The 115,343-nt window shown below is 37.6% G+C and carries 104 protein-coding genes, 5 tRNA genes and 11 pseudogenes (2 of these 120 only partly in view); 41 read left to right on the plus strand and 79 right to left on the minus strand.

Annotation, left to right across the window (positions count from 1 at the left end):
• From FGL31_RS03320 to FGL31_RS24430, 20 genes and pseudogenes are all read right to left on the minus strand, one after another.
• Positions 1 to 1,783, minus strand: partial view of an ABC transporter permease gene (locus FGL31_RS03320; RefSeq protein ID WP_138089689.1) — the 5' portion only. 98 nt of this gene lie to the left of the window's left edge; the window shows 1,783 of its 1,881 coding nt (coding positions 1-1,783); its start codon is at positions 1,781 to 1,783; the stop codon falls past the left edge of the window.
• A pseudogene (locus FGL31_RS03325) lies at positions 1,776 to 2,093 on the minus strand (hypothetical protein); the annotation flags it as partial. The gene FGL31_RS03320 and the pseudogene FGL31_RS03325, both read right to left, overlap by 8 nt.
• Positions 2,094 to 2,498: 405 nt before the next feature.
• Complete coding sequence (locus FGL31_RS03330; RefSeq protein WP_138089691.1) at positions 2,499 to 3,509, minus strand: ABC transporter permease; 1,011 nt, start codon at positions 3,507 to 3,509, stop codon at positions 2,499 to 2,501.
• Positions 3,510 to 3,641: 132 nt separating this feature from the next.
• Positions 3,642 to 3,782, minus strand: coding sequence for a hypothetical protein (locus FGL31_RS29560; RefSeq protein ID WP_394366175.1), 141 nt, complete (start codon positions 3,780 to 3,782; stop codon positions 3,642 to 3,644).
• The gene (locus FGL31_RS03340) at positions 3,782 to 4,777 is read right to left on the minus strand and encodes an ABC transporter permease (protein ID WP_138089692.1); all 996 of its coding nucleotides are present in this window, start codon (positions 4,775 to 4,777) and stop codon (positions 3,782 to 3,784) included. Before FGL31_RS03340 ends, FGL31_RS29560 begins: the two co-directional genes overlap by 1 nt.
• A 469-nt stretch (positions 4,778 to 5,246) precedes the next feature.
• Complete coding sequence (locus FGL31_RS03345) at positions 5,247 to 7,694, minus strand: ABC transporter permease (protein WP_138089693.1); 2,448 nt, start codon at positions 7,692 to 7,694, stop codon at positions 5,247 to 5,249.
• Between the two features lie 75 nt (positions 7,695 to 7,769).
• Positions 7,770 to 10,202, minus strand: a complete 2,433-nt coding sequence (locus FGL31_RS03350) for an ABC transporter permease (RefSeq protein ID WP_138089694.1) — start codon at positions 10,200 to 10,202, stop codon at positions 7,770 to 7,772.
• An 80-nt stretch (positions 10,203 to 10,282) separates the two neighbouring features.
• Positions 10,283 to 12,637, minus strand: coding sequence for an ABC transporter permease (locus tag FGL31_RS03355; RefSeq protein WP_232046232.1), 2,355 nt, complete (start codon positions 12,635 to 12,637; stop codon positions 10,283 to 10,285).
• A gap of 718 nt (positions 12,638 to 13,355) precedes the next feature.
• Positions 13,356 to 15,455 carry an ABC transporter permease gene (locus FGL31_RS03360; protein WP_138089696.1) on the minus strand — a complete coding sequence of 700 codons (2,100 nt, stop codon included), beginning with the start codon at positions 15,453 to 15,455 and terminating at the stop codon, positions 13,356 to 13,358.
• Positions 15,456 to 16,464: 1,009 nt separating this feature from the next.
• Complete coding sequence (locus FGL31_RS03365) at positions 16,465 to 16,932, minus strand: ABC transporter permease (protein ID WP_138089697.1); 468 nt, start codon at positions 16,930 to 16,932, stop codon at positions 16,465 to 16,467.
• The gene (locus FGL31_RS03370) at positions 16,875 to 17,636 is read right to left on the minus strand and encodes an ABC transporter permease (RefSeq protein WP_138089698.1); all 762 of its coding nucleotides are present in this window, start codon (positions 17,634 to 17,636) and stop codon (positions 16,875 to 16,877) included. Before FGL31_RS03370 ends, FGL31_RS03365 begins: the two co-directional genes overlap by 58 nt.
• Before the next feature lie 125 nt (positions 17,637 to 17,761).
• Positions 17,762 to 17,917 carry an FtsX-like permease family protein gene (locus FGL31_RS29565; RefSeq protein WP_138094646.1) on the minus strand — a complete coding sequence of 52 codons (156 nt, stop codon included), beginning with the start codon at positions 17,915 to 17,917 and terminating at the stop codon, positions 17,762 to 17,764.
• Between the two features lie 93 nt (positions 17,918 to 18,010).
• Entirely contained in the window at positions 18,011 to 18,220 is a 210-nt protein-coding gene (locus FGL31_RS03380) for a hypothetical protein (protein ID WP_138089699.1), read from the minus strand.
• A gap of 64 nt (positions 18,221 to 18,284) precedes the next feature.
• On the minus strand, positions 18,285 to 18,560 hold the full coding sequence (locus FGL31_RS03385; protein WP_317131128.1) for an ABC transporter permease: 276 nt from the start codon (positions 18,558 to 18,560) through the stop codon (positions 18,285 to 18,287).
• Between the two features lie 57 nt (positions 18,561 to 18,617).
• Positions 18,618 to 18,863, minus strand: coding sequence for an ABC transporter permease (locus FGL31_RS03390; protein WP_138089701.1), 246 nt, complete (start codon positions 18,861 to 18,863; stop codon positions 18,618 to 18,620).
• 245 nt (positions 18,864 to 19,108) lie between these two features.
• On the minus strand, positions 19,109 to 21,469 hold the full coding sequence (locus FGL31_RS03395) for an ABC transporter permease (protein WP_138089702.1): 2,361 nt from the start codon (positions 21,467 to 21,469) through the stop codon (positions 19,109 to 19,111).
• A 10-nt stretch (positions 21,470 to 21,479) separates the two neighbouring features.
• Positions 21,480 to 21,761, minus strand: a complete 282-nt coding sequence (locus tag FGL31_RS03400; RefSeq protein WP_099372037.1) for a hypothetical protein — start codon at positions 21,759 to 21,761, stop codon at positions 21,480 to 21,482.
• Between the two features lie 192 nt (positions 21,762 to 21,953).
• Positions 21,954 to 22,633 (minus strand): annotated as a pseudogene (locus tag FGL31_RS03405) (ABC transporter ATP-binding protein).
• 102 nt (positions 22,634 to 22,735) lie between these two features.
• The gene (locus tag FGL31_RS24425) at positions 22,736 to 23,296 is read right to left on the minus strand and encodes an efflux RND transporter periplasmic adaptor subunit (RefSeq protein WP_232046233.1); all 561 of its coding nucleotides are present in this window, start codon (positions 23,294 to 23,296) and stop codon (positions 22,736 to 22,738) included.
• A gap of 1 nt (position 23,297) precedes the next feature.
• On the minus strand, positions 23,298 to 23,990 hold the full coding sequence (locus FGL31_RS24430) for an HlyD family secretion protein (protein WP_232046234.1): 693 nt from the start codon (positions 23,988 to 23,990) through the stop codon (positions 23,298 to 23,300).
• A gap of 286 nt (positions 23,991 to 24,276) precedes the next feature.
• Here FGL31_RS24430 and FGL31_RS03415 point away from each other — a divergent pair, with 286 nt between their 5' ends.
• From FGL31_RS03415 to FGL31_RS03430, 4 genes and pseudogenes are all read left to right on the plus strand, one after another.
• A complete protein-coding gene (locus FGL31_RS03415; protein ID WP_138089703.1) occupies positions 24,277 to 25,584 on the plus strand; it encodes a TolC family protein in 1,308 nt (435 codons plus the stop codon).
• A gap of 15 nt (positions 25,585 to 25,599) precedes the next feature.
• Positions 25,600 to 26,956, plus strand: a pseudogene (locus FGL31_RS29570) (sigma-54-dependent transcriptional regulator).
• A gap of 48 nt (positions 26,957 to 27,004) precedes the next feature.
• Entirely contained in the window at positions 27,005 to 28,279 is a 1,275-nt protein-coding gene (locus FGL31_RS03425; RefSeq protein WP_171017534.1) for a sensor histidine kinase, read from the plus strand.
• Positions 28,280 to 28,475: 196 nt separating this feature from the next.
• Positions 28,476 to 28,775: a hypothetical protein gene (locus FGL31_RS03430; RefSeq protein ID WP_138089705.1), complete on the plus strand. Its 300-nt coding sequence runs from the start codon at positions 28,476 to 28,478 to the stop codon at positions 28,773 to 28,775.
• 216 nt (positions 28,776 to 28,991) lie between these two features.
• On the opposite strand, the gene FGL31_RS03435 is transcribed toward FGL31_RS03430, so the two are convergent.
• A complete protein-coding gene (locus FGL31_RS03435) occupies positions 28,992 to 30,107 on the minus strand; it encodes a BamA/TamA family outer membrane protein (RefSeq protein ID WP_232046235.1) in 1,116 nt (371 codons plus the stop codon).
• Between the two features lie 344 nt (positions 30,108 to 30,451).
• Here FGL31_RS03435 and FGL31_RS03440 point away from each other — a divergent pair.
• The 18 genes and pseudogenes from FGL31_RS03440 to FGL31_RS03525 all read left to right on the plus strand — a co-directional run bounded on the left by FGL31_RS03440 (position 30,452) and on the right by FGL31_RS03525 (position 48,401).
• Positions 30,452 to 30,524, plus strand: a tRNA-Thr gene (locus FGL31_RS03440).
• Positions 30,525 to 30,548: 24 nt separating this feature from the next.
• Positions 30,549 to 30,632, plus strand: a tRNA-Tyr gene (locus FGL31_RS03445).
• A gap of 56 nt (positions 30,633 to 30,688) precedes the next feature.
• A tRNA-Gly gene (locus FGL31_RS03450) sits at positions 30,689 to 30,761 on the plus strand.
• A gap of 92 nt (positions 30,762 to 30,853) precedes the next feature.
• Positions 30,854 to 30,926: transfer RNA gene (locus FGL31_RS03455), tRNA-Thr, on the plus strand.
• 72 nt (positions 30,927 to 30,998) lie between these two features.
• Positions 30,999 to 32,189, plus strand: a pseudogene (tuf, locus tag FGL31_RS03460) (elongation factor Tu).
• A gap of 159 nt (positions 32,190 to 32,348) precedes the next feature.
• Positions 32,349 to 32,419 (plus strand) — tRNA-Trp (locus FGL31_RS03465).
• A gap of 24 nt (positions 32,420 to 32,443) precedes the next feature.
• Positions 32,444 to 32,638 carry a preprotein translocase subunit SecE gene (gene secE / locus FGL31_RS03470; RefSeq protein WP_138089707.1) on the plus strand — a complete coding sequence of 65 codons (195 nt, stop codon included), beginning with the start codon at positions 32,444 to 32,446 and terminating at the stop codon, positions 32,636 to 32,638.
• 20 nt (positions 32,639 to 32,658) lie between these two features.
• Complete coding sequence (nusG, locus tag FGL31_RS03475) at positions 32,659 to 33,204, plus strand: transcription termination/antitermination protein NusG (RefSeq protein ID WP_093098554.1); 546 nt, start codon at positions 32,659 to 32,661, stop codon at positions 33,202 to 33,204.
• A 208-nt stretch (positions 33,205 to 33,412) separates the two neighbouring features.
• Complete coding sequence (locus tag FGL31_RS03480; protein ID WP_232046236.1) at positions 33,413 to 34,636, plus strand: DUF5009 domain-containing protein; 1,224 nt, start codon at positions 33,413 to 33,415, stop codon at positions 34,634 to 34,636.
• A gap of 11 nt (positions 34,637 to 34,647) precedes the next feature.
• Positions 34,648 to 35,661 carry a glycoside hydrolase family 18 protein gene (locus tag FGL31_RS03485; RefSeq protein ID WP_197734068.1) on the plus strand — a complete coding sequence of 338 codons (1,014 nt, stop codon included), beginning with the start codon at positions 34,648 to 34,650 and terminating at the stop codon, positions 35,659 to 35,661.
• A gap of 86 nt (positions 35,662 to 35,747) precedes the next feature.
• Positions 35,748 to 36,968 carry an FG-GAP repeat domain-containing protein gene (locus tag FGL31_RS03490; protein ID WP_138089708.1) on the plus strand — a complete coding sequence of 407 codons (1,221 nt, stop codon included), beginning with the start codon at positions 35,748 to 35,750 and terminating at the stop codon, positions 36,966 to 36,968.
• A gap of 153 nt (positions 36,969 to 37,121) precedes the next feature.
• On the plus strand, positions 37,122 to 37,565 hold the full coding sequence (gene rplK, locus FGL31_RS03495) for a 50S ribosomal protein L11 (RefSeq protein WP_094255405.1): 444 nt from the start codon (positions 37,122 to 37,124) through the stop codon (positions 37,563 to 37,565).
• A 22-nt stretch (positions 37,566 to 37,587) separates the two neighbouring features.
• A complete protein-coding gene (gene rplA, locus FGL31_RS03500; protein ID WP_099372049.1) occupies positions 37,588 to 38,286 on the plus strand; it encodes a 50S ribosomal protein L1 in 699 nt (232 codons plus the stop codon).
• A gap of 2 nt (positions 38,287 to 38,288) precedes the next feature.
• Positions 38,289 to 38,807, plus strand: a complete 519-nt coding sequence (rplJ, locus tag FGL31_RS03505; RefSeq protein WP_138089709.1) for a 50S ribosomal protein L10 — start codon at positions 38,289 to 38,291, stop codon at positions 38,805 to 38,807.
• Between the two features lie 79 nt (positions 38,808 to 38,886).
• Positions 38,887 to 39,267 (plus strand): 50S ribosomal protein L7/L12, encoded by a 381-nt coding sequence (gene rplL, locus FGL31_RS03510; protein ID WP_093098564.1) that lies wholly within the window; start codon positions 38,887 to 38,889, stop codon positions 39,265 to 39,267.
• Positions 39,268 to 39,432: 165 nt separating this feature from the next.
• Positions 39,433 to 43,243, plus strand: a pseudogene (gene rpoB, locus FGL31_RS03515) (DNA-directed RNA polymerase subunit beta).
• Positions 43,244 to 43,316: 73 nt separating this feature from the next.
• Positions 43,317 to 47,595, plus strand: a pseudogene (gene rpoC, locus FGL31_RS03520) (DNA-directed RNA polymerase subunit beta').
• Between the two features lie 143 nt (positions 47,596 to 47,738).
• Positions 47,739 to 48,401 carry an MgtC/SapB family protein gene (locus FGL31_RS03525; RefSeq protein ID WP_138089710.1) on the plus strand — a complete coding sequence of 221 codons (663 nt, stop codon included), beginning with the start codon at positions 47,739 to 47,741 and terminating at the stop codon, positions 48,399 to 48,401.
• Here the strand turns inward: FGL31_RS03525 and FGL31_RS03530 are convergent.
• Together FGL31_RS03530 and FGL31_RS03535 are read right to left on the minus strand one after the other, a co-directional pair.
• On the minus strand, positions 48,398 to 49,054 hold the full coding sequence (locus FGL31_RS03530) for a beta/alpha barrel domain-containing protein (RefSeq protein WP_138089711.1): 657 nt from the start codon (positions 49,052 to 49,054) through the stop codon (positions 48,398 to 48,400). The genes FGL31_RS03525 and FGL31_RS03530 overlap by 4 nt on opposite strands.
• 1 nt (position 49,055) lies before the next feature.
• Positions 49,056 to 50,048: a sugar kinase gene (locus tag FGL31_RS03535; RefSeq protein WP_138089712.1), complete on the minus strand. Its 993-nt coding sequence runs from the start codon at positions 50,046 to 50,048 to the stop codon at positions 49,056 to 49,058.
• A gap of 142 nt (positions 50,049 to 50,190) precedes the next feature.
• Here FGL31_RS03535 and FGL31_RS03540 point away from each other — a divergent pair, with 142 nt between their 5' ends.
• The 3 genes and pseudogenes from FGL31_RS03540 to FGL31_RS03550 all read left to right on the plus strand — a co-directional run bounded on the left by FGL31_RS03540 (position 50,191) and on the right by FGL31_RS03550 (position 53,648).
• Positions 50,191 to 51,012 carry an SDR family oxidoreductase gene (locus FGL31_RS03540; protein ID WP_138089713.1) on the plus strand — a complete coding sequence of 274 codons (822 nt, stop codon included), beginning with the start codon at positions 50,191 to 50,193 and terminating at the stop codon, positions 51,010 to 51,012.
• A 1-nt stretch (position 51,013) separates the two neighbouring features.
• Positions 51,014 to 52,182 (plus strand): annotated as a pseudogene (gene uxuA / locus FGL31_RS03545) (mannonate dehydratase).
• A 25-nt stretch (positions 52,183 to 52,207) separates the two neighbouring features.
• Positions 52,208 to 53,648, plus strand: a pseudogene (locus FGL31_RS03550) (MFS transporter).
• A gap of 118 nt (positions 53,649 to 53,766) precedes the next feature.
• Here FGL31_RS03550 and catB read toward each other — a convergent pair.
• From catB to FGL31_RS03650, 32 genes and pseudogenes are all read right to left on the minus strand, one after another.
• Positions 53,767 to 54,400 (minus strand): annotated as a pseudogene (catB, locus tag FGL31_RS03555) (type B chloramphenicol O-acetyltransferase).
• A 145-nt stretch (positions 54,401 to 54,545) separates the two neighbouring features.
• Positions 54,546 to 54,989 carry a hypothetical protein gene (locus FGL31_RS03560; protein WP_138089714.1) on the minus strand — a complete coding sequence of 148 codons (444 nt, stop codon included), beginning with the start codon at positions 54,987 to 54,989 and terminating at the stop codon, positions 54,546 to 54,548.
• 38 nt (positions 54,990 to 55,027) lie between these two features.
• Positions 55,028 to 55,378 carry a hypothetical protein gene (locus FGL31_RS03565; RefSeq protein ID WP_138089715.1) on the minus strand — a complete coding sequence of 117 codons (351 nt, stop codon included), beginning with the start codon at positions 55,376 to 55,378 and terminating at the stop codon, positions 55,028 to 55,030.
• 70 nt (positions 55,379 to 55,448) lie between these two features.
• Positions 55,449 to 56,090 carry a hypothetical protein gene (locus tag FGL31_RS03570; protein ID WP_138089716.1) on the minus strand — a complete coding sequence of 214 codons (642 nt, stop codon included), beginning with the start codon at positions 56,088 to 56,090 and terminating at the stop codon, positions 55,449 to 55,451.
• Between the two features lie 94 nt (positions 56,091 to 56,184).
• Entirely contained in the window at positions 56,185 to 56,838 is a 654-nt protein-coding gene (locus FGL31_RS23005; protein ID WP_197734069.1) for a hypothetical protein, read from the minus strand.
• Positions 56,774 to 57,570, minus strand: a pseudogene (locus FGL31_RS23010) (alkaline phosphatase family protein). Before FGL31_RS23010 ends, FGL31_RS23005 begins: the two are co-directional and overlap by 65 nt.
• 101 nt (positions 57,571 to 57,671) lie before the next feature.
• Positions 57,672 to 58,679, minus strand: a complete 1,008-nt coding sequence (eboE, locus tag FGL31_RS03580; protein ID WP_232046237.1) for a metabolite traffic protein EboE — start codon at positions 58,677 to 58,679, stop codon at positions 57,672 to 57,674.
• 103 nt (positions 58,680 to 58,782) lie between these two features.
• Complete coding sequence (locus FGL31_RS29580) at positions 58,783 to 59,334, minus strand: 3-dehydroquinate synthase family protein (protein ID WP_197734381.1); 552 nt, start codon at positions 59,332 to 59,334, stop codon at positions 58,783 to 58,785.
• 108 nt (positions 59,335 to 59,442) lie between these two features.
• The gene (locus FGL31_RS30240) at positions 59,443 to 59,664 is read right to left on the minus strand and encodes a dehydroquinate synthase/iron-containing alcohol dehydrogenase family protein (RefSeq protein WP_197734072.1); all 222 of its coding nucleotides are present in this window, start codon (positions 59,662 to 59,664) and stop codon (positions 59,443 to 59,445) included.
• Between the two features lie 302 nt (positions 59,665 to 59,966).
• Positions 59,967 to 60,218, minus strand: a complete 252-nt coding sequence (locus tag FGL31_RS03590) for a UbiA prenyltransferase family protein (RefSeq protein WP_138089717.1) — start codon at positions 60,216 to 60,218, stop codon at positions 59,967 to 59,969.
• Positions 60,209 to 60,661, minus strand: a complete 453-nt coding sequence (locus FGL31_RS03595) for a UbiA family prenyltransferase (RefSeq protein ID WP_138089718.1) — start codon at positions 60,659 to 60,661, stop codon at positions 60,209 to 60,211. Before FGL31_RS03595 ends, FGL31_RS03590 begins: the two co-directional genes overlap by 10 nt.
• Positions 60,651 to 60,842 (minus strand): hypothetical protein, encoded by a 192-nt coding sequence (locus FGL31_RS22510; protein WP_171017535.1) that lies wholly within the window; start codon positions 60,840 to 60,842, stop codon positions 60,651 to 60,653. Before FGL31_RS22510 ends, FGL31_RS03595 begins: the two co-directional genes overlap by 11 nt.
• A gap of 10 nt (positions 60,843 to 60,852) precedes the next feature.
• The gene (locus FGL31_RS24445) at positions 60,853 to 61,002 is read right to left on the minus strand and encodes a hypothetical protein (RefSeq protein ID WP_232046238.1); all 150 of its coding nucleotides are present in this window, start codon (positions 61,000 to 61,002) and stop codon (positions 60,853 to 60,855) included.
• Positions 60,983 to 61,174, minus strand: a complete 192-nt coding sequence (locus tag FGL31_RS24450; protein WP_232046239.1) for a hypothetical protein — start codon at positions 61,172 to 61,174, stop codon at positions 60,983 to 60,985. The genes FGL31_RS24445 and FGL31_RS24450 overlap by 20 nt, the downstream gene beginning before the upstream one ends.
• Before the next feature lie 108 nt (positions 61,175 to 61,282).
• Positions 61,283 to 61,792: a TatD family hydrolase gene (locus FGL31_RS24455; protein ID WP_232046240.1), complete on the minus strand. Its 510-nt coding sequence runs from the start codon at positions 61,790 to 61,792 to the stop codon at positions 61,283 to 61,285.
• Between the two features lie 83 nt (positions 61,793 to 61,875).
• Complete coding sequence (locus FGL31_RS03605; RefSeq protein WP_512745618.1) at positions 61,876 to 62,133, minus strand: EboA domain-containing protein; 258 nt, start codon at positions 62,131 to 62,133, stop codon at positions 61,876 to 61,878.
• A complete protein-coding gene (locus tag FGL31_RS30485) occupies positions 62,030 to 62,269 on the minus strand; it encodes a hypothetical protein (protein WP_512745606.1) in 240 nt (79 codons plus the stop codon). The genes FGL31_RS03605 and FGL31_RS30485 overlap by 104 nt, the downstream gene beginning before the upstream one ends.
• Positions 62,196 to 62,576 carry a hypothetical protein gene (locus FGL31_RS03610; RefSeq protein WP_138089720.1) on the minus strand — a complete coding sequence of 127 codons (381 nt, stop codon included), beginning with the start codon at positions 62,574 to 62,576 and terminating at the stop codon, positions 62,196 to 62,198. The genes FGL31_RS30485 and FGL31_RS03610 overlap by 74 nt, the downstream gene beginning before the upstream one ends.
• 25 nt (positions 62,577 to 62,601) lie before the next feature.
• Complete coding sequence (locus FGL31_RS03615) at positions 62,602 to 63,399, minus strand: 3-keto-disaccharide hydrolase (RefSeq protein WP_138089721.1); 798 nt, start codon at positions 63,397 to 63,399, stop codon at positions 62,602 to 62,604.
• 145 nt (positions 63,400 to 63,544) lie between these two features.
• Entirely contained in the window at positions 63,545 to 64,579 is a 1,035-nt protein-coding gene (locus FGL31_RS03620; RefSeq protein ID WP_197734073.1) for a Gfo/Idh/MocA family protein, read from the minus strand.
• A 10-nt stretch (positions 64,580 to 64,589) separates the two neighbouring features.
• Complete coding sequence (locus tag FGL31_RS23035) at positions 64,590 to 65,054, minus strand: hypothetical protein (RefSeq protein WP_197734074.1); 465 nt, start codon at positions 65,052 to 65,054, stop codon at positions 64,590 to 64,592.
• Positions 65,035 to 65,355 (minus strand): IolE/MocC family protein, encoded by a 321-nt coding sequence (locus tag FGL31_RS23040; RefSeq protein WP_197734075.1) that lies wholly within the window; start codon positions 65,353 to 65,355, stop codon positions 65,035 to 65,037. Before FGL31_RS23040 ends, FGL31_RS23035 begins: the two co-directional genes overlap by 20 nt.
• The gene (locus tag FGL31_RS23045; protein WP_197734076.1) at positions 65,318 to 65,632 is read right to left on the minus strand and encodes a hypothetical protein; all 315 of its coding nucleotides are present in this window, start codon (positions 65,630 to 65,632) and stop codon (positions 65,318 to 65,320) included. Before FGL31_RS23045 ends, FGL31_RS23040 begins: the two co-directional genes overlap by 38 nt.
• A gap of 50 nt (positions 65,633 to 65,682) precedes the next feature.
• Positions 65,683 to 66,096 carry a hypothetical protein gene (locus FGL31_RS23050; RefSeq protein ID WP_197734077.1) on the minus strand — a complete coding sequence of 138 codons (414 nt, stop codon included), beginning with the start codon at positions 66,094 to 66,096 and terminating at the stop codon, positions 65,683 to 65,685.
• Complete coding sequence (locus tag FGL31_RS03630) at positions 66,065 to 66,868, minus strand: cupin domain-containing protein (protein ID WP_197734078.1); 804 nt, start codon at positions 66,866 to 66,868, stop codon at positions 66,065 to 66,067. The genes FGL31_RS23050 and FGL31_RS03630 overlap by 32 nt, the downstream gene beginning before the upstream one ends.
• Positions 66,869 to 66,879: 11 nt before the next feature.
• A complete protein-coding gene (locus tag FGL31_RS03635; RefSeq protein ID WP_138089722.1) occupies positions 66,880 to 67,953 on the minus strand; it encodes an aldose 1-epimerase family protein in 1,074 nt (357 codons plus the stop codon).
• A 7-nt stretch (positions 67,954 to 67,960) separates the two neighbouring features.
• Complete coding sequence (locus FGL31_RS27455; RefSeq protein WP_262709033.1) at positions 67,961 to 68,092, minus strand: hypothetical protein; 132 nt, start codon at positions 68,090 to 68,092, stop codon at positions 67,961 to 67,963.
• A gap of 10 nt (positions 68,093 to 68,102) precedes the next feature.
• On the minus strand, positions 68,103 to 68,696 hold the full coding sequence (locus FGL31_RS23055; RefSeq protein WP_197734079.1) for a c-type cytochrome: 594 nt from the start codon (positions 68,694 to 68,696) through the stop codon (positions 68,103 to 68,105).
• Positions 68,671 to 68,973 (minus strand): hypothetical protein, encoded by a 303-nt coding sequence (locus tag FGL31_RS23060; protein WP_197734080.1) that lies wholly within the window; start codon positions 68,971 to 68,973, stop codon positions 68,671 to 68,673. Before FGL31_RS23060 ends, FGL31_RS23055 begins: the two co-directional genes overlap by 26 nt.
• On the minus strand, positions 68,957 to 70,645 hold the full coding sequence (locus FGL31_RS23065) for a PQQ-dependent sugar dehydrogenase (RefSeq protein WP_197734081.1): 1,689 nt from the start codon (positions 70,643 to 70,645) through the stop codon (positions 68,957 to 68,959). Before FGL31_RS23065 ends, FGL31_RS23060 begins: the two co-directional genes overlap by 17 nt.
• 39 nt (positions 70,646 to 70,684) lie before the next feature.
• Positions 70,685 to 72,169 carry a RagB/SusD family nutrient uptake outer membrane protein gene (locus tag FGL31_RS03645; protein ID WP_138089723.1) on the minus strand — a complete coding sequence of 495 codons (1,485 nt, stop codon included), beginning with the start codon at positions 72,167 to 72,169 and terminating at the stop codon, positions 70,685 to 70,687.
• Positions 72,170 to 72,179: 10 nt separating this feature from the next.
• On the minus strand, positions 72,180 to 75,455 hold the full coding sequence (locus FGL31_RS03650) for a SusC/RagA family TonB-linked outer membrane protein (protein ID WP_138089724.1): 3,276 nt from the start codon (positions 75,453 to 75,455) through the stop codon (positions 72,180 to 72,182).
• 413 nt (positions 75,456 to 75,868) lie between these two features.
• Here FGL31_RS03650 and FGL31_RS03655 point away from each other — a divergent pair, with 413 nt between their 5' ends.
• The 5 genes from FGL31_RS03655 to FGL31_RS03675 all read left to right on the plus strand — a co-directional run bounded on the left by FGL31_RS03655 (position 75,869) and on the right by FGL31_RS03675 (position 83,821).
• A complete protein-coding gene (locus FGL31_RS03655) occupies positions 75,869 to 77,725 on the plus strand; it encodes a beta-L-arabinofuranosidase domain-containing protein (protein WP_138089725.1) in 1,857 nt (618 codons plus the stop codon).
• A 91-nt stretch (positions 77,726 to 77,816) separates the two neighbouring features.
• A complete protein-coding gene (locus tag FGL31_RS03660) occupies positions 77,817 to 79,550 on the plus strand; it encodes an alpha-L-rhamnosidase-related protein (protein ID WP_138089726.1) in 1,734 nt (577 codons plus the stop codon).
• A gap of 5 nt (positions 79,551 to 79,555) precedes the next feature.
• Positions 79,556 to 82,414 carry an alpha-L-rhamnosidase gene (locus tag FGL31_RS03665; RefSeq protein ID WP_138089727.1) on the plus strand — a complete coding sequence of 953 codons (2,859 nt, stop codon included), beginning with the start codon at positions 79,556 to 79,558 and terminating at the stop codon, positions 82,412 to 82,414.
• A gap of 10 nt (positions 82,415 to 82,424) precedes the next feature.
• The gene (locus FGL31_RS03670) at positions 82,425 to 82,739 is read left to right on the plus strand and encodes an L-rhamnose mutarotase (RefSeq protein WP_138089728.1); all 315 of its coding nucleotides are present in this window, start codon (positions 82,425 to 82,427) and stop codon (positions 82,737 to 82,739) included.
• A 41-nt stretch (positions 82,740 to 82,780) separates the two neighbouring features.
• A complete protein-coding gene (locus tag FGL31_RS03675; protein ID WP_099372076.1) occupies positions 82,781 to 83,821 on the plus strand; it encodes a GntR family transcriptional regulator in 1,041 nt (346 codons plus the stop codon).
• Positions 83,822 to 84,077: 256 nt separating this feature from the next.
• On the opposite strand, the gene FGL31_RS03680 is transcribed toward FGL31_RS03675, so the two are convergent.
• The 9 genes from FGL31_RS03680 to panC form a co-directional block, all read right to left on the minus strand.
• The gene (locus tag FGL31_RS03680) at positions 84,078 to 84,635 is read right to left on the minus strand and encodes a DUF4136 domain-containing protein (protein WP_138089729.1); all 558 of its coding nucleotides are present in this window, start codon (positions 84,633 to 84,635) and stop codon (positions 84,078 to 84,080) included.
• 49 nt (positions 84,636 to 84,684) lie between these two features.
• Entirely contained in the window at positions 84,685 to 86,325 is a 1,641-nt protein-coding gene (locus FGL31_RS03685; RefSeq protein ID WP_138089730.1) for an NAD+ synthase, read from the minus strand.
• 195 nt (positions 86,326 to 86,520) lie between these two features.
• On the minus strand, positions 86,521 to 87,105 hold the full coding sequence (locus FGL31_RS03690; protein WP_099372079.1) for an FKBP-type peptidyl-prolyl cis-trans isomerase: 585 nt from the start codon (positions 87,103 to 87,105) through the stop codon (positions 86,521 to 86,523).
• A gap of 76 nt (positions 87,106 to 87,181) precedes the next feature.
• Entirely contained in the window at positions 87,182 to 87,793 is a 612-nt protein-coding gene (locus FGL31_RS03695; protein ID WP_138089732.1) for a hypothetical protein, read from the minus strand.
• 74 nt (positions 87,794 to 87,867) lie between these two features.
• The gene (locus FGL31_RS03700) at positions 87,868 to 88,302 is read right to left on the minus strand and encodes a thioredoxin family protein (RefSeq protein WP_232046241.1); all 435 of its coding nucleotides are present in this window, start codon (positions 88,300 to 88,302) and stop codon (positions 87,868 to 87,870) included.
• Positions 88,303 to 88,340: 38 nt separating this feature from the next.
• Positions 88,341 to 90,683 carry a TonB-dependent receptor gene (locus FGL31_RS03705; protein WP_138089734.1) on the minus strand — a complete coding sequence of 781 codons (2,343 nt, stop codon included), beginning with the start codon at positions 90,681 to 90,683 and terminating at the stop codon, positions 88,341 to 88,343.
• Positions 90,684 to 90,861: 178 nt separating this feature from the next.
• Positions 90,862 to 91,224: a DUF8478 family putative metalloprotein gene (locus FGL31_RS03710; protein WP_138089735.1), complete on the minus strand. Its 363-nt coding sequence runs from the start codon at positions 91,222 to 91,224 to the stop codon at positions 90,862 to 90,864.
• A 52-nt stretch (positions 91,225 to 91,276) separates the two neighbouring features.
• Positions 91,277 to 91,624, minus strand: coding sequence for an aspartate 1-decarboxylase (gene panD / locus FGL31_RS03715; protein ID WP_094255370.1), 348 nt, complete (start codon positions 91,622 to 91,624; stop codon positions 91,277 to 91,279).
• A 44-nt stretch (positions 91,625 to 91,668) separates the two neighbouring features.
• Positions 91,669 to 92,517, minus strand: coding sequence for a pantoate--beta-alanine ligase (gene panC / locus FGL31_RS03720; RefSeq protein ID WP_138089736.1), 849 nt, complete (start codon positions 92,515 to 92,517; stop codon positions 91,669 to 91,671).
• Positions 92,518 to 92,663: 146 nt separating this feature from the next.
• Here panC and FGL31_RS03725 point away from each other — a divergent pair, with 146 nt between their 5' ends.
• The gene (locus FGL31_RS03725; protein WP_138089737.1) at positions 92,664 to 93,485 is read left to right on the plus strand and encodes a glycogen/starch synthase; all 822 of its coding nucleotides are present in this window, start codon (positions 92,664 to 92,666) and stop codon (positions 93,483 to 93,485) included.
• A gap of 454 nt (positions 93,486 to 93,939) precedes the next feature.
• Complete coding sequence (gene ispF / locus FGL31_RS03730; protein ID WP_099372086.1) at positions 93,940 to 94,425, plus strand: 2-C-methyl-D-erythritol 2,4-cyclodiphosphate synthase; 486 nt, start codon at positions 93,940 to 93,942, stop codon at positions 94,423 to 94,425.
• Here ispF and FGL31_RS03735 read toward each other — a convergent pair.
• Positions 94,419 to 95,636 (minus strand): TCR/Tet family MFS transporter, encoded by a 1,218-nt coding sequence (locus tag FGL31_RS03735; RefSeq protein ID WP_138089738.1) that lies wholly within the window; start codon positions 95,634 to 95,636, stop codon positions 94,419 to 94,421. The genes ispF and FGL31_RS03735 overlap by 7 nt on opposite strands.
• Positions 95,637 to 95,858: 222 nt before the next feature.
• Between FGL31_RS03735 and FGL31_RS24460 the strand changes: the two genes are divergently transcribed.
• From FGL31_RS24460 to uvrC, 5 genes and pseudogenes are all read left to right on the plus strand, one after another.
• Complete coding sequence (locus FGL31_RS24460; protein ID WP_232046242.1) at positions 95,859 to 97,190, plus strand: transglycosylase domain-containing protein; 1,332 nt, start codon at positions 95,859 to 95,861, stop codon at positions 97,188 to 97,190.
• The gene (locus FGL31_RS24465; RefSeq protein ID WP_232046243.1) at positions 97,129 to 97,425 is read left to right on the plus strand and encodes a penicillin-binding transpeptidase domain-containing protein; all 297 of its coding nucleotides are present in this window, start codon (positions 97,129 to 97,131) and stop codon (positions 97,423 to 97,425) included. Before FGL31_RS24460 ends, FGL31_RS24465 begins: the two co-directional genes overlap by 62 nt.
• Positions 97,422 to 97,754 carry a penicillin-binding transpeptidase domain-containing protein gene (locus FGL31_RS24470; protein WP_232046244.1) on the plus strand — a complete coding sequence of 111 codons (333 nt, stop codon included), beginning with the start codon at positions 97,422 to 97,424 and terminating at the stop codon, positions 97,752 to 97,754. Before FGL31_RS24465 ends, FGL31_RS24470 begins: the two co-directional genes overlap by 4 nt.
• Positions 97,755 to 97,899: 145 nt before the next feature.
• Positions 97,900 to 98,124 (plus strand): hypothetical protein, encoded by a 225-nt coding sequence (locus FGL31_RS24475; RefSeq protein WP_232046245.1) that lies wholly within the window; start codon positions 97,900 to 97,902, stop codon positions 98,122 to 98,124.
• Positions 98,125 to 98,184: 60 nt separating this feature from the next.
• Positions 98,185 to 100,025: pseudogene (gene uvrC / locus FGL31_RS29590) on the plus strand (excinuclease ABC subunit UvrC).
• A gap of 23 nt (positions 100,026 to 100,048) precedes the next feature.
• Here uvrC and FGL31_RS03750 read toward each other — a convergent pair.
• Together FGL31_RS03750 and FGL31_RS03755 are read right to left on the minus strand one after the other, a co-directional pair.
• Complete coding sequence (locus tag FGL31_RS03750; RefSeq protein WP_232046246.1) at positions 100,049 to 100,381, minus strand: iron-sulfur cluster assembly protein; 333 nt, start codon at positions 100,379 to 100,381, stop codon at positions 100,049 to 100,051.
• 3 nt (positions 100,382 to 100,384) lie between these two features.
• Positions 100,385 to 101,548 carry a glycosyltransferase family 4 protein gene (locus tag FGL31_RS03755; protein ID WP_138089739.1) on the minus strand — a complete coding sequence of 388 codons (1,164 nt, stop codon included), beginning with the start codon at positions 101,546 to 101,548 and terminating at the stop codon, positions 100,385 to 100,387.
• Between the two features lie 112 nt (positions 101,549 to 101,660).
• Here FGL31_RS03755 and FGL31_RS03760 point away from each other — a divergent pair, with 112 nt between their 5' ends.
• The gene (locus FGL31_RS03760; RefSeq protein WP_197734082.1) at positions 101,661 to 102,638 is read left to right on the plus strand and encodes a polyprenyl synthetase family protein; all 978 of its coding nucleotides are present in this window, start codon (positions 101,661 to 101,663) and stop codon (positions 102,636 to 102,638) included.
• A gap of 70 nt (positions 102,639 to 102,708) precedes the next feature.
• Positions 102,709 to 103,485 (plus strand): amidohydrolase, encoded by a 777-nt coding sequence (locus tag FGL31_RS03765; RefSeq protein ID WP_138089741.1) that lies wholly within the window; start codon positions 102,709 to 102,711, stop codon positions 103,483 to 103,485.
• A gap of 3 nt (positions 103,486 to 103,488) precedes the next feature.
• Here FGL31_RS03765 and FGL31_RS03770 read toward each other — a convergent pair whose 3' ends face one another.
• Positions 103,489 to 103,920, minus strand: coding sequence for a hypothetical protein (locus FGL31_RS03770; protein ID WP_138089742.1), 432 nt, complete (start codon positions 103,918 to 103,920; stop codon positions 103,489 to 103,491).
• A gap of 121 nt (positions 103,921 to 104,041) precedes the next feature.
• Here FGL31_RS03770 and FGL31_RS03775 point away from each other — a divergent pair, with 121 nt between their 5' ends.
• The gene (locus FGL31_RS03775; protein WP_138089743.1) at positions 104,042 to 104,485 is read left to right on the plus strand and encodes a MarR family winged helix-turn-helix transcriptional regulator; all 444 of its coding nucleotides are present in this window, start codon (positions 104,042 to 104,044) and stop codon (positions 104,483 to 104,485) included.
• A 6-nt stretch (positions 104,486 to 104,491) separates the two neighbouring features.
• On the opposite strand, the gene FGL31_RS03780 is transcribed toward FGL31_RS03775, so the two are convergent.
• The 5 genes from FGL31_RS03780 to FGL31_RS03800 all read right to left on the minus strand — a co-directional run bounded on the left by FGL31_RS03780 (position 104,492) and on the right by FGL31_RS03800 (position 111,304).
• Entirely contained in the window at positions 104,492 to 105,883 is a 1,392-nt protein-coding gene (locus tag FGL31_RS03780) for an FMN-binding glutamate synthase family protein (protein WP_232046247.1), read from the minus strand.
• Positions 105,884 to 106,219: 336 nt separating this feature from the next.
• Positions 106,220 to 106,999, minus strand: coding sequence for a Rossmann-like and DUF2520 domain-containing protein (locus FGL31_RS03785; RefSeq protein ID WP_138089745.1), 780 nt, complete (start codon positions 106,997 to 106,999; stop codon positions 106,220 to 106,222).
• Positions 106,999 to 109,467 carry a heme lyase CcmF/NrfE family subunit gene (locus FGL31_RS03790; protein WP_138089746.1) on the minus strand — a complete coding sequence of 823 codons (2,469 nt, stop codon included), beginning with the start codon at positions 109,465 to 109,467 and terminating at the stop codon, positions 106,999 to 107,001. The genes FGL31_RS03785 and FGL31_RS03790 overlap by 1 nt, the downstream gene beginning before the upstream one ends.
• A gap of 22 nt (positions 109,468 to 109,489) precedes the next feature.
• Positions 109,490 to 109,909, minus strand: a complete 420-nt coding sequence (locus FGL31_RS03795; protein WP_099372097.1) for a cytochrome c maturation protein CcmE domain-containing protein — start codon at positions 109,907 to 109,909, stop codon at positions 109,490 to 109,492.
• Between the two features lie 162 nt (positions 109,910 to 110,071).
• Positions 110,072 to 111,304 (minus strand): dicarboxylate/amino acid:cation symporter, encoded by a 1,233-nt coding sequence (locus tag FGL31_RS03800; protein WP_138089747.1) that lies wholly within the window; start codon positions 111,302 to 111,304, stop codon positions 110,072 to 110,074.
• A 59-nt stretch (positions 111,305 to 111,363) separates the two neighbouring features.
• Between FGL31_RS03800 and mnmC2 the strand changes: the two genes are divergently transcribed.
• Complete coding sequence (mnmC2, locus tag FGL31_RS03805) at positions 111,364 to 112,029, plus strand: tRNA (5-methylaminomethyl-2-thiouridine)(34)-methyltransferase MnmC2 (protein WP_138089748.1); 666 nt, start codon at positions 111,364 to 111,366, stop codon at positions 112,027 to 112,029.
• A 9-nt stretch (positions 112,030 to 112,038) separates the two neighbouring features.
• Here the strand turns inward: mnmC2 and FGL31_RS23070 are convergent, their stop codons facing one another.
• The 6 genes from FGL31_RS23070 to FGL31_RS03825 all read right to left on the minus strand — a co-directional run.
• Positions 112,039 to 112,800: a sulfatase-like hydrolase/transferase gene (locus FGL31_RS23070; RefSeq protein ID WP_197734083.1), complete on the minus strand. Its 762-nt coding sequence runs from the start codon at positions 112,798 to 112,800 to the stop codon at positions 112,039 to 112,041.
• The gene (locus FGL31_RS23075) at positions 112,718 to 113,212 is read right to left on the minus strand and encodes a sulfatase-like hydrolase/transferase (RefSeq protein WP_232046248.1); all 495 of its coding nucleotides are present in this window, start codon (positions 113,210 to 113,212) and stop codon (positions 112,718 to 112,720) included. Before FGL31_RS23075 ends, FGL31_RS23070 begins: the two co-directional genes overlap by 83 nt.
• Complete coding sequence (locus FGL31_RS23080) at positions 113,148 to 113,501, minus strand: sulfatase-like hydrolase/transferase (RefSeq protein ID WP_197734085.1); 354 nt, start codon at positions 113,499 to 113,501, stop codon at positions 113,148 to 113,150. The genes FGL31_RS23075 and FGL31_RS23080 overlap by 65 nt, the downstream gene beginning before the upstream one ends.
• A gap of 431 nt (positions 113,502 to 113,932) precedes the next feature.
• On the minus strand, positions 113,933 to 114,154 hold the full coding sequence (locus tag FGL31_RS03815) for a hypothetical protein (RefSeq protein WP_138089749.1): 222 nt from the start codon (positions 114,152 to 114,154) through the stop codon (positions 113,933 to 113,935).
• A 134-nt stretch (positions 114,155 to 114,288) separates the two neighbouring features.
• On the minus strand, positions 114,289 to 114,789 hold the full coding sequence (locus tag FGL31_RS03820; protein WP_099372101.1) for an FKBP-type peptidyl-prolyl cis-trans isomerase: 501 nt from the start codon (positions 114,787 to 114,789) through the stop codon (positions 114,289 to 114,291).
• A gap of 20 nt (positions 114,790 to 114,809) precedes the next feature.
• Positions 114,810 to 115,343: the 3' end of a thioredoxin domain-containing protein gene (locus FGL31_RS03825; RefSeq protein ID WP_138089750.1), read on the minus strand. Its footprint extends 1,476 nt past the window's final position; the window shows 534 of its 2,010 coding nt (coding positions 1,477-2,010); the start codon falls outside the window, past its right edge; its stop codon occupies positions 114,810 to 114,812.

The following is a 115,343-nucleotide window of genomic DNA, read 5'->3' on the forward strand; positions in this document are numbered from 1 at the left end:
GGATAATAAACATCCACCAAGAGATTTCAATTTTGTATACGAAGTTGTCAAGCCACTTTTTACTTGCCCACCAAGCAATTGGTGAAGCTACCAAAATTGAAATCAGAACTAGTTTTATATAGTCTTTAGAAAGTAAACCTACGATTCCTGCAATTGAGCTTCCCAATACCTTTCGGATTCCTATTTCTTTTGTTCTCTGCACCGTAGATATGGTTACCAATCCGATTAATCCCAAGCAGCTCAATAGTATGGTTATACTTGTTGAAAGATTGATGATTTTTGAAAACCTATAATCGGTTTCATAATATTCTCGGATATTTTGATCATAGAATTTGAACTCAAGGGGAGCATTTGGATATATAGTTTTCCATTCTTTTTCCAAAATGGCAAGACTAGCTTTCCACGTTTTGGGATCGTTTTGGAGTTTAATGGTAATATCTTGTAATTGACCTCTATATTTCGAGGTTAAAATGGCAACTCCCGTTTTTTCAGTATGAAATGTTTTAGTGTTGAAATTATCTGTTACTCCAGTAATAGTTCTATCCTTTCCATATGCTTTTACAGGTTTTCCGATTGCTTCTTCGGGCGATTTAAATCCTAAATCTTGGATCGCTATTTTATTTAATATGATACCTGTGCTTGTGTCTGATAAAGAAAATCTTCTACCCGCCAACAATTTGATCTCATATAAATTAAAGTAATCCTCATCAACAAATTTAAAAGGAACATTAATCTTTACGAGTCCTGTGTCAGCGGTTGTTTCAACAAAATTCCCCCAATGGCCTTGACTTAGAGGTAAGTGGCCTAAGGAAACTCCAGCAATCTGGCTGTGTTTTTTTAAAGCTTCTTTTAATACAAATGGATCAACATCAGCATTTTGATCTTTTTTGAATGGGAGGTGAATGTTAATGAGTGCATTATAATTAAATCCCAAATCGCTATTCATGGTATGCTTCATTTGAATACCCATTATAAATGTGGCGATTACAAAAACTTGGGCAATAACAAATTGAACTACGATCAAAACTTTTCTGATTGAAATACTTCCTAATGATAGTTTACCAATACCTTTCATTTTAATGACCTCAGATATTTGAACTCTGTTTATTAAATAAGCGGGATATAAACTAGAAAGAATGGAAATAATTGCAATTAAACAGATGATAAATAAGACAAGAGGTAACCAATCTGAGAAGGAATCCAGATTTGAAGGTAATAATTTGCTGAAGGTTTTTTCAAACAGCTTGGTTATTGGCCAAGAAATCACTAATGCTATACAAGTAATTGTTAAGGTTTCTAAGAAGAAGGCTTTAGTAACATCAAAAGGCTGTTCGCCTAAAGTTTTCCGAATACCAATTTCCTTAGCTCTAGTTGGTACTTGAGCAGTTGTTAGATTGATATAATTTATAGTCGCCAGTAATAGTAAGAACAGGCCAATGCCTATGAAACCATAAATTAGGTTTATGTTGGTGCTGTTCTGCAATCTTTTATCAAAGTGCACTTCCGTCAATGGAGTTACTTCTGCCCTGGCTTTGAAATTACTTTCCCTAAAATCCTTATCTGTCATGTCAAATATTTTCTTGCTTATCTGATTGACAAAAGTCTTTTTACTCTTAACGTCTTTTAGTTTTACAAATAGGTTGTAATTTGAATTGAACATTAACCAATTATCACTGTTCCATTCATTATTGGAAATTTTGATAAACTCTTTTGAAAGGAAACTGCTTGGATGTTCTAAATCTTTCACTACTCCTGCAACAGAAAATAAAGTAGTGTCATACAAGAGTGTTTTTTCCGACTAAATCTTTCACAGGGACATTTGGGAAATATAGATTTGCTCGAGATTCAGTTAATACAACTTCATTAGGATTTTTGAGGGCTTTTTCAGGATTTCCTGCAAGCCATGTATAGGGAACCATTTTAAAATAATCATCTGTTGTTTCGATGATTTGCTCTTGATCCTCAAATTTTAAAGGTTCGTTGGGGTGTTCTGAGTTTGTAATTTTTGGGACATATCTTTTATTTACTGGAACAGTCAATTCTACATTCGATAAATTTTCCTTTATAAATTTAGCTAATGGAATCGGCACACCGTCAAAATAATCTGTTGAGCCGACCTCGTCGAATACACCATAACCTTAAAATTTTTTCAGGTTCAGGGTGGTTCTTATCAAAGCTTAATTCGTAGTTGACTAATCTGAAAACTATCCAACAAGCACTAATGCCAATTGCCAAGCCAATTATATTAAGGAATGTGAACAATTTGTTGTTCCATAATTTCCTGATAATAAGGTTAATTCTGTTCATGCTTCCGTTTTTTTTAATTTCAATTCACGACCTTCGACTCGGTGGCTGAGCGGAGCCGAAGCCCAGGGACCACCCTTCGGCTCATTTCCACTACTCATCTCTCAGACTATCCACCGGATTTGCTTTTGCGGCTTTGAATGCTTGCCCTCCAATGGTCATAAATGAAATAACTAGCGTAATAAATCCCGCTACTAGAAAATCCACCATTCCAGGTGTATATGATAAGCAAAGTTATCCAGCCATTTATCCATTGCCCAAAAGCCTAGAGGTACAGTAATTATAAATGCTATGATCACAAGTTTGATGAAATCTGAGGTCAGTAATCCGACCAATTTGCTAACTGAAGCTCCCAATACTTTTCGAATTCCAATTTCCTTCACTCTTTGCTTTGCGGCATAGGCAGAAATAGCGAACAATCCAATGCATGCAATTAAAATGGTAACCATCGCGAATAGCTGCATAGTTTTCGTTGTCTGTTGTTCTTGTCTATATAGTTTTGCATAATCATCATCCAAGAAATGATAATTGAATGATGTGTTAGGTTTTAATTTTTTGAAAACGGATTCAACATCCTGAATAGCATTTGTTGGATTCACTCCAGCATTCAGTTTGATAAATAAATTTCCAAAGTATGCGTATTCGGGGAAAAGTGCAATCGGGCGAACTTCTTCACGAAGTGAGGCAAAATTAAAATTATCTACCACTGCTTTTACAGGTCCTTTTCTACCATTGATATTGACTGTTTTTTCGATGGCTTCTTCAGGAGTCCATCCAATTTTTTCAGCAGCAAGTTTATTGATGATAATTGCTACTGATTTATTTGCCGAGGTGTCCTGAGCTTTAATAATATCATTATCATTCAATGTTGATCCAGCCAGGATAGGAATTTGAAAGGTTGTTAAGAAATCTTTTTCTATTGGGAGAGCTGTAATATCCATAGTAAAGCTTCCTTGTTTACCTTCAGAAGTTTGTAATGAGTAGCCTCCTTGAATGTTTACAGGTGAATCATACGAAGCGGATACATTCTTTATAGATCGCAATTGAACAAGTTGGTTTTTGAAAGTCTGGCGATCCACATTATTCCATAAATCGCCATCTAATACTAGAATTTGCGATCTATTGAGGCCGTATCCATTGATTGTATAAAATGCATCTGCCTCAATGCTATCAAAGTACATATCACCAGAAATATCGAAATACAATATTGAAAGGTTATTAAAACCTTAGCAATTGGAAACCTTGCTTTATTAGATTTTATTTGTCCTTTGATAATATTGATAGGTTTAAAATTTGAGATTACCCATGCTGGCCAACCTGAAGCCAAAAGTTGAGTACTATAAAAAATAAGAAAACATATAGGTAAAATATGGGTCTTTCCATATATGAAGTTTCATGGGTAATCCTAAATAAGTGCTGAAAACTGGTAATAAAAGCCATGCAGCAATTAAACCAATTGCTACTGATAAACCTACCATTAATCCACCTTCAATAATAAATTGATTGAACACTGTTTTTTTATGTGCACCAACACTTTTCTTACTCCAATTTCTTTTGCTCGTTCGGTCGCATGTGACAATGATAGATTAGTGAAATTAACTGCTGAAATTATCAATAAGGCAATTCCTAAAAATCCAAAAATATAAATGTAGGTCATATTGCCTGACCCTGCAGCTTTTGAGTGTAAGTGAATGGTCCTAATGTTTTCTAGATTAATTTTTATGGTGATACCTGCTGCAGCTTCATTTTTAAATATTTCCTTAAAATAACTATCTACTTTTGTCTGCAAGACCTCTTGGTTCGCATTTTCTTTAAAAAGTATAAATGTTAGATCATTTGCTGAACCCCATGAGGGTTCATGATATCTTTCTAAACCTTTATTAGATAATAACCCAGTAAAATTAATTTCTGTATGGGTGGGGAGGTCTTCAATTACTGCTGTAACCGTCCAAGGCGTTTTATCGATAACAAGTGTCTTGCCAATTGGATTCTCTTCTGAAAAATATTTTTTTGCTAATTTTTCAGTCAACACCATATCATTTGGATTTGCAAGTGGAGAGGTAGCATTTCCTTTTAGTACTTTGAAGTTTAATACATTTAGAAAGTCTTCATCTACATATTTCAGTCCGTTTTCCTTGATTGATTCGTTTCCTTTTTGAACTAATGAAGAACTGATGTAACTATACATCCGAGCAGCATTTTCCACTTCAGGGAATTCTTTTTTAAATAATGGTGCAATTGCAGTAGGAGTAACGGCCCAATATGCAAAATCTTTATCTTCAGCAGATTTAACCGCCGATGTGACCATGGAAACTCGATTTGAATTGGGCAGGTATTTATCATAGTTCAACTCGTGATAAACATAAGCCAAAAGCAACAAAAAGCATGTTATCCCCAAGGATAAACTAGCAATATTGATTATTGAAAAACCTTTATTTTTTCTGATGTTTCTCAGCGCTAATTTTAAGTTCATATTATTTAGATTATTAAATAAATCAATAATTGAGATTATTTTAAATGGTATTGTTATCTAGAATTTACAATTGGTTTGCCAATATTGTAAATAGTTGGTAGTTAGTGTATTAAATGTTTTTAAGAATAGGGTTGTTCGATATCGGACGATTTATGTTCGGTTTTGGACGGTTGGGGTCATGTCATAAGACATTAGACATTAGACATAAGATATAAGACATGACATTCAAGGTGATGGTCAGTTTAGGCGGTAACTACGGTTTTGGACATAAATAAACAAGCCACACAGATTAGGTTACACCGCCGTGTCAGGTGGAGACACCTGCCATTTAATGCATTCTAGCAAAGTCTTGGGAGTTAGGATGCCCTTCGATTCGGTGGCTGAGCGGAGTCGAAGCCCAGGGACCACCCTTCGGGCTCGGTGCCTAGCGGAGCCGAAGCACAAACACCGTCATTCGGACTTTCGAATCTTACTCATTCTTTAAACTATTGACTGGATTTATTCTTGCGATTTTTAGTGCGTGGTAACATATTGTTCCGAATGCTATTAGAAGGCTAAGTATTCCTGCAAGGATAAAAACCCATGCTTGGATATTTGTTCGATAAGAGAAGTCCTGTAACCATGTGTTCATTGCCCACCAGCCTATGGGGCAAGCGATCAAGATTGCTACAAAGACCAATTTGATAAAATCTACAGAAAGTAATTTTACAATTCCTGGGAGGTTGGCTCCCAAAACTTTTCGGATACCGATTTCTTTTGTTCTCTGTTGTGTTAAGAATGCAGCAAGACCGAATAGTCCTAAACATGCTATAAATATTGCAAATCCTGCAAATGTTGATACAATGGATTGGGTCCTTTGCACATCCGCATATAGGGAGGCAAATCCTTCGTCCAAGAATGAATATTGAATTTTTTGGTGAGGGGAGAAGCTATCCCAGACTTTCGTGATTTCTGAAATGGTCTTTTCCATATTGTCGGTTTTCAGTTTTACTGAAATCATGTTTGGACTGCCACCAATTCTTAAAGCCAATGGCATGACCGCATCTTCCTTCATGTTGCCGAATATAAAATCTTCGACAACACCTATAATGGTAAAAGTTGCGAAGTTTCTAATTTTGGCTCCTATAGGGTTTTTAATGCCCAATTCTTTTACAAGTCTTTGATTGACCACTACCGCTGCAGAATCGGTTGGCATTTCCATGTTAAAGTTTCTTCCTTCAAGCAACTTAATGCCAAATGTTGGTAAATAGTCCGCATCGACCACCCAGTTTTGACTGCCTATCCCTGCTTCTTCATTCTGTTTTCCATCGATCCATAGCGCATTTCCATTTCTTTTTGCACCGTCCATCATGACGGGTAGGAAATCCGTGATTGAAACAGATGAAACCGAAGAAATATTTTTTAATTCTTCTTTTAATGATTTCTGCTGTCCTTCTAATGTACCAGTTCCCTGGATGACCAAAACCTGTTCTTTGTCGAAGCCTAAGTCTTTATTTAGGAGATATTTAACTTGTTGATTGATTACGATAGTACCAATAATCAAAACAATAGAAGTTGCAAACTGGAATATGACCAACCCGTTTCTGAACCAGTTGTTTTTGGATTTTAGGTTTAAGTTCCCTTTAAGCACAGATATTGGTTTAAATCCTGATAGAAACAGTGCAGGATAAACTCCGGAAATAAGGCCAATGAATAGTCCAAATGTTAGTAATACTGGTATGAAATACCAGCTTGTCCAGGGGAACAATAAGTTTTTACCTGCAATTCCATTAAAATAGGGCAGCAATAAGAAAGCAAATATTAGCGCCAACAAAATAGAGATAACAGAATATAAAAGGGATTCCGTAATAAACTGTAGGATTAAGGACTTTCTGTCTGACCCGATAGTTTTTCTAACCCCAACTTCTTTTGCTCTTGTTGCTGCATTTGCTGTTGAAAGGTTAATAAAATTGATGATTGCAATAATTAATATAAACAAAGCAATACCTCCGAATATATAGACCATCTGTATATCTCCGCGATTCTGGTTTTCGATTTTATTGTCTCGAATACCTTTAGAATGCAAGTGGATATCTGTCAAAGGTTGCAAGGTCATTTTTGCTGAATTCCAAATTTCCTTATTGATGGGCATTCCTGCTTGTTTTAGAGCCGGTCCATAATGATCGTCTATATAGGATCTAGTTATTTTCTTTTCAAGTGAAGTAATATTTGTTCCCTTTTTGACTTTAAAATAGGTCGAATAATTAGAGGCTAACCAGTTTAATTTTTCACCTGGATAAGGTTCATGGCCACTTAAAGTCATAAAGTAATCAAATCCATAAAAATTAGAATTGGTCGGAATATCCTCTATGACTGCAGTAATGGAATAACTATTCGATTTATCATTATTTAAATAGATGGTTTTCCCTGTTGGGTCGCCTTTAAATAATTTTTCTGCTTTACTTTTGGTAATAACGATAGTATTTGGGTTCTCCAGAGCATGGTTTAAGGATCCGTATACTGTTTCCATTGGGAATATATCCAGGATAGCTTGATCTATAAAACAGAAGCCTTCTTCACTGAGTAGTTCGGGGTTTTCATTTGTTGTGACCTGATTACTACCGGCGCCAAAAAGTGGGTTTGACAATACACGGCCTGCTGATATGATTTCAGGGAACTCTTGTTTAAGTTGAGGACCGGCTGGAGCGGGCATAGAAACGCCTTTTTGAATGACATTGTCACGTGTAACGACTCCTACTACGCGAAATACCTGGTCAGAATCCTGATAGAACTTATCGTAGCTCAATTCGTGTTTGATATATAATACAATCAGTAAGCAGATTGCCATGCTAAAAGCAAAGCCACCAATTTTGATAAATGAAAAGAACTTTTGATTTTTTAAGTTCCTCCAAGCGATTTTTATGTTGTTTTTTAACATGATCTTATTTTTTATAGGGACCGCCCTTCGACTCGGTGGCGGAGCGGAGCCGAAGCCCAGAGACGGTTTCAGATTTTATTCGTCTCTCAAACTGTCCACAGGATTTGCATTAGCGGCTTTTAGGGACTGAATACTGATGGAAATGATCATTACCATAAATACTAGAAGAGCAGCAATACCGAACATCCACCATTTCAACTCAATTCTGATGTAATAATCTTCCAACCATTTGTACATCAGATAATAGCTCAATGGTGTGGCGACAACGAATCCAAAGATTGCTAATTTGATAAAATCCTTATTTATTAAATTAATAAGGGAAATTATAGATGCACCAAGAACTTTTCGGATTCCAATTTCTTTAGTTCTTTGTTTTACCATTAGAGCTACCAAGCTTAGGATACCGATTGCAGTCAGAAGAATACTAAGAGCGGAAGAAGCAAAGAATAAACCTGCCTGTTGCTTTTCCTTTTGGTACATCAGTTCAATCTTTTCATCAGCAAAATTGTAGGTAAACTCCTTGCCAGGATACATTTTTTTCCAAGTTGATTCGATATAGGCAAGGCTTGCTGGAATATTATTGTTGGATATTCGAATGAATGCATTTCCACTTTGATTGATATAAGGTCTTAAAACTGAATTTGCAGTTTCCTCTTTAAATGTTGTAAACTGAAAATCTTCAACAATGCCGATGACATTCCCTGCTAGAGCACCAGTAAAAAAGCTTGTGTCAGCATTATTGATGTTTAATTTTTTAGCTACCGAACGAGTAATGATAATGGGAGTTTGTTTAGCTATTTTCTGCCATTTTTCAAAAGATCGGTCTTTCTCTTCGTCATTTTGTTTGTATAATGCTTGAAGAAAAATTCCATCCGATTCCTTGAAATAGCGTCCCTGAATTAATTTTAAATTCAGGGTTTGGGCAAGTTCCCAATCTGTATTAAAGAAATTGAATGCGATTTCTTTTGTGCTATCACCAGGTAGTTGCATAGACGAAGATCCACCATAAAAATTACCTATGGAAAAAAATTTACTTGCAATCCCTACTTGATGAATGTAAGGGCTATTCAAAAGTTTTTCCTTAAAAATTTTACTATTAGTACTGATTCCAGGGATTATTAAAAGATAATCCTTATCAAACCCCATGTCCCTATTTCTCATAAATTGAAATTGGGAAAACATCACAATGGATACGACAGTTAATAAAATGGCTAATCCAAATTGAAATACGGTCAATAGTTTTTGAGGTGATATTGATATTTTAATGGATTGGGATTTTTGTTTAAAAAGTTCCTGTACATTGCTTCTGTGAATAATGCTTGCTGGGTAAAATACGGCTAAAAGTGAACACAACAGAGATAATCCAACAACTACGATAAGATTTTTTAAATTAAAAAGGATTTCTAAACTAGTATCCATACCTAAAAGCAAACAGAATTTTGGCCAGACGATGTATGCTATGATAGCAGCGATTGGAAGCGCAAGGATGAAATATAGTATTGCTTCCGTAAAGAGCTGTAAATTTAAATCCTTATTTTTTGCACCAAATACTTTTCTAACCCCAATCTCCTTAATTTTAGGTAACGTCTTCGCAATGCTTAGATTAATATAATTTATACAGGCTATCAAAAGAATTAAAAAAGCTGAAATTCCAAACATATAGATGTATTTCATTTCCTGTGGATTATTGCTTAAATATTCAACTTTTGATCCTTGTAGATGAATATCTTGAAGATTTAACAAACATATTTTTTCAGTTTTTTGTAAACCATTCTTATATAAGAAATTATTTAATTTCTCCTCTAATGATTTAATGTTTGTGTTTGGTTTAGTTAAAATATAAAGTTTATCCCAACGTTTATCCAGGTCAAGTGATTGTATGCTATTTGTTTTTAATTCTTCTCCAATTAGCATGTCAGCTGAAAAATGACTTTGTGAAGGAAAATCATCAATTACAGCTTTGACAACTTTATTCGTAAAACTATCAGCATAAACAAAAACCTTTATTGTCTGGTTTATGGGACTTTGGTTTGGAAATAGTTTCTTGGCGGTACTCTCTGTAATAACAACTTCTGAAGGGTTTTTAATATCCTTAATCGAGCCATCCAATAATTTAAGATTAAAAACTTTAAAAAAGTTGCTGTCAATAATTTCACTGGTTACATTCAGCATTTTTGAGTTAACACTGATTTCGTTTATATCAGTTATATAACTATCGAATGAGGTGGAATATTCTATTTCTGGGAATTCCTGTTCAAGATAATTCGATAAATTATGGTAGGTATGTGAAAAATATTCCATATCTCCAGTGCTTTTATCTTCTATCACAATTCGATAGACCCGGTCAGAATTGCTGAAATATCGGTCATAATTTGTTTCAAATTGGATAAATGCAGTTATCAATGTTACGGCTGCGATAGCCACTGCCAATCCTATAATATTGACCAAAGAAAAAAACTGATTATTTAGAAATCCACGCCAGGTAATTTTAATATAATTCTTAATCATGCTTTCTAATTAAAGTTTAACAACAAAATATTCAGTTCTAAAATCTATTTCTCAATGTCTATTTTCTACTATCACTATTGCTATTCATCTCTTAAGCTATCTACTGGATTTGCATTTGCGGCTCTGAAAGCTTGCCACGCGATTGTTGACCAGGCAATAACTATTGAAATTGCAGCTGCCAAGACAAACATCCACAATTGAATTTCTATTCTATAAGCATAAGTTTGCAGCCAATTGTTCATGACCCACCACGCTAATGGCGCAGCAACAAAAAATGCAATTAGTACAAGCTTAACAAAGTCTTTTGATAGCAGAACAATGATGCTGCTGACAGATGAACCCAAGACTTTACGGATGCCTATTTCTTTAACTCTGTTATTTATTGTTAACAAAGCAAGAGCAAATAAACCAAGGCAAGAAATTACAATAGCTATACTTGTTCCGCTGATTACTATTTTAGAATATGTTTTTTCACTTTGATATAGATTTTGAGTATTCTCATCTAGGTAGGAAGCTAAATTATTCGCCTTTGGATTGATACTTTTCCATATACTTTCTACTTTTTCCAATGTTGATCCTAATTGATTTGTTTCTACCCTTACAAAGATGTATTCGACAGGGAAAATATTTGGATTTACAGAAATAGTGAGTGGTTCTACTGTACTCTTTAAATCATGAAAGTTGAAATTATCGATTATCCCTATTACCAAGGATTTTCCATTTAATTCTATAGTCTTTCCCAAGATTTTATCTGCCCCGCCCAATTGTGCCGCCATCTGTTTATTAATAATAATAGAATTAGAATCAGCACTGAAGGATCTGTCAAAATCACGTCCTTCCAATAGTTTAATATCCAAGGTTTTTAAGTAATCATAATCAATACGCATAAAATTTGTTATGATTTCTTTATTTTCATGTTCAAATCCAAACATACTACGTTGAAGACTTCCATCTCTTCCACGACCAATATTCATATCTGAGGCGCTGACAGATTTTACCCAAGGTTGTTGTTGGAGTGCGATCCTCAATCGATTTAAAGCATCTTCTTTATCTATTCCTTTGCCAATTGGAATACTGATAACTTCAGATTTATTGAATCCAAGGGGTTTTTTAACCAAATAATTCAATTGTGAACTGATTACAATCGTTGCTATTATCAGAGTAATAGCTATTATAAATTGTAATACAGTTAAAGAATTTCTCAGATTTGAGGATTTAATTTTCGATGCACCTTTTAATGATTCAATGATATTTGTTCTTGCAATTTTCCAAGCTGGCAGTCCTCCTGCTATTAGTGTCAGTAAAATGAAAATAGATAAGAAAATTATGGCATTTGTGATTGAAAATAAGTCGACAACCTGCAATTCATAATTCATATTTGCATTAAATTCCGGCAGTATTAAGGATGCAATTCCTAATCCGAGCAATAAAGAGAGTAGACATAATATGAATGATTCTAACCATAGTTGTTTTACAATATCCCATGTTGTTCCACCTAATGTTTTTCTGGTTCCAATTTCTCTATTTCTGCTAATCGAATTGGCCAATGAAAGGTTGATAAAGTTTGAAGAAGCTATAAATAAGATCAACCCAGAAATCAGCAGCAGAATCCAAGGGAAATTAGGGGAAATACTTTCACCAAAGTTGAAGTCGTTTGTGTGCAGTTTTGAAAGCGGGAGTATATGAAGGCTAAAATAATCGCCATTAGAATTTGGTTTTCCTCCATCACGTTTCAATCGATCAATATTTATCTTGAAATTCTGATTTGTAAATGCTCTTGATTCTTTGACAAACGCAGCATCATTGATTTTTTCAGCTTTCACTTTTACATAAACTTGATGATTTTGATTGTCCCACAAGTCCTTAAATTGTTGATAGTTAGGAGAGTTTTCAAAACGTACTAAGGAATGGAATTCAAAACTTGAGTTTGCTGGGAGGTCTTTTAGTATTGCAGAAATTGTCATCGCTTGCCAAACACCGTTATTGTTGACCTGGACTTGTTTTCCTATGACATCACTTTTTCCATAGAGGTTTTTTGCCATAGCGTCGGTAAGGACAATATCATTAAGTTGGTCCAGAGAGGTTTTATTCCCAGAAAGCATTGGGAAGCTGAAAATTGATAAAAAATCAGGATCTACAAATCGATTTGTTGAGACAAATTCCTTTTCACCATTTTTTAATATAACATTTCCATGAAGTACCCTTGTCGCCGATTCAATACTTGGAATAGTTGCTTTAAGCTGTGGAGTAAGGGGAGCAGGCATAGAAGAATTGTTTTTTAATCCTGTTTCCGGTTCCGATTGACTATAAATCAATCCAATCCTATCTCCATTCTCATGAAAATTATCAAAAGACAGTTCAAACATTGCTGTCAAAAAAAGAACTGTTGCTGCTGCTATAGCAATTGCCAATCCTGTGATATGAATTATATTCAAGGACTTGGTTTTTATGATCGATCTCCAGACTGTTTTAAGCATTTTAGTTTGTTAGATATGAGATTTGAGATATGAGATTTGCGATATTGAAATTGATATCATTGTGTTTCTTGTATTATGTTTTTTAATTGAGAAATATCCCTCAATAAGGTTTGTTTCAATCTATTTGCCAAATATGTTAAAATTCAGATATGAGATATGAGATATGAGATTTGCGATATTAAAATTGATTTCATTGGGTTTTCTATTGTTGTATTATTAAATGAGGAAATGGACCTCGAAAAGGATTGTTTCAATCTATTTGCCAAAAGTGTAAGAATTTGATTTTTAACACTTTAAATAATGGTAAATTGTAAAAATGTTCGGAAATGGACGTTTTGTTGTTCGGAAATGGACAGTTGAACTTTAGTAGAAAGTATTTAGTATTTAGATTTTTGACCAGCCCTTCGGCTCCGCTATTTTTGTGCTTTGGAATGACGGTGGCTGAGCGGAGCCGAAGCGCCCGTCATTCAACCAACGCAAAGATTACCATTCTTTCTATAATTGTTGTGCTATTGTATAGTGTGGTTATCGTTACTATATCTTGCAAACTAGGCTATAACCCTTTCTATCTCAATTCTCATATCCCATATCTCACGATCATATCTCATATCCCATATCTCACGATCATATCTCACATCCACATCCCATACCTATTCAAGAGCAAAGCTCTTGAATATTATTCATCCCTTAAGCTATCCACAGGATTCACATTTGCAGCTTTTAGAGCTTGATAACTTACTGTCAGCAATGCTGCGGCGATTGCTATCAACCCTCCGAATACAAAAGGAATCCACGAAATCTCTATTCGATAAACAAAATCCTCCAGCCATTTGTTGCATGCCCACCAAACTATAGGTGAGGCAATAATAATCGCAATACATACCATCTTAACAAAATCCTTGGAAAGCATGCCAACAATACCTGTTACTGAAGCTCCAAGGACTTTCCGGATTCCAATTTCTTTAGTTCTCTGAAATGCAGAGATTGTAGCTAGACAGAAAAGACCTAAACAGCTGAGGATAATGGCAATGGTAGTACTGATATTCGTTAGTTTTTGAAGTTGCTGTTCTTTCTTGTATAAAGCTAGGATTGAATCATCCATGAATTTATAATCAAAATTTTCAGCAGGAAAGAATTCTGACCATTTTGATTTAACTTTTTCCATAGTAGCTTTACTCTCCTTAAAGCCAATCTGATTTAATCGTATGTTGTATGTATTTGCATTAGCTCCATTCATAAGAGCCAAAGGTTCAATACTATTGTAAAAATCTTTGGCGTGAAAGTCTTCCATAACTCCAATGATTGGGTAGTAAAATCCTTTTTGACCTATTATCTTTCCGATAGCATCCTGAGGATTTTTAAATCCGAAACCTTTTGATGCTGTTTCGTTTATAATATAACCATAGGTGGTGTCTGAGGGAACTAAATTGTTTCCAGCTAATAACTGTAAGTCATAGAATTCCATGTATTTGGAATCTACTGATTTTCGAAAGACAATCTGATTGAAGGGCTCAGAAGACTCAGAGCCATTAAATTCCATTGCTGTAGAATTGGATCCAGCAGAGAGCGGTTCATTTCCTAAACTGACCTCCTTTATCCCAGTTATTTTACTTAACTCTTCAGTCAGAGTTTTCTTTTTGACATTAAAATTATCAATATCATAAAGTTTATATGGAATATTAACTGTAACTACAGCGTCTTTGTTGAATCCTAGGTCCTTTTTTATGGTGTATTTAAGCTGCTGACCAATAATAAGAGCTGCAACAATAAATATTTGAGCTATTATAAATTGGAATATAATCAACACCTTCCTTAAATTAAAATTACCCTTGGATGTGTTCAAATTTCCTTTGCTTCTGAAAATCTCAATGGCATTTACTTTTGAAATTAACCAAGAAGGATATAGACCTGCAAGGATCAAAGTGAATAATAATATTACGAAAATGAAGATTCCAAACATTAATGGGTTATTGAAATCCTTTACATTATCGCTGATTAATTCACCTAAGAAATAGAAGCCTAATTTTGAAACAAAATAACTTGCTAAAATCGATATACCAATGATTATTGCAGTTTCAATCATCATTTGTAGAATCAAGATTCTTTTTGAACCACCCAATGTTTTGCGAATTCCGATTTCTTTGGAGCGTTGAGGAATTTGAGCAGTTGTGAGGTTGATGTAGTTAATACAAGCTAAAACCAATAAAAAGATAGATACGGCAATTAATCCATAAATAACCGTTTTACTGGATTTTTCCACTCCAAATTCATTGAAGTAGGTAGAGAAATGGGATTCTTTTAATGGAAGAAGTTCTAAGGTACGTTCGTATTTGAATTTTGGTTTAATTTCTTGTTGATATTGCTGAAATTTTTTCTCAACAATATTTGAGATCTGTTTATATGCACTTTGGATACTTTTTTCATCATTCCCCTGCATATATATTCGATCAGATCCATTGGTGTTTGTCCATTGCGAAAGTGTATAGGCTTCTGCTTTTCGGAGTTGAAGGAATTCCTTTCCTTTGAATTCAGAAGGATATTTTAATGATTCAACAATTCCGGAAACAGTCATTTGAATGGTATCAGAATAGATCAAAGTTTTGCCAATAATGTCTTCATACCCGGTGTTTGGAAAATAAAAATTCGCCCTTTCTTGAGTCAACACTATCTGATTGGGATTAGAGAGTGCACCTGCTTTTTTACCTGCCAGCCAATGATAAGGAACCATATCAAAATATGATTCTTCTGTTTCAATAACCTGGCTGTCGAAATCCAAATCTTCGGTTCGAATAGCTTTTCCATTTTCTCCTGGGATAACTACCTTTTGAGTAAAAAAAGTATATACAGGAACCGCCCCTTTCCAATGATCTCACCTCGTCTCGCAATGCCAAAAAAATTGGCCGTGATACTCCACCGGTCCAATTTTCCTTTTCATCATTCAGCTTTATTTTGCTGATCAACCTATAGGTGTTTTCGCGATTTGGAATTCCACTCTCAAAACTTAATTCATAGTTTACAAACTTGAATATAATCCAACAGGAACTAATCCAATGGTCAAGCCCAAAATATTAAGGAAAGTAAATAGTTTATTCCTTTTTAGGTGTCTGATGCTGTTTTTAAATAATAATTGGAACATGGGTTATTAGATGTGAGATTTGAGATATGAGATTTGCGATATTAAAATTGATTTCATTGGGTTTTCTAATAATAATTGGAACATGGGTTATTAGATATGAGATATGAGATATGAGATTTGTGATATTAAAATTGATTTCATTGGGTTTTCTATGTTGTTTTATTAAATGAGGAAATGGACCTCGAAAAGGATTGTTTCAATCTATTTGCCAAAAGGGTAAAAACTTAGATATGAGATATGAGATTTGCGATATTAAAATTGATTTCATTGGGTTTTCTATTGTTATGTTTTTTAAATGAGGAAATGGACCTCAATAAGAATGATTTCAATCTATTTGCCAAAAGTGTAAGAAATTGATTTTTAACACTTTAAATTATAGTAAGTTGTAAATATGTTCGGAAATGGACGTTTTGTTGTTCAGATATGAACAATTGGGGAAAAATAGTATTTAGTAGAATTTAAAACTCAATTATCACCCTTTCTATCTCAATTCTCATATCCCATATCTCATATCTATTCAAAAGCAAATGTCCTACCTTTACTATTTTCATCTTTGATTCTCGAGATTTTTAAATTCGGTTATCACCCTTTCTATCTCAATTCTCATATCCCATATCTCATATCTCTTCAAAGGCAAATCCTTTGAATATCACTCATCTCTCAGGCTATCCACAGGATTGGCTCTAGCAGCTTTGTAAGAATGGAAAAACATTGTTAAAAATGCTATAACTAAGGTTGCCATTGCTGGGATAGTAAACATCCACCAATTCAACTCCATCTTGTATGCAAAATTATCTAGCCATTTATTGATAGCCCACCATGCAATAGGAGAGGCAATCACTATGGATATGAAAACTAAAACTAGATATTCAGAGGATAACAACCTAATAATTCTTGAGACCGAACTTCCCAAAACTTTTCTTATCCCGATTTCTTTTGTCCTTTGACTGATACTAATGGTTACCAAACCAATTAATCCCAAACAGCTTAATAAGATTGTAATACCAGATGAAAGATTTATAATACTCGAAAAACGATAGTCGCTTTCGTACAGTTCCTTCATGTTGTCATCAAAAAACTTATATGTAAATTCATCATTTGGATAAATCTTTTCCATTCTGTTTCAATGGCTTTTATACCATTCTTCCATTCTCCAGTATTGTGAGAAAGTTTTATACTTATGTTTTTTAATTGATCTCTTTCTTTACTAGGAATAATAACAACAGCTCCAGTTTGACTATGTAGAGTTGAACTATTGAAATTTGGGATTACGCCAACAATGTACATTTGCTTTTCAAACAATGTTACCATTTGTCCGATCGCTGCTTCGGGAGTTTTAATTCCTAATTTTTCGAGCACCTTCTCATTGGCTATAAAGCCAGAGGTGCTGTCCGAAATCTGAAGATTTCTTCCTGCTAATAATTTGAAATTATAGGTTTCTAAATAATCTTTATCGGCGTATTTTAATTCTATTTGACTTCTTACTTCCCCTGTGTCCGTATTCATGCTGACACTGGATGCGTAATAGTCAGCACTCATTGGTAGATGTCCCAAAGAAGATCCTTCAATCTCTTTATATTTCTGAAGCGATTCTTTTAATAAGTTTGGTCTGTTGTCATCTGGGCTATCCTTTAGAAATGGAAGTTCCATGGAAACGATGCTATTGTGTTGAAATCCTAGATCCTGGTTTAACATAAACTGAATCTGAAAACCCATTAACACTGTTGAAATAACGAATACTTGAGCAATAATAAACTGAAAAATAATGAGTGCTTTCCTGAGGGGAATACTCCCAAATTTAAGCTTACCGGCATTTTTCATTTTGATAACTTCGGAAATCTGAACCTTATTTATTAAATATGCGGGATAAAAACTCGAAACTAAAGTCAATATAATAATCAAAGCTGCAAGGAAAATTACAACGGCTAGGGTATCTGAGTAGTTATTTATCTCTTCAGGAATATAACTGCTGAAATATTTTCAAAAAATTTTATCAATGGCCAGGATAATAATAGAGACAGACATGATATAATAAACGTCTCGGATAAAAAACTGAATAATACATATCGTGGTTGTTCACCTAAAGTCTTCCTAATTCCTATTCTTTGGCTCTAAAAGGTACTTGAGCAGTTGTTAGGTTAATGTAATTAATACATGCTAGTAACAATAGGAATGAACCAATTCCAATCATACCATTATAGTGTGCTTTTGTCTACACTGCCTTGGATCATTTTATTGAAATGCAATGTCGAAAGAGGAGCAAGGCCATAGGAATTTTTTACATTGTATTTTGCATTGATTTCAGCATTTACCTCATTAGTTTTTTTAGTAAGTATATCGATTAGATTTTGTTGTGCTGCTTTGTTGTTCAGTTTAACATATAGTTTATGGTTTGAAGTTACCATATCCCAATTATCACTTTTAAGATCTTCTTCCTTAACTGGTACAAATTCTTTATGTCGGAAACTGCTAGTTTTTCTCTAAATCCTGAATGACACCGGTGACCGTATAATTAACAGTGTCTATTAACAGCACTTTACCTAATATCTCTTGAGGTTTCAGATTGGGATAATAAACTCGAGCTCTTGATTCCGATAATACTATTTCATGTGGTTGTTTAAAAACAGATTCTTTATTTCCTGCCAGCCATGTATATGGTACCATTAAAAAATAATCCTTGAAAGTTCCAATAACTGGGGGTTGATTGCTGAACTCTCTTTTTCCGTCATCATCTGAAACTGTTATTTATCATAGTAATAGTTGTATCAGGCGCTACCAATTTGGCTGCAGGAATGTTCTCTTTTACATAATTTGCAACTGGATATTTACCCCATCAAATGAATTTGATTCCTCACCTCTGATTGAGACATTGTAAACTTTGAATATTTCTTCCTTATCTGGATGATTCTTGTCAAAGCTATATTCATAATTAACGATCCGGAATACTACCCAACATGCGCTAATGCCGATGGCAAGTCCGAGAATATTCAGGAAAGTAAACAACTTGTTTTGCCATAGTTTACGGAATAAAAGGTTCACTCTTTTCATGATAATAATTCTTTATAATTACAAATAGTTAATTAAAACGACCCCCAACAAGAATCTCGGCAAGTGTAATCCAAGTCTCGTTTTCGATTTCAATTCTATATATTCATATCCATTCAATGGTAATTGTCCTACCTTTACTATTTTCATATTTGATTCACAAGATTTTTAACTTCGGTTATCACCCTTTCTATCTCAATTCTCATATCTCATATCTCAAATCTATTTAAAGGCAAAGCCTTTGAATATTACTCATCCCGCAAACTATCCACAGGATTTGCCATTGCTGCTTTGATGGATTGATAGCTGACTGTCAACAAAGTCACTAAAATGGCTCCCACTCCTGCGAATAGGAATATCTCCCAATTAATGGATATCCTATATGAATAATCTTCCAGGAATTTATTCATTGTCCAATAAGCAATTGGGAAAGATATAAAACAAGAAATTACTATCAAGACAATAAATTCTATTGACAGCATTCTAGTAACGGTAAAGACTGAAGCACCCAAAACTTTGCGAATTCCAATTTCTTTAGTTCGACTTTCTGCCATAAATGCCGCTAAACCAAATAGGCCAAGACATGAGATAAAAATGGTAAGACCTGCAAATAAGTTGGCAAGTTTACCGGTCTTTTGAGTCTCTGCAAATTTCTTAGCATAAGCTTCATCTACAAATTTATAATTGAAAGGATAATCAGGATTGTATTTTTTAAAGACTTTTTCCGCTTTTACCAACGCCTCCTCAGTACTTAAATTCGGGTTAAATCGTATATGGGTATTGTTCAACCAACCACTTGCACCTTCAATTACTAACAGTTTTACAGGCTCAAAAGGCGATTCTTGAATAAAATCTTTGATAACTCCAATTATCTGAAACTTTCTGCCTCCATCATCGAAGTATTTCCCAATAGGATCATTAAACTTCATCCTTGCGGCGGCGGTTTCATTGATAATTGCCGCGGTTGAATCTGTCGGGAATTTACTCAAATCAAAATCCCTTCCAGCAAGTAATTCAAATCCCGCTGTTTCAACAACTCTATCATCTCCGGTTTGACGATTGAACTGAATTACTTCATTTGGATCTTTGCCTTCCCATTGAATTCCACTCCAACCACTCCATCTTTCCGTAATAGGTGACATCATACGACTTACTGATAGTGCAATGTTTTGCTCCAACAACTCTTGTTTGATCAATTTGGAATTCTTTTCGATTTCTCCAACCTCATGTACATAAATTAAATTTTCCTTTTCGAATCCAAAATCCCTGTCCTGAGCATGTTTTATCTGTTTTTGGATAACAATGGTGCTGACAATCAGTATAATGGCAATACTAAATTGAGACACAACAAGTACTTTTCTGGGATTGATCTTTTGATTTATATTATGAAATCTACCTTTCAGTACCTTAATCGGATTAAATGAGGATAAAAAGAAAGCTGGATAAATTCCTGCCAAAAAGCTGGTCAGTAAAATGAAGCCAACAAATAAAAACCAGAAACCAATTTCTTGCGTAGGGATTTTAAATTTAAATCCAACCAAGTCATTAAAACTAGGAAGTGTCAAAGAAACTATTAATACTGCCAATATACCAGATATAATGGCTAAGATTAAAGATTCTGATAAGAATTGAAAGATAAGAGATTTCTTTTGTGCACCAACTACTTTCCTTATTCCTACCTCTTTGGCTCTCTTCTCACTTTGAGCCGTGCTTAGGTTCATAAAGTTTATACATGCGATGAGCAGAATTAGGACAGCAACGACAATAAAAATATGGACCATATCTATTCTCCCACCTGTCACCACACCATTTTCATATTTGTTGTATAAATAAAGATCTCCGTAAGGTTTTAAAAAGGCTTCGGTTTCATTATCCGAATGACGAGGCATAATATCAACCATCTGTTTTTGAATCTTATTCAAATTGGCATTTTTGTCCAATTCGACATATAGATCAACGGAACTGTTATTCCAATAATTATCAGAATATCCAAGCTTTTCCATCAGAGTCCAAGGCATATAATATTCATATCCTTTGAAAATATGGTTAGGCTCTCCAACTTTGATAACAGCACTTACATTCAATAAATTTGTGCTGTCAATTCTAATGGTTTTTCCCACCGCATCTGATGTTCCAAAAAGATTTTTGGCCAGATCTTCCGTAAGAACAATATTTTGAGGGCCTTTTAAAGCATCATCTCTGTTTCCGGCCAGAAGCTCAAACTCAAACATATTTAAGAAAGCAGAATCAACAAAGGCACCTATACCTGCAGGCACTTTTTTGTTGCCTAAGTCAAACAAATAACCATTTGTCCCACTTAATCTTGTCACATCCTTTGCTTCAGAAATATCAGATTTAAGAACTTCAGCCAATGGTTTTGGTGATGAAAACCAAACCACAGTCTTATTGTCTGCTTCTCCTTTAGAACCTACAACATAAAGTTGTTCTGCCTTTGGGAAATTCTTATTGAAGCCTAATTGAAAATTCACCCACAGCATAATCAACATCGCCGCCGCCATACCGATCGCCAAACCTACAATATTAATCGCTGTAAAACCTTTGTTCTTCTTAAGATTACGAAAGGCTATCTTGAAATAATTTTTGATCATAATTTTGTTATTACAGGCTTAAAAAGATGTTTGACAACCTAGAAATCACTATAATTTGTGTTTTCGTGGTTTTGGCTTTTATAATTGATTCCGTGATTTCAATAACTGTTTTTTTATTGCATTCGGTTATTGAAACATAAGAATTAGGGATTTCTTCATTCGTATTTGCAGCATACCAAATCCCTGAAACAGGATAATTCTTGGTAAAACTGAACTGATAATTCAGGGATACTAAAGTTAGAAGAGTTATTCCTAATCCTATTGTCAATTTGATGTTGCTGTTAATCTTCATTATTTTGATATTTAACTTTGAAATAATAGAGGAGGAACGCCCTTCGGCTCCTGGTTTCGACTACGCTCAACCAACACAACCAACGCAGGGACCGCCCTTCGGCTCCTGGTTTCGGCTCCTGGTTTCGACTACGCTCAACCAACGCAACCAACACAGGGACCGCCCTTCGGCTCCGCTCAGGGACCGATTACACTATAAAGCAGTTGCGGTTTCCAGGATTACCTGTCCATCCAGCATACGGATTACTCTGTCTGAGAATTTGGCATCATGTTCGGAGTGGGTAACCATTACGATGGTTGTGCCAGCTTCATTGAGTTCGGTTAGCAATTGCATAACTTCATTACCATTGCTAGAGTCCAAATTACCTGTAGGCTCATCGGCAAGGATCAATTTCGGATTGTTTACTACAGCACGTGCTACGGCTACGCGCTGTTGCTGACCTCCGGAAAGCTGTTGTGGAAAGTGATTTCGACGATGCATGATCTGTACCTTTTCCAAGACCTCTTCGACGCGGCGTTTGCGTTCTGCAGCTGGCACATTGGTGTAGACAATGGCAGTTCTACATTTTCAAATACGGTTAGCTCATCGATAAGGTTAAAGCTTTGGAATACGAAGCCGATATTGTGCTTGCGAAGATCTGAACGTTTGTTTTCTTTGAAATGTGCTACTTCTATGTTATTAAAAAGATAACTACCTTCATCCAAGTCGTCCAATAGACCGATGATATTCAGAAGGGTTGACTTTCCACATCCTGACGGCCCCATTACAGCGACAAACTCGCCTTCCTTAACGTGGATATTTACATCGTTCAAGGCCACGGTCTCTACCTCTTCGGTACGGTAGAATTTTTGAAGATTGGTTATTTTTATCATGGTGTTTCTTTGTTTTAAATTAATGATTTCAGTTTATCATAATGGTTAGTTTTAAAAACCGCCATTTTCGTTTTCTCCAACAGCGGTTAATAGACTTCTACTCTATTTTTTGATGCTCAATTCCTGAATCTTATCGTATGTTTCATAGCTTGAAACTACGACCTTGTCTCCAGGTTGTAATCCATTTAGTACTTCATAATATTCTGGGTTTTGCCTTCCCAACTGGATATCTGTACGGTAGGCAACATTTCCACTCTTATCTAGTTTAAAGATCCAATTGCCTGCAGTTTGTTGATAGAAACCTCCTTTTGCTAATAAGATAGCTTTTGTTTCATCACTCAATGCCAATCGAATTGTTAATGTCTGACCACGACGAATTCCTTGAGGAACTTCATTCAAAAATTCCATATCTACTTGGAATCTTCCGTCTTTCACTTGGGTATATACTTTCTTAATTTTTAACTCATAAACCTTGTTGCCAATAGTGAACTGACCTTTAAGGTCTGGGAAGATACGGTTGATATAATGTTCATCAATATCAGCACGCACTTTGAATCCTGTGAGTACGTCGATTTGACCTAGGCGCTCTCCAGCTGTTTTGTTCTGGCCGATTTCAGCATCAAAAGATGTTAATTGGCCATCTACAGGTGCTCTTAAAATCAAATCACCAACTTTTTTGGCGCATCAATTCCAATGCATTTTGAGTACGTTTATACGTTTCGCGGTCTTGGTTAAGTTTCTGACTATTTGAAATCTGATCTTGTTTTACGATCTGTTTAGTCAGACCTACACGTTCCTTTTGATAATTATAGTCATTTAATGATTTCTCATATTCTTGAGATCCGATTGCTTTTTCAGCCAGTAGTTTCTTGTTCAGATTGTATACACGTTCAGCCTCTCTAAATGCAGACTCCACATCAGCCATTTGGTTTTTATTGCTGATTGTAGCTTGTTGGGCATTTGTTTGAGCAATTTGGTTTTGAGTTAAAAGGTTTAAGACCTGTGTCTCTTGTTGTACCAATGTCAATTCTAAATCTGTGTTCGAAAGTCGCATTATTGGATCACCCTTATGTAGATGTGCCCCGTCCTCAACAAATTTTTCCTCAACGCGTCCTCCAACTGAAGCATCTAAATATATACTGCTGATTGGTAATACGGTGCCATTAATAGGAATGAATTCTTGAAAAGTATCTTCTTTAACCTCAAAAATCGAAATACGTTCAGCATCAACGTTCAGTTTACTGTTTCCGCTGGTGTAATAATAACTAGCTCCAATCAAGGCTACGATGCCTGCAATTCCGGCTACAGTTAGTATTCTTTTTGTATTCCACGTTTTTTGTTTAATCGGTCTGTCCATGTAATTCTATATGAAATTTGATAAAAGCATATACAAGGTTGTGCCAAAGTTTTAATATAATGAATATCAGTGTTTTAGTTAACAATGAGGGTTTGGGACTGTTCGAAAGCGAACAGTAAATGTGCGGAGGTGGACAATTTGATTTTCTTTTTTTGGTGTTCATAAGTGAACACTTGGATGTTCGGCTTCGAACAGGTCGTGAGGCCTTTAATTGTTAATGTGTTGAGATTCAAAATTTTAATTATTTGGCACAGCCTATGGAATGCAGTATGAAATTTAGTTTTAAATGAAAAGAGATTTACTATTTGTAATCATATTTGTTTGTTGTTTAGTTAGCACGGCAAAAGGACAGGGAGATTCCTTGTCCTTAGCCGATTGCGTTAAACAAGCAATCCAAAACAACCCTACTTTGAGGCGAGATGAATTAGTCGTCGACCGATCTGACCTTGCTTTTAAACAAGCGAAATACGACCGTTTACCAACATTGAATGCCAATATCAGTCATGATATCTCGCAGGGTAGGACCATCAATCCGACAACCAATCAATATATAGATCAGAACAATAGCTCAGGGCGTCAATCCCTGGGCTTAAATGTTCCGATTTTCAATGGTTTTTATATCATCCATAACATCCGAATGAAATCGAACGCTTTGGACGCAGGTAAATTGGAATATGAAGGTTATGTAAATGACTTGAAATTGGATGTAATTACAGCATACGTCAAGGTTCTGACAGCAAAAGACATGTTGACCCAAACCGAGGGTCAATTATCGGTGACTAAGGAACAGCTGCACAGAAATGAAGTTTTAAATCGTGAAGGTGCAGCAAATCCTGGTGATCTATATGATATTAAAGGCCAATATAGCAGTGACCTGAATGCTGTAGAACTGACAAGACAAAGTTTGAACAATGCAAGGGTTGAGTTAGCTGGCCTGATGAACGTGGATGTTCAAAGTTTGGGTGAGCTTGAACAGATTGATATACCTTCGGAAATATCTATAAAATCATCGGAAGAATTGTTTCAAGAATCTTTGACAGCATTGCCACAATTTAAAGCGATGGATTATAGAATCAAAGAGATGGAAGAGGGAATTAAGGTTGCCAAATCTAATTATTGGCCAAGTCTATCCTTGAGTGGTGGGATGAGTTCCAATTACAGTAAGGAAGGTGGAGCGATTTTTAATCAAATCAAAAACAATTTGAGCAAAGGTGTTGGTTTAACTTTGAGCATTCCAATCTTCAATCAATTCAAGAATCGCACTCAGGTTCGGTTAGCTGAAGTTAATTTAAATGAGGTTAATTTCACCAAAGATATTATGAGGAATGAATTGCGGATGAAAACTGCTCAAGCTGTTTTCGATTTAGATATCACACAGAAAAATGTGGTCAATCTGCGTGATCAGGAGTTAAGTTATGCAGAATCATTTCGGATTGCTACGGTACATTTTGAGGCAGGAAACAGCAACTCTGTAATCTATTTAACTGCTAAGAATAAATTGGATGCCACCCGTAGTCAATTAATCATAAAGCAATACGAGTGGTTGATGCAAAAATATATGAATGATTATTATTCGGGATCTTTAGATTTATAGTTAACTTAGCTAACAATGAAGAAAGCAACCATTTTAGTTGTTGATGATGATCAAGACTTGTTAACCGCCACACGCATATTACTAAGACCTAATGTCAAAGAAGTAATCGTAGAACACAACCCTGAAAGGTTAATAAATATTCTGGAGAAAAATCCAGTTGATATTGTTATGCTTGACATGAACTATAAAAGCGCTATCAACACGGGGAATGAGGGGTTGTTTTGGCTTTCAAAAATTAAGTCACAATTTCCTAAAGTGAATGTTGTTATGATTACTGCATATGGTGCTGTAGACTTAGCTGTAAAATCGCTGAAACAAGGAGCTTCTGATTTTATAGTCAAACCTTGGCAAAATGAGCAGCTTATTAATACGCTGACTGGAATTTATCAAGAAAGTAGACCAAATCAAAAAGAAAAAGTCGCTGTAAATACGAGAGATCAGCATGGGATTATCGGTAATTCTCCCATTATGGAAGATTTACAATATAAGCTGGACAAAGTTGCACCTACCGAAGCTAATATATTAATTTTAGGAGAAAATGGAACTGGTAAGGATTTAATAGCAAATGCGATCCATCAACGGTCATTAAGGTCCAAGGAATCTTTTGTTAAAGTTGATGTAGGCTCTTTGACGGAGACGCTTTTTGAAAGTGAGCTATTTGGGTATAAAAAAAGGGGCTTTTACTGATGCTAGGGAAGATAGAAAGGGGAGATTTGAGAATGCAGATGCAGGGACCTTATTTTTGGACGAGATCGGAAATATTAGCTTGCAGCAACAAGCTAAGTTATTAAGTGTTTTGCAAAATAGAGCTGTAGTTCCTTTGGGATCAAGTCAGGCTATTCCCGTTGATATTCGCTTAATTTCTGCAACCAATGTTCCCTTGAAAGTATTGGCTGATGAAAGCCGGTTTAGAAAAGATTTGATTTATAGGATCAATACTTTGGAGATTCAGGTTCCACCATTGCGTGAAAGGGGTGAAGATATTCCTTTATTGGCCGATCATTTTTTGAAATTCTACAGTGCTAAATATCATAAAAATATTGCTGGATTTGAATCTGATGCGGTTAATAAGCTGAAAGGATATCATTTTCCAGGGAATGTACGCGAGTTGCAATATAGTATCGAGCGTGCCGTGATCATGTCTGACCAGCAAAGTATTCGTGCTGATGATATCTTATTTTCACCCATTGAACAACAAATGGAAGAAAAGCCATTGATTGCAGATTTTTCTTCTCATAATTTGGAAGAAATGGAACGAAAAGCAATTAAATCAGCTATTGATCGATATAATGGGAATATCAGTAAGGCCGCTAAAGAATTAGGGCTAACTCGTGCGGCATTGTACAGAAGACTAGAAAAATATAATCTCTAATCTATGACCAGGCTGGTTGTTACCGATTTCTTAAAAATGTTAATATTAATGGCTCTAGCTGTTGGGATTGCCTTTTTAGGTTTCAAAGGGTATTATCTATATGCTGGGCTAGCCTTTTTCTTTTTGATGATCTTTGCAAATCGATCTTTTTCAAAACACCAATTCTTAATCAAACAACTGATAGAATTTTCAGAAGCAGTAAAATACCGCGATTTTACTAGAAGATTTGTTGTTAAGAATCCCAATTCTCCAGAGGGGCAACTTTATTCGGCATTTAATCTAATCAATGAGGTTTATAAAAACATTAGTATAGATCAAGCCTTACAGCATCAATACCTCAATAAGGTAATCAATATGTTGGATACTGCTATTATCTTTTACCATGCTGACTCGGGCAAAGTAATTTGGTTGAATGATGCATTCAAAGATCTATTTCAGGTCCCACATTTGGGCAATATATCAGGTATGATCAAGCGCCATCCAGAGCTGTATGAGAAAACGATGCAGCTACAGGTTGGGAAACATCAGATGGAAACGGCTCATTCCAGTAAAGGAAAAATCAAATTGTTGATGCAGAGTTCGGGTTTTGAGACTCAAGACGGCTCATTTCGTATTATTGTTTATCAAAACATCAACGAGGCCATTGATGAAACTGAAACACGAGCATGGCATAAGTTATTGCGTGTTTTGACACATGAAATTATGAATTCAATAGGGCCTATCAGTTCACTTGCTGAGACTTTGCATGATCGTTTAGAGCATTGGGAAGGCGAACAGGATGTTGAAGATCTTAAGTTAGGTATCTTCACTATAAAGCGTAGGAGCGAGGGTTTGTTGCAATTTGCCAAGAGCTACAGATTGATCAACAAAGTGGATCAGCCTCAATATTCTGAAATCTTGGTTGTTCAGCTTTTTGAAAATATATATCAATTATTGGAACCTACTTTGATCCAAAAAAATATTGATGTGGATATTATTATCAAGAACACGCGATTGATTTTACGTGCGGATGTAAATTTGCTGGAACAGGTCATCATCAATTTGTTATTGAATGCTATCGAGGCTGTGAAAGAGGTCGATGAGCCTTATATCAGTCTTTCCGCTGTTGAAACCAAAGATCATATTCAGTTGAAGATTCAGGACAATGGTTCAGGCATGTCGGCGGAAATACAGGAGCAGATTTTTACACCCTTTTTCACCACCAAGAAGACAGGGACAGGTGTTGGCCTTACTTTGAGCAAACAAATCATGTTGATGCATGGCGGAAACATATCTGTAGATAGTAAAGAAGGCCAAGGCAGTACCTTTACGCTACAATTCTAATTCTATTTGTATTTTTGTGCCGCAATGCGGTATCTAATCTCTTATTTGTATCATTTTATCGTTTCCAACAGTAGGCATGGGACACATTCCCCATTTGTATATGACCTAGCTTCAAAAAGTAATTTACAATGTTGCCTTTAAAAGTTCGAATCATGTTGATTTTCCGGTAGGTTTTAATCCCAAATATCTCCCTCTATTGAAAAAAATACTTAGTTATTGGAAGGTTGAAAAATTAGGGGATGATATAAATAATAAAGATGTGAATGCTTATTGGATAAATCAGCCAAACATTGAAGTAGAGGAATTGTTGAAATTAGTGGATGAGGGTAAGATTTTGATTATTGATAAACCCTACAGCATTAAGAATAAAGGTTTGTGGAATAAGTTGATTGATGATAGGAGAGTGATCGTATCTATCAATATGTTTCATTTTGGTATTGTACTGAAAAGAGAAGGACAACGGAAAGAGGATTTTCTATTGAGATATTTAGGGTAGGGTAGGTTAGACAATAGACATAAGACAAAAGACATTAGACTTGGTAAGGTTTACAATTTTAAATTAATCACATTCATTCTTATGAAGAGATAAAATCAAAAACAGATATGGTAACTATTATATTAGTTCTATAATCTGCTATTACCTACGAATGGCCAAAGTCTACTGTCTTATGTCTAGTGTCTTATGTCTAGTGTCTACTGAGTACTGTCTAATTTAAAACGCCTCACTAATACTTAAATAAAAGCCTGATTGTCTTTTTTCTCCGGGTCTTTGTTCACCGAAGGCATAATCAAAGCGGATACTACTATTATGTTCTAGGCTAAAGAAATAGCGGAGTCCTGCACCATAGGATGGGATTAAACGCATATCATGTTGTTTTGAGAATGTGCTACCTGTTCCTAGGAAACCGTTGATTCCGATTCTTGGATGGAAACGATATCTCAACTCTGCTTGGGCAGTCATGTAATTTTTGTCTTTATATCTGCCCAAATAGTATCCTCGCATGGTCATGTCCCCACCTAGTTCACGCATAACGTAGAAAGGTACGTTTTTACCATATGTTCCTCGAAAAAGGCCTTGGGCACCAACTGTCAATTGCTTGGTAATCGGGTAGAAACCTCGGACATCAAATTCTATTTGGTTTCCAACAAAATTGTCCTTGCCGAAGAAGTTAGGGGCGTAGCTGTATTTAGCTCTGCCGTAAAATCCATTGGTAGTATAAGTAGTATTGTTCCGGGTATCGTATAAAGCGGATACTCCTAAAGCCATATATTGACCCCCATCTTTGCCTAAGACTTCTGGGGATTCGAATATTCCGCCGGATTCGATGTCATTAAATTGGAAGTTCTCGTAATTAAGGTTAATCCCCGCATAGAAATTAGGAGCGAACCTTTTTTCACCATCTAATTTTATGCGATAAAGTTTTTGGTCGAGGTAATCTTCATCTTCTTTCCAAGTATCGTTTCCTAGTCCATAGAAGTTAAATGGCCAGTCTCTGAATCGGAGTTCAGATATGATGTGATAGTCGTTGTTTTTTGTCCAGATATCAGAAGTGAGTTTGATGTTCTTCTGTTTTTTAGTTGTTAGAGTTCCAATCAGTGTTACATTGGATGTTCTACTGTCCAGGTTTTCTTTATCTATATAGAAGTTATATGTACTTGCAATTCCGTATTCGAATCCAGTTTCTTGTGCATAACCTACGGCTGGTAGTACTACAAAACTTCCGGATCTGGAAGAGTCTTTTTCCGAGGAGACGAATTTTTTGATCAATTTTTTGATAAATCCTGTGTTTTCTTGCGCTGAAAGTTGGGATGAATTCAGGGATAACACCAATAATAAGATTAAAGATATTGAATATTTTTTTCACAGCTGTTGCGTTAATCATGTGCAAATATAGGGTATCTGATGGATTGGAAAATGAAAAATTATTTACTTGCATATCAATGATATGGTTTTCAGGAGTAAAAAAAATGACCAAATATTTTTGATATGTTCATGGAGTAGCTATCTTTGCATCATCAAAACGGGAAAATAAGTACTGTAGCGAGCTAGTTCTTTAAGTAGAAAAAAAATTAAAAATAAAACTTGCGAATATCGAATAAATATTAGATTTTTGCACTCGCTATCCAAAGATAGCCGTTCTTTAAAACAGCAAGTTTTATTAAATTAAATACGCCTCCTTAGCTCAGCTGGTAGAGCAACTGACTTGTAATCAGTAGGTCATTGGTTCGATTCCGATAGGAGGCTCAAAACAACGCAAGTTGTAGGTCTGGAGGGGTTCCAGAGCGGTCAAATGGGACGGACTGTAAATCCGTTGCTTCGGCTTCGAAGGTTCGAATCCTTCTCCCTCCACCAAAAAAGTTTGCACTCCACCTTGTTTAAAGAGGTGATCTAGGGATGCAAACTCGCAAGCGGAAGTAGCTCAGTTGGTAGAGCGATAGCCTTCCAAGCTATAGGTCGCGAGTTCGAACCTCGTCTTCCGCTCAATTTATAAAACAAATCTAAGTCTCTGTCTTCTTAACAATTTAATTTATTGAAAGGGTAGAGGCTTATGTCTGTAAATAAGCTTTTTGTAAGCCGAAGTAGCTCAGGGGTAGAGGCACTTCCTTGGTAAGGAAGAGGTCGTGGGTTCAAATCCCATCTTTGGCTCGAATACATAAGTTTTGTAACTTTGTAAGATTAATTAAAAGAAATATTTTATAATTACTAATTCGCATAAACATGGCAAAAGAGAAATTTGACCGTAGTAAACCGCACTTAAACATTGGTACTATCGGTCACGTTGACCCACGGTAAAACAACTACAACAGCTGCTATCACTAAAGTTTTAGCTGATAAAGGTTTTTCAGAGGCTCGTTCATTTGATTCAATTGACTCTGCTCCTGAAGAGAAAGAACGTGGTATCACGATTAACACTGCACACGTTAGAATACCAAACAGCTAACCGTCACTATGCACACGTTGACTGTCCAGGTCACGCCGATTACGTTAAGAACATGGTAACTGGTGCTGCGCAAATGGACGGTGCTATCATCGTTGTTGCTGCAACAGACGGTTCCTATGCCTCAAACTCGCGAGCACATCCTATTAGCTCGTCAGGTAGGTGTTCCTGCGTTAGTAGTATTCTTGAATAAAGTTGACTTAGTTGATGACGCTGAATTATTAGACTTAGTTGAGATGGAAGTTCGTGAATTATTATCATTCTACGAATTCCCTGGCGACGATGTTCCAGTAATCAAAGGTTCTGCTTTAGGTGCATTAAACGGAGAGACTCAATGGGTTGATTCAATCATGGAATTAATGGACGCTGTAGATAACTACATTCCAATTCCTCCACGTTTGACAGATCTTCCTTTCTTGATGCCTATCGAGGACGTGTTCTCAATCACAGGTCGTGGTACAGTAGCTACAGGTCGTATCGAAAGAGGTGTAATCAACTCTGGAGATCCAGTTGAGATCTTAGGTATGGGTGGCTGAGAACTTGAAATCTACAGTAACAGGTGTTGAGATGTTCCGTAAGATCTTAGATTACGGTGAGGCTGGTGATAACGTAGGTTTATTGTTACGTGGTATTGAGAAAACTGATATCCGTCGTGGTATGGTTATCTGTAAACCAGGTTCAGTAACTCCACACACAGACTTCAAAGCTGAGGTATACGTATTGTCGAAAGCAGAAGGTGGTCGTCACACTCCTTTCTTCAACAAATACCGTCCTCAATTCTATTTCCGTACAACAGACGTAACTGGAGAGATTACTCTAGAAGAAGGTACTGAGATGGTTATGCCAGGTGATAACGTAACAATCACTGTTAATTGATCAACGCTATCGCAATGGAAAAAGGTCTACGTTTCGCTATCCGTGAGGGTGGTCGTACAGTAGGTGCTGGTCAGGTAACTGAAATTGTAAAATAATCTGAAAAGATTATCACAATAAAAAATAAGCTAATTGGCTTCAGGCTGATTAGCTTATTTTTTCACTGAGAAATAACACGCGGTTTTCCGCAAATAATTTGAAATAATATTTGTTGTAATGCGGTCTAAAGCCTATATTTGCAACACAAAAAAATATACACGGGCATAGTTCAATGGTAGAATAGAGGTCTCCAAAACCTTTGATCTGGGTTCGAATCCTGGTGCCCGTGCTAATAAAAATAGAAACTTAAAAAATGGCAAAAGTACTTGACTTTATTAAGGACTCTTACACAGAGGTTACCGAAAAAGTGACTTGGCCTACTTGGGCTCAACTTCAAAGTCACGCTATTATTGTGCTTGTTGCATCTATTATTATTGCTTTGATTATATTCGTAATGGATAAAGCCTCAAGTAATGTAATGGAACTGCTGTACAATACAGCATCTTAATTTTCTAATCCAAAAGTATTATGGCAGATCAAAGTTTAAAGTGGTACGTCGTGCGTGCTGTGAGCGGGAAAGAAAAAAAGGTTAAACAATACCTTGAAGCTGAAATCAACCGCCTAGGCATTCAACATTTGGTAACCCAAGTATTGATTCCAATGGAGAAATACTACCAAATGCGCGATGGCAAGAAAGTTGCCAAAGAACGTAACTACTATCCAGGATATGTTTTGATCGAAGCGGCATTAGACGGTGAGATCGAACACGCAATCAAAAACGTAAACAGTGTAATCGGATTCTTAGGAGACAAAGCGGGTAACGCTATTCCTCTTCGTCCAGCTGAAGTTAACCGTATCTTAGGAAAAGTTGACGAAATGGCAGAACAAGGCGAATCAATCAGCGTGCCTTACTACGTTGGCGAAACTGTAAAAGTTAATGATGGTCCTTTCAATGGTTTTACAGGTGAAATCGAAGAAGTTCACGAAGACAAGAAGAAATTAACCGTAATGGTAAAAGTATTCGGTCGTAAAACTCCTCTTGAATTGAACTATATGCAAGTCGAAAAAGAATAACGATTGTTAGTCTTTAGACATTAGAAATTTTAAGCCCCTTCCTTTGGTTGGGGCTTTTTGTATTTTAGATGTGAGATGTGAGATGTGAGATGTGAGAAATTGGAAATTTTAAGGGAATAGTTGCGAAACAAAGACGGGTTGGTTCTAAAGAATGGGTTCCTAGAATTCTTTCCTTTTTATTATATTTAAGGTTTGATGACCTAAATTAATGATGTTGAACCCAGAAACCTTATCTGCTAATCTTTCTGCTTCTACAAAGATTCGTGTTCGCGCAATAGATATTATGCGTGGGCTGACCTTGTTTCTGATGCTTTTTGTCAATGATTTGTATACTTCAAATGTCCCAAAATGGTTGTTGCATACTGAAGCTGATTTTGACGGCATGGGACTTTCTGATTGGGTTTTTCCAGGATTTCTATTTATGGTAGGTATGGCAATACCGTACGCCGTGTCTGCAAGAAAGAAAAAAGGGGATTCAGATACACATGTTTTTATTCATGTTTTGGGCAGAACCATTAGTTTGCTCATTATTGGATTGTTGATAGTTAATTCCAGCAGTCTCAATCCTCAATTAACAGGTATGTCACGTTTATGGTGGATTGGTTTGGTCTATGTCTGTATTTTCTTGGTTTGGAACAATTATCCTCAGGATAAATACAAAAACATTTTTTTGATATTAAAGGTAATAGGAATAATAGGGTTGATTTATTTGTCAGCAATCTTCAGGGCAGGTTCCGTTGATACAGCTGTCTGGTTTGAAAGAAGTTGGTGGGGAATTTTAGGTTTGATAGGTTGGGGTTATTTTGCAGGAAGTAGCGTTTATCTCTTAATAAAGGATAGGATATGGGGGGCTATATTGGCTGTCCTTATTTTCTTGTTCCTCAATATTGCAAGCATGAATGGTTGGGTGCCCAGTTTATTTCCTGGACAAGATTGGTTTAATGTACTATTGCAAGGGAATGTTCCAATGATTGTAATGTCGGGTATAACTGCCACTTTAATTGTTAGAAAGTTTTCTGCAGATTGGAAGAAATTGGCTATATATCTAACCCTTTTTGGTTTGATTAGTTTGGTTTTGGGATTGATTTTACATCAATGGTTTATCGTTTCGAAGATTTTGGCCACTCCATCTTGGGGGATGTTATGCAATGGTATTAGTATACTTTTATTTGTATTGATTTATTATTTGATTGATGTAAGAGGAAAATCTAAGTACAGCAAGCTTTTTGAACTGGCTGGACAGAATTCTTTAACTACTTATCTTGCTCCAGACCTGATTTATTTTATAATCTGGGGTTCAGGTTTATCTATATTATTTTATAAACAGGACTATTCCATGTGGCTAGCCGTAATTGGCTCCTTAACTTGGGCATATGCTATGCTGTGGTTTGGTCTGTTACTCAATCGTATTGGGATTAAACTTAAACTGTAATTCTATATATCATGAAGAGAAAACACATGGTGACCATTTTAGGGTCATTCCTTTTTATTCTGTTAGCTTTACCTTTAGCTATTTTGGCTCAGGGCAAAAAACCACATATTGTTTCTTATGTGACATCTTGGACAAAGCCTGTTCCTGATCCAAATTTAATAAGCCATATTAATTATGCCTTTGGTCATGTCAATGATACGTTCAATGGCGTAAAAATAGACAATCCTGACCGTCTCAGGGAGATTGTTAAATTGAGAAAGAATCATCCTGACCTTAAGATTCTTCTATCGATTGGGGGCTGGACCTCGGGTAGATTCAGTGAGATGGCGGCAGACGAAACCAATAGATTGGGTTTTGCCAAAGATTGCCAAAAAATCGTTAAAGAATTTGATTTGGATGGGATTGATATCGACTGGGAGTATCCGACCAGTAACGAAGCTGGAATTTCGGCTTCTCCTGAAGATACGGATAATTTTACCTTATTGATGAGGGATATTCGAAAAGAGATTGGTCCGAAAAAACTTTTGACTTTAGCGACTATAGCAGATGGCAAATACATCGATTTTAGAGCTATTGACAAAGATATTGATTTTGTGAATGTAATGATGTATGATGTCTCTAAGCCTCCATTGCAACACAACAGTTTATATCGTTCGGATTTGGCGGGAAGGATTACCCTTGTTGAAGCACTACAAGCACATTTGGATGCAGGTGTTCCAAAGAACAAATTGGTTATGGGAATACCATTCTATGGGAGAGGCGACAAAAAGAAAGTGAATGATTTTGTTAATTTCCGGGAGATGCCAATGAGTCAATTTGAGGAGAGATGGGACGATAAATCTAAAGTTCCTTATTTAGTCGATGATTCAGGGGTATTGGTTCTGACCTTTGAAAATGAGAAATCCATTAAAGAAAAGGCCGCATATATTAAATCCCAAGGAATTTTGGGTGCTATGTATTGGGAGTTTTACGGAGACAATGACGATTTACTGCTGAGCAAAACTCTTTACGACGGCCTAAAATAATAGAAAAAACAAAACCACTCTGAATTTGTTCGAATTAAACAGGTTTTGTTTCTATTTCTTATAACCATTTAAAAAAATTAGAGCTTATGAACAATCAGATTATAAAACCCAAATATTTGGGTTTAACAGGAATTTTTATCCTCAGCGGATTAACTGCTTGTTTTGGTCAAAAAAATGAAACTGCTTATTTTTCCGATGTAACCGAAACCAGTATTCCATTGGATCCTAAAACACATGCTTTAGATGTCGTATTAGTTGATGTAAATGGTGACAGTTCATTGGATATAATTTTAGCAATGGAGAATCTGCCAAATCAACTTTATATCAATGATGGCAATGGTAATTTCACTTGGCAAAAAGGTGTTTTCAAGGATGCAAATCATGATACTGAACATGTTCGTATTGCAGATATGGACAATGACGGATTTATAGACGTCGTATTCGTTGCAGAAGATGATCAAAACCATGAATATTATTTGGGAAATGGTGATGGTACGTTCAGAGATGTTTCAGACAGGTTACTAGGCAAGAGTGAAGGTAATGGTTTGGATTTGGGTGATGTGAATGGAGATGGCTTGCCTGATATTGTGATTGGTAATACGGGAGATAACCCAGGCGTGTTGCTTTGGTTGAATAATCCAGAGAAGCCAGGGTTTTTAATTGATGTATCTGCGGATAATTTACCGAACAATAAAGAGCAGGTTCAATCTGTGAAATTGTTTGATGCTGATGGAGACGGCGATCTTGACATGGTATTAGCTAATGAGGTGCCACCAAGCAGGTTGTATTTTAATGATGGCACTGGAAAATTCTCCGAAAAGGAGGGTGCTTTAGTTGAGACTGTAGATCTTCATTCGAGGGAGGTTATTGTATTTGACGCTGATAAGGATGGGAAGGAAGATATTTTCTTCGCTAACTTGACTAGCAATGGAGGTCAAAAGGAACGAAATCCACGAGGACGGTTATTTATGAACAAGGGTGACGGTAAATTCGTGGATGAAACTGAGAGTCGGATTCCGGAATATGATTTTTCTACGTATGCCTGTAATGTTATAGATTTTGATAGGGATGGGGATATAGATATTGTGTTGAGTGCTTTAAAAATCCCGCCATTTGAGGCGATGCAATTTCAAGCTTTGAGAAATGACGGAAATGGGACCTTCACTTTAGCTACAGAAGAGGTGATTCCTTCGGTTACTGTTGAGCGTTCATGGGGAAGTGATGTAGGAGATGTAAATGGGGATAAGATTCCGGATTTGTTGATAGGTGCATGGGGGGACCAAGTGCGCTTATTACTAGGTAAATAAAAAAAGAAAAAATAATTTTTTATTATAGATTTTATGGTTATCTTTGCACCTCGTTTGGTTGCAAATATTGTGTTTGTAGCCATCGAGAATTAAATGTTACGTTATTGCTTCCAACTTACTAACAAACATTTAACAAATTAAATCACAGAAAAAATGGCAAAAGAAGTCAGTGCGTTAGTAAAATTACAAGTGAAGGGCGGAGCTGCGAATCCATCTCCACCGGTAGGGCCTGCATTAGGTGCTAAAGGTGTTAATATCATGGATTTCTGTAAGCAATTTAACGCTCGTACGCAAGACAAACCAGGTCAAGTATTACCTGTTGTGATCACTGTATATGCCGACAAATCTTTTGATTTTATCATTAAAACTCCACCGGTTGCTGTTCAATTAAAGGATGCAGCGAAGCTTAAGAGCGGATCGGGTGAGCCAAACCGTAAGAAAGTAGCTTCTATTACTTGGGATCAAGTAAAGACTATTGCGGAAGATAAGATGCCAGATTTGAATGCATTTACTGTAGAATCAGCTATGAGAATGGTTGCTGGTACAGCGCGTAGTATGGGTATCACTGTTTCAGGTGATGCTCCTTGGAAAAATTAATTAACGAAATCAGTTTAAGAAAGTGGCTAGATTAACAAAAAATCAAAAAGCGGCACTATCCAAAATTGAAGCTGGTAAAGCATACTCTTTAAAGGAAGCTGCGGCTTTAGTTAAAGAGATCACCAACACCAAATTTGATGCTTCTGTGGATATCGACGTTCGTTTGGGCGTAGATCCTCGTAAAGCAAATCAAATGGTTCGTGGTATTGCAACATTGCCACACGGTACTGGTAAGACAGTTCGTGTATTAGTTTTATGTACTCCTGACAAGGAAGAAGAAGCTAAGGCGGCAGGTGCAGACTACGTAGGTCTTGATGACTATATCAGCAAAATCGAAGGTGGTTGGACTGACGTTGACATTATCATCACAATGCCTAGTGTTATGGCAAAAGTAGGTAAATTGGGTCGTATTTTAGGTCCAAGAAACTTAATGCCTAACCCTAAGACAGGAACAGTAACTACGGAAGTAGGCAAAGCTGTGACTGAGGTTAAAGCTGGTAAGATCGACTTCAAAGTTGACAAAACAGGTATCATCCATACTTCAGTTGGTAAAGTGTCTTTCGACGCAGATAAAATCTATGACAACGCATTAGAAGTGTTACAAACGATTTCACGTTTGAAACCATCTGCAGCAAAAGGAACGTACTTCAAGAGTATTCACATTTCTTCAACTATGAGTCCTAGTATTCATATTGAAACTAAATCAGTAGCAGGAATTTAATCATGAGAAAAGAACTTAAACATGAAATTGTTGAAGCTTTAGCTGAACAGATTAAATCTTACGGTAATTTTTACATTACTGACACTGCTAATCTGACAGTTGAGAAGGTGAATAACATTCGTCGTAAATGTTTCGAGCAAGGAATCGAGATCAAGGTTGTGAAAAACACTTTGATTAAGAAAGCGTTGTTAGAGGCTGGCGTAGATTCAGAAGAGATCTTTGGCGTATTAAAAGGAGCGTCTACATTAATGTTTTCAGAAACAGGTAATGCTCCGGCGAAATTGATCAAGCAATTACGTAAAGAAGGTGACAAGCCGGTATTGAAAGCAGCATATATTCAAGAGACTGCTTTTGTAGGTGACAACCAACTTGACTCATTAGTAACTCTTAAATCTAAAGAGGAACTTATTGCAGACGTTATTGCATTACTTCAATCTCCTGCGAAGAACGTTATTTCTGCTCTTCAATCAGGCGGAAATACAATTTCAGGCTTAGTAAAAGCTTTAGAAGAAAGAGGCTAACGAACCCTCAATTTAACAAACGTTCGTTAAATTTTAATTAACAATATTTTTTAAAGAAAATTCAAAAATTCAAAATAAAATGGCAGATTTAAAACAACTTGCTGAACAGTTAGTAAACTTAACAGTAAAAGAAGTTAAAGAATTAGCTGATATCTTAAAAGACGAGTATGGTATCGAGCCTGCTGCTGCTGCTGTAGCTGTTGCTGCTGCTCCAGGTGCTGGTGACGGTGCTGCTGCTGCTGAAGAGAAAACATCTTTCGATGTAATCTTGAAAGAAGCTGGTGGTCAGAAATTAGCTGTAGTTAAATTGGTTAAAGACTTAGCTGGTTTAGGTTTGAAAGAAGCTAAAGATTTAGTTGATGGTGCACCAAAAGAATTAAAAACTGGTGTTTCTAAAGACGAAGCAGAAGCTTTGAAAAAACAATTAGAAGAAGCTGGAGCTGTAGTTGAGATTAAGTAATCTCGCATAAAGCGCCAAAAACTTAGACTCTGATAGTCCAAATCTATCAGAGTCTATTCCTGTTTATAATATATAGTATATGGATCAAGCTCCTGCTGACGCTTGATCGGGAGATGAAATCAGCAGATGTTAGCTCAGTTTTTTTTAAACTAAATTCTTATTCCCTTGGCAAACAATAATATTCAAAAAGAAAGAGTAAATTTTGCGACAAGTAAGAAGGTAATTGATTACCCAGATTTCTTGGACGTACAATTGGAGTCTTTCAAGGAGTTTTTTCAATTAGAAACTACTTCTGACAACCGCCATCAGGAAGGGCTTTACAAGGTTTTCGCAGAAAACTTCCCTATTTCTGATTCAAGAAACATCTTTGTGCTAGAGTTTTTGGATTATTTCATTGATCCACCGCGTTATGATATCCAAGAGTGTATCGAACGTGGATTGACTTATAGCGTACCTCTAAAGGCTAAATTGAAGTTGTCTTGTAATGATGAAGAACACGAAGATTTCGAAACCATTGTACAAGACGTGTATTTAGGAACTATCCCGTACATGACTCCAAAAGGTACTTTCGTTATCAATGGAGCTGAACGTGTTATCGTTTCTCAATTGCACCGTTCCCCTGGTGTGTTCTTTGGTCAAAGTAGACACACGAATGGTACTAAACTTTATTCTGCTAGGGTTATTCCTTTTAAAGGATCTTGGATCGAGTTTGCTACAGACGTGAACAACGTGATGTATGCCTATATCGATCGTAAGAAAAAATTCCCAGTTACTACCTTGTTACGTGCGATCGGTTTCGATTCGGATAAGGAAATCTTAGAACTTTTCGACCTTGCAGATGAAGTAAAAGTTAGTAAATCTGGATTGAAGAAATACGTTGGTCGTCGTTTAGCGGCTAGGGTATTGAACAAATGGACAGAAGATTTCGTGGACGAAGATACAGGTGAAGTTGTGTCTATCGACCGTAACGAGATCATCCTTGAACGTGAAACAATCTTAGAAGAAGACCATATTGATTTGATCATCGAAGCTGGAGTAAAATCCATTATCCTTACGAAGGAAGATGAAGCAAACAATGCGGACTATTCGATTATATATAACACTCTACAAAAGGATACGTCAAACTCTGAGAAAGAAGCGGTGGAACACATCTATCGTCAATTGCGTAACGCTGAACCACCTGATGAGGAAACTGCTCGTGGTATCATCGACCGTTTGTTCTTCTCAGATAAACGTTACGATTTAGGTGATGTGGGTAGATACCGTATCAACCGTAAATTGAAACTTGATACTCCTTCTGATACGAAAGTATTAACTCGCGAAGATATCATCGCTATCGTTAAGTATTTGATCAACTTGATCAACTCTAAAGCTGAGGTGGATGATATTGACCACTTATCTAACCGTCGTGTTCGTACGGTAGGTGAGCAATTATATGCTCAATTCGGTGTAGGTCTTGCTCGTATGGCTCGTACTATCCGTGAGCGTATGAACATTCGTGATAACGAGGTGTTTACACCTACTGATTTGATCAATGCTCGTACATTGTCATCAGTAATCAATTCATTCTTCGGAACGAACCAGTTGTCACAGTTCATGGATCAAACCAACCCATTGGCTGAGATTACGCACAAGCGTCGTTTATCAGCTTTAGGTCCTGGTGGTCTTTCTAGAGAGCGTGCTGGTTTCGAGGTACGTGACGTTCACTATACGCACTACGGTCGTTTGTGTACAATTGAAACACCTGAGGGTCCAAACATCGGTTTGATTTCATCATTGTCAGTACATGCGAAGATCAACAACTTAGGATTTATTGAAACTCCATACCGTATCGTTGAAGAAGGTAAGGTTGTAGTTGATAAACCTGTTGTTTATTTGTCTGCTGAAGATGAAGATGATAAAACAATCGCACAAGCTAACGCTTTGTATGATGATAAAGGTAATTTCTTAGATGCGAAAGTAAAAGCTAGATATGAGGGTGACTTCCCGATTATCGAGCCTGAGAAATTAGACTATATGGACGTTGCTCCTAACCAGATTACATCAATTGCGGCTTCATTAATTCCTTTCTTGGAGCATGATGATGCTAACCGTGCATTGATGGGATCAAACATGCAACGTCAAGCTGTTCCATTATTGCGTCCTCAAGCACCAGTTGTAGGTACAGGATTAGAAGCTCGCGTAGCTAAAGATTCACGTACTTTGATCAACGCTGAAGGTAATGGTGTAGTAGAATATGTAGACGCACAAGAAATTCATATCCGTTATGACAGAAACGACAACGATCGTTTAGTTTCTTTCGATGACGATGTGAAGGCTTATAGATTGACAAAATTCAAGAAAACCAACCAGAATACTTGTATCAACTTGAAACCTATTGTAAGAAAAGGTCAGCGTGTTGAAAAAGGACAGGTATTGTGTGAGGGTTATGCAACCGAAGACGGTGAATTAGCACTAGGTAGAAACTTGAAAGTTGCATTCATGCCTTGGCAAGGATATAACTTTGAGGATGCGATCGTAATTTCTGAGCGTGTTGTATCACAGGATTTATTCACTTCATTACACATTGAAGAATTCGAGCTTGAAGTTCGTGATACTAAACGTGGTGAAGAAGAATTAACAGCTGATATTCCTAACGTTTCTGAAGAAGCTACGAAAGACCTTGATGAAAACGGTATTATCCGTGTTGGTGCTGAAGTTGGCGAAGGTGATATCTTAATTGGTAAGATTACTCCAAAAGGAGAGTCTGATCCTTCACCAGAAGAAAAATTATTACGTGCAATCTTTGGTGACAAAGCTGGTGACGTTAAGGATGCTTCATTGAAAACTCCTCCTTCAATCAAAGGTGTGGTTATCGACACGAAGTTATTCTCTCGCGCTAAGAAAATGTCTAAAGAAGTTGAACGTAAAGCATTAGAGAAACTAGAAGTTGCACATGACAGAAATGTTAAAGCACTTAAAGATCGTTTAGTTGATAAATTGTTCACTATTGTAAATGGTAAAACCTCACAAGGTATTTTACAATGTTTACAAAGAGCTTTTAGTAGCTAAAGGAGCTAAGTTTACTCAGAAGATTCTTACAGATCTAGACTATAATAACGTAAATCCTACGGGCTGGACTACTGACGACGATAAGAATGACATGATCAAGATTGCATTGCATAACTACAACATTAAACTTAATGAGGAGTTAGGTGCATTCAAACGTGAGAAATTCGCTATTTCCGTTGGTGATGAGCTTCCATCAGGTATCGTTCAAATGGCTAAAGTATATGTAGCTAAGAAACGTAAGCTGAAAGTAGGAGATAAGATGGCGGGTCGTCACGGTAACAAAGGTATCGTAGCACGTATCGTCCGTGATGAGGACATGCCATTCTTAGAAGACGGAACACCAGTTGATATCGTGTTGAATCCACTAGGGGTACCATCTCGTATGAACCTTGGACAGATTTATGAAACTGTATTAGGATGGGCTGGACAAAAATTAGGTGTTAAGTTTGCTACTCCAATCTTCGATGGTGCAGAGATGGACCAAGTAGAAGAGTGGGTACAAAAAGCGGAATTACCTAAGTCAGGTCGTACTTACCTTTACAATGGATTAACTGGAGAGCGTTTTGACCAACCTACAACAGTTGGAGTAATCTACATGTTGAAATTAGGACACATGGTTGATGACAAAATGCACGCTCGTTCTATTGGTCCTTACTCGTTGATTACTCAACAACCATTAGGTGGTAAGGCACAGTTTGGTGGTCAGCGTTTCGGTGAGATGGAGGTTTGGGCATTAGAGGCATTTGGTGCATCAAATATCCTACAAGAGATCTTAACTGTTAAGTCTGATGATGTTGTTGGTCGTGCGAAAACTTACGAAGCAATCGTAAAAGGAAACAACTTACCAACTCCATCGGTACCAGAATCGTTCAACGTATTGGTACACGAGCTTCGCGGATTAGGTTTAGATATCACATTAGATTAATCAAGCAAATTGAGCTTAAGAGGGTGAATAACCTTCTTAAGCTTTCACATACAGCTTTAACTTTTTACTAAGTATGTCTTACAAAAAAGATAATAAAATCAAAAGTAACTTTACATCGATTACGATCAGCTTAGCTTCTCCAGAAACTATTTTGGAGCGTTCAAGTGGTGAAGTTACTAAACCAGAAACCATCAACTACCGTACTTATAAACCAGAACGTGATGGTCTATTCTGTGAGCGTATTTTCGGTCCAGTAAAAGACTATGAATGTCACTGTGGTAAGTACAAGCGTATCCGTTATAAAGGAATCGTTTGTGACCGTTGTGGTGTTGAGGTAACTGAGAAGAAAGTACGTCGTGAGCGTATGGGACACATTAACTTGGTAGTTCCTGTTGCTCATATTTGGTATTTCCGTTCTCTTCCAAATAAAATTTGGTTACTTATTAGGACTTCCAACTAAGAAGTTGGATATGATCATCTACTACGAGAGATATGTGGTTATTCAACCAGGTATCAAAGAAGAAGATGGTATTTCATATATGGATTTCTTGACAGAAGAAGAATACCTAGATATTCTAGATACTCTTCCTAAAGAAAACCAATACTTGGATGACAACGATCCTCAAAAATTCATCGCTAAGATGGGTGCTGAGGCATTGGAAGATTTATTGAAACGTTTGGATTTAGACCAATTGTCTTATGATCTTCGTCACCAAGCAGCTAACGAAACTTCTCAACAACGTAAAAATGAGGCTTTAAAGCGTCTTCACGTTGTAGAAGCTTTCCGTGGTGCTAATGAACATATCGAGAACCGTCCTGAATGGATGATCGTTAAGATCGTTCCTATTATCCCACCAGAGTTACGTCCTTTAGTACCTTTGGATGGTGGTCGTTTTGCGACTTCAGACTTAAATGACCTTTACCGTCGTGTAATTATCCGTAACAACCGTTTGAAGCGTTTGATCGAGATCAAAGCTCCAGAAGTAATCTTACGTAATGAGAAACGTATGCTTCAAGAAGCTGTTGACTCGTTATTCGATAACTCACGTAAAGTAAATGCTGTTAAGACTGAAGGTAACCGTGCCTTGAAATCTTTATCAGATATTCTTAAAGGTAAGCAAGGTCGTTTCCGTCAAAACTTATTAGGTAAACGTGTTGACTATTCTGCTCGTTCGGTAATCGTCGTAGGTCCTCACTTGAAATTACACGAGTGTGGTCTTCCAAAAGATATGGCTGCAGAGCTTTACAAACCATTCATCATTCGTAAGATGATTGAAAGAGGAATTGTAAAGACTGTAAAGTCAGCGAAGAAAATCGTAGATCGCAAAGATCCAGTAGTATGGGATATCCTAGAGAACGTTTTGAAAGGACACCCAGTATTACTAAACCGTGCACCTACGCTTCACCGTTTGGGTATTCAAGCTTTCCAACCAACATTAGTTGAAGGTAAAGCGATTCAATTACACCCATTAGTGTGTACAGCGTTCAACGCCGATTTCGACGGTGACCAGATGGCAGTTCACTTACCATTAGGTAATGCTGCAATTTTGGAAGCCCAAATCTTGATGTTGGCAGCACACAACATTCTTAACCCAGCGAACGGTTCACCAGTTACAGTACCATCACAAGATATGGTATTGGGTCTTTATTATATTACTAAAGGCCGTAAATCTGATGATAACCGTAAAATGAACGGTGAAGGAAGTACTTTCTATTCTGCTGAAGAGGTAATCATTGCCTTGAACGAAGCAAAAGTAGATCTTCACTCATTCATCAAAGTTAAAACTCGCGTTAAGACTAAAGAAGGTGAATTCAAAGATCAAATCATTGATACAACTGTAGGTCGTGTGATCTTCAACCAAATCGTTCCAGAAGAGGTAGGTTACATCAATGAACTATTGACTAAGAAGTCACTTCGTAATGTTATTGGAGAAATCGTTAAGAACACGGGTATGGCTCGTGCGGCGAAATTCTTGGATGACATGAAGGAATTAGGATTCCAGACAGCATTCAAAGGTGGATTATCGTTCAACCTTCAAGATTTGAACATCCCTGCTGCGAAAGCTGACTTGATCCAACAAGCTACAAACGAAGTTGAAGAAGTAATGAACAACTATAATATGGGTTTCATTACCAACAACGAACGTTATAACCAAATCATCGATATCTGGACTCGAATCAACAACAAGTTGACAGCGCACGTAATGGATATCCTTTCGAACGACAACCAAGGTTTTAACTCAGTTTACATGATGTTGGATTCTGGAGCTCGTGGATCGAAAGAGCAGATCCGTCAGTTATGCGGTATGCGTGGTTTGATGGCGAAACCTCAAAAATCTGGTACTTCAGGTGGTGAGATTATCGAAAACCCAATCTTATCAAACTTTAAAGAAGGTTTGTCCGTATTGGAATACTTTATCTCTACCCACGGTGCTCGTAAAGGTCTTGCCGATACAGCGTTGAAAACAGCCGATGCGGGTTACTTAACTCGTCGTTTACATGACGTTGCTCAAGATATGATTGTTGTTGAGCAAGATTGTAACGGTTTACGCGGTATCTATACTACAGCACTTAAGGATAATGATGATATCGTTGAACCATTGTATGACCGTATTTTAGGTCGTACACCATTAAACGATGTTGTTCATCCTGAGACTAATGAGTTAATCGTTGCTGCAAACGAAGATATCACAGAAGAAGTTGCTGAAGCTATCGAGGATGCAGGAATTGAAGGAGTTGAAATCCGTTCAGTATTGACATGTGAGTCTAAGCGCGGAGTTTGTGCATGTTGTTATGGACGTAACTTAGCGTCAGGAAAACGTGTTCAATTGGGTGAGGCTGTAGGTGTAATTGCTGCACAGTCCATCGGTGAGCCAGGTACGCAGTTAACACTTCGTACATTCCACGTCGGTGGTACAGCATCTAACATTGCTGCCGAATCTTCAATTATCTCTAAATACGATGGTAAGATCGAATTTGAAAACGTACGTACAGTTGAGAAAGAAGGCGAGTTTGGCCCTTATCAAGTTGTATTAGGACGTTCAGGTGAGATCAAAGTTGTAAATGATGATAAGAAAGTTCTTTACCAACAAATCATTCCTTACGGATCTAACTTATACGTGAAAGAAGGCGAGAAAGTTGAAAAAGGAACTAAGTTAGTTGATTGGGATCCATACAACGCGGTAATTATCTCTGAATTTGCTGGTAAGGTTGAATTTGACGCAATCATCGAAGGGGTTACCTTCCGTGAAGAGTCTGATGAGCAAACTGGTCACAAAGAGAAAGTTATTATCGAAACTCGTGATAAAACTAAGAACCCATTGATCAAAGTTTTGGATAACAAAGGTGAGATCATTCGTTCATATAACATTCCAGTAGGAGCACACGTTTCAGTATCTGATGGACAGAAATTAAAAGAAGGAGCTGTATTAGTTAAGATCCCTCGTTCTACAGGTAAGACCCGAGATATTACGGGTGGTCTTCCTCGTGTAACTGAGTTGTTCGAGGCTCGTAATCCTTCAAACCCTGCTGTTGTTACTGAGATTGATGGTGTTGTATCCCTAGGTGGTGTTAAACGTGGTAACCGTGAGATTTCTATCGAGTCCCGCGATGGACAAGTGAAGAAATATTTAGTTCCACTTTCGAAACACATCTTGGTACAGGATAATGACTTTATCAAAGCTGGTATGCCACTTTCTGACGGTCAGATTTCTCCTGGAGACATCTTATCGATCAAAGGACCTTCTGCAGTACAAGAATACATTGTAAATGGTATCCAAGAGGTTTACCGTCTACAAGGTGTGAAGATCAACGATAAACACTTTGAAACAATCGTTCACCAAATGATGCAAAAAGTGAATATCGAAGATCCAGGAGATACTCGTTTCTTAGAGAAAGAGGCTGTAAACAAATGGGATTTCATGGAAGAAAACGATTCACTATACGACAAGAAAGTGGTTGTTGACGCTGGAGATTCTAAATCTTTACGCCCAGGTCAGATCGTAAATCTTCGTAAATTACGTGAAGAAAACTCAAGCTTGAAACGTCAAGATTTGAAATTAGTAGAAGTGCGTGACGCAATTCCAGCTACTTCAAGTCCATTGTTGCAAGGTATTACAAGAGCTTCATTAGGTACGAAGTCATTTATCTCAGCTGCATCCTTCCAAGAAACTACAAAAGTATTGAATGAAGCTGCTATTGCAGGTAAACGTGATAACTTATTAGGATTGAAAGAAAACGTAATTGTTGGTCACTTAATCCCTTCAGGTACAGGTTTACGTCAGTACAGTAACATCATCGTAGGTTCTCGTGAAGAATACGATCAGTTGTTAGCTTCGAAAGAAGAAGATTAATAAAACATTGGGAAGCTGATTCCCTGTTGAAATATTTAAAAAGCTCGGTTGCAAAACCGAGCTTTTTTTATTCACCTATTAAGGGTTTAAATCAACTTTTTCGTATTATATTTGTTCACTCATATTATAACTATTAAATCATAATGGATTATTTTTTCGACCAGATTGTATGGGATTGGAATGATTTGCTCAAAGCGGTTTTATCGCTCTGTGCAGGTTTTGTTTTGGGATTTGAAAGAGAATGGAAAGATAAATCAGCCGGATTCAAAACGATCTCCATCATCTGTTTGGGAAGTACGCTCTTTTCATTGTTGTCTTTTAAATTAGGAGCAGGAGAGTCTGAAGATGCTACACGTATTGCGTCCTATGTGGTCTCAGGTATAGGATTTTTGGGTGCAGGCGTTATCTTCAAGGATGGGGTCAATGTTAATGGCCTGACCACTGCCAGTATTATTTGGATGTCTGCAGCAATCGGTATGGCAATAGGTTTTGGAGTATATATTATTGCGGCAATATTTTTATTGGCTTGTTTTGCCATTATAGTTTCTGGACCGCTTTTAAATAAATATGTTATCCATAATGTTGTAAGGGTTTTAACAGTTAGTATGCATAGAAACGATCTAGAAGTGAAGGATAATTTGCTCAAAGCAATAAAACCTATGGCAAAGCATGTTAAAATAAAAAAGCAGACGATGTCTGCTGATGTTCTCACCATAGAAATGGAGATATTAATGGATAAAAGAAATATCAGAAAATTTGAAAGAGCTATTCTTGAAAACCAAAAACTAACAGAAATCAGTCTTTAAAGTCCTTTTGTTTTCCGTTTTGCCCAATTCAATAAGTTGTCACAATTTTCACTGATAGCACCATATTGATATTTTCCATCGATCTTCACGAAGAGTTTAGAACCTAGTCCAACTGCGCTTACTCCAGCATCAAACCATTTGTCAATACTATCTTCAGTACAGTCCACACCACCTGTTGGCATAAACTTCAATTTAGGGAAAATCGGTTTTATGCTTTTCAAAAATCCCGGGCCCAAGGTTTCTCCAGGAAATAGTTTAACAAATGTGCAACCTACATTTTGAGCTGCTGCAATTTCGCTTGGAGTCATACAACCCGGAATCCAAAGCATGCCATCTTTAATGGCTGAAGCAATGCTATCTGAAAATATCGGACTTACTAAAAAATCAGCCCCCATTTCACTAAATAGTTTCGCTTGGTCGGCATTCATGATAGTTCCGATTCCTAATTTTAAATCCTTGAAATTTTTATCCCTGTAATCCAAAAGTTCCTTAAAGTTCTTCTCAGCTTCAGGACCCCTGTTGACAAATTCAAAAACTCGAATCCCTCCTTGATAGCAACTTGTAAGGATTTTTATGCAAGTATTTATATCAGCATCATAAAATACCGGGATAACCGGACTTTGAAGTATTTGATCTATAATTTGATTTTTCATATTAAATTGCTTTTCCATTTCCGAAGTCACCTTCAACAAATAATTTTTGATATCCCGCTGCTGTGGCAAAGTTAACTATTTCTTGAGCAGACATGTTGTTTATTAGAGCATGAATCAGTCCAGCCATAAAAGCATCACCACTTCCAATCCTGTCGATCACTTCTTGGGTTTCATATGTGTCAGAAATAGTGTTTTCTGAATGACTATGATAAGTGCCAAAGAATAGATTATGTTTTGAGTGGTCCATAAATCTAAAAGTATTCGCTATATGTTTAGCTTTTGGAAAATGATTAAAAATATAATCAGATGATTTCTGAGAACAATCAAAATACTTGTCTTTCTCAGTATTTCTGGTCAATCCTGCCTCTACTGGACTGCCAAGCATATTGTTTGCTGCCCAAATATTTCCCATGATTACATCACAATATCGCACCAGTTCGGGCATTATTTCTAATGGTGATTTACCATACTTCCATAATTTATTTCTATAATTTAAATCTACAGAAATAGTTATATTTCTTTTATTGGCTTCATTCAGCACCTGCTCCATTAACTCTGCCATGCCTAAAGATAGGGCGGGCGTCAATGCTGACCAATGCAACCAATTAACATCATCAAACAGTTTGTCAAAATCTAGGTTTTCTAATTTCAATAAACTAAAACTAGAGTATTTCCTGTCATATACAACCTCACCGCTAGATAGTCCATTTGCCGAAAGCAATAGATAGCTGCCGATGCGATTCCCAGAAATTATAGATTTGGAACAGTCCACCCCTAAGTTTTCTAAGGTGTTTTTTAAATCGTTTGCAAACACATTATCTGGGAAGGCACTACAATACTGAACCTGGTCTCCCATCTGAGCAAGCCCAACAGCAACATTTGCTTCCGACCCCCCAGGGAATATTTTTAAGCGATTTGAACCAGCCTCAAAGATTGATTCATTTTCACTTTGAAGTCTATAAAGTATTTCTCCGAATGTTAAGATCTGTGGCATAGGTTATAAAAAACTTCAATATAGTGGTTTTGAATTTATTGTCAACGATAATTTACGAAAACGATTAAGTAATTAACCAAAGGAGAATACCCGTTTTTCGCTTTTATTTCAGTATTATTGAATTATAATCTAACCATAAACTATGAGTATTCTAGAGAAATTTTCCCTAAAAGGTAAGGTGATCGTTATAACGGGTGGTACCGGAATTTTAGGTAAATCATTTGTAAAAGCCCTTGCAGAAGCAGGAGCAACGATTGTTATCATTGGGAGAAATCAAGATAAAATCAATGAACGTGTTAATATGGCTACCGACCTTGGTGCTGAAGCTATAGGATTGGTAGCTGATGTTATGGATGAACAATCCGTAAAAGATGCAAAACAAAAAATTGTCAATAAATATGGTTCAATTGATGGGTTGATCAATGCGGTAGGTGGCAATATCCCTGGAGCTACCATTGGAGATGACCAATCCATTTTTGACAATAAAATCCAAGATACCATCAAAGCAATTGAATTAAACTTATATGGTACAATCATACCTACTCTGATCTTTGGTGAATTAATTGCTGAAAAAGGTAAAGGCTCCATTATCAACATTTCTTCGTTGGCAGCATCTCGTCCACTGACTCGTGTATTGGGATATACTGTTGCCAAACATGGTATTGATGGATTTACTAAATGGATGTCAACGGAATTGGCACTTCGTTATGGAGATCAAGTTAGAGTTAATGCCATTGCACCTGGTGTGTTTTTAACAGAACAAAATCGGACGTTATTAACCAATGAAGATGGAAGCTATACAGATAGAGCTCAAAAATTCATCAATGGAACTCCATATAGAAGATTAGGAGATCCTTCGGAATTAGAAGGTACCTTGATCTATTTATTGAGCGATGCTTCGGCTTTTGTATCAGGAGAAGTTGTATTTGTAGATGGTGGTTTTAACTCATGGTGTGGTGTATAAAATGGAAAATAAAAAAGTATTAGAGCAAACATGGAGATGGTATGGTCCAAATGATCCAGTATCTCTTCAAGATGTTAAACAAGCTGGAGCAACTGGAATTGTATCGGCTTTACATCATATCCCACATGGTGAGGTTTGGCCAATTGAAGATATCCAAGAACGAAAGCGCATCATTGAAGAAGCGGGACTAACGTGGTCTGTGGTTGAATCTGTTCCTGTCCATGAAGCGATAAAAACAAAATCGCCAGAAGCCGATGAGTATATCAAACGATATAAACAATCATTGATCAATTTGGCAGCCTGTGGCATTTATACCATTTGTTATAATTTTATGCCAGTCCTAGACTGGACCAGAACTCAGTTGGACTTGATGATGAAAGATGGGTCCAAGGCTTTATATTTGATTGGATTGACCTTGCTATTTTTGATATTTATATTCTCCAGCGCGAAAGTGCTAGCCAAGATTATCCAAAAGAGGTTCAATTAGCGGCAGATAAAAAATTCTCTGAAATGGGAGAGGATGAGAAAACTCATCTCCAATTTAATATTCTAATGGGAATCCCAGGAGAAGGAGATATAACTCTAGAATCACTGCATGACAGCATCAATATTTACAAAACTATTGGAAGAGATGGTCTTAAGCAAAACCTTCTCTATTTCTTGGGTGAAATAGCTGACACCTGTGAGGCTAATGGAATTAAGATGACCATTCATCCCGATGATCCACCATATCCAATCCTAGGGCTTCCCAGAGTGGTTAGCAATGAAGAAGATCTTACCTTTATAATCAATGAACAACCCAAGGAGTTTAATGGAATTTGTTTTTGTACCGGTTCTTTAGGAGCAGGACCTAAGAATGATCTTCCAAGTATATTGGATAAAGTAAAGCATCGCGTATATTTTGCCCATTTAAGAAATGTGAAAAGAGATGAATTGGGTAGCTTTTATGAAGCTGATCATTTAGATGGGGATGTTGACATGTATGAAATTGTTAAAGGATTGAGTCAAGAAAATCAAAATCGTGAAAAACCGATTCCATTCAGGCCCGACCATGGCCATCAGATGTTAGATGACTTGGATAAGGTCACTAATCCCGGTTATTCTGCAATCGGAAGATTGAGAGGCCTAGCAGAATTGAGAGGATTAGAATTAGGGATTTTAAGATCTTAACCAATCTAAACCATAAACTAAAATTATGACATCAACTAAACCTACCAGATATCGGTGGACCATCTGCGCATTATTGTTTTTTGCAACGACCATTAATTATTTGGACCGACAAGTACTTTCCTTGACCTGGAAAGATTTTATAGCTCCCGAATTCCATTGGACTAACAATGACTATGGTAATGTAGCGGCTATATTCGCTATCGTTTATGCCATCTCCATGCTTTTATCAGGGCGGATAATTGATAAACTAGGAACTAAAAAGGGCTATATGTGGGCAATTGCGATTTGGTCTGTAGGGGCAATTTTGCATGCATTCTGTGGTATGATTACTTCAGGAATGTTAACAGGACAATGGCTAGTTACCTTTGAACAATCTAAAGAAATCATAGCTGGTATTGAAGATATCAGTAAAGTCGTCAATATTTCTGTAACCGTGTTTATTTTTGCAAGGATTGTATTGGCCCTTGGAGAAGGAGGTAACTTTCCTGCTGCAATGAAAGCCTGCGTAGAATACTTTCCTAAAAAAGACCGCGCATTTGCTACTTCCATATTCAATTCCGGGACAACCATTGGCGCATTAGTAGCTCCGTTGGTAATTCCAGTAATAGCTGCCCAATATGGTTGGGAAATGTCTTTTATTATTATTGGTGCCTTGGGCTTTATCTGGATGGGATTTTGGCAGTTTATGTATAAAAAGCCAGAAGAAAACCCTCAAGTAAATGAGGAGGAGCTAAACTATATAAAACAAGATGTTGACCATGGGGAGATCGCGACAGCTGAAACACCAGTCACTTCCAAAGTTTCGATTCTGGAATGTCTAAAGTTCAAACAAACTTGGGCATTGATTTTCGGAAAATTCTTTACAGATGGTGTTTGGTGGTTTCTTCTATTTTGGTTCCCGGCTTATTTAAGTTCTGTGTATGATATCAAATCTTCAGATTTTGAAGGACAGATAGCAATTTTTGTACTATATGCTATTACCATGCTCTCCATCATTGGCGGTTGGTTGCCAACTTACTTTGTTGAGAAAAAAGGAATGGAAGTATATGCTGGTCGTATGCGTGCCATGCTGATATTTGCATTTTTTCCACTGTTAATATTGTTTGCACAGCCACTGGGTGAATATAGCTATTGGTTTCCTGTGATCTTGATAGGTATAAGTGCTGCAGCACATCAGTCATGGTCAGCCAATATATTCTCTGCAGTTGGGGATATGTTCCCTAAAAAGGCAATTGCCACTGTGACGGGAATCAGCGGATTAGCTGGAGGTATAGGGTCTTTCTTGATCAATAAGATCTCAGGAGTTTTGTTTGACTATGCTGAACAAACAAATATGAAAGTTTTTTGGATTTGAAGGAATTGAATCCGGTTATTTTATAATATTTGCAGTTTGTTCAGTAGCTTATTTAATAGCATGGACCATTATGAGGATACTAGTTCCTAAAATGAAATTGATACATCTGTAGGGAGATTTGAGATATGAGATGTGAGATGTGAGATATGAGATGTGAGATGTGAGATGTGAAATTTGAAAATAAAAACCCCTTTGTAACAATGCAAAGGGGTTTTTGTATTTATATGAATTTATTTATCGAATGATTGGTAGTATTCGTATAATTTTTTGATATTCCCGGAGCTTAATATGGGCATGGCTTTTTTGAGTTTGTCGTCATCCCAATTCCACCATTTTAATTCTAGTAGCATTTCGATTTCAGCATCATGAAACCTTTTGCGGATTAATTTGGCAGGATTTGCCTCCAATAATCGAATAAGGCTCCACGTCTTTTGCCACCAACGCACGACTACCTATGACGGCTCCATCTCCAATTTTATTCCAGGCATAATCATCGGCCTCTGTACCTATCCATACATCATTTCCAATTACAGTATCGCCGGATGATTGATAACCATTCTGACTACCTTCAAATATGTCCACATCAGGCATATAATAGAATGGGAATGTTGAAATCCAATCATACCTATGACCTTGATTCCCCGCCATAATAAAACTGGCACCACTTCCGATTGAACAGAAGGAGCCAATAATTAACTTGTCAATACCTTTTTCATCAGGAAATAAATAGCGAGCACAGTCATCAAATGAGTGTCCATGATAATAACCCGAATAATAGGAAAACCTACCGGCAACTATATTGGGATTTGTAATATGATCTTTGATTATTTTGCCCATAAATGGGCTTTCGAAATAATTTTCCATTTTAGCATTTTTATGATTCAATAATATACATGCAAGGCATTAGTTGCCTTACTTAAATTAGTTGTATATAGTTGAATGCTGCTAATCTGACTTTTTCATTAATCAAATATAGTGAACTCTTCTTAATAGATTGCTTTCCATGTTGTTAATTTCTTAGAAAGAATTGAGGCAACTCAGGTTTCTGCCCTTTTTTGATTGCTTTGATATATGGTAAATAATGCTTTTTATACCAAGGAATACTTTCTCTAAAACGATCTGACAGTCTTTCTTCCATTAGATTGTTTATTTCTAAGGCTTCTTTCAGCTTTCCTTCCCCTACGAGTTTATAGATAAACAAAAGAGAAATGGAATATAAATTTTTAATCAAAATAAAGTCTTCAATTGGCTCCTCGGATTCAAAAATGTCTATATAATACTGATACGGTTTTGAGAAAAATTTTTCTGGAAACTCAGTTTCTATTTTTGCGAGGTATGCGCCGTCTAAATTATCGGCAATAGTGAAAAACTCATCTAATGATTTGATAACAGCCTGACCCTTTGATTTCATGGGAAGCAACCATAATCCCCATACATTTAGTTTTTTTTTCAAACTCCTTGTCGTATGGGATTAGTTCAAAAAGAGAAGTTTTAAAATGTGCGTTTTCCGATTTTGGTGCTGGTTGCCACATTCTGCCATTTCATTAGTAGATCATACTGAACATAAGTGTCAATGAATATAGAGCTAAATTCAACGTCTAAGGTTATATTATTGAAAATCCTACTATTGGATACCTTTGTTTTAACATCTTTAAAACAAAGCCATTTATGAGTATTTAAATCGTCTGATACCTCATATGATAGAAAGGAGTAGTCTGATGATTCGATTTTTTGATTTACATAGTTTTCAACTGTTAGAACATTTTCAGCTATATTTTCAAGTGATTTTTTATTCTTGAGATAGGATGTGTAAATTTTATCAACAGTCTTTTTGGAATCCATCAGGAATTCGATTTTGGCTTTCTCATCTGGTGTTGGGAATCCGCCAAGTTCATTTGTCCGACTAGGAATTTCAAAATTCTGTTTCCTTTTTCTTGATTGACAATAGACTGTGTTGAATGAAAAGTTCGCGCAGTTTGAGAAGCTCTCCATTGTTTGTCCAATCCTCAAAATATTTTGGAATACCATCTTCTGATGAAATGTCAAATTCAAAAAATGCATTTAAAAACGCTAAATAGAAATCATGCATCAACGATTTATCCTTATATTTTTCTGCTAACTCAATTCCTGTTGAAATTAAATTTAATACAGGAATTTCCTGTGGTTCTTCTTTTGCTTCAGACCACTTACCTTCTTCAACTAACCTCTTCCAAGTATCGGAACCATATTCAGGAAAAATAAAACCATCCTCGTAAAAAACTACATCGCCTTCATCTGCTTGATCAATGTTGGAAGGTATCCAATTCTCTTCAATCGATGCAAAATATTCAGAGTCGCTTTTGTAGTCTGGGTGTTGATCAACAGGGAGTTTTTTAATATATCCAATTTTCTCCAAAAATGAAAAACAACGTAATGTGGTATAACTTGTATCAAAGCGATTTTGGAATTGGTACAGATTATAAATCAGATTACGTTGTTCTTCAATTGAAAGATGGCTCCTTTCAATGATAAGAATAGTACTTTCTACTAAATTTTCTATAGCATGGTATGACATAAAAATCCTAAATGTTTGATTTATAAAAATGCAAAAGATATTTCTAAAGCAATTTATACTTAACAGTTTAGGCTATTTACATTTTATCTACATACTAGGAATTTACGATTTCATCTACTGGTTTGTTAACAAATATTTTGTTCAACAATAGGTTCTTGATAGCAGTTGGTTCTACAATATTTTCTAACTGTTCAAAATTTCCTATCAAGATAGGATAGTAATCTTGATCAACATCGGTAATTCCGTGAGAACCTTTCACCAAGCTTGGATCTAATGGAGTAATGTCTAATACTGCTCGGATACCAATTTTTTTCAATATTAGTTTATAGATTGCTCTAGATTTGGATGTCATGAACATTTCTACAGGATCATATCCTGGTTTTTTATGTATATCTACCATTCTAGCGTAATCTGGTGCTTTTGCATCATCCTCCCAGAAGTAATATGTTAAACCAAGCATTCCTTTTCGCCAATAAAAACTAGGTCTCCAGACCGATTCATGGTCTATGCCGTATGCTGCTTTTTCTTCTTTGTCGAGGACTTTGTCAATTCCTGCTACATCTGCCAATAATGATTTTACTTTTTGTTTTGTAGCTTCAGATTTGGTATAGATATGTGCTATTTGATGATCAGATACTGCAAATGCCTCCGACGCAGCAGCATCCAAAAGTTCTAATCCTCTCTCAAACTCTGATATCCAGTAGTCCTTCCTTTCGTAAAATTCTATTGATATGAATAGGTTGGTCAACAGGACCTATTCCGTATTCAGAAATCAATACCACTTCCACTTTTCTTTCCTTAAAAAATGTGACCATCTTTTCTACCAATTCATCAATGAGTTTAAGCTCAACTGCTGTTTGTTCACCTTTTGGGCCAAATTTTTGTAAGCAATAATCTAGATGTGGTAGGTATATTAAGTTTAATGTTGGTTGATGTTTTTCTTCGACATACATTGCAGCGTTTGCAATCCAATTTGATGAAGTAATGTTTGCATTAGGTCCCCAAAAATTAAACAATGGGAATTTTCCAAACTTGTCAGTTAATTCATCTCTTAGGCTGCTAGGATAGGCATAGCAATCAGGCATCTTTCTTCCATCGGCTAAATAATTTGGCCTAGGGGTTGCCGAAAAATCGGCGCCATTGTACATATTATACCACCAAAACATTTGTGCGCATGTGAATGCTGGATTCATTTTCTTTGCGGTGGTCCAAATATTTTCACCTTGAACCAGCTTATCGATTGCTTCCAAAATTGGATTTCAGATGCAGTTTCATCAAACCAACCATTTCCGACAATTCCATGTTCACTCGGTGTAACGCCAGTTAAATAAGTTGTTTGAGCAGAGGTGGTGAGGGCAGGCATAACCGGTTTAATATGTCGTAGTCTGTTCTCCTGTATGAATTTTTGTATAAAAGGTGTATGTTCTCCAATAACAGAGCTTGAAAGCCCAACAATATCAATTACAGCTATTCTTTTCATCTTAACTCTTTATTTTTCCACTAACCAATTTATTTCCCTTGATATAGACTCCTCAATCGGAACCTGCAAAGTTTTGGGCAATACACCCCAAGTATAAGTTTCTACCTCAATATGATTGGTTCTTGTTTCTCATTTTGCAATCCAACAACCTTTAAGATATCTTCCTGTGTAGAATCTAATTCTCCATAGCTTTCCAGAAATATTGGAACATGGAAATGACTTCTCCATTCCACATGGGTAGAATCATTACTGTCATTCAATGCATCCGGCAAATCTTTGTATTTTATCAAATTACCCGTACTATCCTTTGCAATTACTTGATGCAAATAGATAGGTTCGTTAAATTCTTTGAGCTTGTTCTTTTGATTTTCTCTTGTTTCAGAATCCCCAGACAATTTCACTTTCAATGCAGAACTTACCTGGAACTTACCTATTTTAATCTTCAGTTCTTCAAGCTTGGCCATACACTTTTCATGATCTTCGTATTCTAGTGCAAAATGGCAAACGTCATAGCATAAACATATATAACGATTTATAATTGCCTTGGCTTGATCAGCATCCAATTTTTCTTTTTCCTGAAAGTACGAAATGGCCATTGGAATCAATTCTTCGCTGTACCACTCGATAAATTCCTGCGAATCTTCAAGCATGCCATCAGGTTCTGGTTCAATATCTAAATGCATATATTTTCCAGTAGAAACCTCCTTTTGGAAAAGGTATTCAGCTATGAGCAAAATATTTTTCGTACACAGATCTCTTTTGGACTTCCATGCCTGACTTTTGTCTTCAAACCAAAAACGATAGGAAAGGGGAGATGTCGATATTCCACCCTCTTGTCCATTCTCCAACAGCTCGTTTAAAAGGTCAAATAGAGTTTTGGTATATTGAAATCTTTCCGCACTTGTCCAATCGGGAGCATGTACTTGATCTTTAACTTCTTTAATATGGAAATCACCATAAGGAAAACCATTCATTGTAAAAACATAGATTCCATTATCTTTCAACCATATCTTAAATTCCTGCAATTTCTGAGGATCTTTAAGATCTTCTGCTGCTTGTGCTGAAAGCCTTAACCCTAGTCCGAAATCTTGGTCGGGGGGAAACTGCATCTTTTATTTTTGGCAAATGCTTCTTCAATTCTTGAAAGTGATCATGCCATGCTTCGCCAGGATGAATATTGCTGCCAATAGGATAAATGTGAATTAGCTAGCTTCATAAACTGGGTTTTTGATCTTGACAAAAATTCTTGAGCAAATCAAGAGTCTTTAATACCAATGGATAATCTAAGTGGTGATAATCTTTGCCAACACCTAATTTTTCCAATAACACAATTGTTAATTTACCGCCTAGATGCTCTTGAAAATCCAACAACCCTGAAAGAAGAATAAACCTTGCTTCTTCAGTATCTAAAATTGGATGATATATAGGCAAACCTAACTTATTCATGAGGTCAACAACTCGATATGCTTCTTCCCGAGAGATATTTCCAATCAGATACGAGTAAAGCACATCAATTGAAATCCCAATGGAAACTGCCTCTCCATGCAATACCTCAAAATCAGTCATCTGCTCTAATTTATGGGCACTCCAATGGCCAAAATCAAGTGGCCTCGATGATCCTAATTCAAATGGATCACCATTACGGATATGTTCTAAATGTTTGTCAGCACATCTGAAAATCAAATCCTCCATTTCTGAAGAATTTCTTTCTTTTATCTTTTCAGCATTATTCTCAATCCATTCATAGAATGACAGATCCTTGATTAGTGCTACCTTTTATGGCTTCAGAAACACCCGCTATCCATGACCTTTCATCCAATGTTTCAAGGAATTCAAAATCGTTGAATACAGCTTTTGGTGGGGCAAATGTCCCTAAAAGTTCTTCTTACCTTTAAAATTCACCGAATTTTTAACTCCAACACCCGAGTCATTCTGAGATAATACCGTTGTTGGAATTCGAATATGTTTAATCCCTCGATGGGATATCGTTGCTGCAAAACCGACCAAATCCAATATGGCTCCACCTCCTATACCTACAATGTAGGAATGACGGTCGATACCGTATTGATCTACAGCCTGAATAATATTGTCCAAACAAGTTGGGTCATTCTTGCAAATCTCTCCCCGGGAATTACCAATGGTTCACTTGCAAGGATGAAGTCTTCAGATTCCATAAAGTAATTCCGAATCTGTTCAGCAAGATTAGGATGTGCATCCATAAAAACCTTCGTCACATTACAAATAGAATTTTCTGTTTGAAACCAGGATTGCTATGGTCTGTTAAAAAATTTTTAAAAAGGTTGTTCCCCAAAGAAAATAATCCCTTGGTGAAGAAAACATTATATTGGTATTCTATAGTGAATTTTTGTTCTAATACGCGTTCCATATATTGAGATTTAGGTTACGGCAAATTTTTTAGCTAGGAAAATCGAAACAGGTAAAATAGCACAGATGGCTAATGCCAACACCCAATAACCCGAGATTGCTATCCAACTTGCATTCATTAAAATCAAAGCCAATACGCCAAACTTGACTGACTTCCGAACATCCTGTGGTGCTAACGATTTCAATGCCTTTAACAAAGGCGAAGCAATCATAACAGTGAAAAACAAGATAAATATAAAATGCCAGATAATTTTTACTGACAAAAGCAAAATAGATTAAAGTAAGGATCACAAGTGCATACAGCCCCCATGGATACCAAAATGGCTGTTTTATTATTACCATAAACTTCTCCTCGACTAATGTTAGTAACAGCAGCAATGTAAATAATAGGTACAATGGCAAGATAAAAATAGCTTAGCGAGTCTGGTAGAACTGCCATTCCCAATAACAAGTTCAATCCTCTACAAGAACCCATTACAATTGGTCCAGCAATAAAATGGTGTTTTGCTTTCCCATTATACAGTAAGCACATCAACACAATAGCCAATGCAATATAAAAGGCTGTCAAATTAACCTGATAGGCTAGAAAACATCCAATAGAAAATGCAATAGTACCTAATATTGCTGCCGATGATCGTTTAACCTTTCCCGAAGGAATCGGTCTTTCTGGTCTTTCAATTTTATCTAACGCAGCATCAAAAGACATCGTTGAATACTATGCCGCCAGTATATAGCAACATACTTGACAAAGTAATCCAGATTAAACTTTCGGTTTCAGGCAGCTCAGATTGCAGGAAAAGACATGCTAATGCAACGCCAGCTAAAACATCAGATATTGCTGTTAAAACATTGGAAGGCCTGATTAATTGGATCCATGCTTTCAACATAATCAGAGAATTAAGAAATAATAATCGAATCCTTATTTACTCTAGGTTGTTGTCCGCCACGAAGGATGGTATTACCTTCAAACTTTTCATTTGGATCTGCAAATAAAGTTTTGTCTAGATCATTTAGATCCATATGGTTGCTAACTTGAAAAGCATCCAATGCATTTTGGAAACAAAACTTTTTCTACATCTTCTCTGGAGATACCATGTTGTAGCATCAATGCTGCAGTTTTAGGCACAGCCAATGGATCGCTGATTCCCCAGTCAGCAGCAGAATTAACCATAATTCTTTCTGAACCATATTCTTTTGACAATCTCAACCATTCTTTCATTACCCAATTTTGGTAAAAGGGTAAATAGTAAAACCTGCATAAAACCCTCTGTCCAATACCTCTTTTACTGTTTCTTCTGAATTATGGTCGATAATAACTGTCTTGGGATCAAGACCATGTTCTACAAGCCACATCCATGCTTCTTGTAGTTCCCTTAGTTTTGTCGCGGTGAGGAGTATGAACCTGGACAGGTAGTCCAGCTTCTTTTGCGAGCTCAAGTTGAGCCCTGTAATATTTGTCCTCAGCTGGGGTTTGATCGTCATAACCGATCTCCCCAATTCCTAATACACCCTCTTTATAAATAAAATGAGGAAGTAATTCCATTACTTGTTCAGCTAATGCCTCGTTGTTTGCCTCTCTAGAGTTGAGACCTATAGTGCAGAAATGTCTAATCCCAAATTGAGATGCCCTAAATCTTTCCCAACCGATAAGGCTACTGTAATAATCCTTAAAAGTATCAATCCCTGTCCTTGGTTGACCAACCCAAAAGGCAGGCTCAATCAACAAAAGAACTCCCGAATCAAACAGCGCTTGGTAATCATCCGTCGTTCGTGAAACCATATGTATATGTGGATCCACAAATTTCATCCCTTTAATTAATTCAAAGTCTAACGGCATTGGTCTCCCCCATGCTCGCTAAGTCTCTATTTAATTCTGTACACATTCCTGTCTGATTTTAATTTTTCTCTAATAATTCTGGGCTAGTCTTGTTTTGCTGTTTTAAGATCTCTACAGCTCGAGGTGGTAGGTGATCCTTTGCCAGTTCCCATTAACATAGGGTTGATCTCTCGCTTGGCAGAATCACGTTCATAAATATAGTCAACAATAGAATTTGAGAGATTTTCATTATTACGGTCATATAAACCGTATATCTCCTTTATTTCCTTGCCGGTGAAAAAACTCTTTAAAACTAATTGGTTCCAAGCTTCCTTCCTCCAAGTAAAGAGCAGGATATTTATTACGCTCCATAATGGCTTCTTGAACCGGACCAATATTGTTACGGATACCTTCCTTACAACGCTCAACCCAAATCCTTGGAAATTGATAAATATTCAAAGCCGAATACAAGGCTACAAGCTCTTTGCATGTCAGCATAATTGAATAACTTTTCTATAAAAGTAAAATAAGGTTCCTGTTGATCTTCTATTAATCCTAGAAGATAAACTCTAGCAAGTCTAAGTACAGTCCAATTCTCAACAATCAATGGATTGTCATCGCTTTGGACCATACTTACTAATTTGTCCTTGCTATTATTTAATTTCCTGCTCAACGAGGAAAAAATTCTTACAAAACTGCTCGAATAATTATCTGCAATCGCCTTTTCACATTCTTCCATATAACTCTTTTCCTCTGCTGTAAGCATTTGGAACAAAGTTTCTCTCACTGTTGCTTTCCATTCCATGGTACGGATAATTATTTTATAATGATTATTTCAAGATTTTAATCTGCATGTCTTTGTATTCAACTTTCATAGGTGGACCAACATGCACTTGAACACCTATCAATCCTTTGTCCTTGCGGTTTTCAGGATCATTGTCGATTACCTCAGCGATTACTTTACCATTGATGAAATGTGTCAGTTTATTTCCTTCAGCTACAATTTCCAATTCATTCCAATCATTTGGTTTTACAATAGATTGAAGCTCTTCTGGTGTTGCAACTGAATCAATAATTTTCAGATTTGTCCAAGCATTGTTCTTAGACTCACCTTTATTTCCGTCTGCGGGATTTAAGATTTCAGTTCGTTGGCCACGGTAAGCTAAGGTCGTGCGCTTACGTTCCTCATAGTTCTGACCCGTGTAGTTGTTCTTGCCGTCAATGTCAGCTTGATACCCTCTCAAGGCATTCGGAACTTCAGTGAAACGATCGCTTCTGTAATTTACACCACTATTTCCATTTTCGGAAATTTTAAACTTAGTTTTCAATGAAAAGTCACCAATTTCACCACCTTTCCAGATCAAAAAGGTATTGTTTTTTAACGGTTCTTGGTCTTCACGAATCTCTCCAGAAAGCACACCGTTTTCCATTTTCCAATACGTAGAATCTCCTTCCCAACCCGACAAAGAGTTGTCCTCAAACATGGCCACATAGCCTTCTTCCAGGCCTATTGTATCAGTCGATGTGCTGTCAACTTTGCTGTTTTGTTCCGCATTTGTACCATTGCAAGAACTCAGTAAAACAGTCGCTGTAAGACAGATACAGCTAAATTTGAATATTTTTTTCATGATGAGAATTTCGTTTGTTTATATGTTCTTCCAGTCCACATGTGTGTCTTCCCATCTCCGGTTGTTGGCTGAGTTGATGACAGCTTCACAAACCTTCTGAGTCTCTAGTGCATCGCGGAATGTAGGGTGGCATTCTTCACCCGTTTCAAGGGTTTTGTAAAAAATCTGCTACTTGATGAACAAATGAATGTTCGTAACCTACTGATAGACCAGGAACCCACCATTTATCCATGTATGGTTGATCTCCATCGGTAACATGAATAGATCTCCAGCCGCGAACAGTAGAATCATCAGCGTTGTTGAAATACTCTAACCTATTAAGATCATGAAGATCCCATTTCAAGGAACCTTTTTCACCATTGATTTCAAATGTGAAAAGGGCTTTGTGACCACGTGCATAACGTGTTGACTCGAATAGACCTAATGAACCATTGTCGAAATGACAATGGAATAAACAGGCATCATCAATCTTAACATCTTCCATCTTTCCGGTTTCATCATGAACACGTTGTTTAACAAAGATTTCTGTAACGGATGAAACATCTTTTATACCTCCATTAAGCCACATAGCAAGATCAATACAGTGTGCTAATAAATCTCCTGTTACACCAGATCCTGCAGCATCAGCGTCCATTCTCCAGAATGCAGCGCCTCCTTGCGGAAGATTCTCATTGATCGTCCAATCCTGTAGGAAATTAGTGCGGTAATGGAATATCTTACCCAATGCGCCACTAGCTACAATTTGTTTGGCCAAGGTAACCGCCGGTAATCGACGGTAATTGTACCAAATTGTGTTTTTCACCTTATTGGATTCTACTGCATCAACCATTTTCTCCCCTTCTTCAAGTGTCCTAGAAAGTGGTTTTTCACATAATACCATTTTGCCAGCAGCAGCTGCGGCAACGGCAATTTCCATATGCATATTATTTGGAGTACAAATGTCTACCGCATCAATATCATCTCTTGCAATCAGTTTTCTCCAGTCGGTTTCATAAGATTCATATCCCCATTGTTCAGCAAAAGCCTTGACCTTGTCTTCACTACGAGCACACACAGCTTTCAAAACTGGTGTGTATTCCAGATCCGGAAAAAAGTTACTTACACGTTTATATCCATTCGAGTGGGTTCTTCCCATGAATCCACATCCGATTAATCCTATTCTTAATTCTTTTTTACTCATGATTTTTGATTTATTCTGACCAACCATTCAAATCCCGCACATCGATCATCGTTTTCAAGATTGAATTCCATGTTTCTTGTTTGTGCATTACTTCATTAGGGAACATACATCCATCCCAACAGATATGATTGAATGCTTTCGTTAGGTTGCCATTTTCGTCTCTCAACCAATATCCTGCATCCTTTGCGATATCCAATCTCCCGTTAGGGTCTGTCGGAAGACAATGTCTGCCGGTCTTATCATGTGAACCCGATCCGAATACTGTTCCATCATTCTGAGCAACGTGGAAATCAATTGTCCATGGACGCAACTTAGAAGTCAAGAATTTCAAGCCTCTTTCCAGTTCTTCGCGGTCCTCCCATTGGAAATCTTCTTTCAAGATGCGGTCTTCTGGCGCATTATATCCCAGTAAATAAAGGAAAGTGTGCGACATGTCCGCTTGGAATCCGATGTTGTCACGAATCCACCATTTCAAGTGTATCAAGCATGGATTTCCAGCTTTGCATTCCTCCCCAGCAGATTTCACCCTCAGCCGCTAAGCGTTCTCCATATTCTGCCGCAGCATCACAAGCACGACGGAAAGTTTCAGCTATTAATTTAGTCCCTTCAGTAGGATTCTTTGCCCATTCTTCGACACTAGTAGCTGAATCAATGCGAATAACATTGTTCGTGCGAATTCCTTCTTTTCTTAATTTATAACCAAATTCTGAAGCTTTTCTCACGACTTCCACAAAACGGTCACGATCTTCCTGGTGAGCCCATTGCTGATCCACCATCAGGTGGCCAAATAGGAGCAACTAAAGTCCCGATCGAAAGACCATACTGTCCACCTATCTTATCGACTACACTTTTTATATAATCATCCGAAGGGTCAAGTTTTACGTGCGGATCAAATAATCCTAAATCAACACCATCGAATTTTACTCCATTTACTTCTGCATTGGCCGTTTTTTCCAAAAGCTCATCCAATGAAATGATAGGCTCATGGTCTCCTTTTCCAACAATGCCTGGCCATGTAGCATTATGTAATTTTGGGAAATTGTTCTTGCTCATAACTAATTCTATTTATCAATTATTAACCTTTTACATCTAAATCTGGATTGTCAGGACCAAAGTGTTTTAGCATAACAATAGGGTCTGTTTGCGAAAGGTTCTGAATAGTAACCCCTCTTTTTTGCTGCTTCCTCCGATACGAAGAATTCGTCATTAGTCAATTGACCATAGCGGATTAAAGCTGGTGTTTCAATTGTCCAGTCATTCATTTTGCCATAACCTTGCATCATGATCAAGCCGTATGCCGCAGCATCGGTGATCGTAACAGTTTGCCCCGGGAATACTGTTAATTCCTTAGCACTGAATGCAGTGGATTTATAGCATACCCATTTCTCTGAATAACCAGCATTTTCCATTTCTTTCTCATCTTTCACAGGTAGGGGAGCCATAAACCTATTCTTCATCATGTCAGGGTCAACATTCAGATCCCAGTCAATGATATCCATCAAGGCATTCGTAATCACCTTTCATATTTTCAGGAACTCCTTTCCACAACAACTCTTCAGGAATAATTGCTTCATTGACCAATGATTGGTACATCGCGAATACATCTGATGCTTTTTGAGGTTCGTAGGTACAAAGACTACCTGGTGCGTGCAATAGACCAGGAGGAACGTCCCAACCTGTCCCTGGTTCTAAACGGTAAGCCTGAGAGTAGTTGGTTATTTTATTATCTCCTTTTGCGAAATTTTCTAAACATTCTTTGATAGTTTCTTTAGAAGTTCCAGGAGCAATTCCCATAAATGTATAAGGGAAATCACCACCATGGTTGTTGAGCTGCGGCGGGAAATAATAAGCTTCAGGTTTTCCTTGTTGCTCAATTAAAGCCGCTTTTTCATCATTGTGATGGATATGATGTGGAAGAGGACCCATATTATCAAAGAATTTTGAATACATAGGCCAACTTTGGTATTCGTCCCATAACCTATTGCCAATCAGTTTTCCTTTTAATTCATTTACACAATCCGCCAATAATACCTGCTCTGTTTTTCCGTTTTCTTCATATACAACAAAACTCAAACCTTCGAATTCTCCAGTAAGCGGACCATTTTTAGCTGGTGTAGTGGATGAAAACCATCTTTCATCAATACCACCTCTTTCACCACCTAAGACATAATAATCATCGGGGTGTAGCTTAATCCGTCTTCCTGGTACACAAAAAGATCTAGGAACCCAGTTTGGGGCTAGTCTCAATATTCCTTTTCCTTGTTCGAATGCTTTTTCAATGATGCTCATTCTATTTATTTTTATAGGTTTATATACTTGTTTACAAATTCGTTGATGGAGGTAGAAGTATTCAATATACTGATTTCTAAATTATATTTTCGCTTCTCTCCGGGTTTCAATTGGATTAATTCCCCACGCTCACGCATAAGTTTCTGTCCAAGTGGGGGATTTGTGCCAGGTTCAAGCCCCGTCACATATTCGCCTTTTCCCCAATGTTGCCAATTCGTTAACCATGGCAATTGGTTTTTGTTGAAACTTAGTTTCAGAGCAAAACCTAATTTTTCATTGTAAATTCCACATTCAGCTTTTCCATCTGATGTTGCTTCTACATCTATTAGGGCTGCTTCTTCACCAGAACCGCTGTGATCTGCACGTGGCTCTTGGCAAGTCCGGAAGTCTTGACCTTCCTTGAATATTTTGTTGTCTTCCCCTGTTTCACGAGAAGTCCAAGACCCTTTCCATAATAGCTTGGCTCCCGAATCAATAAAAGGCCATCCAAAGTTGAAATGGTATAAAATCATATGGGAAGAATTGATATTACCAACATTTTGAACTTCGTCATCCAAATAAATAGTTGGTTGACCAAGAGTACATCTTATGGTGCGCTTAACTTCGATGTTATCTCCTAAGGGATGGCCCTGAAATATTTTTGCTGTAATGGACATCTCCAGATCCCCAGTTGAAGGGTCTGGTTGCTTCACCGCGATAAGTTCTGCAGGACTGTTACTGAATTGGTCATGCAGCCCTCTCTTTCCATATTCATCTTCCTCAGGTCCACCAACATGTGTCACTCCGCAAGTAGTCAATAAACCGCCTCCAAAAGTTCGGAGCCAATCTACTCCCTTATCAGAGAATGGCTGTGGAGACGTAACTCCCAGTCGGCTTAGCCAACTCAAATTAAACTGGTTGAAAGAAGCATCCGCAATATCCAATCCCCTGTCGATAACAACTTTAAAACGTAATCCTGCTCCTGTATTGAACCATGCAATACGTGTTCCTTTCCCTCTGCCATTATCTAAAATGGAAGTTTCAATGCCTCCAACTTGAGCAATATGGGAGACTTTATTCAACCAGTCTTGATTTGAGTTTTCCAATTTTTAATTATTTTTTCTTATAAATCTCATTGTTCTCATTACCGCCTGACATCAAATAGGCAATAATATCTTTTACTTCATCCGGACTCATCACATTCAGCGTTCCCGGAGGCATGATCGATACTTCAGAACGATTCATTGATTTCACATCACTCTTCGCAAGAGTTTTTGTGACATGTGGTGCATAAGGATTTTTGTGATATCACATAATTCTTTTCGTCCTCACTCATTAAACGTCCTAAAACCGAAGTCCCGTCTTTCATATTGAATACTTTTGACTCATATTGGTCAGAAATTACCTTGCTAGGCTCTATGATTGCTTCCAACATGTCACGTTTTGAGAAACGTGTGCCTAACTGCGTAAGGTCCGGACCAACTGATCCTCCTTCACCCTTAATGGTATGACATGACCCACATTTCATTGCCAAGAATAATTCCCTGCCGCGTTTAAAATCACGAACCCCAGTGTTTTCATCTACGACTTTTAGTGCAGAATCTACTTCCCAAGCTCTGCCCGGACCTTTTGGTCCTTCGACGTTTTCTGCAAGCCTTGTTCCTTTTTCATTTAACAAGGAGTCACCAGACATCTTGCTGTACATCGCAAATTGATCTTTAGGAACATGTGACAAAGCCATTTTACGTGCGTTATCGATGAAACCGATATAACTGTTACCACCTTTATAGCCAAAAGCTTTATAAAACCAATTGAAATAGTCTTCACGTGTTTTCCGGGGTCCAGCCACTGCTAGTATTGCTCAGCGCAGTAGCATAGAATATTTGCTGAGCAGGAGGGATGTTTGCCAACATGTCGGCAATATCCAAACCGTATTGTGGGTTCCTCAAAATCATGTCCGAAGAACTCATGTAGGTAGTTTGAATGGTGTCATCCTTAGCTGTCGCCAATAATTCCAATGTTTTCTTAATTGCAGGCTCACTGTTTAGTGCTAGTAATACTTTTGCTAATTCTCTGTTTGTATAATTAGATTTTGCAGGATATAATGGCTCAAGTCTTTGTGCCAAAGCTGCTGCTTGAGCTCCTTCGATCTTTGCCCATTCTTGAAATCACGATTTCATAAACCCTTAATAAGTTCTCTAACATTTTTGGAGTGATTTTCTCCAAAGGAATTGTAGCTAACTTATTTAAAACTTGTTGTTTGATGGATGGATCAGCTACATGAGCAACTGCAACCATAGCTTCTGTCAAACGAACCACATTTCTTTCTCCAAAAACTAAGTTTTTCCATGAATCAAATGGTTGATGTTCAAGTGCTACACGAGCTGCATAACGAATATGACGATCTTCATGGCCTAAGTATTCCCAGATTTTTTCTGCTGTACCTGCCGGAGAAGGTTTATGGTACTGTTCAATTTCACGACGTAATTTGACCTCTGCGTTTACATTTGGTTTTGGAGTTTCAGGATTGATTTTATCACGATCTTTGTGATAAACACGATAAAGATCAGATTCTAACCTACGACCTCCAGTCAAGAAATAAAGAGAACCATCTGGCCCAATAGTACCATCTGTCAATGGAAGTGGAGAACCCGAAATGAATTCTTCAGCATTTGCCTTATATGATGCGCCATCAGGAGTCAAATGAATCGCGTAGATAATACCAAAACTCCAGTCAAAAGCAAATAAGCTGTTTCTATATTTATCTGGGAATTTGGCTTTATTTGGGTTAATAAAGTTAGTAGGAGAGCCTTGGCCGATGTTTAAAGCTGCTGGTAAGTTATCTAAAAATCTCTCATCCCATTTTGCATCACCTTTTCTCCATCCATATTCTGCTCCACTTGTGACGTGTAGAATACGTGTTGGACGGTACCAAGGCATCCCAAAGTCCCATTCCATATCGGAATCGTAAGTGAATAACTCGCCATCATTATTGAATGCCAAGTCAAACCCATTACGCATTCCTGAAGCAATTAATTCCCAATTCTTACCTTCAGCATCTGTTTTTGCAATCCATCCACCCGCGTTATGAGAATCTGAATCATGACCATGCGTATCATAAATCATAGGAAGCAAATTGTCCAAACTGTCGTTAGGCTTCAATCTATAACTGTTCATTTTAGGGACTTTCGTGAAATTCCCCGCAATGACATAAATTGCTGAATCAGGACCTTGAATAATACTGTGTGGACCATGCTCACCTTCACCCTCCAAGGCCAAGATTTGAGTTATCTTGTCCAATTTATCGTCGTTGTTGGTGTCTTGGATTCTATATAGACCAGAACCTTTTGATAAATTCTCGTTTGGACGATGGTTGATCATCACATATAAGCTGTTATTTGCCCATAACAATCCTTGTGCAAAACCCATTCCTACCTTGGTTTTGGAGGTGTCTGCTGGATCCTGACCCTCGATAGGAAAATCTAAAGGCTCAATCTTAGGCTTAACAGTGGTGTCAGAACCAATTGGAGGTAATTCCACGCGGAATAATCCGCCAAATTGATCTGAGGTAATCATACGACCTTTGTCATCAAAAGTCATAGAAACCCAAGACCCTTTTTCGTCATCAGAAGGGCTATATATGTGTTCAATCTCAAATCCATCCGGTAAGACAATCTTATCAGTCTTTGGATTTGGCTCCTTTACCACTTCTGTTTCCTTTTCTTGTTTACATGATCCCGCAAATATCAGCAGGAACATACCAAACAAATACAATTGTGCTCTTTTCGTTTTTATCATTTGGTTATTATGTTGAATAATTTATAACAGCTTATATTCCTACCAACCTTCATTTTGTTCAATGCCATTGATCTGGATTTCTCTTTGAGGAATCGGAAACAATAATTTGAACGGTTGGATATTATATGAAGCACTGCTTAATCTCGACAATCTTTTCTTTTCTTCAGCTCCGTGAGCAGTCATCACTTCGATGGCCTTACCAGTACGCAATAACTGATACCATCTATGACTTTCAAAAGCCACTTCCACGCGTTGCTCTTTTGCAATAGCATCACGTAAAGCATCTTTTGATAAACCAGACAATGCTGGTAAGCCTGCACGTTTTCTGACTAGGTTTAAGTGTGCATATGGATCTCCTGATCCAACTTCATTTTGTGCCTCCGCTAACATCAATAAGACGTGGGCATAACGGTATACCGGCCAGTTTTCATCTGAACGACCATCCTCAATATATGGTGGATGGTAATATTTCTTGATAAACGGCATATTCCCGTTAAATGCTTTAGATTCCTGGAAATTTGCGTTCGAAGGATCAGAAAACATCTGGATAGATTTATCGCGTCTATTATCTCCCGTCTCGTAAGCATTGTAAATACTCGGAGTTGGAATATTACTACCGCCTAAGTTTCCTGAAAAACCTATCAACTTCATCTTCGCATTCCGAGGGCCAAACATGTAGATAAAATTACTGTTCTCACCCTCTACGGATTGGTCGTATTGTATTTCAAAAACCGATTCCGCATTGTTTTTAGAATTTGGACTAAAACAAGAAGCGTAGTCTGGCATTAATGAATACCCTAATTTAGTAACTTCTGTGAAATTTGTAACAGCATCTGCATATTGTTTCCGTGTCAAGTATACATCTCCCAATACCGCATGTGCCGCCCCTTTTGTAGCCCTTCCTTTGTTATTATCATCATAACCTGGAGGTAAGCTGGCAATGGCATCCTTGAAATCCTGAATAATAACAGTGTAAATTTCATCAACAGTACCTTTTTTACCATCTGTAAAAGCATCCTGAGGATTAGCTACTTCTTTTGTATGCAATGGAACCTCGCCAAACAACCGAACAAGGTGGAAGTAGGTAAAGCCACGGATGAATTTTGCCTCACCAAGATACTGTTGTTTCACTTTTTCATCAGCAAAGGGAACATTGTCAATTCTGCTAATGATGACGTTGGCCTGCTGAACGATACCAAACAGAGCAACCCAAGCATTGTTAACATAATTGTTAGAAGAAGTAATGAGAAATTCATCAATCTCCTCACGTTGTTGCACACCACGGTCTGTTTCATCGTACTGATAATTTGTGTTATCAGCCCTCATTTCCGTCATTGCCCAAAAATCACTCGTATATAATCCTTGTAATCTACTGTAAACACCGTTTACAGCACGAAGGACCTGACCTTCATTTTCGTAATAATTATCACCACTTGAAAAGGTATAAGGTTCTACATCCAATAACTTGTTGCAGGAGCTCATGCTCAATAAACCTAGACCTAATAGAATATATCTTAATTTCATAACTCTTGCCTTAAAAATTGAAATTCAACCCTAATGTATAAATCCTTGGAACTGGGTATGCTGAGTAGTCAATACCTGGAACCAGAGGACTAGTATCCCCTCTGTTGATATTCGTTCCTTCTGGATTTCCTTCATAACCTGTGAATACAAACGGATTTTGTAAGTTGGCATAGATTCTAAGATTATTAACTACACCTGCAATACTTTTTGGAAGCGTATAACCTACTGTTATATTCTTGATCCATAAATAATCTGTTTTTTCCACAAATAATGAATGCGTATCACGATACATTACACGGCCTCTACCAGTACCATTAGTCGTTGGAACTAACCCACTTCCAGGATTGGATTCTGAACGCCAACGATCTGCTACCTCTTTCCTCACATTAAATACACCGTCAATATTGTCGGTATAAAAGCGAGTTGCGTGCAACATCTCTTGGCCCATTGACGCAACCAAGTTAACCCGAGCGTCAAAACCCTTAAAAGTCAAGGTGTTCGTCATACCTAAAGTAAAGTCCGGATAAGGATTCCCTATAACATCAAAGTCATCATTAGGAGTGATTTGTCCATCGCCGTTCACATCACGCATTCTTAAGTTTCCAGGAATTGCCCCAGGGAATGCAGGATACTTTTCTAAATCAGCTTCATTTTGGTAAATCCCTTCAACCACATAACCAATGATCATCCCAACAGGCTCGCCAATTCTAGTGATATTCGTGAAGTTTCCTTCAGAACTTGCCCCTGAATAGATCGGATCTTTACTTCTTCCTAAATCAATAACTTTATTTCTGTTGAATGAAATATTGAAATCAGTATTCCAAGTGAAGTTTTCACGTGCAATGTTGGCTGAACTGATTGAGAACTCAAAACCTTTATTTTCTACATCACCTCTATTTTCAGTTACTGAACCAAATCCAGAAGATTGTGGAATAGGTGTGTTCAATAATAAGTCTAATGTGTTGCGTTTGTAGTAGTTAGCGGTAAAAGTCAAGCGGTTGTTCCACGTGGTAAAGTCTAAACCGATGTTCAACTCTTTCATTCTTTCCCATCCCAAGAAAGTATTGCCCAGACTGTTCATTGTACGTCCTGGTGCCAATGTTCCATTCAATACATAATTCGCAGTACCGATACTACTTAACGATGCGTAGTTTGCAATGTTGAAGTTACCACTACGTCCATAAGAAGCCCTTAACTTTAATTCATTGATCCATTCTTTATCTTTCAAGAATGCTTCCTCAGACAAACGCCAACCTACAGCGACAGAAGGGAAAGAACCCCAACGATTGTCTTTACCGAAACGCGATGATCCATCTGCACGGTAAGATGCTGTCAAAATATAACGGTCTAAATAGGAATAGTTAATCCTTGCCAAATAAGAAATCAAACCCCAATCCTCTATACCTGTACCACCAGTAATCCTTGCAGCACCATTTAGAGTTTTAATGTCATCATCTGGAAATTGCGAACCATTGAAGCCTGCACTCTTATTTTTTTGCATCTGGATGGAATAACCTGCCAAAGCTGAAATGGTATGACCGCTCTCAGTTGAATAATCATAATTTAAGGTATTCTCATTTGCCCAGTTTAAATATTGGCCTCTCCAATAACTACCGCTAGGAATTGATAATCCTGGTGCATTTTGGTTAGGGATAATTGAAGGTCTAAAGTATTCACCACTTTCATCTTGGTAATCAACGTTGAAGGTAGTCTTGAACTTCAAATTGTCCAAAAAGCTATATTCAGCAAATGTGCTCATCAATAACTTTAACTTTGAACTCTTATCCGTTCTTTCGTTCATATACAATACAGGGTTTGGGTTACCAAATGTTCCCGACGATTGGATATATGGAATTAAATTGCCAGCATCATCGTAAACTTTTGCAACTGGAGTCGTGATTTCAAAGAACTCATCACGTCCTTGACCGTTAATACCACCTTCAAGATAGGTTAGGGTAGGAGATATGTTCATGCCTAATTTTAATTTCTTGGCAAGATTTCCTTCCACATTTGCGCGAATGGAGAAACGGTCGAACCCTGTGTTCAACATGACACCTTCTTGGTTTAGATAACCAGCAGATACAAAAGAACGTACATTTTCATTTCCACCACTGAAACTTACGTTGACATCAGTCAATGGAGCTACACGAGTAACCTCATCATACCAATCAACTCCTTCACCTAAAGCAGCAGGATTGCGGTAGTCTTCAGGGATATCGTCGATTGTTGGCTCTCTGCCTTCTTCAAACCTGATTTTATCTTCGATAGCTTCTTTGCGGAATTGCGCAAACTCTGCCGCGTTCATCAAGTTCGGTCTTCCTTTCTGAGGTACTTGTTGCAAACCAGAACTTACTGCCACATCGATTTTCATCGGACCATCAGCACCACGTTTGGTATTGATCAAGATAACACCGTTGGAACCCCTTGAACCATATATCGCAGTTGCCGATGCATCTTTCAATACAGTCATGGATTCAATATCATTCGGATTAAGAGTTGCCAATGGATTCCCTCTCTCACTAGAAGATGTCGGAACTGGGAAACCATCAATAACATATAATGGTTGACTTCCAGCACCAATTGCACTCATACCACGAATTTGAATTTTAGGACCACCTCCTGGTGTTCCATTTGATGTGCTTACTTGTACACCAGCTATCTGGCCAGATAATGCTTGGTCAGCACTGGCTACAGCTTGTCCTTTTACATTTTTCATAGAAACGGCAGCAACCGAACCGGTAACATCTTTTTTCTGTTGGCTACCGTATCCCACAACCACAACTTCTGAGATATCTTCACTGCTGCTATCCAATGTTACATTTTGCGTTCCAGCAGCATTGACAACAATTTCTTGAGAAGCAAAACCAAGATTGTCAAAGGTCAACGTCTGACCTTTGTTCAACTCGATTTCATACTTTCCATTCAGATCGGTAGATGTGGCAGAATTTGTGCCTTTTACGCGTACCGATACACCTGCAAGAGGCACTCCTTGGGCATCACTAACTGTACCGGTGACTTTGACTTTTTCTTGCCCCAGTGAAGTAGTTTTCAAGTTGCCCATAGAATTGTCCATGGAAATGTTAAACGCTTCTCTATTCATTTTAGAATATGTGTTGGCTTCGGAATAGCCTGCCTGCGATAGTATCAACGCAGGAAAAATTAATGCCAGTTGCAGGAATCTTTTCTTGGGTTCTTTTCCGAAAGTGAACCCCAAAACCTTCCTAAATGTCGCTTTAGGCGCAATCAAGCATGGTGAAATGGTTTTGTTTAATTGGTCATATTGCATACCTTTGCAAAGTTAAATGGTTAAACAATAAAGAGTTTCGACCCTCTTGGTTAGTTTAAAGACCTTTAATGAACAACCGATGGTGCGGGAACACTGTCGGTTTTTTTATGAGGTACTTTTCATCGTTACTTGTAAATAACAAATCAGCTATCTTCTAAATAATACATGTTTTCGTTTTCTTTTGGTTTATGGGTAACTAAGGTTGAACAGTTACCGAAATTAGTTATTTATTTGGGCGCCTATGCTATAGGCTAATGAACCAAATATAGTTATAGCCTTTAGGTTAAGCATCCTGCACCGTCCTGTAAAATACCTGGAAACCTACCTGCACTATCCTGTTAAAATTGAACCCCAAAAATTCGCCTTTTTACTTATTTCTTTCCTAATTTTATCAGAAACCTAATATACACCTAATGAAAAAAAGCTTCTTACTTACTATCCTTTCTATAGGTATTTATACCTGTTCGATTTCACAGTCTATCCACGACCAAAGGATACCCGTCAATCATATTAATCTTGAGGGATATATTGATGAAAGGTTAGAATCTTCCGTTCAAAATAGAATTCTCGCTCAAGATGTGGATCGATTAATCAATGCATTCGATCCGAATAAAAGAACGGAAACTCATATGTGGCAATCCGAGTTTTGGGGAAAATGGTTTACCTCTGCGGTACTTGCTTATAAGTACAAGCCGTCAGATAAACTTTTTAAAACTCTTGAAAAAGCTGTATATGGGTTGATGGAACAACAAACAGCGGATGGTTATATTGGTAATTATGCAGCAGATAAACGTCTTCAACAGTGGGATGTGTGGGGAAGGAAATATTGCCTCCTTGGATTATTGTCTTTTTATGAAATTAAGCCTGATAACAAGGTATTACAGGCAGCCGAGAAATTGGCACAGAACCTTATGGATGATCTCCAAAAAGCTGATGGAATTTTGGTTACTAAAGGTAATTATAGAGGAATGGCTGCATCCTCCGTTCTAGAACCCATCTGTAAGCTCTATGTAGTTACCAATAACAAAAAATGCCTTGAATTTGCTGAAACGATTGTCAAGCAATGGAGCCGTCCTGATGGGCCGCAATTAATTGAAAAAAGTAAAGTAAATGTAGCAGAAAGGTTTGAAAAACCGAGTTCTTGGTACAGTTGGGAACAAGGTCAAAAAGCATATGAAATGATGTCTTGTTATGAAGGATTATTAGAGCTATATAGAATTACTGGTAATCCAACGTATAAAGAAGCAGTTATAAATACCTGGGACAATATAAAGGCTACTGAAATAAATATTGCTGGATCTGGTGCTTCAACGGAAATGTGGTTCGGTGGGAAAGCATTGCAAGCTGATCCTGTGCACCATTATCAGGAAGTATGTGTCACTGTAACATGGATAAAATTATGCCTACAATTGTTCCGGTTGACTGGAGAGAATAAGTATGCTGAAGAAGCTGAATATGCTTATTATAATGCTTTATTGGGGTCATTAAGTAAAGATGGAGCACAATGGGCAAAATATACGCCACTAAATGGACAAAGGTTACCTGGATCGGAGCAATGTGGAATGGGCCTGAACTGTTGTGAAGCCAGCGGGCCAAGAGCGCTGTTTCTGATGCCATTTTATGCTGTAACGCAAGAAAACAATGCTGTTCAAGTAAATTATTTTATCCCGGGAGCATATGATATCCAAATAGGAAAGCAAAAAGCACAACTGATTATTCAAACTGATTACCCCAAATCGTCGACTGTTAGCATTGGTCTAAAATCCAATAAACCTATTGATGTTCCGATTGAAATTAGAATACCAAGTTGGAGTGAGGAAAGCAAAATAGCTTTCAATCATGTAAATGTCGAAGATGATATAGAACCTAATACCTACTATCAAATCAATAAAAAATGGAAAGGTTCTGATGTTATTAATCTGGAATTAGACTTAAATCCAAGAATTCTCAAAACTGGTGATCTAGTTCAATCTTTGGCCATCATGCGCGGCCCAATAGTATTGTCCAGAGATGCTATGTTTGCTGAAAATATTCCTGTTTCAGCGGTGTTGACTCCTGTAATAAACAAAAATAATAGAATTGATTTAGTCGAAACAGAAAATCCAAATAGTTGGATGTCGTTTAAAGCGAAATTTATCCCAGAATCTTATTCAGAAACTGGTTCGGCACCTGTAGAACTTCAACTCTGTGATTATGCATCCGCAGGGAATATGAAACCTTTGACTTATTTTCAAACTTGGTTTCCTCAATTAATCAATAAGAGTAAATAATTAAAGTTTTGTCGCATGAAAGAACAGGATAGTACTTTTGAATTGCTTTTTTATCTTTAAAAACATTTTCAGAATTATAACCTATTCAATCATGAAGCATAAACCTATTCTAATACTGGTTAGTATTATATTGTCTCATTTTGTTGCCCAGGCACAGCATAAATTAAGCGATGGATCGAAACATATTAGCCCCTTGACAAGGGAATACATCTATCCAACTCGTATAATTTGGCAAGAAGGGGATATCAAAGGGTCAGAAAGCTTAAAAGTGGAAGGAAATGGACAAGCGAATTTGACTAATGATAATATTACCATCTTAAAAAATACAGGTTCAGCAAAAAGTTCTGTTCTTTTGGATTTTGGAAAGGAACTGAACGGATCATTGGAAATTGTAACGGGTATGTGGGGAGGTGGAAATGCTCCGAAAAATGTCAGAATCCGTCTTGGAGAATCTGTGTCGGAAGCAATGTCAGAAATAGGAGCAAAAGGAGCGACCAATGACCATGCCATGCGGGACATGAATCTCCAATTGCCTTGGTTAGGGAAAAATCAAACCGGAGAATCTGGGTTCCGATTTGCTAGGATTGATTTCTTGGATCCAGATGCTGAACTACACCTTAGAGAAGTCAGAGCAATAGCAACCTATAGAGACATACCTTACCTGGGTTCGTTCAAAAGTTCAGATGAAAGACTCAACAAAATCTGGGATGTAGGGGCATATACTGTCCACCTTAACATGCAAGATTATCTTTGGGATGCCATTAAGCGCGATCGTTTAGTGTGGGTAGGGGACTTACATCCTGAAGTTGCAACTGTAAATACCGTATTTGGATATAATGACGTAGTGCCTAGAAGTCTAGACTTGGCCAGAGAATCAACTCCGCTAGGCTCATGGATGTGTGGAATCAGTACTTATTCCATGTGGTGGATCGTATTGCATTACGATTGGTATATGGCACATGGTGATCTAGCTTATTTAAAGGAGCAACAGCCATATCTTCAAGGGTTAGTTAAACAGATTTTAGGTAAGGTTAGAGATGGAAAAGAAGAAATGGATGGTACTCGTTTCTTGGATTGGCCATCTAGTGAAGATAGCTTGGCAATTCATGCCGGTTTACAAGCCATGACAATTTTAGGACTTGAAAAAGCGTCTCAAATAAGCACATTCTTAAATGATCCAGAAACAAAAAAGCTATGTGATGATGCTTTGGTGAAAATGAGAAAAATAAAACCTAAACACAACAATTCAAAGCAGGCAGCTGCACTAATGTCATTAGTTGGCTTAATGGATGAACAAAAAGCATATAATGAGGTCTTAAAAGTTGGTGGTGCAAAGAAATTCTCAACCTTCTATGGGTATTATATGTTGGAAGCCATGGCAAAAGCTGGAAAATATAAGGAAGCAATGGATATTATTTCCGAATATTGGGGAGCAATGCTTGATTTAGGAGCAACCACTTTTTGGGAAGATTTCAATATTGAATGGCTTCCGAATGCTAGTCGGATCGATGAACTGGTGCCAGAAGGAAAAGTAGACATTCATGGTGATTTTGGAGCATATTGTTATGTGGGACATCGCCATAGTTTTGCGCACGGTTGGGCATCAGGTCCTACTTCTTGGCTCTCGGAACATGTTTTGGGAATTAAAGTTGCTGAACCAGGTGGTAAAGCTTACACAGTAAAACCAAATCTAGGAAACCTGACATTTGCAGAAGGAACTTTCCCAACAAAATATGGCCTCATAAAAGTCAAACATACAAAGGATGCTAATGGCAAAGTGGTTTCCGAAATCGAAGCCCCAAAAGAAATTAAAATAATTAGATAATAACTATGAACCTACATACTTTCTATAAAATCACATCTTTTTGCTGTTTGGTTTTCTTTTCCTTACTGAACATTGCTTTTGGACAAATTAATCCAACATATTTAAGAACTGAATATAAGGTAAACCCTTTTGTAGAAGAAGCAAAACCACGCTTGAGTTGGGAACTTGAAGGGAAGGGGTTCAATAAATCTCAGTCAGCATACCAAATTATGGTGGCTTCATCTGAAGGTTTATTGGAAAAAAATAAAGCTGATTTATGGGATAGTAAAAAAGTTAGTGGAAACAATACAAATCAAATTGAATATTCAGGCAAATCTATCGCATCAGGTCAACGTGTGTATTGGAAAGTCAAAGCCTGGGATGAGAAAGATAAAGAAGGCAAATGGTCAGAAATTCAATCTTGGGAGTTAGCAAAACCAGATGCAAATGATTGGCAAGCAAAGTGGATAGGGATAGATCTTAATCAATTGGCAGAAAAGGGTGAGTATCATTTGCCCCCTTCTCCATATCTTCGAAAACAGGCTAACCTTAGCAAAAAGATAAAATCTGCTCGCCTTTATATCAGTTCTCTAGGCTTACATAACTTTTATATCAATGGTGAGAAAATTGGAAAAGATTTCTTTGCTTCTGGCTGGACAGATTATAACAAAAGAGTGTATTACAACGTCTACGATGTAAGCGATAAGCTCAAAGCAGGGGAAAATGTATTCGGAGCTATTTTATCGAATGGCTGGTATGCAGGATATTTAGGCTATGCACTTTTAGTTGGATCACCACAAGTAAAGCAGTTTTATGGTAAGTTTCCTTTGTTGAAAGCTCAGGTTGAAGTTCAATATGAAGATGGTTCAAAAGAACAGATTATCACGGATGGTTCTTGGAAGACTAGCACTGGAGCAATTCTGGAATCAGACTTCCTTGAGGGCGAAAAACATGATGCAAGACTAGAACCTATCGATTGGGACAAGGTTGATTTTGATGATTCCAAATGGAAAAATATCCAGGTATTTGAAGATAAACCCGGACAATTGCTTCAGCTTTATCCAAGTAATCCTGTTCGCGTTGTCGAAGAATTAAAAGCAAAGTCTATCAAGAAAATTGCCGAAGGCAAATATATTGTTGATTTTGGTCAAAACTTCGCTGGAAATATTCATTTAAAGTTAAGAGGCAAGCTGGGTGATTCTCTCGTATTTCGTTATGGAGAGATGCTTTTCCCTGATGGATCATTGATGGTTGACAATCTAAGAAAAGCCCGAGCTACTGACACATATATCTTTAAAGGGGATAAGGTTGAAGAATGGAGCCCAAGCTTTACATTTCATGGATTTCAATTTGTAGAAATTTCAGGTTTAAAAGAGGAACCTAAATTAGACTTCTTGACAGGATTGGCATTGAGTTCTGATCTAGATCAGGTTGGTCATTTTGAGTCAGACAATGCAATGCTTAATCAACTGTACAGTAATATTATCTGGACGCAACGAGCTAACTATATTGATATTCCAACTGATTGTCCTCAGAGGGATGAAAGGTTGGGCTGGACTGGTGATGCACAGGTTTATATGCGTTCAGCAATTTTCAATGCTGACGTAGCGCCATTTCACAAGAAATGGATTCAAGATTTACATGACTCCCAATGGCCAAACGGTGCATACCCCGTTTATTCACCGATGCCTGTAAATGAGCAAGGCGTAGCAGCAATACGTGCATCCGATGCTTTTTCTCCGGGATGGTCCGAAGCTGGAATCATTTGTACCTATGAAATCTTCAAAGCCTATAATGACCACCGAATCGTCCGTGAGTCCCTGCCGTTCATGAATAAGTTCATGGCTTTCCTGAAAGCAAGGACCAACGGCGGTGTCTTAAAAGAAAAATCCTTTGAAGACGTGAATCCTAAAGGCGGGTTTGGGGATTGGCTTTCGGTTGGTGAAAAAACCAGCCCTGATTTATTGGCTACTACATATTATTTCTACTGCAATAAGTTAATGGCAGAAATGTGTCGTGCAATCGGAGACCTACAGTTGGCAAATGATTATGAAAAGGAATCATTAACCGTTAAAAATGGTTTCAAAAAGCACTATATGGAAGAAAGTGGGAGGCTAAAAACTATTTCAGCACTTTATGGAAATGGAGAAGGTTACGTCGAAGGGCAAAATGGTTTTGCCGGGCATACCCAAACAGCCTATGCGAATGCCTTGTATTCCGGAATATTGAATGAAGAGGATCAAATATTAGCCGGTAAATTCCTTCGCGAATTGGTAGAAGCGAATGATAATAAGTTGACAACTGGATTTTTAGGATTCAAACCACTCTTACCTGCATTAACCTCCTCTGGATCTTCAGATAAAGCCTATCAGTTGTTGCAAAGTACAGAATATCCTTCTTTGGGATACGAAGTTGTCAATGGTGCGACCTCAATATGGGAACGCTGGGACAGTTTTACCAAGGACAAAGGATTTATTCACAATGCAGCCATGAATTCTTTTTCACACTATGCTTTTGGATCAGTGAATGAATGGATGTTTGAGAATATGTTGGGTATAAAAGCTAAGGCAAATGGCTACCAAGAAATTTATATTCAACCGGAAATAGGTAACTACGGAATAAATAAAGCCTCAGGGTCATTTAGATCTATGGCAGGAAATATTAAAAGTGGTTGGACTAAAACAAACGGCGAATTGATTCAACAAATAGAAATTCCGGTAAATGTAAAAGCTTTTTGTTTTGTTCCCGTTACAGAAACAGCAAGCATACAAATCAACGGAGAACCTATCGACAATAATAATATTGTGAAATCAATTAAGAAAATGGAAGGAAAAGTATTGGTAGAGCTGGGGTCTGGAAATTATACGATTAAATCCAAAATTTAATTCCTGTAAGATGAAACAAGTAGCATTTAAGATGAAATTGTTGGCCGGCAACGAAGAAGAATATTTGCGCCGACATCAAGAAATATGGCCGAAATTAGCCGAGTTATTAAAGCAAAATGGTATTTCTGAATACAGTATCTTCTTGGATCCTGAAACATTGGATCTGTTTGCTGTTCAAACACTCAATGAGCATTATAATGATTTAACATTGAGAGGACATCCAATCATGAAAGAATGGTGGGAATATATGAAAGATCTCATGGAAATAAATGCAGATTATTCACCCAAAACATTTCCATTAAAACAAGTATTTTACTTACCTTAGGTCATATACAATTGAACCAATCTTAGTAATACTTCTAACTTATGACTAATAAGGTAACTGATTTCTTGAAAACCATTCAGATTAGTGACTTTTCTGCCACACCTAAATATAAGCAGCTAGCCAGTGCCATAATCGATGCAGTTAAAAGCGGAACGCTGGAGAAGGATGATATGCTACCTTCCATCAACGAGCTTTCCGTCTATGTGGATATCTCTCGTGATACCGTAGAGAAGGCCTACAAATTCCTGAAAAATGCAGAAGTAATTGCTTCAATACCAGGAAAGGGCTACTATATCGCGACAACAGATGTAAAACAGAGAGTAAAGATTGCAATCCTTTTAAATAAACTGAGCGCACATAAAAAGATAGTATACGACTCATTCGCAAAGGAATTGGAAGATGATGCTGCATTAGATCTCTTCGTCTACAACTCTGATATAACCTATCTAAGAACATTATTAGGGGGACTGACCAAAACCTACGATTATTACGTTCTGTTCCCGCATTTTAAGGAAGGGAGAGATCAAGCTCCGGAGATTATTAATAAGCTCATACCGAGAGATAAGTTGGTTCTGTTAGGCAAATACGTTGATGATATCCAAGGTGACTTTGCTGCGGTCTATGAAAACTATGAGAAAGACATTTATGGTGCTCTGGAGGAAGCATTACCTTCATTAAGTAAATACCACACCCTAAACCTCATTTTTCCCGATAACAGCGATTATCCAAAAGCAATCATTAAAGGATTTTACAAATTTGCCCAACAATACGCTTTTAACCATTCATTGGTCAGTGAACTTGAAAAAGAAAAGATCGAACTCGGAACTTGTTATATCAATATTGCAGAAGATGACTTGGTCAAACTTCTCGACAAAATCATCAAGAAAAATCTTCAGATTGGAAAGGATGTAGGCGTTATTTCATATAATGAAACCCCACTCAAAAAATTTATCCTTAACGGAATCACTACGATATCAACCGACTTCGAAATGATGGGCAAAATGGCGGCAGAATTAATAAAAAACCGATCCAAAGACCATGTTGAAGTCCCTTTTTATCTGAAACAAAGACAATCAGTATAAAGCTGGAATGCGGCCGCTGAGGAACGCCGGTCGCTGAGCGTAGCCGAAGCGCCCGATCTCTAATGATAACGGATACTGCAGTCGCTGAGCACTATAGGAATGCCGGTCGCTGAGCGTAGCCGAAGCGCGGTCTCTAATCATAACGGATACTGCAGTCGCTGCGGACTATAGGACCGCCGGTCGCTGAGCGTAGCCGAAGCGCCCGGTATCTAATCAAAGCAGAAATAAAAAAGGGCGAAAATCTTCGCCCTTTTCCCTACTTCGTAGGATATTCTTTAAATATTCCTTCTACAACTTTTGGAAGGTTATTAATAGCTTTTTCAGGGTTATGGATCTCACCTGATCCTCTAGCTTGCCAGATTACCGAGTTTGTCCTGCGGTCTCTAGCTTCAATAATCAAATGTGAATAACGAACTTTTTCTTTTCCAACCGGATAAGAACGACCCCATCCGCCATAGCCCCACCAAGGGCTAAAGCCCCATGGGCCTCCCCAGCCCCAACCAGAATGTCCGTAGACCATTCTGCTTTTGTTGTTCACAATCGTAATGTAACGGAACAACAAGTCTGGATTGTCCTTGCTATAATTCATGCCCCTGGCCTCCAACTCATGATTTGCAGTAGACAAAATATTGTCCTTAGCAATATCATTGGTGAAATAATCCTTTGAAAGTGAATCTACCGGAGGTAACCAACCATAAGTTTTATATTGCGAGAAATCCAACTTTTGGACCCTCGTCATATTATATTTATAAGAGCTACAAGAACCCAACACTATGATGGCTCCTAATAGCATAACTGACCACAACTTTTTCATAAATCTCAATTTATATTGTTAGACGATTTTTCAATCAAAAAGTTTAATGCTAAAATGAATATTTTGCAACTAAAGGCATGGACCGTCCTGGACCGAATGCTTTAGGGCTAACTCGCAGGATAGGAGGAGCTTGGAATCTTTTGAATTCTGCATTGCAGAGCATTTTATATACCCTATTTACCAATGCCTCATCAAACCCTAAGTTGATAACATCATCCTTCGATTTTTCCATTTCAATCAACTGGAACAATACAGCATCCAAAATTTCATAGGCTGGCAAGGAATCTGAATCTTTTTGATCAGGTCTTAATTCAGCGGATGGTGGTTTTACAATAGTGTTGATAGGAATGATTTCTCGATCTCTATTGATATATCGTGCAAGTTCAAATGCTTGAGTCTTGTAAACATCACCAATGACACTGATTGATCCGGCCATATCGCCATACAAGGTGCCGTAACCGACAGCAGCCTCGCTTTTATTTGAAGTGTTCAGTAGAATATTGCCGAATTTATTGGAAATAGCCATCAATAATGTCCCTCGAGTTCTCGCCTGAATGTTTTCTTCCGTAGTATCATTTTCTCTGCCCTCAAAAGTCTCTGCTAAGGTGCTGTCAAAAGCTTTTGCACTATCTTTGATAGGAATTATTCGGTGCTGGCATCCCGTATTCTTAACTAGATCCAGCGCATCCTTTAAAGAATGATCCGAAGAATATACTGAAGGCATCAGAACAGAAAGCACATTCTCTGCACCTAAAGCTTCACATGCCAAAGCCGCAACCAGGGCAGAATCCAAACCGCCCGAAAGACCTAACACAGCTGTCTTAAAGCCCGATTTCTGAAAATAATCTCTTAAACCTAAAATTAGAGCATCATGAATTAATAAGATTTCTGAGGTCTTCAATTCTTGATGTGCCTCTTCAACTTCCAAATCATTATTGTTCAGCTCAACATATTGTAAGTCTTCATCAAATGCGTTTAATTCCATGATGACCTCCGCTTTTCTATTTAGAGCAAGCGATCTACCATCGAAAATAATATCGGTTTGTGCTCCAACCTGATTGACATAAATCAATGGCGCATTTGATTTGATTACATTACGTTTAAGCACGTTTTTGCGGCTTTCAAAATGTGTATATGAGAATGGAGAAGCCGCAATGTTGATAACTAAGTCAGGATTTTCCTTTGCAAGTTCGAGCATAATGTCTCCAACATAAGAATTAGGACCATCATCATCCCAAAGATCTTCACAGATCGTTAAAGCAATTGTTTTACCTTTAAAATTGATACATGAAACTATCTTGTTAGGCTCAAAATAACGATACTCATCAAAAACATCATAATCTGGCAGCAGGCTTTTTTTGGTAATGTGCTTAACTTCACCATTCTCTATCAAAACCGCTGCGTTGTATAACGATTTTCCTTCACCATCCTTATTAGGAACAGGAGCACCGATAATACAAGCGATATCCTTGCAATGTTTGGCAATAAATTCAATGCTCTGATAGCAATGTTGAAGAAAAGAAGAATTTCGAAGAAGATCCTTTGCAGGGTAGCCGCCAATTGCAAGTTCTGCAAAGACGATCAATTCCGCACCTGCGGACTTAGCTTTTTGAATGGATTCAATAATCTTTTCGTTATTCTTTTCGAAATTTCCAATATGGTAGTTGATCTGTGATAAAGCAATCTTCATATGCCTGAGTTTACAGTAAAAATAGTAATAAAATTTAGTTTTGATACAGAAGAACCATGCCAAATCAAAGTCTTAAACAAGAAAAATGAAGAATTAGATTTCTTGTTTTTAAAACACCAGGATAAATTATTGTCAATAAAAAAAAGGCAATCTATTGATTGCCTTAAAGTAAATATTACTGATTTTTTGTTGGTACTAATTTGCACTCTTCAATTTAAGTACTTCAATATTGAAGATTAAAGGAGAGTTCACAGGGATTTTTCCATTTTTATCCGGTTTATTGTCATAGCAATAAGGTGATGGGGCAATAAATCTGATTTTATTTCCAATCAAAAGGCCGTGTGGAAGAATTCCCGAAAATGCATTTGGAGAATTGTTTTCTGGATAAAATATCTGCAACCATGCTGGAATTAATCCGTTGATATCCATCTCATAATTATTTTGTGAATCAAATTCAGTTCCATTCATCAATTCACCTTTATAATTTATGGTAGCGACTACAGGCACCCAAGAGTTCCCCGTTTTAATATACTCGTATGTACTGTCAACAGTAGATTCCAAAACTTCATACCAAATGCCTGTTGTACTGTCGATTTTAGCATTTTCGCCAAAATTCTGCTCTGCATATTCTTTTAAGATAGGAGCTTGTGCCTTTAAAATAGAATCAATTCTTTTTAAATTTTCTTCATAATCACCAAGTCCGTTGTCAGAATCTTTTGAACAAGATGAGATTGTTGTAATAGCTAAAAATGCTATAAAAAGTAATTTTAAATTTTTCATTTGAGTATAAGTGTTCCATAAAAAAGGCAGCATGTAGGCTGCCTTTATTTGATAATTTTGATTTCTTGAATGTCATTTAGCGACCAATTTCAACCACATCGATGACAACATCTAATGGAGAATTTGGAGGAAGAGTACCTGTTCCATCTTTATCCGCAACCTCATTTAGATCATAGTAATAGATAGAAGGAGTAATCAATCTGATTTTAACATTTTTCAACAATCCTTTTGGTAATAAACCAGGGTAGTAACGTCCATTGATGTTGTTAGGGTAGAAAGCAGCTAGCCATGCACCAGGAGCATAACCAGTTTGAATTGAAGCTCTTGTTGCTGTAGTCACGTTTTTGGAATATTTACCATCCAATGACTTCTCCGAATATTTTACACTTGCAGTAACTGTCATAAATGAAGCTCCAGATTGAATATATTCAAAAGTACTGTCTACTTCAGCAGTTGTAGGAAGAACTTCAAACCAAATTCCCAATGAATCATTGTATTTTCTTCTCTCAGGATTTAAGTTCGCCTCTGCATAAGCTTTGATTTCATCTTGTTGTGCATCCTTAGTTGAATCTAATCTTGCTTGTTCTTTTTCCCAATCAATTTGCTCATAATTGTTATCATCCTTCATACAAGATGAAACTGCAACCACCGCTAAAAAAGCTACTAAGAGTAATTTTAAGTTTTTCATATTTGTTTAAGTATCTTATTTCTGATGTTGTAAACGTTAATCAAATCAATTTTGCTACAACAGCAATGTTAAATTTATAAAATATTTAATATTTGCTTAATACTTAAGTAATTAATTTTTTTCGTTTTCACCGAAAAATCTGCATTCATTATTAAAGTAGTCGGGAAAACATGCTTTTTCGATTTACCCATTAAAATTTTGAATAATTCATGATAATTACCCGTCCTTTTTCTGGAACTTGAATTGGTATATGTTACCCCATCGAATAAAACACTATCGATTGACTCCGCATCAAATTCAACAGCAAAGTATTCAGAGTTGAGTTTTTCAATCACCTCCTTATCTCTAAAAGTCTCCCTTAGCATCTTCTTGCAATAGTTGCACCAGTCCGTATGAAAGAATATCAAAACGGGTTTTGGATTGCTGTCAAGGGAGTCGCCAAGCTGTTCAAAACTGATCCAATTGACCACAGGTTCAGGCTGCTCTTGAGCCTGAACTTTTGATGACATCAATAAGATGGATAATATCAATATTTGTAACAAACGCATTAGTGAAAATGTCCTATTTTAATTCCAAATGTTATTGTTCTAGGTCTTGATGGCCCATAGATATAATTTGAATCACGGAGTGCACCTCGATCAAAATCTTTTTGGAAGGCATTGAAAACGTTCTGCATCCCTCCAAACACTTCCAAGCTCAATTCTTTCTTAAGTGAAAAGGTATATCCCAATCGGAAATTGGCCTCGAAGAAATTTGGAGAAGTTTTTAAAATCATCTCTTCTCCTTCTAACACATGTGGTACGATCATGCTTCCTGTATAAACACCAGTTACATCAACGCCGAATGGTTCTAAAGGCTTCCAATTGGCGTTTAAGTAGCCATATACATTCGGGGTCCTAACAAACCTTCTGCTGCTGATATTCTCGGCTGGAGTCGCCCCTTCATAAAGAAGTTGATCGTCATTGAATTCTGAACGCTGGATTGTGCCGCCCATCTGAAAAGTATATTTCGCCGAAGGTGCAATATTCAATTCAATATTTGATCCATAAACTTTGGCTCCTGTACCATTCCTCATTTCCTGTAGGATTAAATTTTCATCTTGGGAAGTCATGATGTTGGTAAATGGATTCTGAAGGTCCGTATAGAATCCCTCAACCAAGAGACTCGTTTGAATTGGTCCGAATCCTTTTGTGAAATTCAGTGATCCAGTATATGCGTTCGAATATTCAGTCTCAAGGTTTTCTCCGATTAACACAAAAACTTGTTGACCTCCAATGGAAGTGACGTGCATGTCTTCATTGAATGCTTGGGGAGCCCTAAAACCTCGGGCGTAACCACCTCTAAACTGCAAATAATCTGTAATATCATATAGTAAAGTGAATCTTGGGCTGAAAGTGCCGAAGTTTTGTGATGAATTTCGGTTATAACTCGCCAGTTTGTAATTGCCATCTACATAAGTATAATCATATCTCGCGCCGATCAAGGTTTTCAAATTTTCAAGGATATTCCATTCGTATTGAGCATAAGTCCCAACACCATGTGTTTTTTGATCGATCAGACGTTCATATCCAGGAATATTGTCTTTGGTTCTGTTATTGTTATATTCAACACCCGCTGTGATTACATCACGTTCGAAGGTATAGGTATATTGAGCACCGGCAACCATTGCAAAATCATCCGTCTCGCCGTATGAATTCGAGGCAAGCAAACTGTCCTGTGCAGATCTACCGCCACCCAAGCCGCCATAAAAACTTTCTCTATCGGTAAGCTGTGCTGAACCATAAATGCTTAATTTATGTTTATAATCCTTGGAATATTGATCATAAGTTAATCCTCCAATAAATGTATTGGTTCTGAGCTGCTCGGTGACATCTGTGAAATGTGGTGCTTTATCCAAATTATCTCCTCCTCGTCGAAATTCATTCAGAGCACTCAGATCCAATGTTATTTTGTTGAATTCGGAAGGTTTGTAAAAAGCTTTTGTCCCGAATGTGAGATTCTTTAGTTTGGTCATTTCAGTAAATCCATCCCCATTTGCATCATAAGCCTGACGGTTGCGGTGCATCCCGTAAAAGGTTGCTCCGGTTTTCAGATCATTGTCAACGTAGGAGGTATTGAAGTCGATGGTGTTATCCCAAGTCTGACCGTCAATGATCGAATTCGTGGATTTGATCTGCCAATCATTTTCTACAGGATCTTTAGTAATGATGTTGATCGTACCAGCAATGGCATTTGCACCAAATAGGGCAGAACCGCCCGAACGTACAACTTCAATCCTGTCAATCATGGAGGTCGGTATTTGATCAAGGCCATAAACGCTATTCAAAGCAGAAAAAACCGAACGGCTATTGATCAAGATTTGTGAATAAGCACCTTCCATACCGTTCAACCTTACTTGTGTAAATCCACAGTTCTGGCAGTTGTTTTCGACCCTAACACCGGGTTGGTAATTTAGGGTCTCTGACATAGCAACGGATTGAGTTGCTGTAAATAATTTTGGACTCAGAACATTCACGATAACCGGAGCCTTTTTCCTTTCCATACCGTATCGAGATGCGCTGACTACAACCTCATTTAGGTTTAAATTATCTTCATACAATATAATGTTCAAGCTTTCGTGCGCACCTGGTTGAATAGCTTTTTTGGCATTCTGGAAGCCTACAGCTCTTACAGAAATCGACTTGCTGCTTTGATTCTTGTTGTCAAGTTCAAAATAACCCAAACTATCTGTGGAGGTGCCAATTTTTGTGCCTTCCAATAAAATCGTAGCATTGGCAATGGGTTCTTGTTTATCCGTTATGACACGGCCAGAAATCTGGGAATAACTAGCCTTAAAGCCTAGGCCAAGGCATATAATGATCAGGAATGACCTGAGTAAAAATAGATTCATATTCTTATTATATCTCTTAATTAATCGCAGGGACAATCCAAACCTCAATAGCGGAACCCAGCAATCGGTAGGAAAATAATTCTTCCTACATCATAAAAAAATGGTGGACTATACAAAAATTTTATGAATAGCAATAGCTAATCATAAAATGAATGATGTCCGTTTTTTGAAAAATGATTTAAGAAATATAAGAAGGGGGACCGCGTCCGGAGTGGATTTCATGGTCTTGTAAGAGAATATGGTAAGACCTACAGCCGAATTCAAAAACTGTGAATTCAGGTTGAATAGGTACTTCGAAAACAAATGGGGACCAATTAAGGTAGCTGCCCTGATAAACGATGTCCAAGAAACGAATCTCAGCATCAGAATGGTGCTGATGATGTTTCTTTTCGCCAAGGTTGTAAGGGTGAATGTGAGTAACGATCTCACCCGTGGAGGTGACCTCCTTGTGCATGAAGACTACGCCGCTCGTAATAATGCCACACATCCATACCAATAGGAAGTGGGCAAGAAATTGGCGATATGAGGTTAGTCTATGCATGCACGGGTCAAATGTATGCTAAAATTAGCAATTTTATTGCTATTTGAGGATATTAAACAATTTTGTTGTGCTCATCAGGGAATACCAAAAGAGGTTTGTGATTTCTAGCTTCTTCGCGTTCCATCAATGCATAGGAAATAATAATTACGATATCTCCTACCTGAACAAGACGAGCAGCAGCACCATTCAAACAAATAGTTCCAGTCCCACGTTCTCCAGGAATCACATAAGTCTCCAATCTGGCCCCATTGTTATTGTTTACAATTTGTACTTTTTCATTGGCAATAATATCGGCAGCATCCATCAGGTCCTGATCGATGGTGATGCTACCTACATAATTCAATTCAGCTTGTGTAACACGCGCTCTATGAATTTTTGATTTCATTACTTCTATCATCATAATGCAAAGTTAGTCTTTTAATGTAATTTGATCTGTAAATTATTCTAATGAGAAAGTAATATATTGTCAATTAAACGTACGTTTTCAACCCATGCAGCAATTAATCCTACGTACCCTTTGCCTTCTTCCAACTTAGTTACAGGACTCAAGGATTTTGTTTCGCAGATACTCAAATATTCTAACTCCACCTCAGGATTTGAAGCAATAATCGCTTTTGCTCCTTCTAATAGTTCCTCAACAGATTTATTATCCAGGTTGTCTTTTATATACCTGAGAGACTTAATAAGGGTTAAAGCATTCTCCTTGCCAGCTTCTGTAAGACGAGCATTGCGTGAGCTCAATGCCAATCCTTTTTCATTCCTTACAATAGGACAGATCAACAGTTTGATATCAAGGTTCTTGATTTCTAACATGCGTTGTATGACCATAACTTGTTGAAAGTCTTTTTGTCCAAAGCAAGCTTGGTTGGGTTTTACGAGGTCAAAAAGCTTATAAACGATTTGTGTAACACCCTGAAAGTGGCCTGGACGGTGTTCTCCTTCCCAAATACGATCTAAATCTCCGAGGTCAATTTGCCATTGAGGGTCATTTTCAGGATACATTTCCTCGACTGAAGGCAAAAATAGAATGTCGCAACCAACAGACTCTAAGAGGGCGATGTCATTTTCAATGGGTCTGGGGTATTTCTCAAGATCCTTAGGGTCATTGAACTGGGTCGGATTGACGAAAATACTACAGATTGTTACATCGGTCGAAGGCTTGGCGTAATTAATTAAAGATAAGTGACCTTCATGCAGTGCACCCATGGTAGGGACCAAGGTGATGACTTTATTTTCTTTGCGGATTCCACTCAATTCTTGTTGGAGTTCCTGCTTAGTGCGAAATATTTTCACGTGCAAAAATTATGAAATAAGGTGCAAAAATGGGCAATAATCTTTAAATTATAAAATGATGATTTTTAATCAATTGTAAAATTGATAAATTAATTGTATCTTTGTAGACCGATTTTACTATTCAATAATATAAAAAACAGTTGGAGATGGCAAAAACGAAAATCTTGTTTATAACCCATGAAATGTCGCCTTTCCTTGAATTAAGTAAAATTTCTGAAATAACACGCCAGTTACCACATGCTATGCAAGAAAAAGGGTTCGAAATCCGAATTCTCATGCCGCGTTTTGGTAATATTAATGAGCGCAGAAATCGTCTTCATGAAGTGATAAGGTTGTCGGGAATGAACATTGTGGTGGACAATAATGATAATCCGCTAATTATTAAGGTAGCATCCTTGCCAGCAGCAAGAATGCAGGTGTACTTCTTGGATAATGAAGAATACTTTCAGCGGAAAAAAGTTTTTCGTGATGAGCAGGGAAAAGGATTTGCAGACAACAACGAACGTTCATTGTTCTTCTGTAAAGGAGCCTTGGAAACCGTTAAAAAACTCGGTTGGTCACCAGATGTAGTGCACTGTCATGGATGGTTTACAGCAATGGTACCAGCGTATTTGAAAACAGTGTATCAAGACGACCCAACCTTCAAAGACTCCAAAGTGTTCTTCTCATTGTACAATGAGGATTTCGGAAATGATTCATTAGGAACAAAGTATGCTGAGATGGCTGCACAAACAGATATCGAAGCAGAAAAACTTAAGGATTATGCCTCAGGAAGCTATGTAGACATCTATAAAGGAGCACTGTCCTTTACCGATGTAGCTGTAAAAGCTGATGCAGATATCAATCCGGAAATCCTAGCTTACATCCAAGAGAACAACATCCGTACCTTCGAACCATCATCAGATGAAGACTATGAAGCATTCTCTGAATTATACGATGAGTTCGTAAACGAAGAAGTTTCAGCGTAAGCTGAAAATAAAAGGAATCAAAAAAAGGTCACTGAGGAATACCCTCAGCGACCTTTTTTTGTGTAGGATAAAGTTGGAAAGGTAAGGTGGGATTTGTTGCCAATTTCATTGAATTGTGCTAGAATAGTTACACTTCTCAGGCCAATGTCAACCTCATCGGTTTTGCAGGTTTATTAATATCCAACACCGTAGTTACCGTCCAAACTGATCATCACCTTGAAATGTCCAATGTCTTATGCCTATTTCCCCAAAAATAGCCCCTTAAAAAAAAAGAACCTGTCATTCCAGAGCTTTAGCTCTGGAAACTATTTTTTGGTTATAAAGGTTATACACCTAGCGGGCAGCATCGTTAACTTAATGACATTGCCCGCTAGGGGTGCCACTATTCTACCACCACATAAACATCTTACCCACCTCAAATTATATCATCGAAATAATCCCTATCTTCGCTCTTATGAAAATAAAGGTAGGTTTCGGTTTTGACGTTCATCAAATGAAAGAAGGTCATCCATTCGTTGTTGGCGGAGTGACCTTGGATCACCATGCTGGTGCTTTTGGACATTCAGATGCAGATGTTTTGGCGCATGCAATCTGTGATGCCATATTGGGTGCTGCCAATCTTGAGGACATTGGTTATCATTTTCCGAATACAGATGAGCGTTGGAAAGGTGCAAATAGCTTAGATCTATTGAGACACTGCATCGTTTTAATCAAAGAAAAAGGCTTTGAATTAGGGAATATTGATGGAATGCTTTGCTTGGAAGCTCCCAAAATCAAACCCTATATCCCGCAGATGAAAGCTAATATTGCTGAAGCAGCAGGTATTTCTGTAGAGGATGTATCCATTAAAGCTACTACAAATGAACAAATGGGATTTATTGGCCGAGAAGAAGGTGTCGTTGCTTATGCGGTTTGTTTATTGGAAAAAATAAATTATTGATTGTTCTGTCTAAAGTAATTGATAGCAATAATCACAGCGATCAATGCTAAAAGACTTCCGAGATAAAATGGTGCGCCCGGTAGATACATCGGGCCATTTTTTTTGGTGAAGAATGAAAAAAGGGAGGTCATGACCAAAGGGCCAATTATAGCTGTTAAGCTTATAATACTGGTGAGTCCACCTTGAATCTGACCCTGTTCATTCGCAGGGGTATGGTTGGAAATGGAACTCTGCATTGCAGGCCCCGCAATTCCAGCAAAAACATAGAAAATACTGGTTGCAAACAGTAGGAGGGTAGTGTCAACAATACCAAAAGCAAATAAGGAAATACAGTTGAGGAATAGACCCGTGACAATACTTTTCGCCAATCCCAGCTTGGGAATGATAACTCGGATCAATCCAGCTTGAACAATGGTCAATAAAATCCCAATCACTCCTAAGGAATATCCGACCATTCTTTCATTCCATTGGAATTTTTCCATAGTAAAATATGACCATGTACTTTGAACGGCATGAGCAGCAATGTTGATTAAGAAAATACAGACCACTAAAGGCATGATGATAGGATATTTTTTGATATGTCTGAAACTGCCGATGGGATTTGCGTTTATCCAACGGAAATTACGCCTATGTTCTTTTGGCAACGACTCAGGAACAACAAAATAGCCATATAGAAAGTTGAGAAATGTTAGTCCTGCTGCAGCGAAGAAAGGGACTCTTGGTCCGTAATGTCCTAAAATTCCACCGATTACCGGACCTATAATAAAACCTAAACCGAAAGCTGCACCGAGCAGACCAAAGTTTTGAGCTTTATTTTCCTTGGTCGAAACATCAGCTATATAGGCTGCCGCGACCGTATGACTGGCGCCAGTAACTCCTGCAACTAGCCGACCTACAAAAAGCCAAAAAATGGAAGGAGCAAAACCAATGAGCAGATAATTGATAGTAAACCCAAATAAAGAGCATAGCAAAACTGGCCTTCTACCGTAATGGTCACTTAAGTTGCCGAGAATAGCAGCAAAGAAAAATTGCATAAATGCATAACAGAAGGTTAGCCAACCTCCATATGCCGAAGCTTGACTCAGGTCACCATGGATCAATTCCCGGATCAACGCAGGCATAACCGGAATTATAATCCCTAGCCCAATCGAGTCCAATACTACAGTGATAAAAATAAAAAGTAATCCAGCTTGCGATTTTATTTTCGGCATATCAAACTAAGGTAGTTATTTTTTTCTGCCCTCAAATCGATTTAAATAGACAATTTCTATGCTCGAATAATATTTTTTAATACTATGAGACCTAAGATTTATTTACATCGAGAAAAATATGGTATTTTTGTTGTTGCCAAATGAGAATTGGCACACTTACTGTTTATATGGAAATGAACTTAAAGCAGTAAGGATAAGTTCGTTGTTTCATTAAATTTACAAATGAAGAGAGAATCAAAAAGTAGTAAACTTACAGAAGAAGACGTAAAGCGATATACGGGGCTCTTTTGGAAGATATTGTTGGGTTTGGTTGTATTTGCAGGTCTGTTCCTCCTGAGCGTTAGAATTGGAATATTTGGTAAGTTGCCTACGTTCAAAGATCTTGAAAATCCAAAAAGTAATTTAGCATCAGAAATTCTGACAGATGACAATAGAGTGTTAGGGACTTATTTCGTTCATAACAGGTCTAATGTAAAATATAATGAATTGGCACCTTCGCTAGTTCATGCCTTGATATCTACCGAAGACAAGCGTTTTTACGAGCACTCAGGAATTGACTATTCCCGTACCATGTCTACCATTATTTTGACTTTGGCAGGAAACAAACAAGGGGGAAGTACCATCACGCAACAGTTGGCACTGAACTTATTTGCTGAAAAACGTGAAAGAAATCCTATCAAACGTATTATGCAGAAATTCCAAGAATGGATTACAGCAGTTCGCTTGGAAAGAAACTATACCAAAGAAGAAATTGTAATGATGTATTTCAATACAGTCGACTTTGGTGCATACAATACTTTTGGTATTAAATCTGCCGCAAGAACTTTCTTCAATACAACTCCAGATAAATTAACGCCAGCACAATCTGCCTTATTGGTGGGTATGCTAAAAGGACCAGGGATTTACTCTCCTGTGCGCTATCCTGAAAATGCGCTTCGCAGAAGGAATCTAGTTCTGCAAAATATGCGTGATCAGAATTTTATCACCAATGAAGAGTTTGATAAAGCTAAAGAAGATCCAATTGGCCTTAAATTAACCATCTCTAATTATGGTGAAGGATTAGCACCATACTTCAGAGCGGTATTAAAAGAAGAAATCAAAAAAGAGTTCCAACGTTTGGCGATTACAAAACCAGATGGAACACCTTATGATTTGGATCGTGATGGATTAAAAATATATACTCCGATCAATTACAAAATGCAACAATATGCTGAAGAAGCTCAGAAAGAGTGGATGAGACGCTTGCAGAATGAGTTTGACAAACAATGGAGACGCAGAAATGCATTTACAGGTGACAATGCTAAATTGTTGGTCAGAGGGATGAAGCGTTCCGATCGTTACAGGGTATTAAAAGCAGAAGGTTTATCTGAAGATCAAATCAAGAAGGAATTCGACAAAAAAGTTCCTATGAACCTATTCACTTGGAAAGGTAGTGTGGACACGGTGATGACTCCAATGGACTCTATTAAATATACCAAGCTGTTTTTGCGTAATGCAATGGTTTCGATGGAACCACAAAACGGGTTATATCAGAGCATGGGTAGGAGGGATTGACTTTGAACACTTCAAGTATGACCAAGTGAAATTAGGTACACGCCAGGTAGGTTCAACAGCAAAACCATTTGTATATGCTTATGCAATCGACAATGGCTATGGTCCTTGTGTTTCTATTCCAAATTACATGCGTACTTATGGAGACTGGACACCAAAAGGAACAACTCAAGGTGGTAATCCAATCACGCTTAAGAATGCCATTAAATATTCACAAACTTTGCATCAGCCTATTTGATCAGCGAAGTAGGTGCTGCGAATGTGGCAGACTTAACGAAGAGAATGGGAGTAACCTCAAATATACCAAACAACTTATCAATTGCACTAGGTTCTTACGATGCCTCATTGTTTGACATGGTGGGTGCTTATTCTGCATTCGTAAATCAAGGTACATGGGTTGAACCAACTATGATCTTACGTATTGAAGATAAAAATGGATCTCCAATCTATGAAAAAGCTCCGAAAGTGTTGAAAGCATTGAACAGTGAAACCGCTTATGCGATGGTGGATATGTTAAAAGGTGTTGTAGATGGTGGTACAGGATCACGTTTTGAGATGGGATCCTAATTTTGGGTGGCTTGAAAAACCCTATCGGAGGTAAAACAGGTACTACCAACGATAAACTCCGATGCTTGGTTTATCGGTATTACACCAGAATTGGTAACAGGAGTTTGGACCGGCGCTTGAAGATAGAGGAATTAGCTTTAGTAGTATGCAATATGGACAAGGTGCTGCAGCAGCGATGCCGGTATTCGGATTGTATATGAACAAAGTATATAAGGACAAAGACCTGAGTTACTCGCAGGAGGATTTCCCGCAGCCTCCAGGTGGTATTACAAGGTTTGAAATGAACTGTTCGAATTACTCGCAATTCTATGGAAATGACCCGGCGAAGAGTGATTCTCAACTGATGGAAGACGATAGGTTAGGATTTTAACCGATTCTTTAATAAATTAGACCAGACCTTTATTCTTCAAAAATAAAGGTCTGTTTTTTTGTGCGACGATGGAATTTAACTATAAAAAAGGAATTAACCAAGATACCTCATAAAACCCCGGGGTCTATCAATATTTTGACAAGGATGACACGCTGATCTATGTTGGAAAAGCCAAAAACCTTCGAAATAGGGTGGGTTCATACTTTGTTAATGAAAATCAACTCAACAGTAAAACAAGGGTTCTGGTCAGAAAAATTAACCGGATCGCTTTTACCATTGTAGATACCGAAATTGATGCTTGGCTGTTGGAAAACAACCTCATCAAAAAGCATCAACCCCGATATAACGTCATGTTAAAAGATGACAAGACATATCCATGGATTGTCATCAAAAATGAACCTTTTCCCAGAATCTTCTGGACCAGGAAATATATCAAAGACGGATCAAGATATTATGGGCCTTATGCTTCGGTAGGCATGATGCACATCATTCTGGATATGATCAGGGAATTATTCCCTTTAAGAACCTGCAACCTCAGCCTCACACAAGAAAATATAGCCAAAGGAAAATTCAAAGTCTGTTTAGAATATCAGTTAGGCAACTGTTTGGGCCCATGTGAAGGATACCAATCCGAAGAGAACTATGATCAGAACCTGTCTGATATAAAAGATATTCTGAATGGAAAGATTGCCGTCGTAACAAATCGACTTAAAGATCAAATGAATGCTGCGGTTCAACAAATGGATTTTGAAGGTGCTCATAAGTTCAAGGTTAAATTGGACAAACTATCCAACTATCAAAGTAAATCTACTGTCGTTAGTTCTTCAATTACCAATGTTGACGTTTTCAGCATCGCTTCTGAAGATAATTATGCTTTTGTAAACTTCCTTAAGGTAGTCAACGGTGTAGTTATTCAGACCCAAACAGTGGAACTTAAGAAGCGTTTGGATGAAACAAATGAAGAGTTACTGGCAATAGCTATTCCTCAATTGAGGTCAAGATTCAGAAGTCATTCCAGAGAGATAATCGTACCTTTTGAATTAGATATCGAAGGTAATGAAGACATCAAGTTTCTTGTCCCTAAACTGGGAGATAAAAAGAAATTATTGGAACTTTCTCAAAAAATGTGGCTTATTTCAAAAAGGAAAGACTTCTACAATATGAGAAACTGAATCCCGAGGTGAAGGTAGAGCGAATCTTAAAGCAGATGCAAAAGGATCTTCGCTTACCCCAACTTCCCAGACATATTGAATGTTTTGACAACTCAAATATCCAAGGTAACTACCCTGTTTCAGCAATCGTTGTCTTCAAAGACGCCAAACCTTCCAAAAAAGGATTACAGGCATTTTAATGTGAAAACCGTGGAGGGACCGAATGACTTCGCTACGATGGAGGAAGCAGTTTTCAGGCGTTATAGAAGACTTTTGGATGAAGACCAAACATTGCCACAGCTTGTGATCATTGATGGCGGGAAAGGACAGTTAGGGGCAGCATTGAAAAGCCTCAAGTTGCTGGGTATAGAAAAGCAAATGACCGTTATTGGTATTGCCAAGAGATTGGAAGAGCTCTATTATCCAGGAGATCAATATCCTATGTACTTGGATAAGAAATCTGAAACCTTAAAAATTATCCAACATCTAAGGGATGAAGCACACCGTTTTGGTATTACTTTTCATAGAAATCAAAGAAGCCGTAAAACCTTTGTTTCTGAACTTGACAATATCCCCGGAATCGGAAAAGTTACGGTTGAGAAACTTTTGAAAACTTTTAAATCAGTCAAAAAAACCCGCGAAGCTTCTGATGAAGAATTAATGAAAGTTTTAAATCTAAAACAGCTAAAGGCTTTAAAGAGTTATTTTGGAGAAAAGACGGATGAATCTAAAACCAATAATTTAGATTAGGATATATTTTTCCAGATTTACGGTTATAAAAACCCTAATTCCAATTTAGCTTCTTCCGTCATCATATCCTTGGTCCAGGGCGGGTCGAAGGTAAGTTCAACGATTGCCTCATCGATACCATCAATTGCAGCAACTTTTTGCTGTACTTCATTCATGATCTCGCCAGCAACTGGACATGCTGGGGCAGTTAAGGTCATAACAATCTTAGCCTGCTTATTCTCTTTGGTGATGATTTCGTAAATCAGTCCCAGATCAAGTATATTCGCAGGTTTTAATTCAGGGTCATATACGGTTGCCAGAGCCTCTTGAATTTGAGGTGCCAAGCCCAATCTGTCCATTATAATGATTGTATTCATCTCTTAATTTTTTGATTTAGCCAAAACATCAGAATAGATTCTTTCTAATTCGTCCATTACAATGGGTTGGCTATATTTCTCTAAATATTCCTTACGGCAATTTTCCTTGATCTCTTCGATTTTTGCTGCCGGTAAGGATTTCCACTCTGCCAATTTCTGAACCAAATCAATGTGATTGTGAGGGTCAAAAAGTAAGCCTGTATACAAAGGTACAACCATTTCAGTTAATATGCCAATACTACTGGCAATGACTGGGGTCCCTAAGGCAAAGGCCTCCAAAACAGATAAAGGCATCGATTCATAACATACAGAAGGAACAATGACTGCAGTGGCAGACGCAATATTATTACTTAAAGTCTGCTTGTCCTGAAATCCAAAATATTGTATGTTAGGACTATTGCTAACAATCAATTCAACTTCCTTTTGCAAAGGACCTGTGCCGAATATTTTTAATTTATGATCGGTAGCTTTCCAAGCATGTAGTAGAGGAAGAATTCCTTTTTCCTCAGACAAGCGTCCAACATAGACAAAATAATCGCTTGGATATTCCTTGTTGACAGCCTCAACCTTTACAAAATTTGGCTTCACCACAAACTTATCCATCGAAACATTGAATTTGGATTTAGCAAAAATGGATTTTGAAAATTCTGAGAGCGTAATAAATCGATCTATATGTTTGAATGTTCCACGTTTTCTATGGATCCAATAAGTGAAGGCTGTCCAAAAGGTTTTGAGATACGAGTTTTCGAGAACTTTTCTCTTTACAGCATCCCATGGGAAGTCTTCTTTGATAGAATTCAAGAAAATATTGCCATCATGGAACAGTGTAGCAGAAGGGCATATCAACCGAAAATTATGCAGGGTCATTACCATTGGAATCTTAATTTTCTTGATATGAAGGATAAACAAAGGCCCAAGAGCATAGTGCATATTGTGGATATGGATAAGGTCAGGTTTAAACTCTTGTATTCTTTGTTTTATCTTCTTTACTTCTAGCCAATTCATTGGGTAGAGTAAATATTGCAGATATCCCTGGGATCCTTTTTGATTTCTGACGGTATAGAGATCAATCTCATGATTCTTCCTCAAAGCCTCCATTTCCTGTCCCATTACAAAATCTTCGCCTCCGATGTGTTGGTATTGATTGTGAATGATGAGTATACGCATAAGTTGATCTCTATTTTTCTTTGCAATTTACGGAGTAAAAGGCTAAAATCAAATCCATTCTGTGGTACTAAATCAGCACAAATCCCTATCTTCGTGATTATTTTAAATGATTATGTTCGAACAGCATCCATTTGGCAAGTTGATCGCGGAATATATTCAAAACACTGAATATCCAAAGCAACCTGCCGACCTCTATGATCCAATCAAGTATATTCTATCCTTATCGGGCAAGCGTATTAGGCCATTACTTGTGTTGATGGGCGCCAAATTATTTGGAAAGGAAAACCTACAGGAAGTGGTTCCAGCAAGTATTGCTATCGAGTATTTCCATAATTTCTCATTGATCCATGATGATATTATGGATAGGGCACCGCTAAGAAGGGGCAAAGCAACTGTTCATCAAAAATGGAATGACAATGTGGCTATTCTTTCTGGAGATGCTTTATTGGTAAAAGCTTATCTAGAACTAGGAAAAAGTCCTTCAGCACATATTCCGGACTTATTGAATGTCTTCAACAAAGTAGCTTTGGAGGTTTGCGAAGGTCAGCAATATGACATGGATTTCGAAAAGAAATCAAATGTGTCAGAAGATGATTACTTGAATATGATCAGATTGAAGACTTCTGTACTATTGGGTGGAGCGCTTCAAATGGGAGCTATACTTGCCAACGCTGAACAGGAACAACAACAATTGATTTATGATTTTGGCGTAAATTTAGGAATCGCCTTCCAGTTGCAGGATGATTATTTGGATGTATACGGAAATCCTGAAACTTTTGGAAAACAAGTAGGCGGTGATATCCTGTGCAATAAAAAAACAATCTTAAGAATTAAGACAGAACAATTATTGGACGAAGAATCTAAAGAAGAATTTCAGAAACTTATCGATTTGGATACAATTGAGGATGCTGAAAAGGTAAGTCGTATGAAAAACTTGTATGCCAAATTCGAGGTTGACAAGTATGCCGAGGACATTAAGTCTAGATATATGGAGCTGGCATACAATAAATTGGAATCAATTGCCGTTTCAGAAGCGCAGAAAGCAGAATTAAGGATGTTAGCCGATACGTTAATGCATCGTACGCGTTAATTATGATATTTGCTTTGTTTTTTATAATTTGGGGAATTGAGTTTAAGATCATACAGAGTAAATGACGCTAATGGAGCCACTAAAAATCACTATATTTCAAGCATATCTTTTTTGGGAAAATGTAGATAAGAACCTGCAGAATTTAGGTTTGAGATTGTCTTCATTACGCGAGAAAACAGATTTGATCATTCTACCTGAAATGTTCAATACTGGCTTCACCATGAATGTGGAGAAATGTGCCGAAACAATGAATGGAAAAACCATGCACTGGTTGTTTGAAACGTCGAAGAAATTTGGTTGTGTCGTTGCTGGCTCATTGATTATCGAGGAAAACAGTAAATATTATAATCGTTTTGTATGGATGTCTCCTGATGGAAGTTTTGTGCATTACGATAAGCGTCACTTGTTCACCATGGCAGGAGAGGACAAAATATTTACTCCAGGAGAATCAAGAATAATCTTTCAGCTGAAAGGCTGGAAATTATGTCCAATGATATGTTATGACCTCAGGTTCCCAACCTGGTCTAGAAATCAAAATGGAGCATATGATTTAATGGTATATACTGCTAGCTGGCCTGATAAGAGATCAGCACATTGGAGAGCATTGATCCCAGCGCGAGCAATCGAAAATCAAGCCTTTGTCATCGGTGTCAACCGCGTAGGACATGATGGAAAAGAAGTATATTACTCAGGAGGGTCAATGTGCATATCACCGAATGGGGATGTAGTGTACTATAAGCCTGAAGATGAAGATTTATATACTTTTACTCTAAATCCTAAAGATCTAGAAGAGAATAGAGAACAATTCCCATTCTTAAAAGATCAAGATCCATTTAAATTTCTTTAAAAATTAATCTTTATACGGACGTTCAAGAACGGCTTGTTGAATGATTGCTTTTCGAAGGTCAAAATGCTGTGCATCAAGCTCTTCTATCTGAATCTTTTTAGTTGGAGTTCTTTGTTTTTCTTGTTGGATACGTCTTTCAGCTTCAAGCCTTTTTTGTTCAATTTTCCGCTGCCTAGCAATTTCAACTTCATCAAATTCTGGATAATCATTAAATGATTCCGCCTTTTTCTGAGTTAAAAGAGATGGTTTAGAGCTAGTCTTGACAGGTTGGGGAATAGGAACCTGAGGAACTGGCGCTTGATGAGGATTTTTGTTCTGAAGCTCTCTTTTGATTTGCTCCAACCTTTTCTTTGCCTTCTCCTGTTCTTCTATGTAGCCTTTATAGATTTTGTAAATCGCTCCAACTACGATAATAAGGATGATGAGGTTCTCCATATCAATAAAAATAGCTAAATTTTTCCTTCAATTTCTTATACTGCAATAAAATAATTTGCAAATACAGTAATTTATCATTTAATTGCATCAACAACTTATTTACCATATTAATTAACCTTACATGATGACAAGTGAAACTAACTATGCTAGTGAGTTCTATTCTTTCTTAACGGGGAGAGTTTCCACGGCAATTGGCAGACGATTGCAGCGAAACTTTAAGGAGAGTGGCATTCCAATTACAGCAGAACAATGGAGTGTTTTATATTTCCTTTGGGAGACCGAAGGATTAAGCCAACAAGACATCGCCAAATTGACCTTCCGGGATAAGCCGAGTGTGTCAAGATTGATTTCAAACCTCGAAAAACAAAAGATTTTAGTGCGCGTTTGCAGTTCCGGAGATAAACGGGCAAACCAGATCTATTTAACAGCCCAAGGCCATAAGATCAAAGATAAGTGCATGCAACAAGCAGAAAAAACTATCTCTGAAGCGCTCGAGGGTGTTGATAGAAGCTCTATGCAACAAGCTCAGCAGCTTTTAGAGATAGTTTTTAATAACTTAAAATAGGTACCGTTAATCAAAAACCTCCGGAGCAAAGTCACTACGGTTGTTAACCAACTTTCCTGTATTTTTAAAGTAAATGTCTTGGAAGCTTAGGGTATTCTGGCTGTCCACTTTACGGAAGAATTTGTCAGCATTGACTTCTTCCAAGCTATTGAATCCACAAGCTTCCATGATTTCTACAGTAGCACGTAAAGTGTTACGGTGGAATTGTGCTACGCGGACGTATTTGTCGTCTACATTAAGACCTTTATAGAGGTGTGGTTGCTGTGTTGCAACACCTACTGGACATACGTCTTCATTACATTTTAATGCTTGAATACAGCCTAATGCGAACATCATACCGCGAGCACTGTAGCATGCATCAGCACCTAATGCGATTACTTTCAAGATATCAAATCCAGTAACGATTCTACTCGAGACAATAATCTTAATATGTTTTTTAAGACCGAAATTTATTAATGTCGTAGTTACAAATGCTAAGGCATCATATAATGGCATACCTAAGTTGTCTGTAAATTCAAGAGGTGCAGCTCCCGTTCCGCCTTCAGAACCATCTATCGAAATAAAGTCAGGCATAATCTGCGTTTCTTGCATCGCTTGACAGATCTCAATAAATTCTTGTTTATCTCCAATACAAAGCTTAAACCCTACAGGTTTATAATCCGATAATTCACGCAATTGTTGGATAAAATGCATCATCTCAACCGGTGTTTTAAATGAACTATGCGCAGGGGGAGACATAACGTCTGTTCCAGGAACTACGTGACGAATGGCAGCTACCTCAGGAGTATTCTTTGCTGCAGGAAGGATACCACCATGTCCAGGTTTTGCTCCTTGAGACAATTTCAACTCAATCATCTTAACATAAGGACGAGTTGATTTCTCACGGAATAAATTAGGCTCAAAATAACCGTGCTCATCCCTACATCCGAAATAACCTGTACCTACTTGCCATATCAAATCTCCACCATTGATATGATATTGTGAAATACCACCTTCCCCTGTGTTGTGAGCGAAGTTCTGCAAGGCAGCACCTTTGTTCAAGGCTGTAATTGCAGTACGACTCAACGCACCATAGGACATTGCGGAGATGTTGAATACACTTAAACTATACGGCTGTTTACAGGCGCTATTTCCGACCGTAGTGCGTAGGTTGTGATCTTCAATGTGAACAGGGAAAATACTATGAGCAGCCCACTCATTTCCTACCGCTTGCGGATCACTCTGCATACCGAAAGCAACAGTCTCACGTTGATTTTTTGCACGTTGGTAAACAATAGATCGTTGACGTCTATTGAATGGTCTACCGTCCGTGTCAGACTCCCAAAAATATTGCCTTAATTCAGGACGAATAGATTCTAAAAAGTAACGGAAATATCCAACTAATGGGTAGTTTCTCAATATCGCATGTTTCGTCTGAAAACTGTGATACAATGCGATAATTAAAAGAGGAAATGGTATAATAAGCAACCAGAACCAGCTTGGTGTGAAGATAATACCAAAAGAGATTATTATTAAATTGATAACAATAATGATCCCTAGGATGAGTTTTCTTACCTGCATGATGTAATTATTATGCTAAACTTATATTTTTAATATTTACCACAGTCTAGGTTCCGCTATAAATGTGCCATAAATAGGGCAGGAACCAACTAACCGGTTATTTGCATGCAAAATTAGTAAGTTCAGTGGGTATAAAGAAAAAATAAACAGCTAGATGAAAGAATTGCTGAATTCCTAATTTTCTGATTTATTCTCTCTTGTTTTGATAATAAGGTCTGATATTTTTTGGTAAATAAGTTGCCAATCAGGATGGGAACTAATAAAGTTGAAATGCGTTAACATCGTGTAATTGTCATTTCTCAAGGCAGGACCTGTCTGAACATCCTTAGGTATATGAATTTGTACCTTTTCTGCCGTCTCAAGAATGATTGGACGAATCATATCAAAAGATAATTCATGCTCCGCCAATAAATCATAAGAAATCTGAAATAAAGCATTACTGAAGTTATTCGCAAAAACAGCAGAAATATGAAGAGCTAACCTTTGTTTGGTGTTACATCTGAAAACATAATCAGAAACTTGGCCCGCCAATCCAAGCAAAAAATCATAGTTTAATTCTGTGTTTGTCTCAATTCCAAAAGGAGTATGGCTGAGATCTAGATCTTTGTCCTTGGAGAAACTCTGAACAGGGTAAATAACGCCATGTTGATTAAAATCTTTAAGAACTGAGATGTCAGTTGCACCTGAACAATGAGCTACTATACCTTTTAGATTTTTAGGAATAGCATCTGCAACATGGCTAATTGCAGAATCTGTAACTGCTACTAGGTATAGATCGGAATCTAAGTCAATTTGATTTAGATTGTCAATCGCTTCACTATCTAAAACATTAGCCAATGCAGATGCATTGGCTAATGTTTTGCTATATACTTGCAAGATTTGATGTCCAGCATCAGAGAAAGCCTTCCCCAAATGGGTAGCAATATTTCCGCTGCCTATCAGGACGATCTTCATTATGCAGCTTGTTTTGATTCCTTTAATTTATTGTCTTTTACCCGACGATAGATTGCCATACAGAAACCAATCGTCATTACAATTGTACCACACCAGAAGAAATTGATGTATGGGAATTTAATCGCTTTAAAAACTACCCATTTCTTCTCAGGAAGAGGTTTTTGGTAAGACATCAGTTCTAACTTATTCTTCTCAGGCATAATTTTCGTAAACCTGAATCTCAAACCTTGATCAGGAACATCTTTGTAAAAATCAAATGTATTACCACCCTTGATCAAAAATATAGGTTCTACAGGATATTCTTTTCCATCTGCTGATACAACCTTGATCTTTAAACCTACCAAGATATCATCTTCAGCTTTTGGCATATTCTCAAGTTTTGCATCTTTATTGATGCCTTCAATAACATAATATCCGTTTCTATAGCGTAATGTATCCCCAACATTGACTTCATAGGTTGCTGGTTCTTCATATTCCTCAAATCCGGCACTTTCACCTTCACCTTCTGCCTGAGCTGGTTTCTGAGAATCAGATGCCGCAGCAGTAATCAAGGTGTAAATATCGTGTGTGATAAAATGCTTGGTACCCGGAGTTCCGATCAAACCACCCATTTGAGGGTTGTTCTGAGCAAATGGCTTTAGAATAAATGATTTCTTTACATTGCCAGTTTCCTCATCGACTTCTTCGTATTTGATTTTGTAATATACATTCGGTCGGGCAACAGAATCTCCAACATAGGTAATTCTATATTTACCCATATTTACGGGCTCACCTTCTGTCAAGAATAAGTTGTCACCAGGTTTCTCAACTTGGTCAAATCCTGCTACTGCTATATAATTACTGCTATTTACCGAAATTACTTCATTGGTAGCAGCTGCAATTAAAGCTCCGATAAGGAGTAGACCAAAACCTATATGTGATACCGCGGAACCTGCCAAACGCCATTTTCCTTTGAATGAATCCCCTAAAATCCTCAAGTTGGCCAAAATACAGAAGATAGAGGCAAACGTCAGGAGGATATACATGATATTGGTGTAGATATGGGTAAAGTACACCACTAAGCCCGAAATGATTAAAGCAAATATAAAAGACGCTAATGTAGCAGCCCAGAATTTCTTGCTGTCCGAACGTTTGTATTTTAAGAACTGTGTAAAAGCAGTTAATAACATAACTACAACTGCAAATGCTCCCTGCCACTTGTTGTAATGTGGAATAGGGTCAATTGGAGGTGCTACTTTTGTGCCAAACAATGCATTGAAAACCGGAATGGAAGTTGTAGCGATCATTTGGACACAGGCAACAGTCAATACTAATGCGCCGATGAATAACCAAAATTCGCGGGAATAGATCTCTTCTTCCTTCTTTGTGCTTGGCATATCTTTTCTTCTCACAACCAATAAAACAATCATGATGATCAAGAAAGCCACATTGAAGAAGATCAACTGTCCTGACATTCCCAAACTGGTAAAGGAGTGAACCGAAGTCTCGCCAAGGATACCGCTACGAGTTAAATACGATGCGTAGATAACCAAAACGAAACTAATCATCGCCAATAAAACCGCGGTAAAATAGGCGTGTCCAGTGTTCTTATAAGCTACCATAACGTGAACGGCAGCAATTAGGGTTAACCAAGGTATGATAGAAACGTTTTCTACCGGGTCCCATGCCCAGAATCCTCCAAAGTTAAGAGCTTCATATGCCCAAAAGGATCCCATAATAATACCTGCACCTAAAATCATCACTGCAAATAATGCCCAAGGTAATCCTGGTGTGATCCAATCTTTATAACGCTTTTGCCATAATCCAGCAGCAGCGTATGCGAAAGGAACGATCATAGACGCAAAACCCAAGAAAAGGGTAGGTGGGTGGATAACCATCCAATAGTTCTGCAACAATGGATTTAATCCACGGCCATCTTTGATCATGCTTAGATAATTAGGGTCCTTTAGGATTGGCCAATCCATCGCATCTCTCAATAAGATAAAAGGTGAACTACCAATACGGGAACCAAATATCTCGACACCTAACAGCATTGATGCTAGAAATACCTGACATAGCATGACAAAGGTCATCACAGGGCTTTCCCAGCTCTTGGCTTTGAATAATAAGATAGAGCCTAATACAACCTGCCAAAACATCCATAACCAAAAACTACCTTCCTGACCTTCCCAAAAGGAAGATATAATGTAATGAGTAGGAAGTGTCATCGATGAATGCGCATATGCGTAATGATATACGAAGAGATGGTTGTAGATAATATAAAAAAGCGTGGCACCAATGACAACAATGGAAAGTGCATTCAGCCAGAATCCAATGCGTCCTAATTGTTTCCAAGACTTTTCTTCAGGGTACTGGCTGGCAAAAAAATAGGAAATGAAGGATAATAATGCTGCTCCAAATGAAAGGACAACGAAAAACTGTCCAATTTGACCTGGAAGTAGATTTTCTCCAACGTAATTTACGTCCATAGAATATTGAGGTAAAGATTTTTTAATTTACTGATGCTGTCGCAGGGGCAGAGGATGTCTCAATTACCTCCATCTGATCTTGATTGTATTTTGAAGGACATTTCATCAAAATCTTGCTAGCATGGAAAACATTGCCTTCCATTTTTCCTGTCAATACAATTTGTTCAGAACGTTCGATATCTTGTGGCTTCGACCCATTGAATACCACCTGACATTCCGTGCTGTCGTTGTCAAACATATAAAACGAAAAATGATTGGCATCCTTTACAGGATCATAATGTAAGTCCTTCTGTTTATTCAAAACACCTACAACATACAATTCTGTCTTCTTCTCCTTCGCTTCAGTAAATGTTGAATATGTACTAGAATCGGTATAGATCACAAGTATCATCGCAATAGCTATAGCTATAATTACAATTAAAATGATCGAACTTTTCTTCATTGTGATAAGAATATAATATTAACCAATTGCAAAATTACGAAATACTAGTTCAAGGAATGAATTTAGCAAAGAAAATGACCTATTTAGAATAATTCTAATTAATCCTCGCTGAGTATTGTAAAATATTGATATTTAACTTGTTGAAAAACGAAAGATTTTGGTTTAAGCCTCCGCTTGTTCAGGGTTAAATTTCTCACCAGAGAATTTAGTGACCAACATGGCAGCAACAGTGTCGCCAGTAGCATTTAATACAGTTGCTAAGGGATCAACTAAAGCACCAATAATTAATATGGAAGGTACTGCTTCATTGGGGATACCATAAATGGAAATCATCAACATTTCACCAATAAATCCTCCATTAGGAATCCCTCCAGCAACCATCGAAACTAAGACCGTAATCCCAACAGCTGTCAACAAGGTCGTAGGTTCAAAAAAGTCCCATCCAAGGATGGAAAAGGCCACATAAATCTTCAAAATAGATGAAATAGAAGATCCATTTTTATAAAGTGTGTTTCCGATAGGAATTACGATGCTGGAGATTTCTTTTGGTATTCCTATCTTATTGGCTGCTATAAGATTGGCAGGTAAGGTTGCCAAACTGCTACAGGTACTGATGGCAGTTAAGGAAGGTGAAATATTGTGCTTCCAGAATGAGCTTACGCCTAATGTGCCTTTTGCAATAAATGCATAGATACTGAAGAATACAAAGAAAAAGATAATCCCAAAAGCATAATAGAAACCAAGTGGTTTTGCATAGAACCCAAATAATTCAGGCCCCAATGTTTTTACCTGGTAGGCAAAGTATGCACCTAAACCTATTGGGCCAGCTTTCATCACCAAAATCAATAAGTTTTCCATCACCTTGTTTCCTGCATTCAGAAAAGCAGTGAATTGTTTTCCCATTTCGCCAGATTTGCGAGTCGCTGTACCTACCAAAAGCGAGAAAATTACAAAAGCCAGGATATTTTTCCGTGAAAGAAGGTTTGCAAATTCATCAACAGTCAAAAAACGAACAATTCTATCACCCCAAGTTTCATCGGCGTTGGTCGATAAGGCTTCATTAACAGCTGATCCATCCGAAATAGCAGTAACAGGAAATGCCCAAAGACCAGCAATCGTTGCAATAGCGGCAATGATAATCGTAACTACAAAAACCGAGGTCATAATGCCAATGGTTTTCCCCAATTTGTTACTGTCTTCAATATTCGCGATCGAAGATGATATAGCAAAAAATAAAAGTGGAATAACGGATACAAAGAGTAGATTAAGGAAAATATCACCAATAGGTTTTAGGATATCTACCATTTGAGGGAAGAATATGCCTATCAGACTACCGACGGTTATACCTATCAGAAGTAAGATGATACTTCCGTAATTTTTAAGAATTTCTTTCATTTAAGTAATTGTTCAAGCTAAAATACTTGTTTTTATTTTAGATTTGCCAAAAATAAATAATGGAATTCGTTAAAACAGCAGATGGCTCAAAAACTTTATACCATGATCAGGTAGGTGAACACTATCATTCAAAACATGGTGCCCAACAGGAAAGTATCCATGTGTTCCTGAATACGGGTCTCCGCTATTGGCTGGACAAGGAATCCTCCCAATCTGCATCCATATTGGAGATTGGTTTTGGTACAGGATTGAATTTCTTGTTAACAGCTGATTATTGTTCTAAAAACAATGTAAATCTCAATTATATTGGTATTGAAGCCTATCCGCTCAAGCCAGAGCTAATTGTGCAGTCCGAATACAATCAATATGTAAACACCGAAATATGGGACCAATTTGTTGAGAATTACGCTAAAGCGCTTGAATCCAAACTCTCTTTTAATGAACTCATCCAACTTGAAATCGCACACCAAAAGGTTATGGATTTTCAATCGGAAGAAAGGTTTGATGTAATTTATTTTGATGCATTTGCTGAAATCCATCAACCTGAAATGTGGACTCCAGAAACTTTGGCGCATGTATGTCAATTCTTAAGACCGGGAGGTGTTTTTGTAACTTATGCCATCACCGGAAATTTAAAAAGAGCCATGAAGGCATTGGGATTCAGTATCGAAAAAGCCCCAGGAGCACCCGGAAAGAGAGAAATGCTGAGAGCAACAAAATTATAGGCCTCTTCTCTATTTTATCCTGCCCAGTGGCCTTCTGTTTTTACCTTCAGACTTGGTCAGATTGTCGCCAAGATCATTTCTAGCTTCCTCAGCTATGCCTAGCAAAACCTTCAAAATTTCAGGATTCTGTTCAATAACATTATAGCGTTCGCTTGGGTCTCGACGAAGATCATAAAGTTCCATTTCTTTTATCTCATGTTCATTGTATTTTCCGCCAAAGCCATCATTGTCCGGTAAAATACCTTCGTAAGATCTTGATCTATGCGGAAATACCAGTTTCCAATTCTTATATCTGACCGCCTCAAGATCATTTTTGTTATAGTAGTAATACATGGATTGCCTATGTCCTGGCGCCTTGGAATCGGAAATCTGATTTAAAAAACTGATACCATCAATTTGATTTTTTTGACCTTTAAAATTGCTGAGTTCTGCAATAGTAGCATAGATATCCATGCTACTGGTCAGGTTGTTGTTTATTCGACCTTCTTTGATATTGTTTGGCCATGATATGATGCAGGGAACACGTTGACCACCTTCCCAGCTGGCACCTTTTCCCTCCCTGAATCCTCCAGAAGATCCGTTATGGTTTCCAAAGTTCAACCATGGACCATTATCACTTGTAAAGATTACGATGGTATTATCTGATATGCCGTTATCTTTCAGAGATTTTAGGATTTGACCCATGGAATCATCGATTTCTTGCATCACGTCTCCAAATAAGCCTTGTTCTGAGGTTCCTCTGAACTTTTTTGGAAGCAGCAATTGGAACATGCGTCATGCTATGTGCTAGGTATAGAAAAAATGGCTTTTTCCTGTTATTGTTGATAAAGTCAACAGCTTGTCGAGTATATTTTTCTGTTAGAACAGCTTGATCTTCCAAGTTATTTATCTTCATGACTGTGTCTGGTCTTTCCTGACCTCCCTTGATCTGCAATAAAGGCAAAACTGGATATTTGGCAACATAACTGTCAGTTTTTGCAGGTTTCCCATCAAATCCTACCGGCCACATATCATTTGAGTAAGGAATCCCATAATAAGCATCAAAACCCTGTTTAGTAGGGAGGAATTCAGGCTCATTTCCCAGATGCCACTTTCCAATGATTTGGGTAGCATAACCTTTACTTTTCAGCATTTCCGCCAGGGTTTCTTCCTCCGGTGCTAGACCAACCCCTGCATTTGGCATAAAATGCGCCACTGATTCCCATCCTATTGGGATAGGTACCCGTCAACAATGCTGCCCTCGAAGCCGAACAAACAGCTTGAGGAACCAAAAAATTCGTGAACCTAATACCATTATTAGCCATCCGGTCCAATACCGGAGTATGGTAATCCAAAGCACCCGTAACCCCCAAATCCCCATAACCCAAATCATCCATAAATACCAAGACAATATTAGGTTGTGCTTCCTTTCCTTGACCCAAGGAGATCGAAGAGAAGGATAAAAGAAATAAGATAGTAAGGAATCGGTTCATAGGATAAAGATAGTTATTAGATATGAGATGTGAGATATGAGATTTGAGATATGAACCGCCGGACAGACTGGTTGGGACCCATCGGCCAAAACATTTCATGCTCTGGCTGGAGGGGACACCAGCCAGCAATTCAAAGCCTAATAATTTGCCAGAGATCTAGAATAGTGGTCGGTGGAGACACCGACCACGGCACCTACGAACACCCATAACGGCACCTACGAACACCCATAACGGCACCTATGGCCACACGCCTCGGTTGGTAACTATGGCTATCCTTCACAGCATCTACGGTTACCCATTACAGCTGACTTTGCCGCCCTGGCTGGTGTCCCCACCAGCCAGCAATACAAAACCTAATAACTTGCCAGAGATCTGGAATAGTGGTCGGTGGAGACACCGACCACGGCACCTACGGACACCGACCACGGCACCTATGGGACATCCATAACGGCACCTATGGCAACACGTCTTGGTAGGAAACTATGGCCATCCATCACAGCATCTACAGTTACGCCATTACGGCTGACTTTTCCGCCCTGGCTGGTGTCTCCACCAGCCAACGATTCAGTCCCAACCACAGCAAATTCAGCCACACTATGTCGTGATGTTTTTTGTAATCCTATCTCTTCCCATCTCTCCCTTTCAATTTCCAATTTACTATCTCAAATCTCATATCTCATATCTCACATCTAAATCGTCATATCTCACATCTAAATCGTCATATCCCAAAAAAAAGGTCACTGAGATTTATTTCTCAGTGACCTTTTTTTTGAGGTGTTTCCGTCTCTTAGTGACCTTCGTTACCATCAGCACCATGAGCGTGTCCATGAGATAATTCTTCTGGAGTTGCTTCACGAGTGTTTAAGATTTCGATATCGAAGTTTAATTTTTTTCCAGCCATTGGGTGGTTTAAGTCCGCAACAACTGCTTCTGGAGTTACTTCAACTACTACAGCGCGGAATTGATTTCCTTGGTTGTCTTGTAAAGGAAGAACTTCTCCTACTGGAGGTAATCCTGTCTCATTGAACATGTCAGCAGGTAATTGTGCAATAGCACGATCATCACGCTCACCGTAAGCATCGCCAGCCTCTAATTCGAAAGATTTCTTGTCACCAGCATTTAATCCAGCGATATTCTCTTCAAACTTAGGAAGCATCATACCTACACCGTATAAAAAAGTTAAAGGATTTTCAGTTGTTGTTTGCTCTACAAATGTCTTCTCACCATTATCTTCAATTGTGTGAAGAACATAATTCAATGTTACTACATTGTTGTTTTCTACTGCCATTCTAATTAGATTTTGGGATTCTATCCCTGTTTATTATTTATTAATTCTATAATATTTGCAATCGACGGTTGAGGAAGACTGCAAGTCTTATCTTGACAAAGATATGCTTTTAAGACAGCACCGTCTTTATGCTCTAACAAAGGAAGCTTGCTATTTGTTCCTCCCAATGTGATTTTATTTGGGATGTAATACTTATCAAGTTCTTCTCTCCATTTTAGGCCATCGTCTCCTGTGATTGCAATCTCCCAAACTCCAAAATGTAAATCCAATAATTGGATTGCCCAATTTGAGTAGGCGGAACCATAAGATTTGATGTGTGGAAATACATTCGCAAAAACACGATCTGCAATTTCCGTGTACCTACTATTATCAAATAATAAGCCGAGTTTATACAAATCCCTGACAATTGTTGAGCTCGAGGCAGGAATAACATTGTCCATAATCTCACTTTTCCTCGCAATTAATACTTCTGCCTCGGAACTGCTATAATAAAATGTGCCTATTTTCTCATCATAAAATAGGGGTATAGCGGTATCTGAGTAGGATTTTGCTTT

This window comes from Sphingobacterium daejeonense, from assembly GCF_901472535.1.
GTDB lineage: Bacteria > Bacteroidota > Bacteroidia > Sphingobacteriales > Sphingobacteriaceae > Sphingobacterium > Sphingobacterium daejeonense.

Excerpts from the sequence above, each read along its gene's own strand:
- FGL31_RS03425 (WP_171017534.1), top strand. The coding sequence starts at position 27,005 with ATGGCTCTAGCTGTTGGGATTGCCTTTTTAGGTTTCAAAGGGTATTAT.
- FGL31_RS23070 (WP_197734083.1), bottom strand. The coding sequence starts at position 112,800 with ATGTTCCAATTGCTGCTTCCAAAAAAGTTCAGAGGAACCTCAGAACAA.
- FGL31_RS03390 (WP_138089701.1), bottom strand. The coding sequence starts at position 18,863 with ATGAAAAGAGTGAACCTTTTATTCCGTAAACTATGGCAAAACAAGTTG.
- FGL31_RS03670 (WP_138089728.1), top strand. The coding sequence starts at position 82,425 with ATGAAACAAGTAGCATTTAAGATGAAATTGTTGGCCGGCAACGAAGAA.
- FGL31_RS03485 (WP_197734068.1), top strand. The coding sequence starts at position 34,648 with ATGAAGAGAAAACACATGGTGACCATTTTAGGGTCATTCCTTTTTATT.
- FGL31_RS03620 (WP_197734073.1), bottom strand. The coding sequence starts at position 64,579 with ATGAGTAAAAAAGAATTAAGAATAGGATTAATCGGATGTGGATTCATG.
- FGL31_RS03365 (WP_138089697.1), bottom strand. The coding sequence starts at position 16,932 with ATGGAAAAGATTTATCCAAATGATGAATTTACATATAAGTTTTTTGAT.
- secE (WP_138089707.1), top strand. The coding sequence starts at position 32,444 with ATGGCAAAAGTACTTGACTTTATTAAGGACTCTTACACAGAGGTTACC.
- nusG (WP_093098554.1), top strand. The coding sequence starts at position 32,659 with ATGGCAGATCAAAGTTTAAAGTGGTACGTCGTGCGTGCTGTGAGCGGG.
- FGL31_RS27455 (WP_262709033.1), bottom strand. The coding sequence starts at position 68,092 with ATGAATCGTTCTGAAGTATCGATCATGCCTCCGGGAACGCTGAATGTG.
- FGL31_RS24430 (WP_232046234.1), bottom strand. The coding sequence starts at position 23,990 with ATGGACAGACCGATTAAACAAAAAACGTGGAATACAAAAAGAATACTA.
- mnmC2 (WP_138089748.1), top strand. The coding sequence starts at position 111,364 with ATGGAATTCGTTAAAACAGCAGATGGCTCAAAAACTTTATACCATGAT.
- FGL31_RS03565 (WP_138089715.1), bottom strand. The coding sequence starts at position 55,378 with ATGGATTCCAAAAAGACTGTTGATAAAATTTACACATCCTATCTCAAG.
- FGL31_RS03540 (WP_138089713.1), top strand. The coding sequence starts at position 50,191 with ATGAGTATTCTAGAGAAATTTTCCCTAAAAGGTAAGGTGATCGTTATA.
- FGL31_RS03785 (WP_138089745.1), bottom strand. The coding sequence starts at position 106,999 with ATGAAGATCGTCCTGATAGGCAGCGGAAATATTGCTACCCATTTGGGG.
- FGL31_RS03675 (WP_099372076.1), top strand. The coding sequence starts at position 82,781 with ATGACTAATAAGGTAACTGATTTCTTGAAAACCATTCAGATTAGTGAC.
- FGL31_RS24450 (WP_232046239.1), bottom strand. The coding sequence starts at position 61,174 with ATGAAAGAATGGTTGAGATTGTCAAAAGAATATGGTTCAGAAAGAATT.
- FGL31_RS03685 (WP_138089730.1), bottom strand. The coding sequence starts at position 86,325 with ATGAAGATTGCTTTATCACAGATCAACTACCATATTGGAAATTTCGAA.
- FGL31_RS03570 (WP_138089716.1), bottom strand. The coding sequence starts at position 56,090 with ATGTCATACCATGCTATAGAAAATTTAGTAGAAAGTACTATTCTTATC.
- FGL31_RS03615 (WP_138089721.1), bottom strand. The coding sequence starts at position 63,399 with ATGAAAAAAATATTCAAATTTAGCTGTATCTGTCTTACAGCGACTGTT.
- FGL31_RS03650 (WP_138089724.1), bottom strand. The coding sequence starts at position 75,455 with ATGCAATATGACCAATTAAACAAAACCATTTCACCATGCTTGATTGCG.
- FGL31_RS03760 (WP_197734082.1), top strand. The coding sequence starts at position 101,661 with ATGTTCGAACAGCATCCATTTGGCAAGTTGATCGCGGAATATATTCAA.
- FGL31_RS03690 (WP_099372079.1), bottom strand. The coding sequence starts at position 87,105 with ATGAAAAATTTAAAATTACTTTTTATAGCATTTTTAGCTATTACAACA.
- FGL31_RS03765 (WP_138089741.1), top strand. The coding sequence starts at position 102,709 with ATGGAGCCACTAAAAATCACTATATTTCAAGCATATCTTTTTTGGGAA.
- FGL31_RS03630 (WP_197734078.1), bottom strand. The coding sequence starts at position 66,868 with ATGAGCATCATTGAAAAAGCATTCGAACAAGGAAAAGGAATATTGAGA.
- FGL31_RS03820 (WP_099372101.1), bottom strand. The coding sequence starts at position 114,789 with ATGGCAGTAGAAAACAACAATGTAGTAACATTGAATTATGTTCTTCAC.
- FGL31_RS29560 (WP_394366175.1), bottom strand. The coding sequence starts at position 3,782 with ATGGTAGGTTTATCAGTAGCAATTGGTTTAATTGCTGCATGGCTTTTA.
- FGL31_RS22510 (WP_171017535.1), bottom strand. The coding sequence starts at position 60,842 with ATGTTGAAAGCATGGATCCAATTAATCAGGCCTTCCAATGTTTTAACA.
- FGL31_RS03595 (WP_138089718.1), bottom strand. The coding sequence starts at position 60,661 with ATGTCTTTTGATGCTGCGTTAGATAAAATTGAAAGACCAGAAAGACCG.
- FGL31_RS03535 (WP_138089712.1), bottom strand. The coding sequence starts at position 50,048 with ATGCCACAGATCTTAACATTCGGAGAAATACTTTATAGACTTCAAAGT.
- FGL31_RS03665 (WP_138089727.1), top strand. The coding sequence starts at position 79,556 with ATGAACCTACATACTTTCTATAAAATCACATCTTTTTGCTGTTTGGTT.
- FGL31_RS03395 (WP_138089702.1), bottom strand. The coding sequence starts at position 21,469 with ATGATCAAAAATTATTTCAAGATAGCCTTTCGTAATCTTAAGAAGAAC.
- FGL31_RS03700 (WP_232046241.1), bottom strand. The coding sequence starts at position 88,302 with ATGTCATCAAAAGTTCAGGCTCAAGAGCAGCCTGAACCTGTGGTCAAT.
- FGL31_RS03735 (WP_138089738.1), bottom strand. The coding sequence starts at position 95,636 with ATGCCGAAAATAAAATCGCAAGCTGGATTACTTTTTATTTTTATCACT.
- FGL31_RS03770 (WP_138089742.1), bottom strand. The coding sequence starts at position 103,920 with ATGGAGAACCTCATCATCCTTATTATCGTAGTTGGAGCGATTTACAAA.
- FGL31_RS03525 (WP_138089710.1), top strand. The coding sequence starts at position 47,739 with ATGGATTATTTTTTCGACCAGATTGTATGGGATTGGAATGATTTGCTC.
- FGL31_RS03655 (WP_138089725.1), top strand. The coding sequence starts at position 75,869 with ATGAAAAAAAGCTTCTTACTTACTATCCTTTCTATAGGTATTTATACC.
- FGL31_RS30485 (WP_512745606.1), bottom strand. The coding sequence starts at position 62,269 with ATGCTGACATGCAAAGAGCTTGTAGCCTTGTATTCGGCTTTGAATATT.
- rplL (WP_093098564.1), top strand. The coding sequence starts at position 38,887 with ATGGCAGATTTAAAACAACTTGCTGAACAGTTAGTAAACTTAACAGTA.
- eboE (WP_232046237.1), bottom strand. The coding sequence starts at position 58,679 with ATGCAGTTTCCCCCCGACCAAGATTTCGGACTAGGGTTAAGGCTTTCA.
- FGL31_RS03400 (WP_099372037.1), bottom strand. The coding sequence starts at position 21,761 with ATGAAGATTAACAGCAACATCAAATTGACAATAGGATTAGGAATAACT.
- FGL31_RS03695 (WP_138089732.1), bottom strand. The coding sequence starts at position 87,793 with ATGAAAAACTTAAAATTACTCTTAGTAGCTTTTTTAGCGGTGGTTGCA.
- FGL31_RS24465 (WP_232046243.1), top strand. The coding sequence starts at position 97,129 with ATGCAATGGTTTCGATGGAACCACAAAACGGGTTATATCAGAGCATGG.
- FGL31_RS03490 (WP_138089708.1), top strand. The coding sequence starts at position 35,748 with ATGAACAATCAGATTATAAAACCCAAATATTTGGGTTTAACAGGAATT.
- FGL31_RS24475 (WP_232046245.1), top strand. The coding sequence starts at position 97,900 with ATGCAATATGGACAAGGTGCTGCAGCAGCGATGCCGGTATTCGGATTG.
- FGL31_RS03660 (WP_138089726.1), top strand. The coding sequence starts at position 77,817 with ATGAAGCATAAACCTATTCTAATACTGGTTAGTATTATATTGTCTCAT.
- FGL31_RS03415 (WP_138089703.1), top strand. The coding sequence starts at position 24,277 with ATGAAAAGAGATTTACTATTTGTAATCATATTTGTTTGTTGTTTAGTT.
- FGL31_RS03790 (WP_138089746.1), bottom strand. The coding sequence starts at position 109,467 with ATGGACGTAAATTACGTTGGAGAAAATCTACTTCCAGGTCAAATTGGA.
- FGL31_RS03380 (WP_138089699.1), bottom strand. The coding sequence starts at position 18,220 with ATGGTAACTTCAAACCATAAACTATATGTTAAACTGAACAACAAAGCA.
- FGL31_RS23080 (WP_197734085.1), bottom strand. The coding sequence starts at position 113,501 with ATGAACCGATTCCTTACTATCTTATTTCTTTTATCCTTCTCTTCGATC.
- FGL31_RS03795 (WP_099372097.1), bottom strand. The coding sequence starts at position 109,909 with ATGAAGAAAAGTTCGATCATTTTAATTGTAATTATAGCTATAGCTATT.
- FGL31_RS23040 (WP_197734075.1), bottom strand. The coding sequence starts at position 65,355 with ATGGTGGATCAGCAATGGGCTCACCAGGAAGATCGTGACCGTTTTGTG.
- FGL31_RS23075 (WP_232046248.1), bottom strand. The coding sequence starts at position 113,212 with ATGCCAAATGCAGGGGTTGGTCTAGCACCGGAGGAAGAAACCCTGGCG.
- FGL31_RS03775 (WP_138089743.1), top strand. The coding sequence starts at position 104,042 with ATGATGACAAGTGAAACTAACTATGCTAGTGAGTTCTATTCTTTCTTA.
- panD (WP_094255370.1), bottom strand. The coding sequence starts at position 91,624 with ATGATGATAGAAGTAATGAAATCAAAAATTCATAGAGCGCGTGTTACA.
- FGL31_RS03755 (WP_138089739.1), bottom strand. The coding sequence starts at position 101,548 with ATGCGTATACTCATCATTCACAATCAATACCAACACATCGGAGGCGAA.
- FGL31_RS24460 (WP_232046242.1), top strand. The coding sequence starts at position 95,859 with ATGAAGAGAGAATCAAAAAGTAGTAAACTTACAGAAGAAGACGTAAAG.
- FGL31_RS03725 (WP_138089737.1), top strand. The coding sequence starts at position 92,664 with ATGGCAAAAACGAAAATCTTGTTTATAACCCATGAAATGTCGCCTTTC.
- rplJ (WP_138089709.1), top strand. The coding sequence starts at position 38,289 with ATGAGAAAAGAACTTAAACATGAAATTGTTGAAGCTTTAGCTGAACAG.
- FGL31_RS03610 (WP_138089720.1), bottom strand. The coding sequence starts at position 62,576 with ATGGAATGGAAAGCAACAGTGAGAGAAACTTTGTTCCAAATGCTTACA.
- ispF (WP_099372086.1), top strand. The coding sequence starts at position 93,940 with ATGAAAATAAAGGTAGGTTTCGGTTTTGACGTTCATCAAATGAAAGAA.
- FGL31_RS03705 (WP_138089734.1), bottom strand. The coding sequence starts at position 90,683 with ATGAATCTATTTTTACTCAGGTCATTCCTGATCATTATATGCCTTGGC.
- FGL31_RS03350 (WP_138089694.1), bottom strand. The coding sequence starts at position 10,202 with ATGATTAAGAATTATATTAAAATTACCTGGCGTGGATTTCTAAATAAT.
- FGL31_RS03530 (WP_138089711.1), bottom strand. The coding sequence starts at position 49,054 with ATGAAAAATCAAATTATAGATCAAATACTTCAAAGTCCGGTTATCCCG.
- FGL31_RS23045 (WP_197734076.1), bottom strand. The coding sequence starts at position 65,632 with ATGAGCAAGAACAATTTCCCAAAATTACATAATGCTACATGGCCAGGC.
- FGL31_RS03800 (WP_138089747.1), bottom strand. The coding sequence starts at position 111,304 with ATGAAAGAAATTCTTAAAAATTACGGAAGTATCATCTTACTTCTGATA.
- FGL31_RS24455 (WP_232046240.1), bottom strand. The coding sequence starts at position 61,792 with ATGCCGTTAGACTTTGAATTAATTAAAGGGATGAAATTTGTGGATCCA.
- FGL31_RS03345 (WP_138089693.1), bottom strand. The coding sequence starts at position 7,694 with ATGTTAAAAAACAACATAAAAATCGCTTGGAGGAACTTAAAAAATCAA.
- FGL31_RS03645 (WP_138089723.1), bottom strand. The coding sequence starts at position 72,169 with ATGAAATTAAGATATATTCTATTAGGTCTAGGTTTATTGAGCATGAGC.
- FGL31_RS03680 (WP_138089729.1), bottom strand. The coding sequence starts at position 84,635 with ATGAAAAAGTTGTGGTCAGTTATGCTATTAGGAGCCATCATAGTGTTG.
- rplK (WP_094255405.1), top strand. The coding sequence starts at position 37,122 with ATGGCAAAAGAAGTCAGTGCGTTAGTAAAATTACAAGTGAAGGGCGGA.
- FGL31_RS03710 (WP_138089735.1), bottom strand. The coding sequence starts at position 91,224 with ATGCATAGACTAACCTCATATCGCCAATTTCTTGCCCACTTCCTATTG.
- FGL31_RS03750 (WP_232046246.1), bottom strand. The coding sequence starts at position 100,381 with ATGAATACAATCATTATAATGGACAGATTGGGCTTGGCACCTCAAATT.
- FGL31_RS23065 (WP_197734081.1), bottom strand. The coding sequence starts at position 70,645 with ATGATAAAAACGAAAAGAGCACAATTGTATTTGTTTGGTATGTTCCTG.
- FGL31_RS03370 (WP_138089698.1), bottom strand. The coding sequence starts at position 17,636 with ATGAAAAATGCCGGTAAGCTTAAATTTGGGAGTATTCCCCTCAGGAAA.
- FGL31_RS03340 (WP_138089692.1), bottom strand. The coding sequence starts at position 4,777 with ATGAACTTAAAATTAGCGCTGAGAAACATCAGAAAAAATAAAGGTTTT.
- FGL31_RS03480 (WP_232046236.1), top strand. The coding sequence starts at position 33,413 with ATGATGTTGAACCCAGAAACCTTATCTGCTAATCTTTCTGCTTCTACA.